Source organism: Shewanella hanedai, from assembly GCF_007197645.1.
GTDB lineage: Bacteria > Pseudomonadota > Gammaproteobacteria > Enterobacterales > Shewanellaceae > Shewanella > Shewanella hanedai.
In genome coordinates this window covers 230,687-346,029 of the sequence record NZ_VKGK01000002.1, presented here as the reverse complement: position 1 = coordinate 346,029, position 115,343 = coordinate 230,687, and the positions used below count along the sequence as shown (strand labels likewise).

Genomic DNA, 115,343 nt, shown 5'->3' with positions numbered 1-115,343 from the left:
GTTAAATTTTAAAGTTTGGCCCAATACCGATTGGTATAATCTGGGCTCTATTCGCATAAACTCTGCTTTCAGGGTTCCTTATCTTATTAGTTATAAGAGCAATAAAATCCTGCAGGAAGCGGATAATGAAACTAACTCGACTCTTAACAAATAAACTGACCAGCTTCTGGTTTATCTCATTGGCTGCGGTAGCTTTTATTTTTTTACTGACAGCTTTGATCAGTTTTGCGCAGTTAACCTCCACATTTCAACAACAAAAAGTGACAGAACTAGAGGCAATGCTAGTGCATCATTTTGATCATGATGGCACCTCAGCTGTTTTAGATACGTGGCTTCCTCCGATACTCTCTGCCTATAAGGTGACCCATTTAGTTTTAAAAGATGGGAAAAAGACGCTTTATGAATATAGCTCTGGTAAGGAAAGATCTGGCTTTGTTTACTATGAGAAGTCGTTAAATCACCATGACGGCTTAAGCCTATCAATGAAACTGCCTCAACCTTTTAAAATGTATAGTTTTAGTTGGTATGCATTGAGCGTCTTCATTGTCGGCATTGGTTTTATTGCTTTCTTTGTTCGCTCTGGCTACCTCTGGTTGTCTACTCAACTTCAAGGAATCGAAGATCTCGCTATTCGTAGTAAATTAATTCTTAATAATGAATATGAACAAGCATTAGCTGAGAAAGGCCACGGTAAGCCCCGAATGATAAATCGAGCACTGACGCACATGCTGTTGGAGTTAGATGATGCACAGAAGCAGAGAGCTCGATTTGATCAATTTATCCGCTCGAACACCTTTCTCGATCCAGAAACAGGCATAGGCAATAGACTGTTCCTAAAAAATCGATTGGATGCGTTAAGTAACGATCGCGGGATGATGGCCCCAGGGGTACTTTTTCTGCTGGAGATGGAAGACCTTGATTTGCTGTTGCAGGAGATCGGTGAGGAGCAAATAGATGAAATATTACTTCAAACAATCAATGATATTAGTCAAATATTAGATAGTCAGGCTAACAGTATATTTTCCCGTCGTTCCTACAACCAATTCGCGATAGTTGTCCCACAGATATCCTTAAAAGATGTGGAGAAGTTAGCGGGGAAACTGTTGAAAGTGTGTTTGAACCATAAGCTTCCCGATGGAATTAGTAGTGCTGACTTTTATCATATTGGCGCTGCTTATTTTAAAGTCGGAGAGACAAAAGAGCAGTTGCTAGAGGAAGCCGAACGTGCTCTAAGGGCTGCTCAATTTCAGGGAAACAGCGGCTGGTTTATGTATGATAAAGGAGCCGTAGATGAGGAATTTGCTAAGGGTTCGGTGCGTTGGAGAAGCTTTCTTGAATATGCGCTCGTTAATCGGCGGTTAGTGATCTTCTCTCAGCCAGTGATTGACAGTGATAGGGAAATTCATCACATGGAGATCTCTAGTCGAATTAGGGATAACCAAGATAATTTAATTCGAGCGACGCTCTATATTCCCATGGCGATAAAGTGTGGCCTAACACCGCAATTTGAACGACAAGTCATAGAAGCTGTGCTGTTTGATCTACTCGCTAACCTCAATGATACCACGACTAAATACAGCGTGAACCTCAGCTTAGATACCTTATTGAGTAGAGCTTTTATTCGCTGGTTGAAAACCACCCTGCTTGAGTATCGTCATCTAACACCAAGATTAATTTTTGAAATTAATGAAGACATCGTGGTCCACCACATTGAACAGTTAGCCCCAAAACTCGATATGATAAGAAAAATGGGGGCTAGTCTGTGTGTTGATCGTGTTGGTCAGCAGGTCGTCAGCACCCAATATATTAAAGAGTGTCACTTCGACTTCATTAAATTACACCGTTCTATTGTTCGTCAGATCCACCTAAGACAAGAGAATCAACTATTTGTCCGTAGCTTGATTGGTGGACTATATCGCACAGGAGTACAAGTTTTTGCTGAAGGAGTTGAATCTTTTGAAGAGTGGCAAACATTGAAAATTCTTGGTGTGAGTGCAGGACAGGGAAGCATATTTAGCGATCCAGTTGAAGAGGATTAGTCAGCTTTGCTGACCGCAGTGAAAAATAAAAGTTATTAATTTAAGCTTTATTACCCCATCTAATGTAATAACAAGGTTGTTACAAGGTATTTAACTTGGCTATAACTTGTGAGATTAGGGTTATAAGCCTATCTTAGGCTTTATGCCTTGTATTGCATTCTTTGTTTTCTCTACAAAATTATATGATTAGTAGTTACAATAAGCATAACAAATTTGATAATCTGCTTGTATACTTTAGTTTAAGATTAGCTAATCATGTTGATATCCGTTCACAATTGTAACTCTTTGTATTGCTAATGGCTTAAATGGTAGCATCATATGCGTAAACTGAATTTAAAATGATAATAGGCACCTTATGAAGGAAAAGAGTATTTTTAGCCGGTTGGCTTTTTGGCAAAAATCCAATGCCAAACTTAAACTCGGTATTTATGTGTGCCCAGAAAAAGTTGTCGTTTATCATCAGTTTGATGAAAGCCAGGATGGAGAAGTTGCTGCAAATGACCTAAAGGAATTTGCATTTGATGGTGTCAACTGGCCGGCGTTGTTTACGGATGTGGAAAAGGCTTTTGGTCCTGCAGAACTGCAGATCACGTTGAGTTCATCTTACTACCAACTTATCGTTGTCGATAAGCCAAATGTCGAACCTGAAGAGATGGGGCAGGCTCTTTTATGGTCGATTAAAGATATGATTAGCCAACCCGTCACTGATGTACATATCGATTATTTTGAGCCTCCTCAACAAAATACAGCCAAGGTAAACGTTGTTATCGTCGATAGGAAGAAGACTGTCGCGATGGTATTGGCCGCAAAAGATCATGAGATGCAAGTCAACGGCATAAATATCGAAGAGATGGCTGTGACTAATTTGTTCTTGGAAGAGCCGCAGGCAAAACTCATTATTAGCCACCTATCTGGGCAAGAGATGTTGCTTACGGTTGTTAAACAAGGTGAGCTTTATATGCAGCGGAGGGTCAGAGGGTTCAACCAGATTGATGCCGTTAGTGCTGAAGAGCTTAGTTTTGGTATGGCAGATAACTTAAGTCTAGAGCTACAGAGATCCATGGATTACTTCGAGAGTCAGTTACGTCAGGCCCCCGTATCTTCAATCGAGTTGCTCATCAATGGCCAGACAGAGAAGTTAGCTGAATTAGTGGGTGTAAACTTCAACCAAGAGGTGAATGCGATTGCTGTGGCGAGTGTTGAGGCTGAAATGGCAAGTTTAGCTTGGCGTGAGATGAGACGAGATGAGTTGAATCTAGCAGGAGAGCAGGCATGACCATGAAGACTCGTATTAATCTCTATTCTGAATCACTCTTACCTCCTGAGTTAAGATTGTCCTTTAATAGGATGGCCATAGGGTTAATGGTATTGCTGGTTCTCAGTGTCGTTGGGTCTACGCTGAGCTATGTACTTGTTTTAGGCTTAGAGTCCGATCATGCTGAGTTGGCGAGTACAAAAAATAGTTTAGAACGAGAAAAGACAGATCTAGAAGCGAAAATTGCCCTGCGTAAACCAGATGCAAAATTGGTTGCTAAAGTTGATCTATTTGCGCAGCAGATTGAACTCAAACAGATGTTATTGGGGGAACTGAGCCAAAGAGAAGCTTTAACAAGTCATGGTTACTCCCCTTTGATGGAAGATCTTGCTCGAGTGGCTAATGCCAGTATTTGGCTAAATCGGTTCCAAGTAGAAGAGGATAACTTTGTATTCGAAGGTTTTACTGCCAGCGCACACAGTGTTCCTCTTTGGGTGGATAGACTCAAGATGACGGAAACCTTAAAAGGACAAGCATTCGCGTCAATGACAATGAATCGCGGTGATGATCAACCTCTCTCCTTTACTCTGACAACGACAGCACAAACGGAGGCGAACCAGTGAAGCAGAAATTACAGGAATTAGCCGTTCGTTTTGATGTGTTAAGCCAACGAGAGCGCGTCATGGTCGCGGCGGCTGCGTTTGTGATAGTCGCTTTTCTGTGTTATTTGCCGCTGGAATCCTTCCTCTTAAAGCACAATAAATTGACCCAACAAAACAAGGCGCTTGTTGCTGAAAATAAGATTTCAGTCCAACAAAACGAGCTTTATAAGCAGAGGTTAGCCCAAAACCCTAATGATGAATACAATGCTCGCTTCGTGATATTAGAGCAAAAAAGTAAAGAGTTAGATAAAGAACTCTCCTTTCAAATGGTGGATATGGTGCCTGCCGATCATATGCCTGCCTTGTTGAGTAAACTACTTGAACAAGTGAGAGGGATAAAACTCCAGGAGTTTCGATCTATTGCGCCAATAGCGTTATTGGAGATTGGTGAAGAGAAGAAAATGAACCTGTATAGCCATGGTATCCGTTTAACATTCCAAGGAGACTACTTTGCTGTCTTGAAGTTTATTCAAGCCATTGAAGCTATGCCAAACAAGCTCTATTGGAAGCGAATGGCATATCAGGTTGATGAATATCCAATGGCAAACGTCGTTTTAGAGCTTTACACCGTTAGTATCAATAAGGATTTTATTAGTGTTTCAAGTCAAGGTTAATTGGATCTTAGCTATGTTAGTGTTCGCACTAACGGCCAGTGTTCAAGCTGAAACGCTAAGGGATCCTACTCGTCCGGGAAAAGGAGGGGGAGTCGCGTCTGTCGCGACAGCAGATAAAGAGCGTGGTTTACAGCTCAATAGTATTGTCAGTGCAGGGGCTAATTCTCATGTGCTGATCAATAACCAAATTTATGTGGTCGGTGACACTGTGCAAGGGGTCAAAATTACCCGCATAGGCATCAACTCAGTATCATTGGCCGATGGGCGAAAATTAAGAATGTATCAAATAATAACAGAGACAAAGGGAAGCAATTCACATGACAGCGATTAAAACAATTACGCCTCTGTTAGCGTTTTTATTGGTGGCTTGTCAGTCCTTTGACAGACCTAGACCTGTAGAGTCAAAGTCGGCGTTGAATGAGTCGATTGAAACAGTAAAGAATCAGAGTAAAACACCACCGCCTGCGGTTATGCCTGAGTCAGTTCAGAATGAACTTAGCTCGCAGAACTTGTTATCAGGCTTGGCCCCCTCAGTCAAAACAGAGCGTCGCTTTGATGTTTCAGCTAAAGATGTTGAGGCAAAAGTATTTTTCCCAAGCTTGATCCAAGGCACTAGCTTGAGTGTTGCCGTTCACCCTGATGTCATTGGCAGTATCTCCCTTTCTTTAAAGGGAGTGACGTTAAGTGAAGTGCTGCAAGTTGTTGAAGATATTTATGGCTATGAGATTAGTCGTGAAAAACGTATTTTACGTATCTATCCAGCAGGAATGCGAACTGAAACATTCCCGCTTAACTACTTGCAGATGGAGCGACAAGGTTTATCACTGACGTCGGTAACTTCAGGTCGAATATCTGAGAGCAGCGACTCAAGTTCAGGTGGAAGCAGCGGTAGTAACAATAATAATTCCAGCTCATCAAACAACAATAATTCAGATTCAGGCAGCGGTAGTGACACAACCAACGGCACTTTCATTCGCTCTACAACCAATACTGACTTTTGGGGTGACCTGAAACAAACTTTGGTTTCTATCGTGGGTGATACCGGGAACGGACGTCAAGTGGTCGTAACACCGCAGGCTGGTTTAGTGACCGTTAGAGCGTTTCCAAACGAGCTTCGCCAGGTAAAGAAATTTCTAGAAACGGCAGAGACTCATCTGCAGCGACAAGTGATTTTGGAAGCTAAAATTTTAGAAGTGACACTGTCTGACGGTTATCAACAGGGTATTGAGTGGCAAAATGTGCTCGGACATGTTGGTGATACCGATGTGACATTTGGTACTTCATCGTCGGGTGGCGTAAGCGATCAAATCACTAGCGCTATTGGCGGGGTTACATCGATGAAAATATCGGGTGCCGATTTCACTACCATGATAAACCTACTCGATACTCAAGGCGATGTAGATGTACTTTCTAGCCCAAGAGTGACAGCGGCAAACAACCAAAAAGCGGTCATTAAAGTCGGTACGGATGAGTACTTTGTCACCAATGTTTCATCTACCACGGTAGGTGGCACTACACCTGTGACCACTCCTGAAGTGGAGTTAACTCCCTTTTTCTCTGGTATTGCCTTAGATGTGACGCCACAGATCGACGGAGAAGGAAACATTTTACTCCATATTCACCCTTCGGTTATCAATATTAAAGAGCAGATCAAGTCAATTAAGATCGCGGGTAGCGAGTTAGAGTTGCCATTAGCTCAAAGTGATATTCGAGAGTCAGATACTGTGATTAAGGCAAAAACAGGTGAAGTCGTTGTTATCGGTGGCCTGATGAAGAGCGAGAATATTGATCTTGTGTCTAAAGTGCCTCTTCTCGGTGATATTCCATTGATTGGTGAACTTTTTACTAACCGAGCTAAATCATTAAAGAAAACCGAATTAGTCCTATTACTTAAGCCTACTGTTGTAGAAGCTGATACTTGGAAAAAAGAGCTGAAGCGTTCTAAAGATCTACTTGATATCTGGTATCCGGAAGAAGAAACAGAACAAGGGCAGTAAATTTTGTATCAGCAGCACTTTGGTTTAACGGAGACGCCTTTTTCTTTGACTCCGAATACTGAGTTCTTTTTTGGTCTCGCGCCCCATGTAGAGGCTCTGCAAGTGTTGCAGATGGCATTACAAACCGGTGAAGGGTTTATTAAAGTCACTGGTGAAGTGGGTACGGGAAAGACATTGATTTGTCGGAAGTTGATGAATGAGTTACCTAAGCGATTTCATTGTGCATATTTACCCAACCCCTATCTTTCACCTGCTGAACTGAGGTGGGCGGTAGCCTTGGAATTAGGGCTTAAGTATTCTGCCAATATTGATCAGATGCAGCTTACTGGATTGATCCAACAGCAATTACTTGCGCTCTCTGCTCACGGACACTCAATAGTGTTAGTGCTTGATGAGGCTCAAGCTCTGCCCGACGATAGTCTCGAGGCTTTGCGACTTTTCACTAATTTAGAAACCGAGAGTCGTAAGTTGTTGCAAGTGGTACTGTTTGCTCAACCTGAGTTGGATGAACGCCTCAACTTGCATCATTTTAGACAATTAAGGCAAAGGATCACTTTTAGCTACATATTAAGGGCGTTATCGAAGGATGAAACCTGTGCTTATGTGCAGCATCGCTTGTCAGTGGCTGGCCGTGTTGGTGAGCCTTTGTTTACCGATAAGGATATACGTGTTTTGGCACTTGCAGCCAGAGGGATCCCGAGATTGATCAATATATTGGCACATAAAGCATTACTGCTCAGTTTTGGTGAAGGCGCTACACGAGTTCAATACCAGCATATTAAGGCAGCCATATCTGACACTCAAGATGCTAATTTGTCGTTCCAAACAAAATGGTTGTGGTGTATGGGATTAGGGATCATGTCGGCATTAGCTGGATTAGGCGTGCATCTCTTTTATGGAGCAGCCTCATGAGTGTGATAAACACCATGCTTAAAGATTTAGATAAGCGGCAGCAGCCGCATTCTCTAGAGAACATGAATGTTGCACCTGTGCAGTATCGTTCGACTTCCTCTTCGAAAACACCTTGGGTTTTGCTCGCGCTGGTTTGTGTTCTATTCATCTCAGGCATGGCGTATAACTGGGAGCTTCTGACCCAAAACAGTGTGAGTGTGGAGCCACAAATTGAGTCGACAGAAAGCAAGACTCTTGCTCCTGCTCAGCCAATGGTAGAGCAGAGCTCACAACTTGCGAGTGTTAACAATGAAGATGATGAAGAGCTAGGTGCGCCCAATTTAAGCGCTCAACCTACAGCTTCATCAGTGGCAAAAGTTGCTGACAAAATTGAGAACGAGACTAAAGTTCAAGTCGTTAAACCTGTGCTAGCAATAACTCAGAATAGTGCTCCGCCAGTAAGTGAGGCACAGCAAATTGCTAAGACCACAGAGAATGAACCGATTGAGAAACTCATAGCCCCTGTCGTCGTGAGAGCTTCGACACCTGTGAGTAAACCTAAGACCAGTGTCGGTTCAATGGCCATCACTGAGGTGAAATTATCCAATTCTCAATTGGCAGAAAAACGTTTCCAACTTGCAACTCAATCAGAAGAGAATGGGTATTTGCCAGATGCTATCGAATACTACCTTGAGGCATTAACATTAACTCCAGAACTGCACAAAGCAAGGCAGCGACTTGCAGCGCTTTATTACGGGCAGGGGCGTTTAGCGTCAGCCAGTGAGATCTTAAAGCAGGGGATTGAATTGTTTCCTCAGAGATTTGATTACCTAATGTTACTGGCTCGCGTTCAACAGGCTGGAGGAGAGTTTCAGCAAGCATTGACTAGTTTAAATAGAATTCCCGATGACGCCTCTATGAGTAAGCAGAAATGGACACAGGAAAGCAGCATAGCGCAGAAGGTTAAAAACTACCCGCTGGCTGAAAAGAGCTACCGTAAGTTACTACAAACGGAAGCGACCCAAAGTCGTTGGTGGATGGGTTTAGCGTATGCACTTGACGCACAAACAAAATATACAACCGCGATAGAAGCCTATCAACAGGCACTATTTTTCAGATCAGTGCCAGAGCAAGGTTTATCGGCACAAGCGGTAGATTATATTGAGAATAGGTTGGCGCAGTTAGGAGATAGTCAGTGAAACCGAAGTTAAAAATGCGTTTAGGTGATCTGCTTGTGCAAGAGCAGATCATTAGTGAATCTCAACTGACTCAGGCTTTGGGTGAACAGAGAAGCACCGGAAAGAAATTAGGCCGTACCCTAATCGATTTGAACAGTCTATCTGAAGAACAGTTACTCAGGTTCCTCTCTCAGCAGCTCAATATAGCGTTTCTTGATATCAGTCGCAGAGCGATCCCTGCAGAAGTTGTTAACTTATTACCTGAGGTGCAAGCACGTCGTTTTCGTGCTTTGGTCGTTGAAGATAACGGTGATAGTGCGCTAGTAGCAATGAGTGACCCTGCCGATCTTCAAGCGATGGATCATATCGAGGTCATACTCGCGCCTAAGGCGATGAAAATCGCGGTGGTCACAGAACAACAACTGCTCGATGCTTTCGATCATTTATATCGTAGAACGGATCAAATTGCTGCGATTGCAGGAAAACTTGAAGAAGAATACGCCGCAGATGATCAATTCGATCTAGCCAGCATCACCGATGGTGACAGTGACAATGAAACAACCGTTGTTAAGTTGCTTCAATCTATTTTTGAAGATGCAGTGCAGATGCGTGCATCAGATATTCACATTGAACCCGGTGAAAAAGTATTAAGAATACGTCAGCGTATTGATGGTCAGTTACACGAAAATACTCTGCCTGAATCGAGTATTGCTGCGGCTCTCGTATTAAGATTGAAATTGATGGCCGGTTTAGATATTTCAGAAAAACGCTTGCCCCAGGATGGGCGTTTTCATATGGAGATCAAAGGGCATAAGATTGATGTGCGTATGTCAACGATGCCGATCTATCACGGCGAGTCAGTCGTAATGCGTCTTCTGGATCAATCTGCTGGACTGCTAACCTTGAACGAAACGGGTATGCCGCCAGAGATTTTAGCTCGAGTGCGCAAACAGATTAAGCGTCCACACGGTATGTTGTTGGTAACAGGTCCCACAGGTAGTGGTAAAACCACAACCTTGTATGGCGTGTTGAGTGAGTTAAACACTCCGGATCGCAAGATCATTACCGTTGAAGATCCTGTGGAATACCAACTACCAAGAATCAATCAGGTTCAAGTTAATCATAAGATAGGTTTAGATTTTTCCAGTGTACTTAGAACCACTTTACGTCAAGATCCCGATATCATCATGGTTGGTGAAATGCGTGATCAAGAGACCGTAGAAATAGGACTGAGGGGCGCGTTAACAGGTCACTTTGTACTATCAACCCTGCACACTAACGATGCTATAACCAGTGCGTTGCGTCTATTGGACATGGGGGCTGCAAGCTACCTAGTAGCGAGTGCATTAAGAGTCATTATCGCCCAGCGACTCGTGAGACGAGTATGCGAAAACTGTGCGAAAGAGTATCAGTTAACTGCCCAAGATAAAGTTTGGATAGATTCGGTCAGCCAGTATGACTTCTCAGAGGCCTCGTTTAGAGTGGGCTCTGGTTGCCAGAGCTGTAATGGTAGTGGTTACCGTGGTCGTGTTGGTGTATTTGAAATATTAGAGTTGGACGAGTCTATGGTTGATGCCATGCGTACAGGTAATCCTCAAGATTTTGCTCGAGCTGCTCACCAGAGTCCTAATTTCACTCCCTTGGCTGTTTCTGCAATGAAATATCTCACTGAGGGAAAGACTACTATCGAGGAAGTCGCCAAATTGGTTGAAGATGTCACCGAATCTCAAGCGTCGCTATTGAAACGACATGAGACAGAGGTTTGATGATGAAAACTGCTTACATTGACCATGACATGCCTAACAGCGCTAGGGTTATAGGAAGAGCGAATGCCAGTCTATAAATATCGAGGTCGAGATGCGCAGGGCAAGCAAGTGACTGGTGTGGTTGACGCTGCTACGGAAAATGCGGCCGCGGATCAACTTATGTCTCGCTCGGTGATCCCGTTAGAACTTAATGAGAACAAAGAGAAAGTCTCGTTTGATCTGGGGAGCATGTTTAAGGCTAAGGTTGGCTTGGATGAGCTGCAAATTTTTGCACGACAGATGTATTCGCTGACACGTTCTGGTATTCCAATGTTACGTGCTATTGCTGGTTTATCAGAAACGACCCACTCTCAGCGAATGAAGGACGCATTGCAAGATATTACCGAGCAGCTGACTTCAGGTCGACCTCTATCTTCAGCGATGAACCATCATCCAGATATCTTCGGTGCGCTATTTGTCTCTATGGTTCACGTAGGTGAAAACACGGGTAAGTTAGAGGACGCTTTTATTCAGCTTGCCGGTTATATAGAACGTGAGCAAGAAACACGCCGCCGGATTAAAGCAGCGATGCGCTATCCCATATTTGTTTTGGGGGCGATCACCTTAGCCATGGTGATCCTAAACATTATGGTTATCCCTAAGTTTGCCGAGATGTTTTCTCGCTTCGGAGCTGACTTGCCTTGGGCTACTAAAATACTCATAGGCACTTCAAGTGTATTTGTTAATTATTGGCCGTTTATGTTGGTTGGAGCGGTAGGTGGATTTATCGGTATTCGCTATTGGCACAGCACTGAGAAAGGCGAGAAACAGTGGGATAAGTGGAAGCTACATATTCCGGGAGTAGGGAGTATTATCGAACGTTCAACCTTGTCACGTTACTGTCGAAGTTTCTCAATGATGCTCAGTGCGGGTGTCCCTATGACTCAAGCACTCAGTTTGGTCGCAGATGCCGTGGATAATGCTTATATGCACGATAGTATCGTGGCAATGCGCCGTGGAATCGAATCTGGTGATTCAATGTTAAGGGTGTCTAACCAGAGTCATCTATTCACGCCGTTGGTACTTCAAATGGTTGCCGTCGGGGAAGAGACAGGACAGATAGATCAGTTGCTTAATGATGCAGCAGATTTCTACGAAGGTGAAGTTGATTACGATTTGAAAAACTTAACGGCTAAGCTAGAGCCTATTTTAATTGGCTTTGTAGCCTGCATAGTATTGATATTGGCACTGGGTATCTACCTACCAATGTGGGACATGCTCAACGTAGTTAAAGGTAGTAACTAAAGAATGACTATTTCTTGCTGTTTACAAAGAAGTATCTACCTATCTCATTGGTGGGACATGCTCAACGTAGTTAAAGGTAGTAACTAAAGAATGACTATTTCTTGCTGTTTACAAAGAAGTATCTACCTATCTCATTGGTGGGACATGCTCAACGTCGTTAAGGGTAGAAACTAATGCTTAAGCAGGTTAGGGGATATAAATAGTATGCAGAACCAGCAGAAAGCTGATGGTGAATTGCTGCATGTATTTGGCAAGGTGGTTTCGATACTGCTTATTTTGGCGTTGTTAACTATTTTAGGATTTAAATATTTTAGTTCAGTGGATAACGTTGGTGCACAAAGTTTCAAAAGAGAGCATACCAAGCTGATTAACATGTTAGCAATGGTGAAAGCTCAATGGTTTACGCAAGGGAGACCTGATCTGATGCCTTTAGATTGGAACTCTTTCGACGGAAATGCCCCAAATAAGCATGAACAGCCAGAGTTAGCCTTGATTAAAATGAGTAAAGGAGGCTGGCCTTTACCAAACCAGCGAGATATGGTGGGATGTGAACAACTTTGGAGTCAGTTATTGGGGCGAGAGGCTGAAAGGCAACACGTTGTAACTGCTTTCGATGTTTCAGGAAACGTTTGTAGCTATATTGATAATAATTCCGCTCAGTTACGTTACAATCTCGGGACTGGGCGAGTAAAATTTTTGACGAAAGACTAAATTTAGTTATTTCATAGGTTTCCAAAATGCTATGAACTGTTAGAATTGTTCGATATTAATAGGGGGTGTCATGAATAAGCAGATTAAGGGTTATATGAAAAACCGAAGAAATAGAGCACAAAAAGGTTTTTCGTTGATCGAACTTGTGATCGTGATTGTTATCTTAGGTCTGTTAGCGGCGACAGCAATCCCTCGCTTTTTAAATGTTACCGATGATGCTGAAGATGCGAGTGTTGATGGTGTATCAGGTGGATTAGCAACGGCAGTTGGTTTTGTTCGTGCACAGTGGGAAGTCGACGGGCGTCGAAATGACTCTGTGGTGCTTGACGGTACTAGGACTTATATGGACGAGAGATTTGGTTTTCCTACGGGATCGCCAGAATCTGGTGTTGGTAATACCGATGCGACTACGATGACAAATGTGACGTGTCAGGAAGTGTTTAATGCTGTTTTGCAAAATGCACCTCGTAATGTGCAGATCAATCAAGATGCGCGTAAGCAGAGGTATGTGGTGAGCGTGATAGGCAATATTGGCGGCACAGGTACAGCAATCACAGGTGAGCAAGTTCCCGGATTGGATGTGTGTGTGTATCATTTAATTGCTTCACTCAAGTTGGATCCGACAACAGGTGTCGCAAATCCGCAACCGAACCTAACAACGGCAGGTGCTAAGGGCGTGACTTACAACCCAGGAACAGGCCAAGTGGTCAGTTTCTCCAATGATTTATAATTTATACGAGTCGCTGCTCTGTCATTATGGCGAAGTGAATGACACGTAAAATAGTACATAGAAAGATTTAACTGGTATAAAGATTTAATAGGTACAAGTTAGTAGAGCGTTAATAATAAAAAGGTTTAGACACATAGATTGTATACATGTTTTGAATCGATAGTGTCAAAAGGACTGACTGAATTTTTATAGATAATTTAACTGTATAAAATAACTGTATAGTTTGTAAATGAGGTTTTAAATGAATAAACAAAGTGGTTTTACCCTAATCGAGTTAGTCGTCGTGATCATTATTTTAGGTATTCTCGCAGTGACTGCAGCACCTAAATTTATCAATCTACAGTCAGATGCTCGTGCATCAACCGTCGAAGGAGTTAAAGCGGCTCTTCAAGGGGCAAATACTCTTATCTATTCTAAAGCAGCTATCGCAGGGAAAGAGGCTGATGCGGGTGCTAGTATTACAGTGGCAACTGGAGTTGTAGTTACTACTGATTACGGTAACATTAATAGTTCAGCGACTATAGGTACAGTTACTGATAATTTAGAGAATGCCATGGATATGACATTTGGTGAATTATCAAATGGAACTACAGCTGCAACTGATGATTGGGCTGTAGGAGGCAATACAGCTACAGGTTTTATTATTGTTCCTAAAGGGAAAAAAACGTCTGAAGATTGCCGTCTTAATTATACTACAGCTTCTAAGAATGCTACCAGTGGGGTGATTACTCCAGCGGCCATTACTACTACGACTACAGGTTGTTAATATTATGAAAAAACAAAATGGCTTTACCTTAATCGAGCTAGTAGTTGTTATTATTATCCTTGGGATTCTTGCAGTTACAGCAGCACCTAAGTTTATCAATTTACAAAGTGATGCTCGTGCATCAACCCTTGATGGTATGAAAGCTGCGTTGCAAGGCGCAAATACAATTCTCTACTCTAAAGCAGCTATTCAGGGCAAAGAGAAAGATGCAAATGCAGCTGATGCTAATAATGTAGATACTACTGGTGATGGTACTGACGATATTAAAGCTGTATATGGCTATGTAAAAGCTGATGTTGCTGAGATTGGGAAAGTATTAGAAAGTGATGGTTCAGAATGGACTATTGCAGTGCCTGGAGCTTTATCAGCAGCTGATATTATTATTTATCCTGCGGATATCACTCCTAGTGCAACCAAGAAGTGTTTTGTTGAGTATACTGATGCAACAGCAACAACTTTGCCTGATTATGATGTTGTAGCTGATAATTGTTAATGAAATTTTGATAAAAAAGGCCTGCATCGCAGGCCTTTTTTATATCTAAATCGAAGCTATGTCTTCCCTATCACCAATTGTCCAAAATCCAAATGCTTGACTAAACTGAGATTAAGCTACCTTGGTTGCGCACCAAGTGTGATGATGAAATTTAAATAGAGGCGAAGAGATGATAAGAACAAAGCAGCTAGGTTTTACCTTGATCGAATTAGTGGTGGTAATCATCATTTTAGGGATTTTAGCGGTAACCGCAGCGCCTAAATTTATCAATCTCCAAGGGGATGCTAAAGCCTCTACTTTAGATGGCTTTAGGGCATCTTTGCAGGGGGCCAATTCTCTGGTGTTTTCAAAAGCATCTGTTGCCGGTGAAGATCGTATTGCTGATGCCGCAGGTTGGGCTGCCAATACAGGGAACACCGCTGGTGTGGACATCGGCACGGGAACTCCGATACAAACGGTATATGGCTATTTGCCAGAAACAGCTGCTGTGATTGGTACTGCTATGGATATAGATGCTAGCAGCTGGGTGGCAACCGCCGTGACAGGGGGGCTAGCATTTAGTCCTCAGGGGGCGCCAGCTGATACCTGTAATTTTGTGTACGCGGCTGCGACGGCAACATCTGCGCCGACTTATACACTTTACACACCGACAGGCGCACAAGATCCTTTTGCTTGCTAGAGACACGTGAGAGGTATCCAGTTCAAGTTTATAGGCCTGCAATGCAGGTCTTTTTATACATGGTATAACTGTGTATCGTGTGTATCATGGCTTAAGCTCATAACTTTATTTGCCATACATAATAAGTTATTGGAAAATAACCGTTAGCGTAAAACATAAAGCCTTGATAGGTGGGGAACTGATGCATAGAGAGACAGGGTTTACTCTGGTAGAGTTAGTGACCACAATTATTTTGATAGGCATACTTTCTGTGGTTGTTCTGCCGCGTATGTTGACGAGTTCCAGTTACAGTGCTTTTACGCTGCGTGATGAGTTCATTAGCGAGCTGCGTAAGGCTCAGATCTTTGCAATGAACACTCAGGGTAAATGCTACCGAGTGGCAGTAGATACTCAAGGTTATCAATTTAAGAGATTTAGCGACCTAGCGTGCACAGTTGATATGGATCCGACTGAATCAAAACGTAACTTTGAAGGGAATTCAAATCTTGCCCTTGTGAGTAATAGTAATACCAGCTTCAATGTCGATTTCATCAGTAACAATAATGGTATTCCTAGCTTAGGTTGCAGTGGAGCCTGCATAAATGTGACTGCAGATGATACGTTAGTCATTAGCATTGAAAGCCAGGGGTATATTCATGGTCGCTAACCTCTTTAAGCAAACTCTGGTATCTGGTCGCTCTAAAGGCTTTACCTTGATAGAGCTTGTTGTCGGCATGGTCGTGCTTAGCATTGCCTTAGTGTTGCTGGCAACCATGTTATTTCCTCAAGCTGATCGCGCCGCTGACACTCTACATAGGGTACGTTCTGCTGAATTAGCACACTCAATTCTTAATGAAATTTGGGGTAAGCGTTATGATCAAAATACCAATGCCAACGGTGGAGTACCTGCGTGCGGTGCTGCAGCCAGACCTGATTTGGGCTTGCCAGCAGGATTAGCTTGCACCCCCGCGGCAAGCTTAGGGCCTGACGCAGGTGAAGTGCGAAACACATTTAATGATGTCGATGACTACAATGGCTTAAATCAAAATAGTCTGATGCTAAACTCTACCGACACCTATTCAAGCCAATATAAGAACTATCTATTATCGGTCAGTGTTACCTACCCGAATGCAAACAGAAACAGCAAACTTATCGCCATTAGTGTGACGACGCCAAGTGGTGAGGTCATCACCTATGATGCCATTCGGAGTAATTATTAATGAAGGGGATTAAAGGAATAAAACTAAGCCTTGGTTTCACCTTAGTTGAGATGGTTACCGTGATTATTGTCCTAGGGGTTTTAGTCTTAGGCGTGAGTAGCTTTGTTGTCTTGGGCACACGAATATTTATCGACTCCACGTCAGTTGAGCAGGTGTTGGGGCAAAGTCGTTTTGGTCTTGAACGTATGACTCGGGAACTGAGAAACGCAGTGCCTAATAGTATACGGTTAAATCCAGCTCCTCCGAGCACGAATGCGAACTACCAATGTGTCGAGTTTGTGCCTATTCAGGCAAGTGCATCATACATTGACTTACCATTCTCTCCTTTTCCAGCAAGTGTTACAGGCACCGTTCTGCCTCCTTCTCAAGGAATCAACAATGCTCATCAGATGCTTGTTTATCCATTAAAAACTGCGGATATTTATGCATCGACGCCTGCTGGAACCTCTGGGCGTTTATTTGATGTCAATACGTTTAGTCAAGCCAGCGGGCTTGTTACTTTCGATAGAGCGGTAAGATTTGCAGAAGCCTCTCCCATTAAACGATACTTTATGATTAATGGTCCGGTTAGCTATTGTTTTCAATCCAATGGCACCGATGGTACTTTATGGCGCTATGCTGGCTATGGGTTGCAATCGACGCAACCAACTCCCAGTACAATGACGGGTGGAGCATTAATGGCTGAGGAAATTATCAATAATTTGGCTCTGGTGAGTGATCAACCTATTCTATTAACGCCATCAAGTTTAGTTAATAATGCCATGCTTCAATTAACCCCTACGTTTTCGGTTAATGGCCAAGTGTTTCAGTATCAGCACCAAGTGCAGGTGATTAATGTCCCCTAATAAGATTGTGTTCGCAAATGCCTCTCAAGGTACTTATTCAAAGAACCCTCCTTCATCTCAACAGGGGAGCGCGTTGGTGATCGGTATCTTTGTGATCACAGTGATGTTTCTGATGGCAACCTCATTACTCAATGTGCTCGAGGATGCTGATGAGCAGGTCAATCTAGAGGTGTGGGGCACGCGTGCGTTTGCGACAGCTAATTCTGGTGCCGATAGGGCGTTGGCTCAACTATTTCCTTTAACTGCTACTGATAACACTGCCACTTCGTGCAGTAATGTTACCAGCCCATGGAATGCTGGCACTGATAATCCTTCTCTTGTTGGTTTTCATGGCTGTAGTGTTGTGATTACCTGCGATAGCACCAATGTCATTGCCAGTATCACGCAGTACAGAATAACAAGTGTGGCAAGCTGTGAGACCGGAAATTGCACTGGAAATGATGTTAACTGTTTACGCGTCAGTCGCAGCGTTGAGGTTGAAGCCCGTGATTAATATTGTGCGTTTGATAATACTGTCTATATTTCTACTTCCTACCTTTGCTATCGCAGTTCCTCAATGCGATGTGGTTTTTACCGATCCTCCTACTGCCAACTTAGGTCCTAATGGGTTAACCCCGCCAACTGATATTGGCCCCAGTTTAGGCAACTTAACGTGTACTAGCAGTGGCTGTTCGGGGCGTAGCGTTAATTTTATGCCTGGAGATTATGACTTTGATAATGGCAGTTTTAATAACGGCTCATCTTTAACAACTAATGGTAAAACAACGCGTCTCTATTTCGATAACTTATCCCTAAATAATTCAAATCTTAATGGTTCTGGTGAAACTGAGGATCTGATTATTTATATCAGAGGCTCATTTTCAGTTGCGGGGAATAATAAAATTAATGGCATTGTCTATGTTGGCGGCTCCGTCAGTATGGCCGGCAATGCTGAGATTAATGGTGCCTTAGCGTCAGCTGGCGCAATCTCCATTAGTGGCAACGGAGAGGTCGATTTCGAAGATGATGCTATCCAAGATGCCGATTTTGGCAGTATGTGTACGAATACCCAATCTTCGTTTAATTTTCAATTCGGAAAAGCATCATCGGGCACTGTCACGTTTGAGAAGCCATTCGAAACGGGAGTTACCCCGATAGTTTTCCTAATGCCGACCATTTCAACGAATACCCCTGATGCTAATGATGGTCCAGCTTCGGTGTTTCCCACTAATATCACCAGTACAGGTTTCACATGGAGTAAACAAGAACCAGTTAGTGCAGGGAATCGTTATAAAGCTTCATTAGCCATGACAGAAGTGCATTGGATTGCAGTGACTCCGGGTGAGCATGAGTTGTCTGACGGCACTGAATTAGTGGCAAAGGTGATAAACCAAGATGAGGCATTTGGTGTTGATGGCAGTCCTTATACCAACATCTCTCTGGATTCAGATCTCGATGTTGTTTTGCATCAAAAGCTCACCTCTGTCAATAATTGTTGGTTAACAACTACATCGGAGTTTAACAATTCTGGTATTCAATTGGCTCTCGAAGCATCAGAGGTGCGTTCAGGAAGCCGATGTCGTCCTGGCTTCATTAATTCATTACAAAATGAGAGAGTTGGCTATTTGGCAATTGAGTCAGGCACTGGCACCTTTAATTTTGATGGTGATGAAATTATTTATCAGTTTGGTCGGAATTATCGAACATTATCAACTAATTCAGGTAATTTATCGGCTCAATGTGCCAACGAGGGGATATTAACGGGTTTCAGTAATACACCGACACTCGTGGCTGGTAAAAATTCCAGACGTGGTGGTGATGGTGGCTGGTTACGGCGTTGTAAACTGACTGAAAATAGAGTCAGTATGGTGGTCGATGAGGATACATACCGCGACACTGATAGAAATCATACCTATGAATATTATAGTTTTGTTGCGTTAGAGAAGAAGGAGCGGCAGTTAACCTGTTTTAATGACGACTTTTCCCAAGGAAGTTTAACGGACAGTTGGGTGGTCGCAAGAAGTAGCGGTAATTTCACTCCTGCTATCGTCGGTGGACGTTTAAGGCAAACGCAGAGTGTTGGTAATCAAGCAACCTCAGCGACTTATCAACGACTGTTTCTTGCGGCAGATAACTTAGTTGTCATTGAATTTGATCATTTTGCTTATGGTGGCAGTGGTGCAGATGGTATTGCTGTAGTGCTATCAGATGCCGCTGTGACACCGCAACCCGGTGCGGCAGGTGGACCTTTAGGTTATGGCGCACGAAGTAATGTTGATGGCTTTGCTGGTGGTTGGTTAGGGTTTGGTATCGATGAATACGGAAACTTTTCAGGGGAAGGCAGTACAACGACAAATGTGGGACAAAGGCGGCAAAGTGTCGCGATACGTGGTTCAGGATCTGGTACCACGGGTTATCGTTATCTAAAAGGCGCGTGTAATAACGGTACTACTAACACTAACGGTGACTGCTTAAACCCTAAAGTAGATGATAATAACGGCAGTCCGACACATAGATACCGTATTACTGTCGACTCCAGAGTTGCGGGCCAATCAATCGTCGAAGTTGAACGAAGAACCAGTGGTGGGTTTGTCTCAATTGTTCCGGCTTTCGATGCTGCTAACGAAACTGGACAAGCTGCAGCTCCTGCCGATTTTCTTCTCTCATTAACGGGATCGACAGGTGGTGCAACCAATATTCATGAGATTGATAATGTTGAAATCTGTGCATTAGAATCTCGACCTATTGGCGTGGTTATCGATCACTTCGAATTTACCCACTCTGGTACAGGGCTGACGTGCAGCCCTGAGAATGTCACGATTAAAGCGTGTGCAGATGCAGCGTGTACTCAAACGGTACAAGAGCAGGTTACTGCGACACTGAGCCCTGCAACTGTTACTGGTGGCGGTGGTTGGAGTGGCACTGGAGTGTCAGGTAATCAGGTGACTTTCACTGGTGGAAGTGCACAAATTCAGTTAAGTCGAACGACCTTAGGTAGCGTGACAATGGGTGTGACGGGATCAGTTCCCGGCGCCAAGCCTTTTAGCCAAACTCTCTGCCGTGTAGGCACTTCTGCACCCTCTGTAGCAAACTGTACGCTAACTTATGCAGACAGTGGCTTTGTATTCGGCGATATTAATGCGTCACCAAACAATGGCATTCCGGATGAATTCTCTAATAAACCGTCACAGAATATTCTCGTTAACGCAGTGAAGAAAGATGAAGTGACGAAGCAATGTATAGCGGGGTTCGCCAATGGAACTAAATCGGTGGCATTTTGGAGCAGCTATACCAGCCCAAGTACAGGATCACAGAAAGTCAAAGTGACCTCAGGATCAACACAGATTGATGCAGGTTTAAATTCGGGTGGAGCAGTACCACTCAATTTAACCTTTAATGCCCAAGGGCAGGCAAGCATAGATGTTAATTATGCCGATGCTGGCCAGATGACATTAAATGCCCGTTATACCGGGACTGGAGATGAAGCCGGGTTAATCATGGACGGTGCAGACACCTTTGTTCGTTATCCTAAAGGTTTGTGTGTGTTACCTGAAACAACGTGTTCTGCTGGAGATGCGAGCTGTCCTGCTTTTAAAAAAGCGGGTGAAAGTTTTACATTTAATGTGCAGGCGATGGCCTGGGCAAGTGATAGTGATACTGACTTATGCAATAACTTATCTACGCCAAATTATGTTCATCAAGACATAGATCTGAAGTTTAACCTTGTGGCGCCTAGCGGTGGTGTCGATGCTGACCCGATTGCGGATTATAATCATGTGGTCGGAGCAGATGGTATCAATACGCTTACTCGAGCAGTTTCGGAGGTAGGGGTATTTACTATCACAGCTAATCCCCCTCCATTATATTTTGGTATCAATAGGCCTATTGAGTCTGGGACGAGTGCTCCTGTAGGGCGATTTTATCCTAATGACTTTCAAGTACTCCCCAATCCCAGTATGCCCGCAGCATGTGGGGTTGGTGGGTTTACTTACATGGATGAACCAACATTACTAACGATGAATGTTAGGGCCAGAAATGTCAGTGGCAATACGACAAAGAATTATTTTGCTAGTTTTGCTTCAGGTACAGGACTGCTTGTGGCTGAGAATGCGAATGCCGGAGTGAATTATCAATCTAGGCTAACTGGATTAACCGCTTTTAACTGGATTCAAGCAAATCAAGGCGTTCAGACTGTCAGTGATAATATTCAATTTACCCGTTTATTAAATAGCGCAACTGATGGCGCTTATCCCTCTATGACTATTGGTCTTAAAGTGACTGACACTGATGGTGTGTTGATAAGCTCTCCAGATATGAATGCGGGTACAGCTGATGATTGCTCTATTTCAACTAGCTGTAACGCCAAGGAGCTCGCTACTCAACATTATCGTCATGGTCGTGTTGTGTTATCTAATGCATATGGGCCTGAGACTGAGATATTAAGAATGCCTGTGGTAGCTGAATTCTGGAATGGGACTCAATGGGCGGTTAACACATTAGATAGTTGTACCAATATAACCTCTACTGCGCTGCCGACTTCTGGGGTGACCTATGATCCTGTCTTGGCAGGCACTCAGGCTGTTTCACGGATAGGTGGGACAAACAGTAACTTTTCTCAAGGGCGGTTCGAACTACTTTGGCAGTCTTTGACTGCGACACCTAACCGTTATCGAGGACAAGTGACCGCGCCTTTAGATGTTCCACAATGGTTACAATGGTATTGGAACTGGGATAACAATGGTGCGCTTTCTAATCCAAGAGCGAGTGCCTATTTTGGTCGATATCGTGGCCATGACAAAGTGATCTATTGGCGTGAAGTGAATTAAGCGGTGACGCTCCTAATAAACCGACCTTAAATAACGTCGGATCTTGTTTACTACACTGAATGGTGTATTGCGTATTTTCTTGAGCATAAATGACCCCTTTTAGTGGTCATTTTCATGATAAACACAAATAAATTGCTTCATTAGCAAATGTTAACCTCATCGCACTTGTTTCATTGCAGGGACGTTGATAGAGTTACCTGATTTTTCCATTTTCAGACTCGACTAAGACAGGCTGGGTACATGTTCAAGAAGCTGCGTGGCATTTTTTCTAACGATCTTTCGATCGATTTGGGTACGGCTAATACTTTAATTTACGTTCGCGATGAGGGTATCGTACTTAACGAACCTTCTGTTGTGGCAATTCGTGGCGAACGAGGTAGTAGCCAGAAATCTGTAGCAGCTGTTGGTACCGAAGCTAAGCAGATGCTGGGACGTACTCCGGGCAACATTCAAGCTATTCGTCCGATGAAAGATGGTGTTATTGCCGACTTCTATGTGACAGAGAAAATGTTGCAGCACTTTATCAAGCAAGTGCACAACAACAGCGTGTTCCGTCCGAGTCCTCGAGTTCTAGTGTGTGTGCCTGTGGGCGCAACACAAGTAGAGCGTCGTGCTATTCGTGAATCAGCTATGGGTGCTGGTGCTCGCGAAGTGTATTTGATTGAAGAGCCTATGGCGGCGGCAATCGGTGCTGGTTTACCAGTGTCTGAAGCAACCGGTTCTATGGTTGTGGATATCGGTGGTGGTACGACCGAAGTGGCGATTATTTCGTTAAATGGTGTGGTTTACTCCTCATCAGTACGTATTGGTGGTGATAAGTTTGATGATGCCATCATTAACTATGTTCGTCGTAACTATGGCAGCTTAATCGGTGAAGCAACAGCTGAACGTATTAAGCACACAATTGGTACCGCCTATCCTGGTGATGAAGTGCTTGAAATTGAAGTCCGTGGTCGTAACTTAGCGGAAGGTGTACCTCGTAGTTTTACCCTAAACAGTAATGAGATCCTTGAAGCGCTACAAGAGCCGCTTTCAGGTATCGTCAGCGCAGTGATGGTTGCACTTGAGCAGTCTCCACCTGAGTTAGCGTCAGATATTTCTGAGCGTGGCATGGTATTGACTGGTGGTGGTGCCCTGATCCGCGATCTGGATCGTCTGTTAATGCAAGAAACAGGCATTCCAGTTATCGTTGCTGAAGATCCTCTAACTTGTGTTGCAAGAGGTGGCGGTAAAGCTTTAGAAATGATCGATATGCACGGTGGTGACCTCTTCTCTGAAGAGAATTAATCGATGTTGAAAAGGCGGTGTTTAATCGCCTTTTCTAGTCACTATGCTGTCAAATACTCACAGCTGGTTTTTCTCATTAGTTATATTTTTTTATGAAGCCCATATTTGCTCGTGGTATTTCTAACCAATTCAGGCTAACACTGGCAATTATTTTGTCGGTGATCCTTATTGTGGCTAACAACCGACTCGATCCCGTCCGTCAATCTATCTCATCTGTATTAAGCCCACTGCAATATATTGCTAACATCCCCGGAGCACTCTTAGATTGGTCTGCTGAAAGTTTAGCTACTCGTAATATGCTAGCTCAGCAAAATAAAGAGTTACTTAGGCAACAGCTGTTGATGAGTGAAAGACTCCAGCGATTCGAACACTTAAGACAGGAGAATGATCGCCTTAGATCTCTACTTGGCTCTCCCGTCCATATGGACGCGAGGAAGGTCGTTGCAGAGGTGATGGAGGTGGCAAGTGATCCTTACCATCAATATGTTGTTCTCAATCATGGTGCTAAGAGTGGCGTATTTGTCGGTCAACCTGTTGTTGACGCACAAGGTGTCGTCGGTCAAGTTGTTCAGGTGAGTGAGCTCACTAGTCGAGTGCTGCTAATATCTGATGTGACTCATGCTATTCCTGTTAGGGTGACCCGAAACGATGTCAGAGTCGTCGCGATTGGCACGGGTGTGCTCGATGAGCTTGAGCTGCGTTATGTACCCAAAAGTACCGATATTCGTGTAGGAGATTTATTGGTGTCTTCTGGTTTAGGGAATCGCTTTCCTGAAGGTTACCCTGTGGCACGCGTGATGAATGTAGTCAGAGACGATGGTCAGGATTATGCAAATGTTATCGCTCAGCCATTGGCTGCCTTAGATCGTATTCGCTATCTCTTGTTGATTTGGCCAGATGAGCCCGCATCCGCAGCATTGGAAGATGAAACTGCATTGATACTATCAGCAGCGGAAAAAACGGTGGCGAATGCCGAGGTGAGCGAATGAGTATGCATATTGCCAATGGCCGCTGGGTCGTTTGGTTAAGTTTTTTTGTGGCCATGTTATTTCAGATCATGCCGCTGCCTGAACTCGTAGAAGCTTGGCGACCAGACTGGCTATTGCTGGTGATGATTTACTGGGCGATGGCGCTTCCGCACCGATACAATATTTTATCAGCTTGGATTCTAGGTGTGATGCTGGACATCATGTTGGGGGCGCATCTAGGCGTTCGTGCGCTCTCTATGTCGCTCGTCATCTATGTGGTGGTCTTGCACTTTCAGCGATTACGAAACTTTCCTATGTGGCAGCAAGCGTTAATGATCGCCTGTTTGATCTGTTTGCATCACTTAGTGATTTTTTGGATTCAGTTTGTCGTCGGTAATGTGACTTTTAATGTGGATCTATTTCTGCCAGCTATCTCTAGCTTGATTATTTGGCCTTGGGTTTTTTGGGTTTTACGCCGTGTGCGGCGTTTATATAAGGTGAGATAAGATGTCTCGGCAGTTAATATTGGCTTCGGCTTCTCCACGTCGAAGAGAGTTACTGGCACAGTTGGGCTTCTCAAAGCCCGATTTTAGTTTTATCTCTTTATCAGCAGATATCGATGAAAGCCATCAGTTAGGTGAATCTCCACAGACGTTTGTGGTTCGACTCGCTGTTGAGAAAGCTCAAGCCGGTTTGGTACTCTTTAATGCCGATGCTGAGAATAAATCATCTTCACCATTAGTTTTGGGCTCGGATACTATTGTTGTCCTAGGTGATAAAATATTAGGTAAACCAGTCAATGAAGCCGATGCGCTGAAGATATTGTCTGATTTGTCCGGTCATATGCATGTTGTCATGACCGCTGTTGCGCTCACTGATGGTGTGAACACTGTGACGTGCTTAGTTGAAACAAAAGTGCAGTTTTGTGAGTTGACCGAAGCCGATATTCTAGCGTATATCGCCACGGGTGAACCGATGGACAAAGCGGGTGCTTACGGTATACAAGCCCTCGGTGGCAGCTTTGTTGAGCGTATCGAGGGGAGCTACTCCGCAGTCGTGGGTTTACCAATGGTAGAGACTCGAGCTTTGCTGCGTGAGATGAGTGTTTTGTAATTAAGACGATGATAATGGCTCATTTGGTTATGGGCGACAATAATGGGCTGAAAATAAGTAAGCCATTGAATGTTTAGCCCAAAAGAACAATAGCGAGTGAATGATTATGAGTCGCATCGTCAAAAACAGAGTACAGCGAAAGATCGGTTCTGAACTGTTGATCAATGTGACGCCGACTGAAGCCAGAGTCGCACTCGTTGAGCATGGTGTGTTGCAAGAAGTCCATATAGAGCGACGCATGAAGCGTGGCTTAGTCGGTAATATCTACAAAGGTAAAGTCAGTCGAGTGCTACCTGGTATGCAGGCTGCATTTGTCGACATCGGATTAGATAAAGCGGCATTTTTACACGCATCGGATATTGTGCCACATACAGAATGTGTCGCTGAAGGCGAGAAAGGAAACTTTGTTGTCCGTGCTATCGGTGAATTGGTCCGTCAGGGTCAAGACATCATGGTACAGGTGGTTAAAGATCCATTAGGCACCAAAGGCGCCCGTTTAACCACTGACATTACTCTTCCTTCCCGTTATTTAGTCTTTATGCCTGGTTCGAGCCATGTTGGGGTATCTCAACGTATCGAATCGGAAAAAATCCGCGCACGTCTTAAAAAAATTACTGAGCCTTTCGTCGATGAAGATGGCGGTTTTATTATCCGCACAGCGGCAGAGAGTGCGGGCGAGCAAGAGCTTATTCAGGATGCGGCTTTTCTGCGCCGAGTTTGGTCTAAAGTGAGTGAGCGCCGCAAACGCAGAGGCGTGTCGTTACTGTATCAAGACTTGGCACTTCCAGTACGTATCGTGCGTGACTTTGTGGGCACTGAGCTTGACCAAATTCAGGTAGATTCGAGCCAAACTTTTGAAGAGCTGCAAGCTTTTTCTGATGAGTTTATGCCTGAGATTGCCGAGAAAATTGAACACTATAATGGCCCAGTGCCTATTTTCGATCTTTATGATGTTGAAAATGAAGTGCAACGAGCATTAGGTCGCAAGGTTGAGCTTAAATCCGGTGGCTACCTCATCATAGATCAAACTGAAGCGATGACGACGGTGGATATTAATACCGGTGCGTTCGTGGGTCATCGAAACTTAGAAGAGACGATATTCAATACAAACCTTGAGGCGACTCATGCCATTGCGCGTCAATTAAGATTGCGTAATTTGGGTGGGATCATCATTATCGATTTTATTGATATGTTGAAAGCTGAGCACCAGAAACGTGTGCTTGCCAGCTTAGAGCTTGCGCTTTCACATGACACTGTTAAGACCAATGTCAGTGGTTTCTCCGGTTTAGGTTTAGTCGAGATGACACGTAAACGAACCCGAGAAAGTTTAGAGCATGTATTATGCGGTGAGTGCCCTGTATGTAAAGGGACGGGTAATCTGAAAACTATTGAAACCGTTTCGTATGAGATTTTTAGAGAGCTGATTAGATTAGATCGTAGCTATGATGTTGATGAATTTCTGGTGTATTGCTCTCCTTCTGTTTTTAATAGCTTAACCGGTGAGGAGAGTCATTTGGTTGCCGAACTCGGCGTTTATATGGGTAAACGGGTGCGTTTTCAGAATGAAGTCATGTATGCACAAAACAAGTTTGATGTGGTAATAATGTAGTGTCACCCAAATTCTGTCCTCGAAAGTTCAGCCGTGGTTGCTGGCAAGTTTTAGCGATTATACTGGTGCTATTTGCATTGGTAGTCAGCCTCTTTAGAGGGCTTTTGCCACAGCTCGATCAAGTTAGAACTGAACTCGCTAACTACATAAAATCTGAATACCAAGTACAAGTTAATGTGGGCGAACTGACCGCTGAATGGCAAGCATTTGGTCCTGCGTTGACGGTTAAGCAACTGGTACTCCCGCCACAAGAAAACCTACCTTTCACGTTAGTTGTTGATAATGTGCATGTGAAGCTGGACTTCTGGCAGAGCGTGATCACCTTAAGCCCCCAGATTGAAACCGTTATATTTGACGGAGTTCAAGTGGCTTTAGATATAGATAAACTGAACCAAACCGATCCCACAGTGGATCAGGTTACCCCGTCTTCACCTGTCGATACCGACTGGCTTTATAAGCTGCTTCTTGAGCAGTTAGACCATTTCTCTATCCGTGATGGTAGCCTGCAACTCTTAAGTGAAAATCATGAGTACAGACCCATATACGTCAAAGACCTAAGATGGAAGAACAGTAAGTTAAGGCATCAGGGGCAAGGTAAACTCTATCTGGATAGTGCAGCTTCAGATGTGGAGTTGTTAAGTCTACAGCTGGATATTAAAGGCAGTGGTCATGAGCCAGACAGCTTACACGGAGAGGTCTATCTTGCTGCGCGTTCGCTGGACTTGGGTGAGTGGGCCTCAAGACAAGCCGCCCCTTTCGACAGTTCAAGTAAATTGGCGCTGGAAGGCGTGGTCAACCTTGAAGCTTGGCTCGATATTGGCAAGCGAAGTATTACATCTGCTCAAGTCGATTTTGAACCTAGCTGGCTCGAATGGCATCTTAGTGAGCAGAAACAACATTTCGAAATTAAAGGTGGACGACTCGCTTGGTCTCCTACCCAGAATGGTTGGCGTTTGAATAGCCAAGATCTTGCTTTTGAAACCAATCATCAAGCTTGGCCTGAACTCAAGTTTGCGGCAGAGAAACGCGATAAAGTGTTAGTGACCACGCTGAATAAGCTGGATACCAGCACGCTTTTACCGCTTCTGCCTTTGATCCCAGGAGTGGATTTAGCTGGGCTTAAAACTTGGCAATCTTTGGATCCTAAGGGTCAGCTCAACACAATCAAATTCTCCATCGATGAGCAAAATGGACCAGCATTGTCGCTCGATGTCGAGCAGTTGAGCTGGCAGGCTGATGGCGATATTCCAGCCTCTACGCCCTTGGATATTGAACTTGGCTGGGAAACCGATGCCTTGTATCTTTCGCTACCAAAGCAGAAGTATCAATTAGATTTTGGCACTGCTTTTAGGGTCCCTCTTGCGTTTGATGGTGAGGCATTTGATGTTAAATATGACGTTAAGTCGCAAGCATTAATTCTGCCACGTCTGGTGCTAGATAACCCCGATATCTCTATTGATGCTTCTATGCGTTTAGGCTTGGATGAAAGTACACATTTAGCCTTATTAGCCGATGTGAAACTACACGATGTATCAAGAGCTGCAAACTACTTCCCTCTGCATGGCATGAGTACAGATCTGGTTGAGTATCTTGAAACAGGATTGAAAGCAGGTAACACCCAAGACGCTAAGGTTCTCTGGCATGGCGCATTAGCTAACTATCCATATCAAGATCATTCTGGCATCTTTCAGGCTGACTTTACGATTCAAGAGGCGGAGTTCGAGTTTCAGCCAGATTGGCCTGCTGTGACCTCATTGAACTTAGCGGCATTGTTTGAAAATGCACGTATGGATCTTTTGATCAACCAAGGTAAATTGTTGGACGTGACAGTTGATGGAGCCAGCGTGGTTATTCCTGAATTAGGGGATCGCTCACTGCTACTTGTCAAAGCCGATTTAGTCACTCAAGGTGAGGCTGCAACTCGGGTGCTTAATCAGTCTTCTCTGGCAGATTCTGTCGGTTCGACATTGGACGTGGTGCAGATTAAAGGGGAGGTCGGTGCTAATCTGGATCTTTCTATTCCCCTCTACGATGGTGAGAGTGAGCTGATCCGTGGTTTGGTTAATTTCGATCGCACCCCTGTTTATATTACTGAGCCAGGCGTCGCGCTGAATGAAGTGACGGGTCAAGTCAGCTTTGTTAACGATGTCGTGACTGGGGAGAACATTCAAGCAAAGCTGTTTCAGCAACCCGTCTCTCTAACATTTGATACCGAAACCATGGGGCGCAATTACGGACTTAACCTTGAGTTAGATGGCGCATGGAAACTGGCAGAACTGCCTGATTATCTCGATAATCCCCTTAAAGATGTCTACTCGGGTGAGCTGAATTGGAATGGTGGGATGACATTGATTTTTGATCCTATCGGTTATCGGATACAAGCTCAGGTAAGCAGCGAGCTTGTTGGTGTTGGCTTAGACTTGCCGAATACGTTTGCTAAAGGTAAAGATGAGGCGCGTAAGCTAACTGTTGAGTTAATTGGAGATAATAAGCAGTCTTCACTCGGGATCAAGTTAGGTAAACAGATGGAATTCTGGGGCGGGTTTGATCAAACCTCCGGGAATAAGCTCGCGCATTTCGATCTGCTGCTGGGTCGCTTGTTTAGACCAGGCGATCAGCTGAAAAAGAGCAAAGGGCATCTGCAGCTAGCTATTGATCAAACTGAGTTTACCCCTTGGCTGCCAATCATTACACGATTTACCCATCCTGAGCAGGATGAGAGCCATGATGTCGTTAGCGCTGTCGAAGATAATGCTAATTTTTTCCCGCCGCTAATCAGTATCGATGGAAAGATAAATCGCTTAGATCTAATGGGGCAGGCGTTAACCGATCTGACAATGAAAGCTGAGCCGGTTGAACATGTTTGGCGTTTTGAGGTTGAGTCCGATGAACTTGATGGGCGAGTCGACTTTTACCCTGATTGGTCGACACAAGGTTTAAAACTGGTGGCCAGTAAGTTCCATATGGCACCGAAAGTGAAGAAGCCTGAGAATGCGCAATTTAAGTCAGATACCGTGTTGCAAAATCTGCCGCCCTTAGCGATCGATGTAGATGATTTTAGCTTTTATGGTATGCCTCTAGGTCACTTGGTTTTGCAGGGCACACCAGAGGGGAATAATTATTTGATTCAGACAGTCTCTCTTACTACTCCTGATGTCACTTTGACAGGTAAAGGAGCTTGGAAGAAAGACGCTAACGAGAATATCACTGAGTTCAGTGTGAAGTTAGACGCCACTAAGTTTGATGATATATCGGCTATTCTTGGCATGGATCCCGGCTTGAAGAATGCGCCAGTAGCGATAAATGCGAAGGTGTTATGGCAAGGCGCTCCCTATGAGTTTTCACTGGATTCCCTAAATGGTTTGGTTGATTTTAAGTTAGGAAAAGGTCATCTCTCTGAGGTGAGTGATAAGGGGGCGAGAATATTTTCACTGTTTAGTCTCGATTCCCTGCTGAGAAAGCTCTCTTTGGATTTCTCCGATGTGTTTGGTAAAGGTCTTTACTTTAACTCCTTCAACGGGACTTTGAATATTGATGATGGTGTGATCAAAACACGCGATACTGAAATGGATGCTGTAGCCGGCAATATGAAAGTGCGGGGTTACACTAATTTGATGACTGAAAGCCTGAATTACGATATTAGTTTTGTGCCGCAACTCGCCTCTAGTGTGCCGACTGTGGTATTACTCACTACAGGCGGTTGGACCTTTGGATTGGGTGCCTTTGCTTTGACCAAAGTACTTGAGCCCGTTATTGAAGTTATTACTGAACTTAGATTCCGTTTAACGGGCACCATGTCAGATCCAAAAATTGAAGAGCTAGAACGTAAGAGTAAAGAGATAGAGATCCCTGAATCTGCGTTACCTAAAGTAGACAAGGTGCCTGCAGCTCAAACTAATAAGTCAGGGGAAGCGACTAAGGCTGCTACTCTAGTTGAGCCAATTCAAGTTGTCGTCGATGACAATTCAGAGCAGAGAGTCAAAAGCGCAGAGCCGCAGAATCAAAATGAAACAGGATCGGGTGTCGAGATCCCTGAGTCGAATATACAAGCAATGCCAGTTTTTAAGGATAAGTCTAAAGAGGACGTAAAGGATGCAGATCAGCCTATTACAATGTCAAAGCAGTCGAGACGTATCGGCGAACCTGGAATATATAGAATCGCAGCTTAAGCTTCTTCCACGAGATTCTGCTGAGCCACAATTAGTTGTTTTACCTGAATGTTGCTTACTTTTTGGTGGACATGAGAGCCAGCAGCTCGAACATGCCGGTGAAGCAGGTGCTGAAACAACAGAACTGAAAACGGCTATGTCACAACTGGCTGCAAAGTATGATATCTATCTCGTTGCTGGGACGATCCCGATTCGTTCAGAAGATGGGCGTGTTTACAGTCGTACTTATCTATTTGATAATTTGGGTGATGTACTCGGTGACTATGATAAGTTACATCTGTTTGATGTTGATGTGTCAGATGGCACCAAAGAGTATAGAGAGAGCGATACTTTCTGCCCCGGTGAAAGAATTAGCGTGATAGATACGCCGTTTGGAAAATTAGGCTTAGCCATCTGTTATGATCTGCGCTTCCCTGATTTATTCAGAGCGATGCGCCTAGCGGGGGCTGAACTGATTGCGCTGCCTTCAGCGTTTACTAAGGTTACTGGCGCTGCACATTGGCAGCCTCTCATTCAAGCTCGTGCCATTGAAACTCAATGCTATATTTTGGCAGCGGCTCAGTCGGGTCAACATAACCAAGGCAGCCGAGAGACGTGGGGCCAAAGTATGATTGTCGACTCTTGGGGACGAGTCCAAGCACAAAAAATGGATGGATGTGGTTGGGTTCAGACTAAACTAGATAAGAGTGAACAAGTTGAGATCCGCCAACAGATGCCTGTATCGGTTAATAATCGATTTTCAGCACCTGAATTAAGACATAAAGTTGTCAGTGCCTAAGCAATAACAGAAAGAGGTGAGGGGGATAATCCCTGATCTCTTATAAAAAATTAAGTCAAAAGAGAGAATCATTAATGCCATTTTTAACCCAAGTTGAACAAAGCTTATTGCAAGATGGACAATCACTGAGTGATCTACAGGGCTACCTGAATATTATTCATCAGCATAATGTCGACTTTTCCGATCTCTATTTTCAAGGAAGCCGCCATGAGTCTTGGGTATTAGAAGATGGCATAGTAAAAGAAGGCAGCTTTCATATCGAACGTGGTGTCGGTGTGCGTGCGATTACTGGTGAGAAAACCGGATTTGCTTACGCCGATGAAATTACACCATCTGCATTAATCGCGTCGGCAGAAGCTGCGCGTAGTATTGCTTCATCGGGTGGAAACGGTAGTGTTCAGGCGTGGAAGCGCCAAGAGGTTAACGCGCTTTATCAAAGTGCAGATCCGATTGCAGCCATGGAAGAGGTGAGAAAAATATCTCTGCTTAAAGAAGCCGATGCTTATATCCGCAGTCTGGACAGCCGCATTATTCAGGTAGTGGTGAGTCTTTCTGGTGTGCATGAAGAGATTTTAGTTGCAGCAAGTGACGGCACATTAGCCGCCGATATTCGTCCCTTAGTGCGTTTTAACTGTAGCGTTATCTTAGAAGAGAACGATAAGCGTGAACGTGGTGCAAGCGGCGGTGGCGGACGCCATGGTTATGAAGTCTTGTTGGAAACCGATGACACTGGATTACCTAAGTGTTTCTCGTTTGCTCGCGAAGCAGTGCGTCAAGCTTCAGTGAATTTAACCGCTATTGATGCTCCAGCAGGCCAGATGACGGTTGTTCTAGGTGCAGGTTGGCCTGGTGTTCTATTACATGAAGCGGTAGGCCATGGATTAGAGGGTGACTTTAATCGCAAAGGCAGCAGTGCATTTAGCGGTTTAGTGGGTCAACAGGTGGCATCTAAGTTAGTGACTGTAGTCGATGATGGCACTATGCCTAATCGTCGTGGATCATTGAGTATCGATGATGAAGGCGTAGTGACACAGAAGACCGTGCTTATTCAGGACGGGATTTTAAAAGGTTATATGCAAGACAAGCTCAATGCACGCCTTATGGGTGAGCAGTCAACGGGTAATGGACGTCGCGAATCTTATGCTCACTTGCCGATGCCGCGTATGACCAATACGTATATGGAAGCGGGTGAGTCAGATCCTGCCGAGATCATTAAGTCTGTTAAAAATGGTATCTATGCACCTAACTTCGGTGGCGGCCAAGTGGATATCACTTCAGGAAAATTCGTCTTCTCAGCCTCAGAAGCTTACTTAATTGAAAATGGTGAAGTCACCCAAGCAATTAAGGGGGCGACGTTAATCGGTAATGGCCCAGAAGCCATGGGAGAGATCTCAATGGTGGGTAATGATCTAGCGTTGGATCAAGGCGTTGGTGTCTGTGGTAAAGACGGTCAAAGTGTTCCTGTCGGAGTGGGTCAACCAACGCTTAAAATAGACAGTTTAACTGTCGGTGGAACAGCGTAAATCTCGCCTGTAAGGAGTGTTTTTGACTGCCTACTTCAGTGTTGAATGAACTCATAAGGGAACAACCATTATGTCATCCATTCGCCTTGAATTAGTTTGCCAAAAAACACTCTGAGCAGATCAACTTCTTATACTGATTGGTATAAAACACCTAGGGCTCATTCTATGTATGAGTAAACTTGATGTTTTGGGAGCTAACAGCTTGTATGCACTCTAGGTGAGCTCATAAACATTCTAGGGTATGCATCAACTTAGAAACGCTGCAGCTAGTCCTTGATGTTAATCGGTGTTATCATTACTCGGCATAATTAGAGTTAATACTCTAATTATGCTATATGCTTGTTTTGCTTGAAGCTCTTTGAGGTATAAATGAAATTAACCCGATTCGTTTGCTTGTCTCTACTCTTAGCGTCTAGTTTAGTGTCAGGTACTTCCTTGGCTCAGCTGATGACGTTTACCACTGCGTGGCAGCAGTTGTTGACCGTGAGCGATAAGCTTCAAGCCGAATCTCAGCAAGTATTGCGAGCGCAAGCTGAACAGGAAGCAGGTGAAGACCTTGGTATGCCTTCACTTGATATCAACGGCAGTTATACTCATCTCGAAAAGCCTATTGAGCTGGATCTACGGGATCTCAATCCGTTAGCTTCGCTCGACCCAGGCAGTTTACCCCCAGCTCTTGGTGGTGCACTGGCGGGGATTCCCAGTTCAATGTTTGTCACTCCATTTACAGAACAAGATATTTTCCGCGCAAGTTTACAAGCAATGTGGCCTATCTATACTGGCGGTAAAATCACTGCGGCTCAAGGTATCCACGCCGCCGAAGTGGCTGAAAAAGAACAGCAACTGCAACTTGTGACTCGAGATCTTTTCACGCTGTTGGTCGACAGGTATTACGCTGTATCGGTGACAGAGATGCTAATGCAGACGCAGCAGCAGTTAGTCTCCTCATTGTCAGAACATGTTGATCATGCCCTTAAATTGGAAGAGCAAGGTCAGATAGCTAAGGTTGAACGGCTTAACGCACAAGTAGCACTTGAGAATGCTCGAGTGAGTGCAGGCAGTGCCAAACGCCAGCATGAGATGGCGATGATTGCACTATCGCGTATGTTGCATGAACGCAGCGTTACTACTGCATCTCAGCTATTTATGTTGCCAAATCAACCTTCATTACCACGCTTGAGTCAGTTAACCATGACTCAGCACCCAGCATTAAGATTACTCGAAGCCAAAGAAGATCAAGCGAGTGGCTTGATTGAAGTCGAAAAGGGACGCTATAAACCCACGGTATTCCTCTACGGTAATTACACCCTGTATGAAGATGACAGTCTGTTTTCTAAGGTCGAACCGGATTGGATGATTGGTCTAGGTGTTAAGGTGCCATTATTAAGCCGAGACGGACGCAGTGGTAAAGTACAAGCCGCGAAAAGCGCACTATTGCAAGCCAGATATACCAAGGCACAAACGCAGCAAGACTTAAGCCTATTACTGGATCAAAGTTACCGTCAACTGCAGCAAGCGCAAGAAGAAGCTGTCGCGTTAAATACCTCATTGAGTCTGGCGGAAGAAAATTTGCGTCTGCGTGAAATAGCGTTCAATCAAGGTCTGTCGACGTCAATCGATAGAGTCGATGCCGAGTTGAAACTCAGTGCCGTCAAGACACAACAACTTGGTGCTAAATATCGTTATGTTCAATCCTATGCGCGCTTGATGAGTATCAGCGGGCAATTGGATGACTTTATTGGTCGCACCAACAAGTTATAAATAAGCCAGTCGTCATCTGTCAATTTAATGTGTAAATATAATCAAAGTTTTGGAGATAAAAATGCGTGCTAATCGTCTGCTCGCCGTTGTTGCACTTGTCGTGCTCGTGATCTTACTGGGCTACGGCTTAAAGCTGGCTTACAGCCCTAAGCCGCAGATCATGCAGGGGCAGATCGAAGCGCGGGAATATAATGTATCTTCAAAAGTACCGGGCCGGGTTGAGCAGGTTTTGGTGCGCCGTGGTGATGTGGTGGAGGAGGGCGATCTCTTGTTTGCTATTCACAGCCCAGAGCTAGATGCCAAGCTAATGCAGGCTGAAGGCGGCCGAGATGCAGCTAAAGCAATGCAACTTGAAGCGGATAGCGGTGCTCGTAAACAACAAGTTATGGCTTCTAAAGAGCAATGGTTAAAGGCAAAGGCGGCCTCAACGTTAGGCAAGACGACTTACGATAGGATTGAAAATCTGTTTGTTGAAGGTGTGGTTGCCAGACAGAAACGTGATGAAGCTTTTACCCAGTGGCAAGCAGCAAAATACACAGAGCAAGCCGCGCTTGCTATGTATCAGATGACGGCAGAGGGCGCGCGTTCAGAGACTAAAGCGGCAGCAGCGGGCAACGCTCGTATGGCAGAAGGTGCAGTGAATGAAGTCAGCGCTATTTTAGCCGATAGCCAAATGCGCTCGCCAAAAATGGGTGAGATAAGTGAAGTATTACTGCAAGCTGGCGAGTTAGCCCCCAGTGGCTTTCCGGTTGTCAGTTTGATTGATATGGACGATGCCTGGGCGGTGTTTCAGGTTCGTGAAGATCAACTTAAGCGGTTCAGTAAAGGCAACAAGTTGATGCTGACTCTGCCTGCGTTAGGACGCGATGTAGAGTTCACCGTGACCTATGTCAGTGTCATGGGAGAGTTTGCAACTTGGCGTTCAACTGAGAGTGGCCATGACTTTGATATGCGTACCTTTGAAGTTGAATTACGTCCTGATACAAAGATAGATGATCTGCGCGTCGGCATGTCTGTCCTGTTTACTCACTAGCGTTCAGGCTTACCATGACCAATATAGTCGCCTCTATTCGACGAGAACTGCACGCTTTATGGCGTTCTCCTTGGCAGCTTGCCTTGGTCAGCTATATTCCTATTTTGAGCATACTCTGCTTGTGGTGGCTTTTTAGCGCTGGATTACCGAGGCAACTTCCTGTGGCCATCGTTGATCATGATAATAGTCAATTGAGTCGCATGTTGAGTCGAAAACTGGAAGCTAATCCAGTGATCTCCCCTCAAAGCTTTGTGGATCTGCCTTCCGCTGTAACAGCGATGAAGCAAGGCGAAGTCTATGGGCTTATTGTTTTCCCCTACAATTTAAAGCGTGATTTAGTCACGGGTCATAGCCCAACTATCGATATACGCTACAACAGTCAGTTCCTGCTGGTGGGTAAATTACTCTCAAGTCAGATCCAACTGACACTTGGTGCTGGATTACTCGAAGTTGCTGGGGTGAAATTGTTACTGCAAGATGTGCCTAAGCCTTTAGTGGCTGTGCATCTGAGCCCAGTGAAGAGCCAGACGACAGCACTGTTTAATCGCAATAACAATTACGTGGGCTTTCTTGTGCCGCCAGTGTTAGTCGCTTTATGGCAACTGCTGGCGATGTTGATCTTCTCCAATAGTTTGAGCCGAGAGCTGACTCCGACTGGAAGCTTGATAGCGGGTGATGGGATCTGGCTACGGGTTTGGGCTAAAATTGCAGTGTTTACGCCTATCTTATTAATGCACGGTGGCTTTATTCTGGCACTGTTATATCAGTACCTAGCATTGCCCGCAGCGGGAAGCTTAGCCTTGTTAATGTTGGCCCAGACAGTGATGCTATTTTCGGTGTGGTTACTGGTGCTACTGATATTTTTCATTATGCGTGACAGCGCCCGTATGGTGAGTTTTGGGACCGCGATGTTTGCACCAGCGTTTGCTTTTATGGGAATCACTTTCCCGGTGCACGAAATGCCTATCGCAGCTCAGTGGTGGCGTTTGATCATGCCATCGAGCCATTATATTGATTCACATGTCAGCATTATTAGCTATGGCTCCTCGTGGCAGACGATAGTTGTTCAGCTTTCCAGTTATTGGGGCTTCTTGTTTATCATTCCTGTGCTTATTATTTTGTCTCGCCGTGTTGAGGTGGAATCGATGGCTCAAATGCCTTTAGAGGATGAGTCAGGAGTGAAAGGATGAATAATCAACTCATGAGTTTCTGGCAATTGGTGTGGACCGAGTTAAGGGCTATTGTGGCGGATAAGGCCATCGCCGTGACTCTGTTTGGTGGCGTACTGTTTTATTCAGTTCTCTATCCTTTGCCTTATCTGCATCAGGTACCCACAGATCAACAGATTGTGGTGGTGGATCTGGACCATAGCTCTTTGAGTCGTAAATTGATTAGGCAGGCCGATGCGAGCCCGAAAATTAGCGTTATTGGTCAAGTTGGCAGCATCAGTGAAGCCAAGGTGTGGATCGAGACGGGACGTGCGCATGGGCTCTTAGTGATCCCCTATGCTTTTAGGCGAGACTTGTTGCTAGGTAAAGGAGTGACCTTAAGCTATGGCGGAGACGCCAGTTATTTCTTGATCTATTCCGCGGTGGTGGAAGGCTTAGTCACTGCAGGTATGGACGCAGGTAAACAAGTGCAGTTGCTTGGCTTGCTAGCAAAGGGTGAGGCGCCTGAGCAAGCGAATTTAAGCCTTAACTCGGTTAAGATAAATAGCGTCCCCACATTTAACCCAAGTTTAGGCTATACACCTTATGTTGTTCCTGGGCTTTTCCTGCTGATTTTACACCAAACTTTACTTATCGGTACTGGGATACTGGGCGCTGGCCAATGGCGAAATAAGGGATACTGGCAGCAGCTTTCTCCGCTAAAGTTGATCTGTAGTCGCATCTCAGCGTTTATGTTGATCTATTCGGTTTTTGCCAGCTTTTATGTGGGGTTCTGCTTCTATTTGTATCAGGTCAGTATTCAGGCAAGTCTGGGATTGGTCGCACTGTTTTTATTGCCTTTCCTATTGGCGACCAGCGCGGCGGGAATAGCATTAAGTTGCCTGTTTGTACGCCGTGATCTGCCAACTCAAGTACTGTTACTTGCGTCAATGCCCATTATGTTTGTCTCTGGTTTTGTTTGGCCTTTAACACTGATCCCTGAGCCGCTGATCTGGATCTCGCAAGTCATTCCTGCAGTCCCCGCTATTATGGGGATGTTAGAACTTAATCAAATGGGGGCATCATGGACAAGTATCATGCCTAAATGGTTGCAGTTATGGGCCATGTTTGCGGTTTTCTTTGTACTGGCAGTTTATGGCGTATCGAGAAGATTGAAAGCCAATAGGCAGGTATAATTCGAATCAGCATAAAGCTTACTAAGTTATAAATTGAAGTAAGTAAAAGCCCATTTAGATCTGCATCTAAATGGGCTTTTTTATAAATCATCAGGTTTAGGTTAGGTTCCCAATAGGCTAATTGTTAATCCTACACCTGACTTAAAGTTATTAGGGGTTGTCAGCTCAATACTCACAGCGCTTGTTCTTGCAGGCTGGCCGGCAGTAGACGGGTCACTGTCATTAGTGATAATAAAGCTTGTTCGAGTGCCGCCTCGATTTGTTGTATTAGCGACGCCAAATGGCTCAAAGATAAGCTCTCCTGCAGAGGCCACAACCGCAACCTGTGTATTTGCAGGCATCATTTGGTAAGCGTCATCATAGAACTGGACCGTAAACCTTGATGTCTCTCCAGCCGCAAGAGCCGTCAATGGCAAAATTGGAGCAGTTTCGAGACCAGAATCATCTCGAATTAAATTATTACCTTGCCAGATTGTGAAGTCTGCACTTGAGCCTGACATGGTCATAACTAGTGCTTTACGGATGTAGGTATTAGGCTCGCAGCCAACGGGTGTGGACTGACATTGAGGGCCGTTGAACTTACCATCAGGGTTCTGGTATTTGTCACGGCTTTGGGTGTTAAAGTACTTTTCACCTGGCGTATGGAAAAAGCTCTCATCATCATCACGGTAGGCATCGCCTAAGTCGCTAAAGCCTTTCGGCAGGTAGGCTTCTATATCCATACCATTGCCGGAGCAGAGAACGGCTTCCCCGTCACGATTTAAACAAGCTTTGTCCACAATAGGTTTGTCATCGGCATCGAGACTGACGTCGTCATCATCAAATACATTGTTACCATTGGTATCAAAAAAGGTCTCATGCCCCAGTGCATAGGCAAGCACCGTTATCCTGTGATCCGATACTCTCGGGTTTGCTGAAGTCCACTCGACGCTACAGCTACCATTTACTGTTGAGCAACTTGGGACTATTTGGCCTCCTTCAGTGGTGAACTGAATGACTGTGTCATCAGGAGCTGGGTTACCAAAGCTATCGGAAGCATAAGCAGTCACGGTTGCTTTTTCACCGTCAAATTTGTCGGCCTCTGGATTGAAAATAGACGTCGATAAACTGAATCCCAGTTGCTGAGGTAGACCTGTATTGACGGTTAGCTGCTCAGATTGCGTGCTGATAACCTTGCCTGTGTCCGCATCGGTTGCAGAGGCTACCACGCGTACCGGAGTCGGTACTGTACCTGAAAGCACACGAACGGTAGCGATGCCTGCAGAGTTTGTAAGGCTTTCAGCCGTGCTGAGTCCATTGGCAAAGCTTAAGCCACCGACGACAGTGTCTAAGTTAAAATTAACAATTTGTTGAGCCGTAGGTTGGCCATTTGCACTGGTGACCGTAAAAGTGACCAATGAAGATTCTGTGCTGCCTGTACCGCCAGCACCTTTGATGCGGATATTGGTGGGTTCAGCAGAAACGAAGCCGATATTTGCCAGAGTTTGACGCTCTAAGGTCAATGGCAGTGTCGCTGTTAAGGTTTGGTTTCCTGCAAGTGTCGTGGCCGTGATGACATCATCACGCTCACTGTTACCACTACAGCTGGAATCTTGAAAAGTGGATCTTGCATCGCCAGATAATGTCGTTACTGGTGTGTCTAGGCTGGCATTATTGCTGCTAACACAATCTGAGCTAAAGCTGATTGATGAGGGAGTCTGAACGCGAGTGATAGTGCCATCATCGGCTTGATTCACTAACGTTGCTGTAACACCAATACTACCGCCAGCACTGATAACATATTTACCATCAGCATTGGGAGTCAGGGTTGTTGCTAACTTATTTTCGACAAATTGCTCTGCAGAATTGAAATGGCCAAGTTTAAGTACGCCATCACCGCCAACCGCATCGGCTGAAAGCACTTCATATAGGCTATTGCTCTGATAGGATTGGTCTTTGTATGTGATAGACACATTCAGATTGGAAGCACCTAAATCAGCAACCACTGGCGTATAGATAACTTGAGCAATACCTTGCTCATTAGTTAATGCCGTATTTGGACTGAGTGTGACATTGCCTGCGGTAAAAGTGACTAGCTGATTCTCTATACCAACGCTTGATGCATTGAGGAATGTTGCTTGAAGCTGTACGGCTTCATCGACTTTAAATTGGGTGACATTGTTGGCACCTAATTGAATGCTAGCACTGACTTTTGGTACTTGGTCGCTCGGGGTGCCGCCATTGTCTACAAATTCATAATTGCGCTCGACGAGCAGAATATTATTCTCGTCCGCTTTAGTATCGAATTGAGCTGTTACAGTTCCTGCACCTTGAGTATCAAGCTCTGGGCTTAGAATGACTTCGGCAAGGCCGCTGGAATTGGTGAGTTTGGTTGAGGGATTGATAGTGCCAAGAGATGAATTGAAACTGATTAATGCTCCGTTGCTTGCGCTACCACCTTGGGTTAACTTGGCTACGGCACAAATACTGGCATTACTTGGAAAACTAACGTCACTGGTTGCTTCGGCGCACTTGCCGTCGACGACGGTTTTGTAACTGAGTGATAGAGCATACTCTCCCGTATTTTCTTCACCGCCACCACCACTATCATCGGAAGCGCCATTACAACCACCGAGTAAAGAGAAGACAACAAGAGAAATAGGGAGAGCAAGAGCCGTTTTTATCAGTCGCATTAGCAACGTCCTAAAAGAAGTGTTAAAAAGTATTGAACTTATTATAACTACTTCGTGATAAAAACTACATTATTCTGTGATTTCAGTACGTAAATACTTAACTAGCTCTGCAGCTGATTTAGAAGCTTGGTCAGGTTTCTTAGTCAGTTCTTTGTTAGATTGACGAATAAGCTGGCGTAACTTCTGTCTATCTAGGTCTGGATGCTTCTCAATAAGCTCTTGAATCGCTTGATCACCTTCACTCATAAGTTGATCTTTTAGCTTTTCAGCGACGTTTTGTTTAGCGCTTTCATTGCTGTTTTGGTTCAGTACGTTTTTGATGTCTAGCTGTAAGGCTTCAACATCGACATTGCGCATTAGCTTACCGATATACTGTAAGTGACGACGATATGCTTCAGTGTTAATTTTTATCGTCTTAGTTTTCAATACATTGTCGTATATAATTTCATCAAGTTCTAATTTGTCTATTTGTGTTTTACTGAGCACAACTAGCTTCATACCAAGTTCTTGGTAGATCGCTATTTCACGTTTTGCTTCGGCTCTGCTGACATAATCTTCATCATGATCAAAGGGCTGTTTAAAATGTTCTGAGTCACCGATTACTTTCATAAAAAAATTCTCTAAAAAATACTGAGCTAATAATAACATTTCAGAAGAAAATCGCCTATCTCTTCCTCTGTATTAGAGTCGATAGTGATCACTAACTTAAGCTTAGTTTATCCGGAGCTGCTTAATATCATGATTATTATTGATCGTTAAGAGTGTTTTTAGCTGTGGTTAATCTTTAGCTCTGCATTCGTAGTTATTTAATGTGATTGGCAATTGGGTTTGTTATGCTTACTAAATTCCAGATAATAAAAGAGCATATTTGTGACTACAGCTAGCATTGACCTTGAATTAAATTCTTTAAAAGACGCCGTTTCTATGGCCCTAGAATATGCCAATAAACTTGGTACAACGGCTGCCGAAGTTGCGATTAGCAAGCAGCAAGGATTATCTGTTTCGACTCGACTTAAGGAAGTTGAGACTGTGGAGTTTAATAAAGATGGTGCGTTAGGTATTACCCTGTTCCGCAATGGTTGTAAGGGAAGCTCATCTACGTCGGATCTCAGCCCTGAAGCGATCAAACTGGCAGTAAAAGCGGCCGATGATATTGCTCGATTCACCTCTAGCGATCCTTATAACGGCTTAGCAGAAGCTGAATTAATGGCGACCGAGTTTCCTGATCTTGACCTGTATCATCCTCAACATATCTCTGCCGAAGAGTTAACCGAACTTGCGGCTCGCTCTGAAGAAGCTGCGTTGAATGTCGACAGTCGTATTACCAATTCTGATGGAGCCAGTGCTAACGCGCATACTGGCATCAAGGTGTATGGTAATAGCCATGGGTTTCTTGACGGATTCTCGACCTCTCGTTACAGCCTAAGTTGTGTTGTCATCGGTGAGAGTGATGGCAACATGCAGCGTGACTATGACTACACCATCTCGCGTAACTTCAATGAGCTTCTTTCACCTGAAGAGGTGGGGAAAAAGGCATCGGAGAAGACATTAGGTCGCTTAGATAGCCGCAAAGTTGCAACGACTAAGCTGCCTATCTTACTGGCGCCAGATATCGCAACAGGCCTAATGGGTCACTTAATTGGGGCGATTAGCGGCAGTAGCTTGTACCGCAAGTCTAGCTTCTTGCTTAATTCTATCGACACACAAATATTTCCAGATTGGTTTTCAATTGAAGAGCAGCCACATCTTAAAGGTGCACTAGCCAGTGCGATATATGACAGCGAAGGTGTGGCAACACAAGATCGTAGCATTATCAAAGATGGTGTGTTGATGACTTACCTGCTGACGAGTTACTCGGCGCGTAAGCTTGGTCTTAAAAATACCGGACATGCTGGTGGTATATACAACTGGACCTTGGCACATACAGGCCATACGTTTGATGATCTTGTTAAAGAGATGGGCACCGGAATTATCGTCACTGAAGTCATGGGTCAAGGCGTGAATGCTGTGACCGGAGATTACTCACGTGGTGCTGCCGGTTTCTATGTCGAAAATGGCGTTATCCTCTACCCAGTAGAAGAGTTCACTATTGCGGGCAATCTTAAAGACATGTTCCAAAATGTCGTCGCAGTGAGCAGTGATCGCGACATGCGTTCGTCGATCCGCACTGGTGGAATACTGCTAAGTGAGATGAAAATAGCGGGTAATTAACATCAAGCGTTTATCACTAAGCGCTGGACTGTAAAATACGTTTTAACGATAAAAAGCCCCTCGGGGCTTTTTTTGTTTTTGGCCCAGTCTTCTTAAACCTCACCGAGTGAACCCTCTTTAATTAATCTTCATCAAATTGCTATTGAATATATGGATAAACGTATATATGATTACCCATATATTCTGTAATCTATATTTTGATGAGATTGACCATGACCGCTCTGGATCTGTTTAAAGCACTCAGTGATGAGACTCGCTTACGTAGCTTGATGCTAATTAAAGCCGAGGAGGAGCTGTGTGTTTGCGAGTTAATGCAAGCGCTGCAAGAGAGCCAACCTAAGGTGTCTAGACACCTAGCTCAGCTACGTAAGACAGGGTTGTTGTTAGATAAACGTCAGGGACAGTGGATTTTTTACCGCATCAATCCCAATTTACCAGCGTGGGCACTTAAGGTGATCGATGAAACCTGCTCAGCCAATGGCGAGCTGATTGAACAGAATCTTGCTCATTTGAAATCAATGGGTGATAGGCCAGATCGAGTTAGAAGTTGCTGCGAGTAAGTTGAGCTAAATCTGATAATTATCAGTGTGAGTTTTTAAGTTTACGAGTTATTAGTTGTAGAAGTAGGGTTAGTGATGGGACTTTTTGAGCGTTACCTCAGTGTGTGGGTTGGTTTATGTATTGTGGCAGGCGTGGTTTTAGGTAACCTTTTTCCTGAGCTATTTGTCATGGTGGCATCCTTTGAGTATGCCCATGTGAACATAGTGATAGCGGTGCTTATCTGGGTGATGATCTATCCCATGATGGTGCAGATAGACTTTGCTTCGATTAAAGATGTGAGAAAGAGCCCTAAGGGCCTGTTACTAACGTTAGTGATTAACTGGTTAGTCAAACCCTTTACTATGGCCTTCTTAGGTTGGTTGTTCTTCAATGTGCTGTTTATCGATTGGGTTGATCCACAAACCGCGAGTGAGTATATCGCGGGGATGATTTTACTCGGTGTCGCGCCATGTACGGCGATGGTGTTTGTTTGGAGTCAACTGACTAAAGGCGATCCTAACTACACCTTAGTGCAAGTATCGGTCAACGATCTCATCATGGTGGTCGCCTTTGCGCCTATCTGTGCCTTTCTGCTCGGTGTCAGTAATATTCAAGTGCCGTGGGAAACCTTACTCTGGTCAGTAATACTCTATGTGGTGTTGCCTTTAGTGGCAGGGGTTTTGACCCGTAAAAAGCTAGAGGCTGACGGTAAGTCAGCAAAAAACGGCGCGCTGAATGCGTTTGTCGCTAAGCTTAAGCCCTGGTCTATGATTGGTTTGTTGGCGACGGTGGTCTTGCTGTTTGGCTTTCAGGCGCAGACCATTATTGATGAACCACAAAATATTCTGCTTATTGCTATCCCCTTACTTATACAGACATACGGTATCTTCTTTATCGCGTATTACGCGGCAAAGAAGCTTAAGTTGAGCCATAAAATCGCCGCGCCAGCATGCATGATCGCCACCTCGAACTTTTTTGAACTTGCAGTCGCTGTCGCTATTTCACTGTTTGGCTTGCACTCTGGAGCAGCGCTCGCAACGGTTGTCGGCGTACTGGTAGAGGTGCCGGTGATGCTATCGCTGGTGGCCTTTGTGAATCGAAATAGAGCAAAGTTTGAAGACGATATTGGCGCCGATATTGAGATTAATTAACTAAGTTGACCTAAGTTAGCTGTCGATTTTGAAACGATAAAATAGAATAACCAAAGGGTTTTATATGAGCATCAAGATAGGGATCAATGGCTTCGGTCGCATGGGACGTTTGGCACTAAGAGCTTCATGGGACTGGGATGACGTTGAATTTGTACAGATCAACGATCCTGCCGGTGATGCTAAGACCTTGGCTCATCTACTGACGTTTGATTCGGTTCATGGCCGCTGGCAGCATGAAGCTGTCAATGATGGCTGCGATATTGTTATCGGTGATAAGCGTATAACAACCACGAGTAATAAGGCGATTACAGAAACTGATTGGTCTGGCTGCGATCTGGTTATCGAGGCCTCTGGCGTGATGAAAACTAAGGCGCTACTGCAAGCTTATCTTGATCAAGGTGTTAAGCGAGTCGTGGTAACTGCGCCGGTAAAAGAGGAGGGCGTGCTTAATGTTGTGATGGGCGTAAATCATCTAGATTATGATAAGCAGCTTCATCCAATCGTGACTGCCGCCTCGTGTACAACTAACTGTTTAGCGCCTGTGGTGAAAGTGATCCATGAAAGCATCGGCATTAAGCATGGCTCAATGACCACAATTCATGACATCACCAATACTCAAACTATCCTAGATGCTCCCCATAAAGATCTGCGCCGTGCTCGCGCCTGTGGATTAAGTCTTATCCCAACCACAACGGGTTCGGCTACCGCTATCACCCATATCTTCCCGGAGCTTAAAGGCAAGCTCAATGGCCACGCGGTAAGGGTTCCATTAGCGAACGCCTCGCTCACCGATTGTGTGTTTGAGTTGAATCGTCCAACGACGGAGGCCGAAATCAATGCGCTACTCAAAGAGGCGGCAGAGGGAGAATTGAAAGATATTCTTGGCTATGAAGAACGTCCTCTGGTTTCAGTCGATTACAAAACCGATCCCCGTTCAAGCATTATCGATGCACCTTCGACCATGGTGGTTAATGGTACGCAAGTGAAACTCTATGTCTGGTATGACAACGAGTGGGGGTACGCGAATAGAACCGCTGAGCTTGCACGAATGGTCGGTCTTTTAGACAAGGTTTAGTCTCTATACCAGCCATGACAATGAGTGGGCTGATATTAGGACGAATAGAACTGCTGAGCTTGCAAGAATGGTCGGTCTTTTAGACAAGGTTTAGCTGACGGAAAATCGACTTAGGAAGAGTGATGTTAACCAAGATTAAGGCTTTGCCTGAACAAGTGAAACAGTACCTGATTGTCACGGGTAACTATTGGGTATTTACCCTGACCGATGGTGCACTGCGTATGCTGGTGGTGTTGCACTTTTATCAGTTGGGTTATACGCCGATGGCGATTGCCATGTTGTTTCTCTTTTATGAGATCTTTGGTGTGGTAACGAACCTCGCGGGAGGCTATTTAGGTGCAAGAATAGGCCTTAATCGCACCATGAACTTAGGCTTAGCTCTGCAGGTGATCGCGCTGTCGATGTTGCTATTACCCACATCTATGCTGACCATCGTGTGGGTTATGGCTGCCCAAGGCTTATCTGGGATCGCCAAAGATCTGAATAAGATGAGTGCAAAGAGTTCGATCAAGTTACTGGTAAACAAAGGTGAACAGGGCAAGCTTTACGTGTGGGTCGCGCGGTTAACGGGGTCTAAAAATGCGCTTAAAGGTGCTGGCTTTTTCCTAGGCGGTGCACTGCTTTCACTATTGGGCTTTACTGGCGCAGTGGGGAGTATGGCATTGGTGTTAGCACTGGTGTGGTTACTCAGTTTGTTTCTGCTGAAAAAGGATTTAGGTAAGGCAAAGAGTAAACCTAAGTTCAGCGAAATATTTTCTAAAAGTCGCAGTATCAATATTTTATCGGCGGCAAGACTGTTTCTGTTTGCAGCTAGAGACGTCTGGTTCGTGATTGCTCTGCCAGTATATCTGGCCAGTGAATTTGGTTGGGATCACTATTATGTCGGTGGTTTTCTGGCTCTCTGGGTTATCGCCTATGGCTTTGTACAAACCATAGCGCCAAGTTTGACAGGGATGCGTCAAGGTAAACTCCCTGATGGTCGAACTGCCTTGCTGTGGGCGAGCCTGTTAACGGCGATTCCTGCACTTATCGCGCTCGCGATGAACTTGTCATTTTCACCGCAACTGGCCTTGATTATTGGTTTGCTGGTTTTTGGTGGCGTGTTTGCAATTAACTCCTCTTTACACAGTTACTTGATTGTCAGTTATGCCAGCGATGATGGAGTCTCCATGGACGTTGGATTTTATTACATGGCCAATGCCATGGGACGTCTTTTAGGTACGTTACTGTCTGGCTATGTGTTTCAAGTTGCAGGACTTGAAGCCTGTTTATGGATATCTTCAGCTATGTTGGCATTAACCGCGTTGATCAGCGTTTATTTACCAAGAAGGTAAAATATAGCCGCTTTGTAATAAAAGCTGATGACACTTTACTGGTTCTAGTGCTAACTCTTGCCTGGATTCGACCTGTAAACTGATATCAGCAATCCCCTCTATTTTTCTTCATCAATCTCTTCTATTTACCACAGTAAAAAACGCATCTTATTCAATAGATGATAGTGGCTGTTCTCGTCATTATGTTTGTCATTAACACTCATTAAAGTTGTGAAAAAGCTTGTCTGTCATGCGCGGCTTCGATTTTACGTTCTGCTGTAAAGGTCTTTTGTTTTGGATTTAAAGTAGGCTCATTGGCCTTCGGCTCAGTTGTAATGCCTTGTAATATTATTTTTAGTAGCATCAATATATCTTGGTTTCTAGTTCGGGCGGGGTAGCTTCCTCGTTCATTTCAGCTAGCAACAGGTGATGTATGAGTAATATTTCTGAACTACCGGGACTACAAGAGTTATGGAGTGAGACCAAAGGAGATGCAGCGGTTTGTATCGCGATACTTGATGGTCCAGTCGATCTATCACACGCTTGTTTTGACGGTGCGAATATTACTGAAGTTGAGACAATAGCAAAAAGTCCAGCAGGGTTAGATTCTGCCTCTCAACACGGTACACATGTTAGCAGTGTTATTTTTGCTCAACATGATAGCGAAGTACTTGGTATCGCCCCCCAATGCCGTGGCCTTATTGTTCCTATATACACCTCATCAAATGGCGGATCTCGTGTCTGCTCTCAGTTAGATTTAGCACGAGCAATTAACCAAGCTTTAGCTCATGGTGCCGACATCATCAACATCAGTGGTGGTGAGCTAACATCGAGTGGAAGTGCTGAACCTGTGCTTGAAAAGGCGATTCAACAATGTATCGATAGCGGGGTAATGGTGGTTGCCGCAGCAGGTAACAATGGCTGCCGTTGTTTACATGTACCAGCATCTATTTCGACTGTTTTGACTGTTGGTGCAATGGATGAAAATGGCGAGCCTTTGCAATTTAGTAATTGGGGAGATAATTACCAAGAGAATGGGATATTAGCCTTAGGGGAAAATGTACTTGGTGCTGAGTCTGGGTCCGGAACTGTAATACGCAGTGGCACAAGTTTTTCAGCTCCTATTGTTTCAGGAATCGCTGCACTGTTATTAAGCTTACAACATAAGAATGGTGTAGACGCAACAGCGCAAAAAATACGCTCGACCCTATTGGATACTGCTGAAAGTTGTAATCGTGAAACGGAGGCTGACTGTCAACGGGTTTTACGAGGCCGACTGAATATTAAATCAGCTCATTCGAGCATTAAAATCCAGATTGCAAATAACCTTTCACAGCAAAAAATTCCCCCACAATTTTATCCATCGTCATTCAATTCGAAAGTCGATGTTAATCATGCCCTCAATACATCTTATATACGAACAACGAGTGATCTAATTAATCAAAGGAGAAATATTATGAGTGAAAATTCTTTAGCTAATACTACGGTATCTGAAACTGGTGTAACAGAATCTAATGCCACTATAAATCAAGAAGTCATATCTGAGGTTGCTATTCCCGAGCCGATTTCAATTACGCCTTCAGCCATTCAAGCAAGTGAAGTCGAAGCTTCCGATTGTGGTTGTAACCAAGCGAAAGCAGAACCCGAAAAAGCTTATGCATTAGGCCAGATTGGATTTGATTTTGGAACGGAAGCAAAGCGAGATGCTTTCCAACAAATATCTGGGATCAATATTCACGATCCAATCGCTGTTTTAGATTATTTTGAAGTTGATCCAGCATCTGCAGCGAATGTTATTTGGACGTTAAGTTTAGATGCAACAGTGGTTTATGCCATACAGCCTTATGGACCTTTTGCGAGTAACACCTTCGATAGACTCAAGAATCTTCTCAAGTCACAACTGCACGATAATATGGAAAGAGTGTCTGTTCCTGGTTTAATTTCAGGTTCTGAAACACTTCTCAATGGACAAATAGTCCCCCTCATATTCCCTGATCTGCGTGGCATGTATGGCTGGTCTACTAATGAGCTTATTGAGTTGATTGCAGGAGTGTGCCCAACAGATAAGAAAAAGGCTGAGTTACATGCGAATAAGATTGAGGGCATTCAGAATTTCTTGGAACGTATTTACTATGAAGTTCGTAATTTAGGGACGACACCACAAGAACGAGCAATGAACTACGCAGCAACCAATGCTTTTCAAGTTTCAGAAGCTTATACAAAAGCGATACAAGCAGACATGAAATTGGACAGAATTGAAGTAGAGCGTAGCCCTATTTGCCGCCCTGGATCTGATTGCTGGGATGTAAAACTTGGCTTCTTTAACCCAGCTAAGCGTCTAGAACAGGCACGTCATGTTTATCGCTTTACGGTTGATGTGAGTGGCGTGATCCCAGTAACAGTGGGTAAGGTTCGTCACTGGGATGTTTATTAATAATTTTAATGACAGAGGCTTATTGTCAAATTGAAAATAACCTTATCTAAAGTAAAGAATAAATCATGTAACGGGGACATGATTTGAAGGTGCTCATATAGAGCAAAAACTTTGTTATCAACCCGAGGTAACTATTTAGAGGATTAAATTATGTATTTACCAAATCAAGCACAACCAGTTTCACATGTTGTTAGTACGACTAGCGTTGAACAAGGTATTGAGCAATCAGGTTTCGCATGCACTATATGCAAACTTGGTTGCGATGCTTTAGCGCCAACCCCCAAAGCTCTGTGTCTTGCAGCATGTGCTAGCACTGTTTGCTAAACAACTTTGTAAAGTATGTTTTGAAAGGAATGAATCGTAACGTTGTAATTTAGAATCAATACTTTTAAATATCGATTTATTCTTTTTTTATTTTTAATAAGTCGCCAGATATAGGGAGACTTATTAAATGAGGATTTTAATATGTTTCTTCCAACACAATCACAACCGATTAACCGAAATGTAGGTTTTACATTATCGGAAGTAAGTAGCCATAAAAATGTGTTAAGCGGTGTAGAGGCTTCAGCATGTGGCGCTGAAAATACTGGTCAAGGTCAATGTTTTAGTTTAGATGGACCCATCCCAGGTAGTTTCAATTGTGCGGCTTGTTGTGCTTTTAGAGTCGCCAATCACTGGCAAGGAGATAACGGTACTGTGGCTGTTTGCTAAGTATCATAGAGTATTAATATTACATCGTTATAGTTTTTAGGCGATATATAATAGAACGTATTTGACATCATGTCTTAAAAGTTAATTGATACTGGCTAGTGTAATTATATTAAACCGTAGCAATATAAAATTATTATATAAATAAAAGTTCTTCAATTATATTGAGATATATTTTTTATAGACATCTTAATATACGGAACTTAATCATTTAAATGTAAATATTTAAGGGGAATAACCATGGCTAACATTCAACCATCTGAATGTGGTGTGTTCGTGCAAATTTGGGTAGATACAAATGCACTTCAAAATGGATCAACAACAGGTGTCTATCTTGTGGACAGTAACCACAACAACGGTAGCTCTGCAGAGGGGACTGTAAACCTCAACACCAATGTATCTACAAATACAAAAGTTTGCTGGCAGGTTCTTAATACGAATAAAAATTGGGATGGTGAATTATCTATCCAAAACTTCAGTAACTCAGCCGTTTTTGGTGCGGGAGGAACACCTACTCAAGTAGATCAGAGCACGTGGACTGGACAAGCTCAGGCTAATGGAGCTGCGACTTATGGAATCACTTTTAATGCCCAGCCTGCCGGTGGTACAGGAATTTCAACCACGGTTAATCCTGTATTAACAGTTTCGAATAAATAACTTTTTGATTCTATAAATCAAAAAATTAGAGGAATAATATAATGATGATGATAAATGAAAACTTAAAAGTCATGAAAGAAGAAAGTACAGCGAATTCTCTGAACCCATTAACCGCAATTGAAATCGCTGTTGATACGTCATATGTAGCAAGCCAGAATGGTAATAATATCAGTCAAGGCATCTATATGATGGATAATCAAGAGGCCAATGGCAGTTCAGGAGAGGGGACGCTGGAACTCCATACTTGTTGTAATGTGGGCAGTCTTATTGGCTTTAAATGTGTGCCGATAAACGCACTCGGAACAACAGGAGATACAGTCGAGATAACAGGTTTTACTATATCGCAAGGCAGTGTTTTCAGTGCTGCGGGTCAACCTGTAAAGCAATCTAATGGAAGTTACTGGATTGGTCAGGCGTTAAATACTGGAACTCAAACATATCAAATACAAATTAAAGTCACCGTTGGGATATTGCACCCTGTATCATATTTTGTGAATTGGGATCCCTTCATCACTGCACAGTAAGTAAAGTCTGATGATTAGTTTGATATAAAACCAGGTAAGTTTTACTTTTTATTTAAACTTGCCTGATTTGTCTAATCAAAGGACATCAATTTTTGGAGCTAAGGCAGATAACTATCTAACGTTATTTGAAATTTTTTATCAGACAAGTAAGCATCGATGACTTACTACCCAAACAGTGTTTAACTTTCTGACAAGAAAGACTTAATGACATCTCGATAATTGCGACTGACTTTGACTTGATCATATTCGCCGAGTTTAAGAAAAAACTCGCCTTTGGTATGTGGAATAACCTTCTGGATATAGTTGAGATTGACGATGGTAGATCTGTGCACTCGCTTAAAGATTGAAGGGTCTAAGTCTTTAAGTAAGCTCTTTAAGGTACTGCGTTTGATATGAGTCACAGCATCTGTATGTATGCAAACGTAGTCTCCTGCCGCATCGACCCACTCAATATCAGATTGTTTAAGGATGGTGATATTGTCTCTGTCTTTTATGACAATTTTTCGCTCAACGTTATCGATGCTAGTGGCTTGAGTTTTAACCTCATCATCGAGTGCTTCAGAGCGATGTTGGATGAGATCGATTTCGTTAATTGCACCGATAATGTGGGGCTTGTTATCGTGTTTCTCACCGGTTTCAAATCGTTGTATGGCGCGAGAAACCGCTCTTTGTATATGCTCATCATCAATGGGCTTTAAAATATAATCCACAGCGTGAACATCAAATGCATCTAAGGCATATTTTTCAAATGCAGTGGTGAAGATGACTAAGGGCAGTATCTCTGTTTGAAGTTTCTTTATGACACCAAAGCCATCAATACCTGGCATCTGAATGTCCAAAAAAATGAGGTCAGGCTCGAATTCTATTGTGGCGGCAATCGCCTCTCTACCATTACTGCACTGAGCAACAATCTCTATTTCAGGGATATGGCTTAACTTTGAACGTAATAATTTCAGTGCTAGTGGTTCATCATCAACTATTAAGGTTCTTAATTTAATCATATTCTGACTTATGTCCTGACTGATGTTGATTGACTGTCTGTTGACGATTGCTCTAGCGGCTCATAAGGGATTTTTATAATCGTTTTCAGGCCACCAGAAGGCATGATATTCAGCTCAAAAAGGTAATTATCACCATAGAGGACCTTAAGGCGCTCATCTATGTTTCGCAAACCTATGCCTCGTCCTTTCGAACCTTTGAGCATTTTACTGTCTATGGTTTTTGAGCCTGTATCACTTAGCTCTAATACTAGCTGGTTATCTATTATGTTGGAAAATAAGCTAATAGCGCCACCATTTTCATTTTTAGCAATCACGTGTTTCATTGAATTCTCAATGATAGGCTGTAAAAGTAAGCTTGGAATACTGGCGTGTAAAGAGTGTTTATCAACGTTAAAATCGAGTGTAAGACGATCGCCAAATCGTGTTTTTTCAATTTCGAGATACAGATCGAGCGCATTTAGTTCGTTTTCTAATGTGATTTTGGCGTTGGGATGATTGTCTAATGAATAACGCAGAAACTTGCTCAGTTGAATGGCCATACGCTGCGCTTTCTTAGGCTCTTCAATTTCAATCAGTGAATTGATAGCGTTCAGGGTATTGCACAGAAAGTGAGGGTTTAGCTGGTAACGTAACATCTTAATCTGTGCATCTCTTGCCACAGTTTGTGCGCGCATTGTTTCAATTTGTTGTTCTTTTACTTCTGCTTCAGTTTTTAACATAACATCATGTTTAAACTGTAAAAGTTGAAAATACTTCATGCCATGAAAAAAACCAACTAAGCCAAGAAAGATAAAGATACTGCCAAAAAGCCAGCCACCAAAATCATTCCATTGATCTTCAAAAGTCGTCATTTGAATAAAAATGCCGAGCCTGACCACGGTCCATATTAATGCAACGAGTAGCGTGAGTAAGATACTTTTGCTGACTCTGGTCAGTAAGGGTTGTTCCCAAATAGCGACAACGGCGAAATAAAGAGGAAATGAGAGGATAAAACCCAATGCAGATTGGATGATGGTGTGCCCGATGTGAAGCCACGTTATCGCGCCATACCATAATGTTAATGTGAAAAGGCTTATGACACTGACAAAGAACCAGTACCCAAGAACCAACCACCAGAGTTGTGCTTTTTTATCGGTGATTAAGTGCGATGTAATCCATTTTCCTGTCATCATTTTTCGCCTTATTGGGCAAAAAGCACTTAACAAAATTAAGGCTGTTAAGTGCTACAAGTATTTTATTTCAGACCATTCGTGTATTAAATCTAACTAACATTTTGAAGCATAGCTAGTTTAGTTTATATCGCTGGTTCTTCTTGAGGTTGAAATAGTGACTGCATCACGAGTTTAGGGGTGCGATCTAAGTTGAATAATCCCCAATGCTTTTCTGGCTCTAAAGGGTGTGATGAGCCTTTCCATTGTTCATCAAAGGCTTCAAAAACAAAGGTAAGGATCTTTTCTTGTGTTGTCCACTCAATGAGTTGTTCATAGTATATGGCTTGCAGCTCTTGTGAAGCGTTCCATGGTTCAATGCCTCGACCATTTGACGCACATGCCCAACCCGCTTCAGTTATGCACACCGGAGTATCTGGGTATTGATTCGCCACTGAATAGTAATTTTGCTTAGTGTAATCGAGGGCACTTTCTATAGTTTGATATTCCCAAACTGGATAAGTGTGGATGGATAAAAAATCGAGTTCAGCAACCAGTGGAGCAAGCTTGTTAGTCCAAGGTACATAGTTCTCGCAGAAAGTGACAGGCAGTGTTATTTCATTTTTAATTTTGCGTACATAACTAATGAGGCTTTCCACTGGAACAAGGTGATCTGTCCACTCTACGCTAGCTTCATTGCCAATAGACACTGAAAAAATAATGTCTGGATATTGCTTTGCTAACAGTATCAATTTGTCGATTTGAGCGACGTTATTGACGTGGTTTTGTTGAAGAATTTGAGCATCGAAATTGGCATCCCACGGGCAGTTAGGATTGCTAACTTCAGCACCTAGATCAGCACCAAGCATGATTTTGAATGAAAAGGCTTCATTGCGAATCACATCGAGTACGATTTCAGCATGTGGGCCGCAATCGTAGAGGCGTAAATAGGACCAGTTTTTTGCCAATATAGTGAGATCTTCTTTGATCTCTTCATAGCTTGGGTAGACTCCGGCTCCGGGGTTTTGCCCTTCGCGATAGCCTGAGTAACAGATTGCATTGCCGTGGACTAAGTTCATTGTTGTAATACCTGTAGTGTTATCATTATTAAACATATTTGAGCTTTCCATCTTTATCCCACAATCCCCAGTAGGCGCCGACATCACCTTCATCTTCTATTTTCCAGGTTTCATCAAAAGAGGAGAAATAGAAGATCTCAATGGATTCTTCTTCAGCCCATAGATAGGTATTGATGAAATATTTAAGTGCATTATCAAATGAGGGCACTGCGCCTCTTTCTGCTGTACCTAGATTAGGCCAGCCAGTTTCGGTAATGATGACGCGTTTACCTTTCCCCGCTTTTACTGCACGGCGGTGCATATCTTTCATATAAAGAAGGGAATAATCAGCAGGGCAACCTTCCCAGAAAGGGTAGCAATTAGCCAAAATAACATCGCAGGCTTCCGTTACTTTGGGATAATCTTCAAATTTGAAATACGCATCGACATAGCCGACTTCTACACCTGGTAAGGCCTGCTTTGCGCGGTTGATGTAAGCGATTAACTCATCTTCAGTTAACTCGCCACGCAGTAAGACTTCATTACCCACAGCGAGAATATCAACATGGCCTGCACGAGCCACTTCAATGGCGTTGGTAAGCTCTTTTTCATTGTTTTCTAAATCACCGTCGAGCCAGACACCAACTAAGGTATTTAGGCCATTTTCCTTGGCTACTTTGGGAGTATGTTGATTGCCCTCAGTGCAGGAAAAAGAGCGAACCCAGTTAACGTTTGTTTTGATAAGATCTAATCTATCATTTATCTGTTGCTCTGTTATTTCTGCGCCAGGCTTTTGACCTTCGGTGTAAGGGCTGAAGGAGATACCGTGTATCTTTTCTGTCAGAATATGGACTGCCAGCTTTCGTAACTCCTCAGTGGTAAGGTTTGAAAAGTTAACGCCGGCTAATGACATATATTTGTTGTAGTTTTTAGACACTCTTAACTCCACTTAATACTGTAAAAAATGATCTGTTCAACATGACTAAAATGCCCATTACTCGGTCAATCCTTGGGTAAAAAGTTGAGCTGTGTTGAGTGTCAAATTAATCTGCTGAATGTTGCCATTGCGTAAAAATAACTCATAACAGAAATCAGAAGAGAGCGTGGCGTTTTCAATGACTTTCTCTCTTCCGTCACGCAATAAAATCGTCATGGTGGGAGATACCTTATCGTTCAATTCATAAATAATCGGGACTTGGCACCAGGTAAACCCTAGACTTGAAGCGGGAGTTTTTATCCTCTGCCACTGATTGTTTACATCTAAATAGTCAAAATCTTTTGCTTCGGTATTAAATTCACAAGGGCGAAGTAAATTAGGTTGGAAATGCACTTCACCATGGCTCACTCGAATGCCTAACTCACCAAAACGCGCTAAAATCTCCTCTTTAACTTGCCCTGTCATACCAGGCTGCTGCGCACCCGCCGTTTTTGGCGTGTGGGAGTATGGGTCGGTAGGGAATGCGCCATATTCTTGTGGGTTTTTATTAAAACCAATGCCGCCTCTAATGCGGTAATAGAGCTGTCCCAGTTGCTCAGTGCTCTCTTTGTCCCCTTGCTGTAACGCAATAAAGAAGTTTTCCATCGCAGCTAATAGTAGTTTCGATACCATATGCCAATAGATACAACCTAATCCTTCAAAACCAAACATTCCGCCTGAACGTCCGGTAAAGGCTTTGTGATTGAAAACAGACTCATAGAGTTCAACAATGGCTTCTTTGTTTGACGCTAATTCACTGCCTAACTTGATTGACATCGTGTCTAGCTGGCTAATGAGATCATTGGCATTGCTCAGTTCAGCATTAAAGCGGAAGGCACCATCACTGTCTTGAACGATGATTCGCTCATCTTTACTTTCGATCATTTTCATTAATAGTGACGATGAGATGATCGATTGTTTAGGGACGATATTTTTCTCTAAAAATAACGGCAGTTCACGATCGGGGTAGAGCATGAAGCTTTGCTGATCGGGACGGTAAATATCACTGTCAAATAAGGCTTCTAATACTGAAATAGCTTCGGTTGGCTGCAATACGCCTGCGCTTAATGCGGCAACTTGCCCCTCTAGCATGGGATATAACGAGTCGATGCTAACGGCGTTTGGCTGCAGACCTAGCAAGTTGTATGCGTGATATAGCCCTGAGTCTGTTTTGTTGGTGTGGATGGTGTGATCTATCGCAAAGAGCGCATCTTCGAGTAGCTGAGTGATTGAACTTATGTCGTGATCTCTTTTACCTGAAAAAGGAGAATCTTGATAGATTGCTTGACGATAGTTGCTTGCTGCTTTGCCAAGTTCGGCTAAACACTCGTATCTTTGCTCTGCATTTAAACGCGTGTTATTGAGTAACGGGCGGACCTTATTTAACGCCGCCGCAGTTTCACCAAACCAATCGCTGACCTCTATCGAAAGCGGGACAGCTTTGGTCTCTTTTACGAGCAACTCGAGTATAAAGCTCACATATCGACGTAGATAACATAAGGTGACAATAGACAAGCCTTGGCCTACGAGTGCGTTGTTGGCATCATTCCATTCAGGTCTCTGTGTATTGAGCCAAATACCGCCATCAATGACTAAGTTGCCTAGCTTACAAAGCAAGGGCACTAAGAGTTTCTCGAGCAAGTTAACTTGGTATACCTGATTGTTGTCATCGAGTACTAGTTTGCCATCAGCCCCCATTAAACCAACGCGTAGTTCGATTTGCGTCGCTAGCTCTTCGTCATAGGTAACGGTACTTTTAGCGTTTTCAAGCATTGCTTCAAAGGTATTGATACGATAAGGCACATTGGCATAGCTAAAGATATCTCGATAAAGCAGCGTGCTTAACCTCTTAGGGTGGAACTGGTTAGATAGCTCTAGCATTTTCTGCAGGTAGATTATCTGGTGATCGCCCCAATATCCTATGTAGCTCCACGGATCATCTGGCTCTTCAACTTCCCAATCAATTCCCTCTTTGGTGATTCGGTATGGGTTATAACCATCCATTGTTGAAGCGTTGACGAACTTGGCGATCACATTCTCGATAAACTCAGGATAGCTAAAAGTTAGCGCTTCCCAATTTTGGAAGATATCTCGCCAGTTACCCTGATAGGTCAGCAGCTTATTGTTGTTTTCATCAATGAGTTTTATGGCGAACTGATTCCAAGGACGACTCGGGTCACCGTGTCTTCGCCCAAAAGATATCGGTAAATATTCATAGCAAAGACGTTCTAACTGAGGATCGTTGAGCTGTTTTATATAGGCGAGTAAGGTGGTGAAGTCGAGCGGGCCTTGAAGCCTTTGCAGTTGGCTCTGGTGGCGCTGGAAAACATCACGGTTAAAGAGACTCACCGTGGTAACAAAATCGTTTAATGAAATCTGATATTGGTCATCGAACGCGCCGCCACGCAAGATGTTGAACACAACATTGGCGTAATGATGCACAGCAACATCTTCTTGAGCGGTGACTTGAAATGCATCTGCAGCGCCCATGATCCGTGCTAATTCATCTGAGCCAGCGTTAATGTTACTGGCTATATCGGTCTTAATGTTAAGCGGCTGAGCCAGCTGACTACGTAAAGCGACAACTTGGCTTTGGCTTTGCTCAATATTGGCGACTAGCTGCCAATGTTGAGATTGTTTCGCTGGGATCTCAAGACGAGTATTGATGAGATAGGCGCCACGAATACCGCGTTTATGCGCCTCTTGGCTTACCTTATTACCACGACGGAATTCGCTAAGCTGTTCATTCGAAAGCAGAGCGTTGTAATTATCTAAACCAAGACAGAAAACGGTATTGGCTTTGAGGGATTCGCTCGGTTCAGCTCTGTCGGTAATGCCTGAATACAGCGCGAAATAGGCCAGCTTGGTTTGCTGATCTAACTCGCTCCATTTGTAAGCATCAACGAGGTTACTTGAATTGGTCTGTGTAAATCGAGGGGTTCCCGCTGGCAGGATATTTTGTAATCCATCGACTAGCTCTACAGATGCAGTATTGTCTGAGAGGTTAATCAGTTCACATTCACGCACAAACCCATATTTTTCACTGGTGAGCCAGGTGTATCTGAAAAGCAGTTGCAGATCATGGTTTACCTCTTCAAAGCAGAGTTTGTTACCCAAGACATTTTTATAGATATTACGGGTAAGGGCATATAGATGATCATGCTCCTGGTTAAATGGCTCCCAGTAATGGGAGGTATCATCAGCGTCCACTTTAATCAGGGTTTTACTACCTGTGTGGAGGTTGCTTTCGTGAATTTTATCGACGGTGATGTAAGGAAATAGGGCGGTTTCTGGTGAAACTCTTCCTGCAGTTAATCCCCCCGTGGAGGAGACAAATAGCCAGTGGTCGCTGTTTGAAATGACACTGACGAAAAAAGGGGCCATTTTGTCGGAATTACGTATGACGTAGAATCGTTCATCGCCAATATTAATAAACTCACCCGAGACATGGAGCTGCTCTTGATTACTTATATTCATGATATTTACCACCTGATAAGCAGGCTTTAATTGTTAAATTTATAAGACGTAATACTCAATGGAGATCTGTTTTCAAAGGCTGATCATTGTCCATTATTGGTTTGTTGAAATACTCTGACGTAGTCCACTTCCATCTGTACGGGAAAAATAGTGTCATCTATTGGTCCTCCGGCTCTTCCCCACATGCCGCCGATAGCAAGGTTTAAGATGATGTGATAAGGATGATCGAAGGGCCAAGCTTTCCAACCTGTCAATTCGTTTGAATAGATAAAATAGGGGGTGTCATCGAAGAAGATAGTGATCTGTTCTGGTGTCCACTCCATCGCATAAACGTGGAATTCCTGCTCAACATTCTTTCCTTCAATACTGCCTTTTCGTTGTTGCCAGTTGACCCAGTAATACGCTTTATTGTGTACCGTTCCATGTATGTTTTGCATGTCAAAACCCACATGTTCCATAATGTCTATTTCGCCTGAATTAGGCCAAGCATCGCAGGTTGAGCTGCCCTGCCATTCTTCATTCTTCTCACAATTAGTTGCGTATTTATAGGGATCGCTTGGTAACATCCAAATCGCTGACCAAGTACCTCTTCCTGCGGGTAATTTTGCGCGTATTTCAGCTCGACCATACAGAAAGTCACCTTTTCCTTTTGAATGTATTCTCGCTGAGGTGTATTCAGCATCCGAATAGGATTCTTTTAGGGCGGTGATGACTAAGTTACCGTCGTGAACGATGACATTTTCAGGTCGATGTGTGTAAGCCTGATCTTCTTCATTGACCTTTCTAGCAGGCCAAATATCTAGGTTCCATTTGGTATGATCTGGAGCGCCGCTGTAGTTAAATTCATCACTCCAAACCAGTGACCATTCTTCAGATTTACGTTGCTTTTTATTGGCTAGAATAGCGTTCAATATTGGCTGGCCCTTTATGGCGGTTAGCTCAATATTCAATACACCGGAAGTCACCTCAACATCGGTGACCGTTCTAGATAAGGCTGAAATATGTTTGCCATCTCTGGCTTGCCTAATGTCTAGTTTCTCTATTACCGGTTGTCCTTGAGCTAAGACATTAAATACTCGACTACCTGTTGGAATGTCATCTGGCTCTGCAAACATAAAGGTGATGTCATAAAGCCCGTTGTCTATTGGTCGGCTTATCTGCATATCTCCGACACGATATGTTTGATACAAAAAGCGATGTTGAGTCCCTAATACATCGCTCATGTTACCCATGTCGTTCGGAATCGCTAATGTATCAGCCTGGTATCGAATGCCGTTGATACCTTGGTACTCTGCGCCGCCTAAATTTATGGCCCATATAGGGGAGTTGTTATCTGCTTCCGACTTAATGATTTTGTCAGATGTCTCGGCTTTGTGTTTATTGACTGGCTGATCGATCGATTCGCCATCGGGTGCTTTTTCAGAGCAACCATTGATTAACAATAAGCATACAGCGAGCTTAAATAAGCGCGCACAGTTCTGTTTTTTGTTCATTACGTTTTAAACCTAAAAAAATTAAGGTGATGATTAAGAGTTTTAGTTTGAATACCACCAAAACATTAACAATAGGGAACGCATAGTTGAACGCAATTCAAATAAGCTCAAATGGACTGATGCTGCGACTAAGGGAGCGGAATTAGGCTGAGTGGGACAAATCCATTGTTCTAAATTTAGGCCGTACTCTCTGAGTTCTATGGGATTTAATGCGCAATACTTTGACCATTTAAGCGCAGATTTTTCATGATTTCGTATAGTTATGCAGGGTTAGGGTCGTTTTGGTCGTGTATTTTGAGGTTGAATGATTTTTAAACAAATTAGAACAGTGGAGCCGAGTTACCGTGTTCGGCCAATTTTTGTCCATTCCATCTTTTTATCCTACCACTTCAACGCATTTACATTGCGAGGTTAAATGTTTGTGGTATTTGTCAATAAAGGTAATGCTCTTTGTTAGGAATGCCTTTACTACAACATAGAGTAGGGTTAATTCAGGGGAAATAGATGAAAACAATAAGTAACTATAAAAGATCAGTACTAAAAACTGGCTCGATTTCATTGGGAATCGCAGTTTTAGCTGGCCTAGGAGGTTGTGGTGGGGATACGAGTACTGAATCTAATTTTGATTCAGTTGATCCGCAGCAGCCCGTTCAAGATTGGGTAATGGTTTGGAATGATGAGTTTGATGGTGCAAGTATCGATCTCACCAAGTGGACCCATGAAGTTGATTGCAGTGGAGGTGGAAATCAAGAACTTCAGTGCTATACCGATTCTGCTGAAAACTCTTTTGTTGCAGATGGAATGCTCAACATTGTCGCCAAGACAGCGCCTGAAGGCTCCCAAAAACCTTATACATCTGCAAGATTAAATACTAAAGATCACATGGATTGGAAATATGGCCGTTTTGAAATGCGTGCCAAGTTGCCTTCTGGTCAAGGTTCATGGCCTGCATTTTGGATGTTGCCCACTGATGAAGTTTACGGTGGCTGGCCTCGTTCAGGTGAAATTGACATTATAGAATCTGTTAACTTAAAAGCAGGCACTTCTGAAGGAGGCTCTGAAGCACATGTCTACGGGACACTTCATTATGGCAAGGTGTGGCCTAATAATAGCTCTTCTGGTCAAGCTTACTTATTACCTGATGCAGTCAATCCTGCTGATGACTTTCATACCTATGCTATCGAATGGCAAGAAGGTGAAATTCGTTGGTATGTCGATAACTACCTTTACGCTACTCAGCGCAGTTCAGAGTTAAGATATAACGCTAAAGATGAAGCGATAGGCTTAACTCACAGAGGTTGGTTTTCTGAAAACTTCAATATCGTTACTGGTGAACTTGAGACTCAATGGAGCAGCGCACCTTACGATCAACAATTCCACCTGCTTTTAAACTATGCGGTTGGTGGAAGTTGGCCATCAGCGGTTAATGAAACGGGTGTCGATGCTGCAGTTTTTGCTGATGGACAGACATTTGCTATTGATTATGTGCGTGTTTATGAATGTGCATCTAATCCAAATACAGGCAAGGGCTGTGAAACCGTTCGACCTGGTTACGATAGCCTAGATGATGCGATGGTTGAGGGGAAAGCCCCTAACCCTCCTCTTCCTCCAACAGGTGAACCAGCGGCTAACTTAATTGTTTTTGCCGATGCAGAGAATACATCTTGGCCGATGTGGGACTGCTGCGGAGGTTCTACACCTACAGTAGAAACTGACGATGCTGATCACGGAGAAACTGCAGAATTTACCATTGGTTCTCAGCCAACGGTTATGGGCTTTAACACCAGAAGCAGTAGTGGTGGCGATGATTCAACCTATAACGCATCGACACTCAAAGACGATGGCGTGATTCGTTTTGATATGAAGGTGACGTCGGCACCGAATGATAGCAGTGCGACTTGGCGCTTTAAAGTTGAAGCTGCTGGTGGACAAGATGCTGGTGGCACCGCTGTTGAGCTAGCACTAACTGCTAGCACTGAAGGTGTAGCTCCCGTGACGGGCCAATGGCAAACCTATACTTTTCCGCTACAGGCCTTGTTTGATGCCGGTTTAGATCTCAGTGCAATCGATGTATTGATGATTTTTCCTGACTGGGGCAAGGGAGAGGGAGCTGTCTACCGTGTCGATAACGCCATGATTGGTTCACCAGATGGCGGTGCTGCGTCACCTGAACTGACCATATTTGAGAATAACTATAATCCTGATTGGCCTATGTGGGATTGTTGTGGTGGCTCAACCCCAACAGAAGAGAGCGATGATGCTGATCATGGCATTACGGCTGAATTTACTATTGGTGAAGCACCAACTGTGATGGGGTTTATTACTCGTAGTTCAAGTGGCGGCAGTGACAAACCTTTTAATGGTAGCAGCATTGTAGCGGATGGCGTGATCTCGTTTGACGTGAAGCTTATGTCTGCACCTTCAGATAGCAGTGCAACATGGCGATTCAAAGTTGAATCTGCTGGTGGGCCAGATAATGGCGGTACTGCAGTAGAAGTTGATTTAGCGACAGGTAATGCGGGGTCGGCACCTACAGTCGGTGAGTGGAAAACCTATCGTTTTTCTCTGAAATCGCTTTTTGATGCTGGGTTAGATGTTAGTGCTATTGATGTATTGATGATTTTTCCTGACTGGGGCAAAGGTAATGGCGCTGTTTACCGTGTCGATAACGTGAAAATTCATAATCCAAATGCGACTACAAACCCGACTCCTACTTCTGGGATCACATTCTATCAAGATACAACCGCTACGGATTGGGCACTGTGGGATTGCTGTGGTGGTTCTACGCCAACAGAAGAAACAGATGATGCCGATCATGGCAGTATTGCTCAGTTCTCTATAGGCGAAGCACCAACCGTGATGGGGATTATTACCAGAAGTGCGAATGGCGGCGGCGATGCTCCTTTTGATGCAACTGCGATGCTTGCAACGGGTGTGATTAAGTTTGACATGAAGCTTGTAACTGCACCATCTGATGCCACTGCTACATGGAGATTTAAGCTTGAGTCAGCAGGTGGGCCAGATAATGGAGGAACTGCAGTTGAGGTCGGTTTAGCGACCAGTAATGAAGGTGTGTCGCCTGTTGCTGGAGTTTGGCAGACCTATACTTTCTCCCTGCAGTCACTATTTGATGCTGGATTGGATGTAAGTGCTATTGATGTCGTCATGATTTTCCCTGATTGGGGTAAAGGCAATGGCGCAGTTTACCGAGTTGATAACGCAATGATTAGTGCACCCTAAGAGAGTTATCTTGTGCATTTTTCATGCGGATAGAGCATTTATCCAGTTCAACCTTCTGCAAACAAAAATAAGAGGCAGATATGTTAATTAAGAAATTTAAAAAGAGTCGTTTGTCGGTTTCCTTGGCCATCGTTCTAGGGACGGGAAGTGCCCAGTTCGCGATGGCAGAGGAAAATAACGAAGCTGAGAAAGAAACAGCCATTGAGGTTATTGAGGTTAAGGGTATTAAGGGCAGTTTGTACCGCTCAATGGATCTTAAGCGTGGCTCATCAGGTGTTGTTGATGCTATTTCTGCGGAAGAGCTAGGTAAGTTTCCTGATACTAACTTAGCGGAATCTTTGCAACGAATTACAGGTGTTACTGTTAGCCGAGCAAATGGTGAAGGCAGCGAGATCACTGTCAGGGGCTTTGGACCTCAATATAACCTGATCACCTTGAATGGCAGACAGATGCCAGGTACAGGTTATAGTCGCTCGTATAATCTGGAAAACCTCTCTTCTGAGGCAGTAAAATCCCTTGAAGTGATTAAGACTGCAAAAGCAGACATGCCTTCAGGTGGACTGGGTGCAACGGTTAATATTGTGACTCGCAAACCTCTAAATAACCCCGGGCAATCATTTAGTTTTTCAGCTAAAGGGATCTATGACGAATCAAATGTGGAAGGGGACGATATTACCCCGGAAGTGGCCGGAATATACAATCAGACTCTTTTAGATGACACTTTGGGCTTTCTAATCAGCGCATCTCATCAGGAACGTGATTTTCAGCAGCAATCGGCTAATAGCCAGGGCTGGATTGCACAAACCGACAATGGCCAACTGCCAGGTGCGGATGGATCAACTTTTATTGACGCTCGGGCCCGAGATGCTGATGGCAATCTAATCTCTCGTTTCAAAGATGCTAATGGCGATCCAGTTTCACCTTCATTTTTCCCACGAGATATGAACTACAGCATCAATGACGTGCAACGTGAGCGAACCAATGCAATGGCCACGCTACAATACGCACCTTCTGATGATTTGGTATTGACTGCAGATTATATTGTAACTCGCGCTTTGACAGGCATTAATGGCTATGGATGGGGAGTTTGGAACTCCTCAACAAGTGGTGCTCCATTAATTGGTTATGAGCTAGATGAGAATGGTACTGCACTATTTTCCAATATTCGCGGTGGTGATGGGTCTTTTACTGCCAATCGTAGCACCACAGAAGTGAACGCCGAGTCTATTGGTTTAAATATTGATTGGACGTTAAATGATGAATGGGCATTTAGCCTTGATTACCATGACTCCTCTAATAAGATAGATAACGGTGCTGACAAAGGGATTGGTGGTGCAGGTCAGGTTATTTTAGGCTCAGATCAATTGATCTCTAAAATCTATGACTACCGTGGTGGTGAGGTTCCCCATACGACTATTAACTGGAATAACGGAACCAATCAATTAAATCCTGGTGCTATTGATTCCAACTTTAGCCAGTTTACTCATTCGCCGGGTGAGTCAGATATTCAGCAAGCACAGTTCAACGCCAACTGGTATCCAGATTTTCTTGATAATCTGACCACCATTGATTTTGGCGGTTCTTATACTAAGCAAACTCTTTCTGGCACCACTGCTTGGAGTGGATTACGTGGGGGGCCAGGCTTTAATCCCTCTTATGCTGAAATATTTCCTGATTCTATGTTTCACTTAGAAAGTACCTCTGGTTTGCTCAATGAGCTAGCTGGTGGTGGTTCTGCGCTGCAGCCACATTATTTCTACAGATATGATTTTGACGAAGCTGTGGCTAGGCAATTGGCCTTTATCAATGAAGGGGTGGCAGGGGAAAACTACTACTCTGCAGATCCTTATTTTGATGGCATAGACAGTTCCAATTTGATTGAAGAGGAGACCTCTGCGCTCTACTTCACTTCTGCATGGGAGTTTGATATTGGCGATATTCCGATAAATGTGAATGTCGGCTTAAGATATGAAAAAACAGAGGTTTCAAGTACCGTTAAACAGAAGGTGGAGCAGCAGGTAGTTTGGGCTAGTGCCTCTGAGTGGGTTACCCAGTACGAGGCTGGAGGGGATGATAACTTCTTTACTCAGACTGGTGAATATGATGTTTGGTTACCGATGATCGATATCAGTGCCGAGGTCTACGAAAATCTGCTCGTAAGGGTATCGGCCAGTAAAACCCTTGGTCGTCCCGAGCTTGGCGACATGGTTGCAGGTCGTAGCCTTACAGGCAGCCCTAAGGTTAACGCGCGTACTGGTGTAGTTGGTAACCCAGGCTTATTGCCACTTGAATCGGTAAACTTCGATCTATCATTTGAGTATTACTACGGAGATGCCAGCTATGCTTCCATCGGCTTGTTCAGTAAAGATGTAAGTAATTTCGTTTCTAAAAGCACTAATCAAATCACTATTGATGGCTTGCATGATGTCTATAATAGCCCAAGGTATTTAGACACGATCAGTCAGTTGGAAGCTGCAGGGACTGCGGTGACAGAAAACACCATTTTTGATCAGATGATCGCCAATGGCTACGGTAATGCAGCAGGTCAAATTGAGCCATTAAGCACTGACCCATTGATTGTCTGGAATGTGAAGTCACCAGTAAACAGTGACAAAAAATCGGTTGAAGGTATTGAGCTTGCGATACAGCACGTCTTCGGTGAAACCGGTTTTGGATTAGGTGCAAACGCGACCTTTGTTAATGGTGATGTGAAATTCGACTCTTATAGCCTTGTCGAGCAGCACCCGTTAGACGGTCTGGGGGACTCTGCTAACTTCCAGGCATTCTATGAAGATGATCAGCTGTCAGTGAAGTTTACCTATGCTTGGCGCGATAGCTACCTTATCGGAGTTGGTCAGTCTCAAGGTTCTGCTGATGCACCGCCTCAGTTCGCCAAGCCATTTGGCCAACTGGATGCCAGCGTCAACTACGATATTACTGAGAACTTCACCGTATTCTTAGAGGGGATCAATATTAATAATGAGACCGAAGAAGGCTATGGTCGCTTCGAGGAGCAGTTCTTGTTCGCTAGACAATACGGCTCTCGTTATATGTTGGGAGGACGTCTGAGCTTCTAAATTATTTAAATAAAAATTTGCACGGGGTTCAAGGGATAATGCCTTGAACCCCGTTTTTAATGTGAGATTTTAAATATATATTTACTTATTTCATAATAGAGTGGGAATATAGTGAAGATGTCCAATTAATTAAAGTTATAGAATTAAGATTCCTCTTGATGATTAATAAACTTCCTATTACCACTTCATCGCTTTTTTATGCCTCTTCATCGCTTCCTCATTGTTTAACTTTTATATCACTATAACTTTGGATTTATCTATTTTGTGTGTGTGAATTTTATACTTATTGGTATTAATCATGCTTCGTGAATAAATGCAAAGTGGGTGAGTTGAAATAAAAGAAATAATAATGAGGAAAAAATATGAAAACTCAATTTAGAACCCTTGCATTAGCAACGAGTATTGCTGTTGCGATTAGCGGTTGTGGTTCCGATGATAAAACTGAGATTCCTGAGGTGGTTGTTGTTAACAGCGCTCCAGTGATTAGCAGTACCCCACTATTAACGGTCACAGCTAATGACACATATAATTATATGGTTACGGCGACAGATGTAGACAGTGCGGATGTATTGACGATGTCGGCTAAAACTTTACCTGCATGGTTAATGTTTGACGCCTCAACAGGAATGCTGTCGGGTACGCCAGCAGTAGAAAATGTCGGCAGTAGCCAAGTGACTTTAGTGGTTAGTGACGGTGCGATTGATACGATTCAAACATTTACGCTGGTTGTCACTGCTCCAGCTAATAACCTCCCTGTAGTCACAAGTATTGCGATGACCACCGCGACAGTGGGCACGGTTTATACCTATACACTTATTGCTACCGATGCTGATAGCGATACGTTAACAATGTCAGCTTCAGCTTTACCAGATTGGTTGATGTTTGATCCAAGTTCAGGCGTGTTATCAGGTACACCAGCTGCTGCTGATGTCGGCAGCTCAGAGATCACATTAACGGTTGATGATGGCTCAGATGCTGTAACCCAAACATTTACCATCGCTGTGGAAAGTGCGCCTAGAGTGCCTAAATTGGTTGTGTATGAAGATGCTGCTAATCCATTGTGGCCAGCGTGGGACTGCTGTGGCGGTACAACTCCAGCTGTTATTGCTGATGGTGATGCTGACTATGGAAACGTGACGCAATTTACCATTGTAGGTGACACGGTTGTTGGCTTTAACGCAAGAGATGCTGCTGATAGTGTTGCTTTCACTACTCCTGCGGGAACGATGTTAGAGTTTGATCTTAAAGTGAATACCATGCCAACCGCGGGTGATACCAATTGGATGTTAAAGCTAGAGGGCGGTGGTGCATTTGCTGAAGTGAACCTAAACACTAGCGAAGAAGGCTTAGCACCTGTTTTAGACACTTGGATGCACTATACCTTTGATGTGTCAGGGCTAGGGTTGGCTGAAGTTAACTTGATCATGATGTTCCCTGCATGGGGTACAGGTGACGGTGCGGTATTTAGTATCGATAACGTCGAGTTCTATAATGACGCGGCAACGACTCCTGATCCAGATCCTGAACCAACGCCATCTTCGGCACTGACTATCTTTGCCGATCAGCTTGATTCAAATTGGAGTCAGTGGGGAGATAATGGTGCGAGTGCAGAGTTAGTCACAGATGGTGATGCTGCATACGGTGCCGCAGTTGAGTTTGGCACTGCGGGTCAGACCGTCGCTGGCTTCTCAAATCGTGAAGATTTAGGCGGCACAGGTGTCACTTTTGATGCCAGCAGTTATGCTGCAACTGGCACGCTTGAGTTTGATTTGAAGATGACTGCAGAGCCAGCAACAACGATCTGGAAACTAAAAGTAGAAGGCACAGAGGCTGTTGAATTAGATCTACCTACCGTACCAGTATTGGATACTTGGATTCATTACTCATTCAACTTAAGTACGTTAGGTGATCTATCTGCATTAAACAATGTCATGGTTTTCCCTAACTGGGCTGATAATGCTGGTGCGGTTTATCGTATTGATAACCTTAAATTACTGACTACAGGTAATGTAAGTTCAAATTCAGGTGGTGACGCGATTATCAATGTTGCTACAGGTATTGATTTTGAAGGTGATGAAAGTCAGCAAGCGAGTTGGGTAGCTTTTGAAAATGGCGATCCATCTCCAGCACTGGCCTTTGTTAATAATCCAAGTGCAGTTGGCAATACGTCAACGACTGTCGCTAAGCTCAATCTTGCAGCATCTGATGGCGGTAAGTGGGGCGGTGCTAAGGTTATCTCCGTGACGCCATTTGCGCTAAATGCGAGCAATGCCATCGTCAAAATTTGGGTGTATAAAGACAAAATTAGTCCTGTGGCTGTCAAGTTTGAAAAACTGAGTGGTGCAGCTCATCCTCCGAGAATGGTAGCCAATACCTTAATCAATCAGTGGGAAGAGTTGACGATTGATTTTACAGACGATATTGGTCTGCCTGAGAATGATGCCATTGAAGTGATTGCCATATTCCCTGACAATATGGATGGAAGAACAGTAGATACTCCAGTCTATTTCGATAACATTACGTTTGGTAATTAAGTTATCGAACAAAAAGGTATGGTAATAACAGATAGTTATCTAACGTGATTGTAGCTATGGGTTAATACCTGCAAAGGATTGATGAGAATACTCGTCAATCCTTTTTTGTTTTTTGTTTTTTGAAGTTTGAGATGTTGTTGTCGATATATATTTGGCGAGCTTCCAAACCAGCGTTTAAATGCGCGTCGAAAGTTTGAAGTATCTTCGTATCCTAATAAAGCAGCTATAGATTCAATGCTCAGATTACTGTGTGAGGGAAATGATGCTGGTAAAAAGCTTTTTACTACGATATTACAGTGGGGGAAGGAGAGCCGGAAAGTACAATTGTCTTTGTTCATGGTAATCCAGAATCTTCATATACCTATAGCCGAGTCAGGGATGAGATTATTCGTAATTCGAGAAAAACATGCCGTATCATCGCCATGGATCACATCGGCTTTGGACTGTCGGATCAAGCATCTCATGAGATGGTCGATGCGCAAGGGTTCCCTTTCAAGTGTCTATCATGGAATACCATTGGGTACCGAACACCTTGGAGGTTATGGCGTCATATTGCTCCAATGGTAATGGAGTCGCCTGCCGGTCAATGGTGTTTCTTCAAACATGTATTCAATTACATTGCTCGTGCTTTATCGGGAGGGCTCACTGACAATGAAAAGGTTTATCGAGATATATTTTCAACACGTGCAAACTCGCTCAGCTCACAACGAAACGTAAAACAAACTAAAGTCTGGGGGCATGGCTATTACTATACTGACCCCGTTTTAGGGCATCAGGATAACTTTGAGTTCTATAAAAACATGCAACGGAAAATAACGGCTTGCTGGGGGCCAAGCGGACAGAATATTGGCGTAAGGTATTTTCTAGGACTATGGGATCCACTTGCTCGTTTAGAGGTGCAGCAACAATGGCTAGAGGCGTTACCCCAAGTGGCTGGACATATAAGAACCTATGAAGATGTCGGACATTTTGTTGAAGAACATAAGTATGTGGATATTGCCGCAGGCATAATCGATACAGCACAGTTAGGTTAATTATTGACTGTATGATCAAGTCACTGACATTTCCACAGTGCAAAATAGGATTCAATTTACTCAGGTGTTTTTGTTTTAAGCTGTAGTGAAAAAGCACCCATAATTATTTATCAAAAATTAACTATGGGTGCCTTCGTTATCAAGCTAAGTGTACTGTTACCTTTGCTTACGTGCTTCTAGCTCTTGGCGAACTTCATGGGCTTTCTCTTCGGTGATGGGGTAGCCCTTGAGCATCCAGATTGCGATAGCGGAGGTGACAATCGGAATAACCACATCAAATAGTCTCATTAGGAAGATGGTATCAGCGGTTTGTTCGCCGCCTAAGGCCACGTCGAACCCTGTGACATTGAGTAATATCCCTCCGGCAGCAAGGGCGACAGCCATGCCTAACTTCACGACCCACCAATAGATAGAGCCGAACATGCCTTCACGGCGTTCATGGGTTTTGAGTTCATCAAAATCACAGACATCGGCGACCATTGAGCCCATTAAGGTAAATAATCCACCCAATCCAAAGGCGATAAGCACCGGAGGAAGCAGAAGTAGTAGTGGATAGTCAGGGTTGTAGCAGACCCATTTGAGCGCGTAGCCCAGCATCGAAATGCCAGTCACAGTATAGAAAGCGCGACGTTTTCCTAAGCTTGCTGAAAGCTTGGTGACGATAAATATGACACAAAAAGTAGAGATGGCAGACACGGTACCAGACCAACCTGCATATTCAGCTCCTAATGCTTGATCGCCACCGAATACGTAATAGATGATGACGTATGTTTGAAATGAAGACACCATCATAAAGCCGTTGAAAACCAGAAAAGTGGCGGCACATAGTCGTAAAAAAGGTTTAAATTTTATGGTGGCTAAAAAGCCTTTGAAAAAGTCTCCAATACCCACTGGAAACTCTTCCTTTTTAACCTTTGGTGCGCTCGCAACCTCGTTATCATCTGAGTTTATCTGCTTATCTACAGCGGATTTACTTAAAGGTTCTTTGAGGAAAATAGCCGGTAAAATACCGACACAAATGGTAAAGGCACCGATGATGATAGCGAGCCATCCAGCTCCTTCTATCATATCGTCAAACAGCAGATCTGATTGCATAAACCAGAGAAACCAGGGAGCAGTCAGCCAGGCTATTTGGCCCATAAAGTTTTGCACAGCCATTAAGCTGGTGCGTTCATGATAATCAGGGGTTAGCTCATAACCCAGTGCGACCCAAGGTGTGGCAAACACAGTGTATGCCAGATAGAAAACAACTGAGCCAATGAGAAAGAACCAGAAATAGAAAGATTCACTTTGATCCCTAGGCACTTGCCATAATAGGGCGAACACTATGCCTGCCGCTATGGCACCAAAGAAAATATAAGGGCGACGACGGCCCCATTTGGTCTTGCTGTGATCAGAGATATATCCCATCAACGGGTCTGTTAAGGCGTCGGTTAATCTGGGGAGTGCACCTAATAGCCCAACAAGAGCTGGGTTCATACCTAAACCCAAATTAAGCACGATTAGCATGCCGCCAATGGCTGCACCCAGTAAATTATTGACGAATGCGCCTAATCCATAGATAAATTTTTGAATAGAGGGGATTTTATCTTGGGCTGCTATTTTTTTAGTTTCTTTTGAGTTCATCGCATGGATCCCATCCTAAATGTTATCTGCCAAGCTACCTAGATGGATAAGGTAAACAATACCTAAACGGTGAGTCGGTCATTTAAGACGTTGAAATGGTCATCAAGCATTTGTCTGATTATGCATCTATGTTGGGCTGACTTTGCCCTCCTACCTCAAACTGAGTCCGCTTTAACTATTTTGAGTTGTTTACCTCTTGGGTATGCATATTATTAATGATAGCCATTATTATTTGCAGAGCTCTTACTTAAAACCAATAAAGGTTTAAAGCGAATAAAGCGAAGAGTAAAACTAATGCCAGAACAACATCCATTTCAGTTAAAAAGTGATCAAGCCGAAGCGACTCATCCACAGATTATCACTCTGTTATCTAAGATGACATTGGTTGAAAAAATTGGGCAGATGAGCCAGTGCTCCGGTTGTGGTGGTTTTTTATCAGACGAGCTTGCAGAGCATATCCGCAGTGGCAGCGTGGGATCCGTGATCAATGAGGTGAATCTTGACGTGCTCAATGAGATGCAGCGCATTGCCGTTGAGGAGAGCCGTCTCGGCATTCCGCTGTTAATTGGCCGAGATGTTATTCACGGCTTTAAAACCATATTCCCTATTCCGTTGGGGCAAGCAGCGAGCTGGTCTGTTGAGGTAATTAAGTCTGGCGCAAGAGTGAGCGCATTAGAAGCTGCGTCTGTCGGCGTCAACTGGACCTTTGCGCCCATGATAGATATCAGCCGCGATCCTCGTTGGGGGCGAGTTGCCGAAAGCTTAGGCGAGGACCCTTATCTATGTTCGGTGCTCGGCGAAGCGATGATCACCGGTTTCCAGGGAGATTCTTTATCAGCAAATGGGTCTATCGCATCGTGTGCTAAGCACTTTGCTGGTTACGGTGCAGCTGAAAGCGGACGAGACTACAACACCGCTAGTATCTCTGAAAACGAATTAAGAAACGTGTACCTGCCTCCCTTTAAAGCGGCTGCAAAAGCGGGTGCTGCGACCTTTATGTCTGCATTTAATGAGCTCAACGGCATACCCGCTACGGGTAACGAATGGCTAATGAAGCAAGTGCTACGTGAAGAGTGGGGTTTCAAAGGATTTATTGTGAGTGATTGGGAGTCAATTAAACAGTTAACGACTCACGGTTTTAGTGAAGATGAAAAAATGGCTGCATTTGAGGCAATTAATGCGGGTATTGATATGGAGATGGTCAGTACGAGTTATCAACAGCATCTTGAATCACTTATTGACGAAGGTAAAGTTAAGCTAAGTGTTGTCGATGACATGGTTACGCGTATTTTGACGTTAAAGCATGAGCTAGGCTTATTTGAGCAACCCTTCACTGACCCAGAACAACTTCCTCCTGTCTTGAACTCATCCCATTTATCAGCAGCAAAAGAGGCGGCAACCAAGTCCTGTGTGCTGTTAAAAAATCACAACAACATATTACCTCTAACAAAGAGTGACATTGGATCTATTGCTGTGATTGGTCCGTTAGCGGATGACGGCTATGAGCAGTTGGGTACCTGGATTTTTGATGGAGAGGCTGAACACAGTATTACCTGTTTAGAAGCATTGAAAAGTTATGCAGAGCAAGAGCTCAACATTACATTTTCTCAAGGACTAGCAACCTCTCGCAGTGAACAACAAGATGGCTTTGATGAGGCGGTTGATCTGGCCCATGGATCTGACATCGTATTGATGTTTTTAGGAGAAGAATCGATTTTATCTGGTGAAGCGCATTGTCGTTCCAACATCGACCTACCGGGCGCTCAGGAGCAACTCATTGAAGCGGTTGCCGCCACGGGAAAGTCGATTGTCTTGGTCGTGATGGCGGGAAGACCGCTTACACTGACGTCCATTATTGATAAGGTCGACGCCATCCTTTACGCGTGGCACCCAGGTACGATGGGCGGGCCTGCAATTACTGATTTGCTGTTTGGTGTTAGCGCACCTTCGGGAAAACTACCGATCACATTTCCCAGGGCTGTGGGTCAAATTCCTCTTTACTACTCACAGAAAAACACAGGGAAACCTGCAACCGATGAGAGTTATGTTCATATGAAGGATATTCCTGCGCGTGCTCAACAAACGTCACTTGGTATGGCGGCCACACATCTGGATACCCATTTTTCTCCTCTGTTTCCATTTGGGTTTGGTCTGTCTTATAGTGAGTTGGAATATAGTGATATTCAGGTGAGTCCTTCATCTATCTCTCTGGGAGAAAGCGTGACTATTTCTGCTCAAATAACCAATGTAGGTCGACAGGATTGTGAAGAGGTGGTCCAACTGTATGTTCGGGATCTTGTTGGCAATGTGACTCGCCCAGTCAAAGAGTTAAAAGGGTTTCAGCGTATTGTGTTAAATCAAGGGGACACTCAGAGAGTCACTTTTACTCTGCATACTAATGATTTAGCTTTCCATGATAGAAAAATGGTGTTCAAAGCAGAGCCAGGGTTATTTCACGTTTGGATAGGTGGGGATTCCGAAACCAATCTGCGTACTGAATTCACTATCACACGCGATGGGATGTGAATGAAAACTCTACTTCGCGATCCTAATATTCAGGCCAAGGTCGATAAATTACTCGACCAAATGACCTTAGAGCAAAAAATCGGTCAGATGATGCAAGTTGAACGCTTGTGCTGTGCGCCTGATGACGTCAAAAAATACCATATTGGATCCATCTTTAGCGGCGCAGGTTCAGCCCCTAGTGACAATTCACCCAAAGGCTGGATTGAGATGTTGGATCAATATTGGCTGGCATCCACCGATAGCGATGCAGAGCACATGGGCATTCCTATTTTGTATGGCGCAGATGCCATACATGGCCACAACAATGTCAAAGGTGCGACAATCTTTCCCCATAACATCGGGTTGGGAGCTGCTAATGACCCCAGTTTAGTCGGCCGTGTTGCTGGGGTGACCTCTATTGAGGTACTTGCCACTGGCATTGATTGGGTTTTTGCGCCCAATTTAGCCGTAGCCAAAGATCCACATTGGGGCCGCACCTACGAAAGCTATTCTGAATCGCCAGAGATTGCAGAGCGTTACGTCGAGCGGATCATACATAGCTTTCAAAAAGATTTTAATGAAATTGGCATATTAACTTGTGTAAAGCATTGGGTCGGAGATGGCGGCACCACTCATGGTATTGATCATGGCGACACGCTGCTTGATTTCACTGAACTTAATAATACCCACATCAAGCCTTATTATGCGGCACTTGAAGCTGGGGCATTAACCGTCATGGCTTCATTTAATAGCTGGAATGGTAATAAGTGCCACGGTAACAGATATTTATTAACCGATGTATTAAAAGGTGAGATGGATTTCCAAGGTTTCATTGTTTCGGATATGGATGGAATTGATTACTTATCAGATGATTTTTATACCAGCGTAGTCACGGCAGTCAACGCCGGTATCGATATGTTTATGCTTACAAATCACTGGCAGATGTTTAGCGAACATTTGAAAAGTCATGTTGAACTTGGTCGAGTGCCGATGTCGAGAATTAATGATGCCGTGCGCAGAATACTGTCAGTTAAGCTTAAAAGCCGCCTATTTGAAAAACCTCAACCTAGCATGCGAGTGGGGGCGAATAGTGGCAACTTTGGCAGTTTTGGGCATCGGGAAGTGGCGAGAGAAGCGGTGAGGAAATCTTCGGTGTTACTCAAGAATGACGCCAGTTTGTTACCTTTAAATAAGGCATCAAGGTTGCTAGTTACAGGAAAAAATGCCGATAACAAAGGCAACCAATGTGGTGGTTTCACTATCGATTGGCAAGGCACTTCAGATAACGATGCGATTCAAGGTGGTAGCTCTATTTGGGAAGGGATAAAAGAGGCAGCCCCTAACGCTGAGCTTATCTCTACCTTAGCCGAGGTGATTGAAACCCAAGCTGACTATGATGTGGCTATTGTGGTGATTGGCGAACTCCCTTACGCCGAAGGGGTTGGTGATATTCGAGAAAATGATGACATCATTGTTCAAATAGGCTCGCAGATAAATGGTCAAATGAACCTATTAGCCCCCTATGGAAAAAGCCTTGAATTAGCCCAATTACATCCTGAAGATTTACAGCTTATTAATGAGCTTAAGCAAAAAGGCATTCCAGTTGTGACAGTGCTTGTGTCCGGAAGGCCATTGGTTATCAATCAAGAAATTGAGCGCTCTAATGCTTTTATCGCAGCTTGGTTGCCGGGCTCTGAGGGGCAAGGTGTCAGTGACGTCATCTTCGGTGATTACAATTTTAGTGGCAAGCTGTCATTCACTTGGCCTAAACAGCTAAATAGTCAAAGTGACACAGCAAAAGCCCCCCCTTCAACCCTCTTTCCATTCGGGTTCGGTTTAACGTACTAAGTCACGATTCAATCATCTAGTCATATTTACGCCGAGTCACTGAAGTATTTGCACATTCGGCGAGCCGCAGGCTATAGATTGAAAGTCAGCTTTGTCACTCAATGAAATATGCAAATACCCATAAAAGGTAGGTTAGCCTTCTAGCGATATTTGAAACATGTTATCTGACAAACAACTCAAATTTTGATATTGAGATAAAAACTATGGTGACAGAGTGGTTCGACTGACTTCTGTATTTCCATCAGTGGGATAATATTTGAGTGTCCAGTTTTCACTCCCCAAAGTGCGGTCGTCTGAAACATAGTTGTAATAACAGAAAGTTTGAGATGGGTTAGCCGTATCGATAGGGCCGCCACCGTACCAGTAAGCGATATCAACGTCCGGCACGGTTTGCCAGTCAAAGTGAGTCGCGAGTACAAACTCATTATTCTCTAGTAGGCCTTGCCAAATTTCAGCGCAAAAATCCCCCTGTAATCGAGTGCCAAGCTCGCTACTGCTTGTGTCGGTACCGAGTGGAAAACCTGTGATGGTTGAGTCTAATGTGCCGTCGCCATAACAGGCTAGGTCGGTTGTATAACCTGAATGACCACCTACAAGCCAACAGCTGTGGTACATCTTAACCCCAGATGTGAATGCTGCAAAAACAGCTTTGGCTCGGGCATCATGAGCATCTTGGCTTAAGTTTAGAAACTTAGGTGCAGCAACGACTGCAAGGATACCAAGGATGATGATCACCACCACTAACTCGATTAATGTAAAACCTGTTGAAGATCGTAAACGATTCATACTGCTCACCTATCTGTTAGACGGAATTAGTCTACCAGAAAAAACAGCGTAAGTTTAAGTCAGAAGTCGTTGATATAATAAACTTAATTAACATTTTTGTTACATCGCTAGCTGCTGGAATTCACTTGAATGTCGACAGCCAAAGCAGACTATCTCTTTAATTCTCCATATTTTAAACACTTACCTTTATCTATCGAGATTGATAATGACGGTTCATTTGGAAGACTTTCTTCTGAGATCGGAATGTAATTCACCGAAAAAAGTCGAAATTGTTTGCCGAGGTAACTGTGATCGGGAAAGCCTGTCTCATCACTCACTTGTGAGGTGGCGATATCCGTTTCAACCAATAAGCGGCGGGCATTGTCTAAATGAACTCAAGATTTTTCAAGTCTAGGGTGCTCAGTGCTAACCTAATATCTTGTTGTTCTGAGTGCGTGAAAGATGTCGGGTATAGGGGAGACTCAAAAAATAGAGCCCGTATATCTAACAATATGCAGGCTTTTTTATAAAATAAAATCAATGGTAGTTGCGCTTTAGTTCGGCTTGAAGATGCACTTTAATCGTTTAGAGATGATGAGTCTGGACATGGTAAATAGACCACTAACAGTCTTCTGGTGTAGGCGGAAGATGGTGTCGTAGAGGCGGCGCACTAAACGTCCTTTTAGTATTAACCTGTCGTTCATCATGGTGCTGATTGCGTAATTATGTCCTATCGAAACGACCATTCCACCATCTTTATAGACGAAGGGGGTGAGTTCTTTTCCTTGCATTAAGCCCTTTAAGTTCTTGGCTAAATGTACCGCTGCACGGTTCGCAGCCTGAGCTTTTGGGGGCACCATGCTTCCATCAGCTTGAGGGATTGCAGCGCAGTCGCCCAAAGAGAAAATATGTGAGTCTAATGTGGTGACTAGAGTTTGTTTTACTATCAGTTGATTCGCATGGTTAGATTCCAGACCGCCAATGTTGTTAAGCCAATCTGGGGCTTTGATACCCGCAGCCCAAAACTGAATATCCGCGTCTAGGTTCAGCCCATCACTTGTGGTCATTCCTTGTTGATCGACACTGGCTATTCGGGTGTTTAGCATGACATTAATTTGAAATTTTTCCAGCCTCAGTAATGCCTCTTGTGACATCTTTAATGGGCCGCTTGGCAGGACTCTGTCGGCTGCCTCAATTAAGTTAATGGTCAGCTTTGCTGCATACGCATTCTGAGATAAGTTGCCATTCACTTTGGCGAGTTCTGCAGCAAGTTCAAGGCCGGTAGCCCCCGCGCCTACTATATTTATCGTGCGTTGACCGCCTGAACGCAGGAGTGAACTTATCTGTTGCCAACTGTCTCTTGCTTGCTGTGGAGTATCTAAGAATAAACAGTGTTCCTTAGCCCCTTTGGTTGCAAAATCATTACTGATCGCACCAATAGCAATCACCAAATAGTCATAGGCTAAGGTGTCTGTTTCACCGTTTGGTTTATAGACTTGTAGTAGCTTCTCTTCACGATTGATATCCGTCATTCTGGCTTGGAAGTGGCGATAGCCATTCCTAGCACCATGGCTGAAATAACACAGGGTATCGAGATCATTATCGAAAGTACCTGCGGCAATTTCGTGAAATCTAGGTTTCCAATAATGGTGGGTTTCCCCCTCTACTAAGATAATTTCATCATGGGGTTCTACTGAACGCCCCAACAGACTGGCTAGTTCCAACCCAGCAGCTCCGCCACCAACTATAACAACACGAGACATAATATTTCCTTGGCGCAACCTCAAGAGGTGCGTGATTCAAATTAAAGAATTGGGCCTAGCGACTGAGCGAGCTTAAGCATGGCGCCTAAGGTTTTGCAGAGAGTTGGGAGGCATATCTGATGTCGACTATTATAATTTGAGTTGGATTTGGAACAATTAGGCTAAAAGGTAAATAACTTTTGCTGAGGTGTAATAATCAGAGAGAGTCTTGTCGGGTAACAAGTTTAACGTCTCTTTTGAGTTGATTTGGTTATTATGATTTTGATGTAAACCATTCAATCATTTACGACGTATACACCATTAAAGGGTTAAAAGTGGAGTTATAGTCATGTCACAAGTGAAACTCAGAAATCACTGTAATGGTCTCCCAAATTGGTGGCCTGAAAACAAGACGTTATTCTCAATGATGTTGATGGGAAGCATTACATTGGTAAATTGTGCGATTGCAGATGAGGGAGGTTTGATGGTGTCTAATCCAAAAAAGGCATATTTAGCGGTTCTTAATGAACAGCAAGCGGACGATGGTTTTCAAGGTAACTGGACTGTCATTAACGATACCGTTATGGGCGGTGTATCTAACAGCCAGATTGAGATAGCAGCTGGTATCGCTAAGTTCAGCGGTTACTTATCCCTAGAGCAAAATGGAGGTTTTTCCTCTATCAGAACACCGATAAACCAAACGATGTCGAATGAGTTTAATCTGATCCGCATTAAGGTTAATGGAGATGGTAGAGTCTATCAATTCAGGCTGCGAACAGATGATGATTGGGATTCCTTTTCATACACAAAATCATTTAAGACAGAGAAAGGTAAATGGATTAGTGTTGAGTTTAACGCTGAAGATTTTATGCCTGTGTATCGTGGGCGTGTGATTGATGCGCCTAAACTGAGTTATACCAACATCAAGCAAGTGGGCTTTTTACTTGCAGACAAACAACCTGGTGAGTTCGAGTTGTCATTTAAAGACATTGAATTTACCCATTCAAATAAGGATGAGTGACATTGAGCATTACGATTAACTCTCACTTTGATTTCAGTCGCATTCAAGGTGTCATTTTTGATTTAGACGGTACGCTCGCCGATTCCAATCCTGATTTTGAAGGTTTGAGACAGGAGCTTGGCATAAAGTCTGGTACTGACATCTTGGCCCACCTTGAATCGATTACAGACACTGAGCAGGCTGCAAAAACAAAAGAGATTGTTGAACGCTATGAGCTTGAAAGCTCAAATAGGGCCACTTGGATCGCTGGTGCTGAGCAACTCATTGAACTGTTCACTCGATTACAACTTCAACAGGCAATACTGACACGTAATATACCGAAAGCGGCCGCGATCACGCTGGCCAATCTCGGTTTAGATCTCGATTTGGTATTAACACGCTTTGATGCCAAAGCTAAACCTCACCCTGAGGGTGTTGAGTTGATTTGTCAAAAATGGCAACTTGAGCCAGCTAACATTCTGTTCATTGGGGATTATCTATATGACCTACAGACTGCCACTAATGCCGGTACTAAAAGTGTCCTTTATAGTCCTGAATTAATACCGGATTATGCATCACAGGCAGACATTGTCTGCCGATGTTATATCAGTCTTATTGAACACTTTAAAACTCAGATAAGCGATTTAACCTGAGGTTAACGCCTGACTCAGGTAGTCCAGTAGCATGCGGACTTTTGGTGATAAATGTCGGTTGTGAGGGTACAGCGCCCAGATCCCCTCTTCCGGTGAACGGTTCTGCTCCAGTAGTGGTACCAGTTGCCCCTCCTCAATATAGGGGTGAAGGTAGTAATCGGGCAGTTGAATGATCCCGATGCCTTTAATTGCGGCATCAACCAGCGCATGGCCACTGTTGCAACTTAAGGTTCCTTTTACTCTGACATTTCTGGTTTTCCCGTTTTCTTCAAATCGCCAATAATCCATGGTTCCCAATAGACAGTTATGTTGATCCAGTTCAGAGAGTGAATGGGGAATACCGAAGGTTGAAAGGTAACTTGGTGAAGCACACACGTGTTGTGTTCGTGAACTTAACCGTTTAGCCATCATGCTTGAGTCTTCAAGTTGCCCGAGTCTGATGGCGAGATCGTACCCTTCATCGATCAGGTCGATTTTTTGATTAGTCAGGTTTATTTTGACCTCAAGTTCAGGGTATTTAGCGATAAAATCGTTAACCAAGGGCGCGATGGTCATTTCGCCATAGGTCACTGGAGCGGTTATTTTCAGTAAGCCTCGAGGGGAACTCTGCAAGTTTGTGATTGCACGCTCAGCTTCATCCAAACCATCCAGTACTTGTCTGCAATGCTGATAATAGACTCGACCCACCTCGGTGGTAGAGACTTTTCGCGTGGTGCGGTGAAACAGTTTAGTGGCCAGACGGGCTTCTAATGCACTGATCTGCCTGCTGACTTGTGCGGTTGATATTCCAAGGCGTTGTGCTGCCTTGGTAAAGCTCTCGGCTTCTGCAACGGCGACGAACTCGCTGACACCTTCCCAATTAAACATTGTGAGCACCTAGTATGCATCTATTTATATGGTTTCGATTATCACCAAATTCTCAATAAATGCAATTTATGTATTTTTTACAGTTATCAATGGTAACTGTTTGTATTTAATATATAAATTTCTATTTTTTTGGTGGGTATGATTATTACGAAATAGAAAAAGATATTTTCAAAAACGTAGGATTATCATTATTTGAATGAGGAATATAATTCAATTCATCGAAATGACGTAGGCGTTATACCGATTGGTATTCGTTCAGACATCATAGCGTCAATGGACTTCCCTGGTTTATCAAGCCTGAGAAAGTGAGTCCTCAAGTCATTGTCCTTTTTAAACAAGTCATTTATTGGATCGCTAAGGATAACCTTAAAGGCATGAGCTTAGTGAAAGATCCATGGAGCATCATTATGAAAGTATTAATTCATCCTCAAGTTGATAACGGTATCGTAGCGAGTCTTGAGGGATTTAGCGGCGGTACCTTAGCGTGTCAATGTCAGCATAATCCTGTTGAAGTATCAGTGACCGCCCAAACTGCTCATAACCATGTTTGTGGTTGCAGTAAATGCTGGAAGCCTGACGGCGCGTTGTTTGCTCAAATAGCCGTTGTGTCACGTGATAATGTGCAGGTAGCAAAAAATGCTGACAAATTGGCTATTGTCGATGAGTCTGCAGCAATTCAGCGTCATGCTTGTAAAGAGTGTGGAACTCATATGTATGGTCGTATTGAAAACACGGGTCACCCATTCTATGGATTGGACTTCGTTCATACTGAACTATCTTCACAGCAAGGTTGGTCTCAGCCTGAATTTGCGGCATTTGTCTCTTCTATTATCGAAGCAGGTGCAGCACCTGAGTCCATGGCAGATGTTCGCCAGACGCTTAAAGATTTAGGTCTTGAGCCTTATGACTGCTTGTCTCCTGTGTTAATGGATGCGATTGCGGCTCATATTGCTACACATTCTGAAAAGAGTGCGTAATACCGATTAGCACATTATTATTCTTGTTAAAAAAGCGCTTCGGCGCTTTTTTTATACCTGCGAGAAAGTAGTTGAACTTGCAGGTCTGTAAGCATGGGTTCGTAAGGTGCTGGTGGAATATCATTATTACCATCTTGTAAAAGATATTTGCAATTACTTGGGATTATCATCTCTATTGAAAGGAATATAATAGCTTCATCGGATTGGAACTGACGTTCGGAAGCGACAAAGACACCGTAAGATCGGTGGAGTGTTTTGAGTGTCGTAAAGCGGATCAGTAGATGGATGTATTGTCTTCTTGCAAGTTTGAGGGTAGTACTGAATAAAACGTATATTTAATGTTGGATGATAAAGCTAAGCATTAATGGAGGTTGAGATGGCGGGTGGTTGGGCTAGGGCTGGTACAGAATAACAGGTAATTTGCTTGTAGATATATAGCATTAATGGAGGTTGAGATGGCAGGTGGTTGGTCTAGAGATGGTGCAGTACAAGATCAAATCGATAATAGTGTTGATGATGGCGTTGCACTGGCCAGAAGTCGACTCGCCGTTGGTCAGAGCCTGCATTATTGTGAAGAGTGTGACAATGTGATTCCTGAGGCGCGAAGGAAAGCCGTTATCGGTGTTCGACTCTGTGTGAGTTGCCAGCAAGAATCAGATAAGCAATTAACGAGTTTAAGCGGTATTAATCGACGGGCAGGAAAAGACAGTCAGTTGAGATAATGATTATTACCATATGGTAAAAGTCATTTGCAATAATGTGGGATTATCATTTTTTTAACCCTAGATATAATGCTTACCATAGATACAGCGGCACTTATTTCGCTACCTCAGCGAAAATCAGTAAGAACGCATATTAATTTTACACATTTAGGATATTTAAGATGACAGCACAAACAATTAAATCAAAAGCAGCAGTCGCTTGGGCTGTAGGTGAGCCACTATCTATGGAAATCGTAGATGTCATGCCACCGCAAAAAGGTGAAGTACGTATTAAGATGATCGCAACAGGCGTTTGTCATACTGATGCTTTCACGCTTTCAGGCGATGATCCAGAAGGCATCTTTCCTTGCATTTTAGGCCATGAAGGCGGCGGGATTGTAGAGTCTATCGGCGAAGGCGTGACTAGCGTTCAAGTGGGTGATCATGTTATCCCACTTTACACTCCTGAATGTGGCGAATGTAAATTCTGTAAGTCTGGTAAGACTAACCTTTGCCAGAAGATCCGTGAAACTCAGGGTAAAGGTTTAATGCCTGATGGTACTAGCCGTTTCTCTAAAGATGGCAAAATCATCTATCACTACATGGGCACGTCTACTTTCTCTGAGTACACAGTATTACCTGAAATTTCATTGGCAAAGGTGAACCCGGAAGCGCCACTTGAAGAAGTATGTTTACTTGGTTGTGGTGTTACTACCGGTATGGGCGCTGTGATGAATACGGCTAAAGTTGAAGAGGGCGCTACAGTTGCCATCTTCGGTATGGGCGGTATTGGTCTATCGGCTGTTATTGGCGCGACTATGGCTAAAGCTGGTCGTATTATCGTTATCGATATTAACGAAAGTAAGTTCGAATTAGCCCGTAAATTAGGTGCGACTGATTGCATTAACCCTAAAGATTACGACAAGCCAATTCAAGATGTGATTGTTGAGTTGACTGACGGCGGTGTTGATTACTCATTTGAGTGTATCGGTAACGTTAACGTGATGCGTTCTGCATTAGAGTGTTGTCATAAAGGTTGGGGCGAGTCAGTGGTTATCGGTGTTGCTGGTGCTGGCCAAGAGATCTCTACTCGTCCATTCCAGTTAGTGACGGGTCGTGTATGGAGAGGCAGTGCATTCGGTGGTGTTAAAGGCCGTTCTGAACTACCTGAATATGTTGAGCGTTACTTGGCGGGTGAGTTCAAGTTGAGTGATTTTATCACTCACACTATGAGCCTTGAACAAGTGAATGAAGCGTTTGACCTTATGCATGAAGGTAAGAGCATACGTACCGTTATTCACTTCGATAAGTAACTCTATCTAGATTAATCGAAACCATTCATCCTGCCGCACTGGTTTATTCTCTGTTATTGCAGACTAGGCCAGTGTTATTTAGGAAACAAGCATGACAATTGAAAATATCAGTGTGAATAAGAGTTTTGAGGGTTGGCATAAGCAATACCGCCATCACTCAAATGTCTTAAATTGCGAGATGCGATTTGCTATCTATTTGCCGCCGCAGGCGTCAAATGGCAAAAAGGTACCCGTTTTATATTGGCTCTCAGGTTTAACCTGTAGCGATGAAAACTTTATGCAAAAAGCGGGTGCACTGCGTATGGCTGCAGAACTGGGTATTGCCATTGTTGCACCAGACACCAGCCCGAGAGGCGCTGATGTGGCTGATGATGAGGGTTACGATCTGGGTCAAGGTGCTGGCTTTTATGTTAACGCGACTCAAGCTCCTTGGAATCGTCATTACCATATGTACGATTACGTGGTTGATGAGCTGCCAAAACTGATTGAGTCTATGTTTCCTGTCAGTGATAAACGTTCGATTGCGGGACACTCAATGGGTGGACATGGCGCGCTCGTTATTGCACTTAGAAATAGCGATGCATACCAATCTGTTTCGGCATTTAGTCCCATTAGTAACCCGATTAACTCCCCTTGGGGCAAGAAGGCATTCACAGCTTATTTAGGCCGGGATATGTCGACATGGTCTGAGTATGATGCTAGTGCTTTGATGCGCAAGGCGACCAATTTGGTTCCGGCATTAGTGGATCAAGGCGATGGAGATAACTTTCTGGCTGAGCAACTTAAGCCTGAAATGTTGGAAGCCGCTGCGGGCGTAAGCGGTTATCCGTTAGCGCTTAATATCCGTGAAGGTTATGATCACAGTTACTATTTCATCTCCAGCTTTATCGAAAACCACCTGCGTTTTCATGCTGAGCATTTGAGTAAGTAACTTGCTGTTGTAAAACAGAGATTAAATAAAAGGTGTCGTCATTTATGACGACACCTTTTTTGTGTCTGGAACACTTATGTCTATTTCCCAAGGATGGATAGAAATCGACTTTGTGTCTACCATAAACATTATTACTCAATGGTAAAAGTGATTTGCAAATTGCCTTAATTATCATCTGATTATTAAAGAATATAATAGCTCTACTAAATGATTCTCTAATTAATACAGTGGGCTTAGCCTATTGCTCACTTTTACCTTAAGGTTTTTATCATGAGTTGGATTTTTCTAATATTGGGCGTTGTCGCTGAAGCACTATCTCATGTGGCACTTAAGGCTACTGATGGCTTCACTCGACCCCTTCCAGCTGCACTCGTTATCTTAGGTCACCTAACAGCATTTATCTTTTTAGGTCAGGCGATGAAAGGTATGCCTGTTGGCGTCGTGCATGCACTTTGGGCAGGACTTGCCATCGTGACTGTGACTCTACTATCTGCGCTGTTTTATCGTCAGCATCTGGATGCAACCGCATGGATAGGTATGTTACTGGTAGCTGGTGGTGTGATGTTGATTAATGTGTCACAGGGACACTCCCATTAAACATTCCCATTCCAGGAGTAATATCTACCCAGTCTCTTGAACTCTATCAAGTTTAAGAAGCTGGGCTTGAACCCCTATGTTGAGTGAGCACTTTTGTAAACGAACAACTGCTGACAGCCCAAGCTCTCTACATGTAAAAGCCAATAAAGGTACGAGGTGCTCGTCCTTGTTTCGGGTTTGCCATGACCCTAATTTCTCCTCATAAAGATCCCCCTTTCATTTTGTGCTCTTTTCGTTGTACTCTGAATATCAAATGATAAATTCCGGGCGTTAGTTCACGGAATTAATAAAATAATAATGATAAGCATCAACGAGGTTTGAATGGAAGGAATTACTGAGTTTGTCAGTATGATCAATGGCTTTGTGTGGGGAACTCCCATGCTTGTCTTGATTTTAGGTGTGGGTTTATTTCTCTCTATAGGGTTAAAACTCATGCCAATTTTAAAACTGGGTACCGGTTTTAAACTACTTTGGTCTGGTCGGATCCCTGATAAGGATAAGAAAGTAGAAGGAGAGATCAGTCCCTTTAATGCCTTGATGACCTCGTTATCCGCCACAATTGGTACTGGTAACATTGCCGGTGTGGCAACCGCTATCTTTATTGGTGGTCCTGGTGCGCTTTTCTGGATGTGGTGTACCGCGCTGGTGGGGATGGCGACTAAGTTTGCTGAGGCGGTATTAGCAGTGAAATACCGTGAAGTCGATGATCATGGTAATCACATTGGTGGTCCCATGTATTACATTAAAAATGGCCTAGGGAGTAAATGGACCTGGTTAGGGACGGCGTTTGCTCTGTTTGGTTCATTTGCTGGTTTCGGCATTGGTAATACCGTTCAGTCGAATTCAGTTGCCGATGCGTTAAGCAGCAACTTTGGCGTACCAACTTGGGTGACCGGCCTAGTGCTTATGGTGCTGGTGGGTGCTGTGTTGATGGGGGGGATTAAACGTATCGCCGATGTGGCAGGTAAGCTGGTTCCCTTAATGACTCTGTTTTATATCGCTGCAGGTTTGGCGGTATTAGTGGTCAATGCTGCCGCCATTCCAGATGCGATTGTGCTTATTGTGCATAGTGCCTTTAACCCTGTTGCGGCTCAAGGTGGTTTTGCTGGTGCTGCAGTGTGGGCAGCTATCCGCTTTGGTGTGGCTCGTGGTGTGTTCTCAAATGAAGCTGGTCTAGGTAGTGCGCCAATTGCTCATGCTTCGGCGCAGACTAACAGCCCAGTGGGTCAGGGATTAGTGGCGATGTTGGGTACATTCATCGACACCTTGATCGTGTGTAGTATCACAGGTTTGGCCATTATTGTTTCAGGGGCATGGACCTCAGGTGAGAACGGGGCTTCATTAACGTCGCTGGCATTCTCAACGGCCTTGCCTATGGGTAACTACATTGTGGCAATTGCGCTATCTGTGTTTGCTTTCACCACGATTTTGGGCTGGAGCGTATACAGTGAAAAATGTGTTCAGTACTTGTTGGGTGTTAAGGCGGTAAAACCATTTAGAATCTTATGGATTTTGGTTGTGCCTCTAGGGGCGATAAGTTCTCTGGATTTCATCTGGCTACTGGCTGACACGCTCAATGCCATGATGGCGATTCCTAACTTGATTGCATTGGTGCTATTGAGCCCTGTGGTATTTGCTCTGACTCGTGAGTACTTTATCGAAAAGCGTCAAGATGACGAGAAAGAGAAGGCGAAAGCTGGAACCTAACAGCAGCAGTTGTTGTTATTAAAAAAGCGCCGAAAGGCGCTTTTTTATTGGCAAAAATAATGCAGACTCACTTCACGATACTTCTTACTACTCCTGGTGTGTGTCCGCTCCAGAGCTTGTAGGCACGAAAAAAAACACTGACGTCGCTATAACCCAGTTCTAACGCTATTTCGCCTGCTGATAAATCGCTGCAACTAAGCCAATAATCGGCCATTTCATGACGGACATTATCCACAAGCACTTGGTAGCTAATACCTTGTTGCAGCAACTTACGCTGCAGAGTTCTTCCTGTTAAGTGAAGCTGATTGGCCACCTGTTCTCGGTTAATCTTCCCCTGTGGTAAGCGTTGGCGAATGACTCGGGCGACGGCAAGCTCAAGTTGGTCAGCTTTACCTACATGTTCCAGCCTCAATTTAGCGCTATTCATCAGTTGCGACAGACGACGCTTATTACCACTGGGAAGCGGACGGAGCAAGGTTGTTTTGTCTATCAGTATCGAATTCTCGCTCTGCTGAAAGTGAACGGTGCAACCAAAAAGGGTTTGGTATTCATTGACTTCGCGCGGTTGTGGCTGCGGTCTTTGCAGTTTTATCTCAATGGGAGAGGCATTATTATCTTCCATCAGAAAACGAGCAAAATTTACCCAAGATGCGAGCACATTATCGATAAGATGAGGGATGACTAACGGGTGGCTGTATTGGCAATGCCACACCATTTTTAGCCCCTGAGGATGTTCCCTTAGTTCGGTGATCCCCATATCTCCGACAAGTTTTTCCAGCGGCATAGCTTGTTTAATCGCTTGGGAAAAGTTACTGGAGTTAAGTCCTATTTGCCCCAAAATATAGAATCGATCCGGCTGAATAAAGCGGGCACTATAAAGACCAAATAGAGGGTGATTGGAGTGTTCAATCAAGGAGTGAAGTAACTGTTGGAACTGCTCACCACTTATTCTTGCATCTGTGTGGTAGAGAGCGGTTTGATCAATCTCCGCCTGTGCAAGCGACGCCATAATATCCACTTTACAGTGTCTGGCCGCTTGCAGAAATTGCTGAACAGGCGGTATCGAGGTCGTACCCAAAGCCAAGGCGCTATGGGGTTTTACTCGCGGTATGTTACTCATCAGAGCCCAGTATCTTCAGCCGTTGTAAACTCGCATTCAGATTATTCGAGTCGCGATACTTTGCGCTTTTATTGTTCATCTTGTCCATATATGTCACTGACAAATTGTTGCAACATTGTAGGATAAAACCATCTGTATGCAAATCGGTCAATCATTATGAGCAAGTCACTTCAGGATAATCGTCAATGGAATGGGTGGGGAGACAAGGAGAAAAGCTTGGCGCTCACCCCCGATGGTGCCACTTTTATCACCGAGACGTTAGGTTCGGTTAAGCCTTTGCCTGTCGCGACTCTGGATGAGGTGCTTGCTAAGGTGCCAGAGTCCCGACTCGATGAGAGTGAGCTCTACACGCTAGATACCGAGGTGCGATTGCGCCATGCCCGTGGCCAGAGCCTCCCAGACTGGCTAGCCATGAAAAGTGGTGAGTTTAATCTCTTTCCCGATGCAGTGGCCTTTCCGAGAAGCAGTGAAGATATCCGCATTCTGATGGCAGAAGCGAAAGCAAAAGGCTGGCAGTTGATCCCTTACGGTGGCGGTACTTCGGTGGTGGGACATATCACCCCATGTGTTGGTGATAAGCCTGTGCTAACGGTTTCAATGAGCAAGATGAATCGGTTGATCGATATCGATCGCATCGATCAAATAGCCACATTTGGCGCTGGAGTTAAGGGGCCGTTTTTGGAGTCCCAACTGCAAGCTCAAGGCTTTACCTTAGGACACTTTCCTCAATCGTTTGAGCTTTCTACCTTAGGTGGTTGGGTGGTCACCCGCTCCAGTGGTCAGCAATCTTTGGGTTATGGGCGTATCGAAAACCTGTTTGCCGGAGGGGAGATCGAGACCTTTGAAGGTAAAGTCGATATTCCGACGCTACCGGCTTCATCGGCGGGGCCAGATTGGCGCCAATTGGTGTTGGGATCTGAAGGCCATTTAGGCATCTTAACTGAGGTCAAAGTCAGGGTCAGTCGCTTACCTGAAGAGGAGTATTTTGGGGTGGCCTTTATGCCTAACTGGGAGCAAGGAATAGCTTGCGCCAGAGAAGCGATTCAGCAGGGGTTGCCTCTGTCGATGCTTAGAGTCAGCAATAGTGTCGAGACTAGAACTCAGCTCTATTTATCGGCGACCCAAACTCAACGTCATTGGCTGGCTAAACTGCTTTCCCTTAAAGGCGTGAGTGATGATAAATGCATGTTGGTCTACGGAATAACAGGGGATAAACAGGCGAATAAGCAGAGTTATAAGCGTTTGAAAGCCGTTATTTCCCAATTTAAGGGCGTCAATACTGGCCAGAGATTAGGCAAGAAATGGGCTCATAAACGTTTTGCTTTTCCATACCTCAGAGAGACTTTGTGGCAGATGGGTTATGCCATCGACACACTAGAGACTGCGACTAATTGGTCTAATATCGCACCCTTGACCCAGAAGATAGAACAAAGCCTTAGGGAAGGATTAGCCGAGTGTGATACTGCTGACGATTCCAAAAGCAAGGTGCATGTGTTTTCTCATCTGTCACACCTTTATAGCGATGGGGCCAGCATCTATACCACGTATCTGTTTCCTGTATCTGACAGTTATGATGAGACCTATACCCGCTGGCAGAAATTAAAGTCGACAACATCAATGTTGATTGTTGAGAGTAATGGCACCATCAGCCATCAACACGGAGTAGGAAGCGATCATGCCGCTTATCTAATTGAGGAGAAAGGTGAGCGAGTGGTCAACTCTTTGCAAAGCTATTTCAGATCCTTCGATCCCGAAGGCCAGTTAAATCCGGGTAAGTTATTTAAAGCGATTCCGACTGAAACGATCCAGAAACTAACGAAGCCAGATCAATGAATACTCTTAGTCAGGCAGCAAAAGAGGCAAGGGCCGCAATTGCTGAAGATCGAGGCGATCAATACGATCTGATCATCATAGGCGGTGGGATCACTGGAGCGGGCATTTTTCATCTTGCCGCCAGTCAAGGGGCTAAGGTGCTATTAGTCGAACAGCAGGATTTTGCCTGGGGCACGTCGAGTCGCTCCTCAAAAATGGTGCACGGTGGCTTGCGTTATTTGGCTAGTGGTCAATGGAAAATGACCCGAGATGCGGCCAGAGAGCGTGAGTCTATGCTGGCTGAATTGCCGGGACTGGTTGATTTGATGCCCTATTTGATGCTGCATAAACAGGGAGATTTCCCCTCTGCCGCAATTTTTCATCAAGTGTTGTCTGTTTATGACAAGTTGGCAGGCAGTAAACATCATAAACCACTCAGTATGGATAGCGCCAAATCTTGGTTATCTGAACTCGAATTCGATGGGATAAGCGGTGTCAGTTTGTTTGCAGATGGAGTGACCGACGATGCTCGTTTGGTACTGCGATCCCTGCAAGATGGAGTACTCGCAGGAGGTCAGGCGCTTAATTATGCCAAGGTGAACGGATTGGTAGAGGAGGGCGGACGGATCCGCGGGATCGAGCTTAGTTTGGATGGGGGTTGCCATAGGTTAATGGCTAAATGTGTCATCAATGCCACAGGCTGTTGGGCGGCAGAATTGCACCCATTAGAACAAGGTGGATTAAGACCATTAAGAGGCAGTCATCTGGTGTTGCCCTTTGAACGTTTGCCTGTTTCCGCTTGCATCACCTTTTATCACCCTCAAGATGGCCGCCCTGTTTATATCTATCCTTGGCAAGGTTGTAGTGTTATCGGCACCACAGATTTAGATCATCAAGGGGATCTGGATGACGAACCAGGGATTGCTCAAGAGGAAGTGGACTACCTGCTGGGGTTGGCTCGGCACTATTTCCCCAAGCAAGGTATAGAGGAGGCGGATGTTATCAGCAGTTGGAGTGGAGTACGGCCTATTTTCAGTGAGTCTAAAGATAAGGCGCCTTCGAAAGAATCCCGTGAGCATATTATCTGGTCAAAACTGGGATTAATCTCTGTCACTGGCGGTAAGCTAACGAGTTATCACCTAATGGCAAAAGAGACCCTTGAGAAAGTGAGTGAGCAGTTACCTGAACTGTTTACTGAATTGAAAAAAGCCCCATTTAGTCAAGTGACCCAAGGTTATGCAGATAAGCATCTGACTGGTTATTTTGGCTATTTTGCACCTCAAATTGCTGCGATGGATAACGATGACATGATAGGAATTAGCCGTTGTCAGTGGCGAGAGCTTGAATGGTCAATTGCAAACGAGAGTGTGGTGCATCTGGACGACCTTTTACTGCGCCGTACTCGCCTAGCACTTTTGCTCGGTCGTGATATATCCCGTTATCGTGAGGCTATCTTGTCACTTTGCTGCCGATATCTGGGGTGGTCGAGTACCAAGGCTGATCAGGAGTGGGATCGTTTCGAGCAGATATTTAATCGAAGCTATCAGCTGCCGATCAAGCAAGCAGAAGGTGATCGCCTGTGATAGATCATAACAAAAGCAGCGATCGGATCGAGCAGGATTCTGAGGTTGAAGCTGATTGGATCTTAACGATCGACAATGGCACGCAGAGTGTCCGTGCTTTAGTCTTTGATCTGAGTGGGCAATTGATCGCTAAGTCACAGATCAAATTGATCCCCTATGAATCGCCTCAATCCGGTTGGTGTGAGCAAAGCGGTGATTATTACTGGCAGAATGTGTGTGATGCTTGTCAGGCGCTATGGCAACAAGGGATCGATAAGCGCAGGATCAAGGGCATGTCGGTGACCACACAGCGTGGCACCATGTTGCCTTTGGATAAGCAAGGTGTGCCGCTGCATCCAGCGATCCTCTGGTTAGATCAACGCAAAGCTGAACCACTACCACGTTTAGGGGGGATCTGGGATCAGCTGTTTAATCTACTGGGATTAAGTGAAACGATCGCGAACTTTAGGAGTCGCGCTCAGCCAAATTGGCTCTATATCGAGAGGCGAGATCTGTGGGATCAAACTCATAAGTTTGCGTTTTTATCGGGTTTTTTTCATCATCGACTGACAGGAGAATGGGCCGATTCGACAGGATCTCAGGTGGGGTATTTACCCTTCGATTATAAGAAGCACAGATGGGCGCCAAAATGGGATTGGAAATGGCGCGCGCTGAATGTCAGGCGAGATCAGCTTCTCAATTTGGTTAAGCCCGGCGATAAGATTGGCGAGATCACTGAATTGGCCTGTGAGCAAACTGGGATCCCCAAGGGATTAACGGTTATCGCCGCGGCGGCAGATAAGGCCTGTGAAGTGCTGGGTTCAGGTGGTCAAAGTGCCTATGTAGGCTGCTTAAGTTTCGGCACTACCGCCACGATTAATGTCACCATGAAACGCTATACCGAAGCGGTGCGCTTTCTTCCTGCTTATCCATCGGCGATCACCGGTGCTTTTTGCAGTGAAGTGATGCTTTATCGCGGTTTCTGGATGGTAAGCTGGTTTAAAGAACAATTTGCACACATAGAGCAGGCGAAAGCAGAAGAGGCTGGAATAGAAGCCGAAGCCCTGTTTGATGAATTAGTTAACAGTGTGCCGCCGGGATCGATGGGACTGATGTTACAACCTTATTGGGGCCCCGGAGTGAAGCAACCTGGCCCCGAAGCTAAAGGAGCGGTGATAGGTTTTGGTGACTTGCATACCCGAGCACATCTCTACCGTGCGATCCTCGAAGGGCTCGCTTTTGGTCTCAAAGAGGGCTTGGAAGCGATAGAGAAAAAAAGTGGTTTCAAGGTGAAAGAGTTAAGGGTGTCTGGCGGCGGAGCACAGAGTGATGCAGCCATGCAGATCGCCGCCGATATTTTTGGTTTACCCACGGTTCGAGCTCATACCATCGAGACCTCTGGACTCGGCGCCGCCATCGATGCGGCTGTCGGACTTGGGCTCTATGCTGACTTTGATACCGCTATCAACGCCATGGTCCATGAAGGTGAGCGTTTCGAACCTAATAGGGAACACTATGTGATGTACCAGAGGCTCTATCGGGAGATCTATCTCAATATCTACAAGAAGCTACAGCCTTTTTACAGCAAAATTAGAGATATAACGGGTTACCCAGAATAAGAATTTTGTGCAATGACTAGAATGCACTTTTTGTTATTAGTGTTTTGATGTTAGTTAGTTCTCAGGGAAGTCTCATTATGAAGAGCTTATTGATATTCACCTTATTATTTATTCCTTTCTTATCCAGTGCGAATACCTGTCACTCTTTGAAAGATGTGGCTTGGGTTTTAGGAGCTTGGGAGTCTACAAATCAAGGTTCCGTGATTACGGAATCTTGGGGTAAGGTAAGCGAGATAACTTTTGATGGAGAGGGGGCAACTTACAGTGAGGGAAAGCTTAAGGCCACTGAATCATTGAGAATGGTTGAGATGTCTCAGTCAGTGTTTTATCTTGCAAAAGTCAGTCATAACCCATTGCCAGTTGCTTTTAAACTTATTAAATGTGCAGATGGAAATGCTATTTTTGAAAACTTAAATCATGACTTTCCTAAACGTATTGAATATAAATCCACTGAAGCGAATAGCATGATGGTGATCGTCAGTGACGCAAAAGAGAAAGGTTTTACAGTTGATTTTATTCGTTCCAATGCTAAGTAACAGAATCGTCATGGTATGTGAAAAACGGTTTAAATATTACTTTTGAAACTTTAATCCCTTTTAAGCATGAGCCAACTTTTGGCGTTTTTTGTCACAGTTCCTTTTCGTTATTTTCAGTAAAGTTAGCCTCCAATCTAAATTTTATCACTAAGAGCTATGGTTGCAGCTAAAGCGTGAATTTCAAATTCCTTTCTCCCTCTATACCAATCGGTATAAAGATGTGATCGCTCAGCGAGAGTTTAGCGCTTCTGAGGCAAGGCAACGAGTGAGAAACATAGTTATTCTACGTTTAAGCTCGTTAACGCCGTATCGGAGGCGCTAAAACTCGCCTGATAAGGAGTGTTTTTGGTTGCCTCCTTCTGCGTTGAATTAACTCACAAGGGAATAGCCATTGCGTCATTCATTCGCCTTGAATTAGCTTGCCAAAAAACACTCTGAGTAGATCACTTTCTTATATCGATTGGTATCACTACCATAATCTGAAAACTGATAAGTTATTCTTAACAGTTGATAAGTCTATTTTATATATAAATCATGTTGTTAACTGCTTTGTTTGATAGTGGTTGGATGTGGTTGTTATCTCTTGACTCTAAGATGTTAAAGGTGTGTAGTGTATTTCGACTATTGCTAATGGACCAAGAATAAGTGACTCAAGATGGAGCAGAATATCAATGTTCAGCGAGTAGCTCATTAGATTTTCAATACCTTGATAGTGAACAAACTGACAGTGCTGATTTGGTGACTGAGGTTGCGTTGGCTATCAGTTACAAGGGGGTGAATCATGCGGTGATGATGGTGACACCTGTAGAGTTAGACGACTTTATCTTAGGTTTTTCCCTGTCCGAAAACATCATCTCTTCAGCCGCGAGCCTCAAAGATATCGATTACCGCGTGACCGAGGTGGGAATTGAAGCCAATGTCACTATTCACGAGAGAGATTTTACACAGCTTAAACGGCAACGACGTCAGTTGAGTGGCCGAACGGGATGTGGAATTTGTGGGCAGGAAGCATTGGAAAACCTGCTGATACCAGCAAGCCCCGTGGTTAGAGGTGCATTGCCTGATTTGACAGTATTAACTCACTTAGCGCCAAAGTTAAGGGAGTGGCAGCGACATGGACAAGTCTCAGGGGCGCTGCATGCCGCTTTTTTTGTTAGCCATAGTGGTGAGGTAAAAGCCTGCCGAGAAGATGTGGGTCGCCATAATGCGCTGGATAAACTGATTGGCCATCTTGTGGCGACTAAACTTGAGCCAGACGCAGGCTTTATCGTGATGACGAGTCGCTGTAGTTATGAGTTGATTCAAAAAATAGCCCGCACCGGATTTTCTACCTTAGTGTGCTTGTCTGCGCCTACAAGTTTGGCAGTCTCTTGGGCTGAGAAACATAACATTAATTTGCTTCACCTGACCAAAAATGACGCCCCAAGAGTCTATACCAAAGGCATTTAATCTAGCGAGTAGATATCATGACAAAAAAAAGAATAGCAAAATATGATCAAGCCGCAGGTGGATGGGGAGCGTTAGCCAGTACGGCAAAGCACCTGATTAAGAGTGAAAACCTTGCTAATAACATTCGAAACTTACTGAAAACCAATCAAGATTATGGTTTTGATTGCCCCGGATGTGCTTGGGGTGAGAGCCGTGAGCAAGGGCATTTTAAATTTTGCGAGAATGGCGCCAAAGCGGTGAACTGGGAGGCAACCAGTAAACGAGTGACTGCTGAGTTTTTTCAGCAGCACAGTGTCAGTCAGCTTAAGTTACAAGATGGCTATTTTTTAGAGTCCCAAGGGCGACTCGCGGAGCCAGTGGCCTATAATTCGGATTCAGACCATTATGAATCAATCTCATGGGCAGATGCTTTTGAGCTAATTGCGAGCACCTTAAATGGATTAGCGAGTCCAAATCAGGCTGAATTTTACACCTCTGGCCGCACAAGTAATGAGGCTGCTTTTCTTTATCAGTTATTTGTCAGGCTGTATGGCACCAATAACTTTCCAGACTGTTCTAACATGTGCCATGAAGCCACTGGTGTTGCACTGACCGCCTCTATTGGCGTGGGCAAAGGTACGGTAACCTTAGATGATTTTGAGCATGCTGATGCTATTTTTGTATTTGGTCAAAACCCAGGTAGCAACCATCCCAGAATGCTGGACACACTGCATAAAGCGTCTCGCCGCGGTGCGCAAATCATTACGTTTAACACCCTAAAAGAGCGTGGTTTAGAACGCTTTGCAAATCCTCAGGATAAAGTTGAGATGGTCACTCATGGCTCAACCCCTATCAGTAGTGTCTACTTTACTCCTAAGCTGGGTGGCGATATGGCTGCGATCAGAGGCATGGTCAAAGCGATGATTGCGATGGACAAGGATGATAAAGCGAGCGGAGGAAGTGGCGTGTTTGATGATGCGTTTACCTCTGAGCATAGTCAGGGGATTGAGCGCTACCTTGAGGTGGTTGAGAACACTAATTGGAATAAAATCATCGAACAGTCAGGGCTTTCTCAGGCGCAACTGGAGCAAGCGGCTAAAGTTCACCTTAAATCTGAGCGTGTTATTTGCACCTGGGCCATGGGGCTCACTCAACATAAACATTCGGTGCAAACGATTCAAGAGTTGGTCAATTTACAGTTATTAAGAGGGCAGCTAGGTAAGCCTGGTGCTGGCTTGTGTCCTGTTCGTGGCCACAGTAATGTGCAGGGCGACAGAACGGTTGGCATTAACGAAAAGCCGAATAAGGTTTTTCTGGCAAGTCTTGAGCGTGTGTTTGGTTTTTCTCCTCCGGCTGAGTCTGGGCATAATGTGGTGCAGGCGATTCATGCAATGTTGTCGGGTGAGAGCAAAGTCTTTATCGGATTAGGCGGCAACTTTGCCGCCGCCGCTCCTGATACTGATTTGACTGAAGAGGCGTTAAGTCGCTGTGATTTAACGGTGCATATCGCGACTAAGCTGAACAGAACACATTTGGTGCCGGGTAAACAGGCGCTGATTTTACCTTGTTTGGGACGCACTGATATTGATATGCAGGCAAGTGGTCCTCAAAAGGTGACCGTTGAAGATTCATTTAGCATGGTACACGCCTCTGCTGGAGTGGTTGAAAGCGAATTGGGAGAGATGTTATCTGAGCCTGCAATCATCGCCGGTATCGCTAAAGCGACGTTAGGTGAGGAGTTAGTGGATTGGTCTGAGATGATTGCCGACTATGACAATATCCGTGACAAAATCGCTGATGTGCTCCCCGGTTTTGCAGATTTTAACAATAAAATCCAACAGCCAGGTGGCTTCTATTTAGGCAATCCAGCGGCTCGATATGTATGGAATACCGTGAGCCATAAAGCCGAGTTTATGACCCATGAATTACCTGATTCGATTGTGCCTGAATCTGTTTATGGGTTAACCGATAGGCCTGTTTTTGTCCTGCAGACCTTACGTTCACATGACCAATACAATACGACCATTTATGGTTTAGATGACAGATACAGAGGCGTCTATGGTCAGCGTAGAGTGGTGATGATGAATGCTGAAGATATCGCACTTTTAGGACTAGCACATATGGACAGTGTGAATATCAACTCACTTTGGCCTGATAGTAAGCTACGTCAGGTTTCTGATTTTACTTTGATTGAGTATGATATTCCGCGGGGCAACGTTGCTGCGTATTATCCTGAAACGAATCCGCTAGTGCCGTTGGAGAGTGTTGGAGATTTAAGCTGGACGCCAACCTCTAAATCGATAGCTGTTGAAATATTCAAATAGTGATCTTATGTCTGAATCTAGGTCTATGCCTAGATTCAGTCATCGAGAGGTGGATTAGTAAAAATCTCCACCCATAGCGCGTTGCAGTTCAGCATCTGCTAGCAGATCTTCTAAACGCTTCTTTACTGAACGTCGGTGTACGATATCATCCATCTCTCTTCTTGATGGTTGAGCAACGGCTTCTATTTCTACATCGTCGGGCGCAAGTTCAATCATTTGAGCCATAACGAACTCCTTACTTGTTAAATACCTTTGGCACTTTTAGTTTGCTAACAGGTAAAAATGACATTTAAAATCATGTCGGGATTGGTTATTTGTTTGCGCTGCAAGTTTAAAACATTCACTAAATGATAACGGGAATGCAAACTTCATATTAGTAAGCGCTGATGAGGAAGATATCAGGCTCCGCTGAGAAAAAGTGAGATCTAGTTAGCAATTTTGATGGATGAGATGAAAATATTTTTGATGAGTTTATCGCGATGTTATTTATTATTAAACAACATTAATTCAGTTAGTTAACTAAATTGTATGACGTAGGTTTCAGCTTGTTAAGCTCGAACCCACCTTGTTCTATGTCACTTTCTTCATACAAGGTGGGTATGCATGTTAAATGCTTTATAGGTCGAAACTGTAGCTATAACCTAGAATGACTTTTGGATCATCACCATTGAGATCTGTGTCGCTGAGCGTAAAGTTGATGTCGCCTATATCGGTCTCTTTATTGAGCGATATTGAATAATCAGAGTAGTGACTAGCTCCAAACCACGCGGTAACGATATCGCCAGAAGAGTATCCATAGTGCGCCGCAATCGATAATGTATCTGAGAGAGGGATACTTACACTGGCGTCAAGATATCCCATGTCTTTATTATCTAATGGTTCACTGGCCACATCGCTGCCTGCGTTGACAACATGTGAGTAGCTTAAGGTAAACCATTTCCAGCTCACCGCGGCGCTAAGTTCACCAAAATCGATATTTGAATCACTGTCTGGATAGGCGTAGTAAAGGTAACCTATGTCATAACCAAACTCTTCACCTATCGTGCCGGCATACCCAGTGTAAAAATCGAGTTCATAGCTGGTATCATCGCTAAAATCCACATTAGAAGCCCAGCTTCCTAAGTAAAAGCCACTGTCATGCTCGTAGTCAACTCCTCCCTGTACAGCAACTGCATCTTGAGTTTGACTTACTCCACGCCAAAGATAGTTAGACGTTGCGCCTATATTTGCGGTTACGTCAGCGTATGCACAAAAGCTGGTTAGTATGCTTGAAGCTATTAGTGTGCTGGTTAGTGCTAGTTTCATCTTTATTCCCCATAGTGAAAGATCATATCTCTGCGGCTTATATGTTGCTGCAGTGGATTTACGTTATGGATTGCGAGTAATGTGCCACTTTTTTTATAGATGAATAACATGAACTTATAAATGTAAGCGTGAGTTTTTGCGTCAAAGTGGTTGAAAATGGTACAAAGTTGCACTTATCTAGTGCAACGGGGAGGGGCTGAATTAGTGGGAGAGGAGCAGTTTTAAAAATAAAAGGCACAAAAAAACCTCTAATTAAGAGGTTTTTATTTATCACAATAAAAGGCGTATTTAGTTAACGCTGTCTTTCAATGTTTTACCGGCTTTAAACTTTGGTACTGTGGCGGCAGGGATTTGAATCTCTTTACCCGTTTGTGGGTTACGGCCAGTACGAGCAGCGCGACTAGAAGTTTCGAAAGAACCAAATCCAACGATAGAAATCTTATCACCGTTTTTCATCGCTTCTGTAACCGTCTCTTCAAAAGATTTTAGTGCGCGAGCAGCTTCTGTTTTAGTCAGTTCTGCACGCTCAGCCATTTTTGCAACAAGTTCAGTCTTATTCATTTGAATAGTCTCTTCTTTCCGTAGATTAAATTATACCAATCACACAGTATTCGTTGTAATTGCAGTCACTAACATGCCATAAGACATCTGATATTAAAAGCGCTTTAAGCCGCTTCTTGCCTCTTTAAGGCGAAAATATGCACAGAAAGTGTTCTCTGGCTGATTGTTGGCCGATATTGACGCTAAGTTCGCGAACTTTATAGACGTTTTTATTCTGAGGTGGCTGATAAGTATCTCTTGGTGGACGGAGAAAAAGCGACCCAAAATTGAAATGCTAACGCTAAACTCGCCGTGATTGCGATTAAAGGCACCGGTATCTCAACATTATTGAATACCACTTTTACATCTTGCGGAGATATTTGATAAGCGATAATGGCGGTGCCTGCTAAGGCTGTTAATCCTAAGGTTTGGATCGCTAAATAGACTTTAAAAGCGATACTTGCCCAACTGCTTCTTAACACTAAGCCAAATAAAACCGGTACAACACCAAATGAAAAGAGATCGAACACTTGGATATTGATGGCTCGCCATGTTGCAATCGCCGCAAGTACTGCATACAAGATCATAATGAGGCTGAGGGCGAATGTGGGTTTTTTCATTACATAACTCGTCAGGCTGAATATTTGGGGGAGTGTAAAAAAATCAACCGATAGAGTCAAAGTTTGTTTGTCTTGCCCAATAGAGTATGAATTTTACTGCTCTGATAAGATGAATTAGTTAGAATAGGGCTGAGTTTACCTTGATGAGATAGATATGACTGAAGCAGAGTTTTGGCAGCTGGTGACAAGAACGACACCGGAGCAAGATCAGATTAGTTTAGCTGATAATTTAAAAGCTAAACTTGAGCCATTAAGTGATGATGAATTAGTCGAGTTTGATAAAATTTTTGGCCAGCAGATGCGACGCTCTTATTTCTGGTCAATGTGGGGCGCTGCTTACATTATCACAGGCTGTGAATCTGAATATGCTTTTGCTGAGTTTCGCTGCTTCCTCATTTCATTAGGCAAAGAGTGGTATGACAAAGTGATCGACGCTCCTGATGCGTTGGGTACATTGTCACAGTGGCCTGAAAAAGACGGTTACGCCTATCCTTTTCTCGATGAATATGATCTGATCGCTGGACAAATTTTTGAGGATAGAAACGGAGATGAATTGCCTTTTGTGCCATCAGGAATGGTGTCTCCTCAAGGTAAGAAATTTTCAACTAAGAAGAAGTTACTGAAAAGTACCTACCCTCAATTGAGTCAACGTTTTCCTTTTTAATTGAGGATTGTAGGATTCAAAGCAGAAGCGAGGTTCCTCCTCGCTTTCTGGTCTCCAAAATGTCCTTTCTTTAGTTTGCACAGGGTTTCTGACCTTGTTCTACCTCATATTCATTGCAGTCAAGCTGCGACATTCCAAGCTCTTCCTCATCGAGTTCATGTGCTCCAATGTGCTCGGGAGTTTCCCTAAAATATTGGAGCAGAGTTTAATTGAGATAACTTGAATGCTTGCTGAACCCCTAAAGAATAATGGATTTTATCAATAGAGGTTACTTACTTTTCATTGTTTCACATTGAAACCCTTGCCGACCCGAATCGAACTTACATCTGAGACCACATTCCCATGGAGATTGATCAAACTTTATTGAGCTGTCGATTGAGTAAGTCTTGCATGAGGCATAATCGCTAAAGTTGTCGACTTTCTTATATCTGCCTGATTCATACCCTGCAGGGTAGACAAATGAAGACCAAGTTTTCACTTCCTTTGCTGATTTTGGAGGGCTAACCAAGTATAGGGTGATACCTAATATTAGGAATATAACCATGGTTAGCAGCGTTGTTTGTATATTTTTCATTTATCAGCTTTATGGTGCAGCGAACTAAGTTGGTAATTCTATGTCTACTTGTTGTATTTCGATACAGCTTTTATCAAAAAAGTACATTGATGCTAATATGTTATCGATATGTGGGTTTATCGAATTATACAACTGGCTAGACATTAATTGTTTTGCATTAAGCTAATATTCAGGTTATTAATCGTACACTTTATGGCAGAAGTTTAGTGGCCAATAACCTTTGGAGGTTCATATGAAGTTAACGTATTTATTATTAGCGGGAGCAATGGCTTCTGGTGCAGCACTTGCCGCTACCGATAAAGTTGAAAACCCTGTTACTGAAAATGGGGTGGTTAAAATAGAGTGGAAAGATCCCAAGAGCTTTCGCGATGTGGAAGCCGTTGGAGATATTCAGTCACGTTTTGAGATGCGCACTTTTGAAACTTTGACCAAGAACTTAAACAAAGAGGCGGTTAAAGTATTAAAACCGAATCAAAAGCTCGAACTGCAAGTCACCGATCTCGATCTGGCTGGTGATGTTAGGCCGACATTTGGTGCAACCAGTAATGATATTCGTGTCGTAAAGGATATCTACCCCCCACGTATCACCTTTACATACAGCGTGACTGAAGACGGCAAGGTGATTATGGTTGGCGATGAAAAGTTAAAAGATTTAGGGTTTATGCAATCGGCTGGCCGAATGAGCGATAAAGCCACCAAATATGAATCTAAACTCCTGACTGACTGGCTCAAGAAAACAGTCGCACCAAAGCTATAATTCTTCATACTACTTTTTCTAACAGGCTAAAAGAGCTCACCGCTTTTTTAGCCTGTTTTTTTGCCTGTGCACTATAGAGCGAAAGTTCATGAGGGCTTGAGTTAGAAGTGATTGTTGGTGGAAGTAAGCCAACGCATAGTCCTATAAGCTCAAATTGGCAGGAGTTCCCTTGGCGATCCTCTGCTTGCATACTTTGTGTTTGCCAGTGAATGTCAGAATAAAACAGCTTTTTACTTAGGTTAAACTCGATAAGCACTTGTTGGCATAGGTTTTCTATGTCGTGACTGGTGCTGATAATCACGAAGTCATCTCCGCCAACGTGGCCGATAAAGTGATCGCCGCTATGGTGTGCCTCTAGAATTTTTGAAACCTCTAAAATAATCTCATCACCCCGGCAAAAACCATAGATATCGTTATAAGGCTTGAAGTTATTCAGATCGAAATAGGCGAGGTAGAAGGGCTTTTTCTGCAATTTTAATCGTTTCATCTCCTCTTGGATGGGAATATTCCCTGGCAAGCCAGAGAGGGGATTCGCGTGCCGAGCGATTTTAATTCTCTGCTCTGTGAGTAGTTGAAGTAGATCTTTAGTGTGGCCAATTCCTAGCAGTTTATCGTTACGCATAATAATAAACTCTTGTGCCATTAAATTACTATTTTGCTCAGTAAGAGATTGACTGACTTGGGATATCGGCGTCGATGCATCAACGGTCACCACTTGCGTATTCATCACTTCTACAGCGCTCCTGTTTTCATGAAGCGCACGCCCATAAGGGGTGCTGAACAGCTCCAACAGTTGGGCACGACTGATTAAGCCTTGAGGCTGATTTTGACTCATTATGACGATGCATTGCAAAGCGGGCTGAGAGATAAAGATGTCGCTTATCTGCTTTAACTTTGTCTCAGAAGACACGGTTTTAGCTTGGTGACAAAGGCTCTCGGCAGATTCGGTATAACGGAGCTGTTTTCTCACCGGATCCTGATGAATATGTGCCTGAATACTATCGTTAGGATTTTTGGCTGGGTAGCCAAGTAGATAACCCTGACAATAGACAATGCCGAGTTGCTTCAATATGGCCAACTCTTTGTGAGTTTCTATTCCTTCAGCGATCACTTGGCAGCTGAGGTTTTGGCAAAGCTCTATAATAGAGCGGACAAATTCTTGTTTAACGGTGGATTGATCTATCTGATTGATAAAGTGACGATCGATTTTAACGTAATCAGGGGCCAGTTCAGACCAGAGTCGCAAACCGGAATAGCCGGTACCCAGATCATCAATGGCGGTTAAGAACCCTTGATTGCGATAATGATTGAGACAAGACTTGAGCATATCAATGTCGTCTGCGGGATATTGCTCCGACAGCTCTATGACGACTTGTGACGGCGAGATCCCTAACTCTTGCACTAAGCTCAGTGTCATCCCTTTAGCGTGATTAGGATCTAACAGTGCTTTAGGTGAGATGTTGATGAAGAGTTTACCAGCGAGTTTTTTTGTCTTAAATTGATTGATAGAGATGCTGCGACATAAACCTTCTAGTTCCAATAGTTGGCCTTGGCTTTCTGCTGTCTGAAATAGAGGGACTGGAGAGTGCAGAGGGCTATGTTCTGGTCCTCTACTTAATGCTTCATAACCATGTAAACTATGATTGTTGATGTTGAAAATGGGTTGAAATAGAGCATTAATCAGTTTTTTATCAATGACTTTATTAAGCTCTTTCCCTAAATCGATTGCAGACATGCTCACCTCCTTTGATTAACGCTGAAGGGAGCATATGACACTAGAATGACAGTAAGATGACAGCTTAAGCCAGATTACTTCGCTTATTTTATGGGATGGTTTTACTTAGCTTGATCTTTAAAAGCCTGTAAAGTCTGTAGTAATACGCCAAGCTTTCTTACAATTTTTTCAAGTGCTATAGGCAGTGCTTGTGCATCAGTTGGCATTTGATCAAGTTCTAGGGCAAGCTCTTCAACATAAGGCTTAAAGCGATTACTTAGGGTTGAAAACCCTTGGTCTTGAGTAAAAATGGTATTGAATTTTACATGACCTGCTTTTTTTAGTTCGTCGAGTTTGCCATCGGCATCGATAGATTTACGATAGGCTGCTAGTAAATTATCTTTAAGTTGTTCATGAACTCGTGCGTGTGGCATTACAGCCTCTCATTACAGAAATTGTTTAATTGTCGTGATTATAAGGGGCGAAGAAGATGGCAACAAGTAAGTTGAGTAGAATACTTGTTCTAATGTGGGGAGCTTGTTTGGCTTTCTCCTTTTCGGTGCAAGCAGATCCTGAAGATAGACCTCCATTTTACAAAATTGAATATAAAGGAAAAACGGCCTATCTATTAGGTTCTATGCATGTGGGGAAAGCTGATTTCTACCCCATGGATCCTCAAATAGAATCAATATTTAATGCTGCCAGCTCTCTAGTTGTTGAGGCGGATACCGATAATGCCGATATTAGCGCCTTAATTAATCAGTATGGCTTAACGTCATCGGTAGCTGATGTGAAAACCCAAGCACTGCTTGATAGCTACTGTAAAACAAGAGAGAAAATGTGTGCGGCCATGGTAGGTTTCTCTCCTTGGTTGCAATCGATGCAGTTCGGCATGGGACGTTTTGCCGCTTTAGGTTACACCGTCGACTATGGCGTGGAACAGAGGTTTATTTCTCAAAACAAAGGCCGACCTCTTTTAGAGCTTGAAAGTGCCGAATTTCAATTTCAATTGATGTCATCGTTTAGTAATAGTAAGCAGTGGGAGATGGTAGCAGAAGCGATTCAAGCCCCTGATGATGAGATGCTTTCCTTGGTTAGTGCATGGCGAAGTGGTGACGAGCAGCAGTTAAATAAACTGATGGAAGGGCAGTTGAACGACAGCGACGATCGTCAGATGATCGAGTTGATTCTATGGCAGCGTAATATCGGAATGACGAAGAAAATTCGTCATTTGATGGAAGCTGAGAGCACGCCTCAACCTATGTTTATTCTGGTCGGTGCAGGTCATGTTGTTGGTCCTAAAAGCATTGTGCAAGAATTACTTAAGGCTGGTGGAGAGGTGAGTAACTGTTGGAAGCATACTTGCCAGTAAGCATAGATAGGGCGCTTGGAAATACTGGTGACAGTATAAAGCTGAGTTAACCAGTATTATCTTGTCTATACTTGATGGTGAAAACCTTTAATTTATCGACTCTTATAATCACTTAGCTCACCAGCAAGGAGGCTGAATGGCAAATCTGGTTATCCCCCCAGCAACTAAAGGTTTTGAAGAGATCCCTAGGAAATGGGACAGCAAGCATAATAAAATCATTGCGCGCGTCGATCCTGGTTGTTTTTATATTACAGCTCAAGATGAATATGTTTTTACTCGACTGGGCTCCTGTGTCGCAGCCTGCATCTGGGATCCCTTGCTTGGTATTGGTGGATTAAATCATTTTCTGTTGCCAGAAAGAGAGTTAAACGAAAACTGGCATGAACTAACAAGTTACTCATGCCGTTATGGCAATTTTGCGATGGAACAGCTGATTAATGGAATTCTGACCTTAGGTGGGCAACGTAAAAGGCTAAAAGCTAAAATATTTGGTGGCGCTCAAATGTGCAAAGAGACAGTACTTAATGTTGGGCAATCAAATATTGAGTTTGTAAAAAGCTACCTTGATATGGAAGGTATTGAGATTGTGGCTGAAGATCTTGGTGGCCCCTGGCCTCGTAAAGTCCTTTTCCATCCTAATAGCGGCAAGGTCTTACTCAAACGTCTACCATCGAGTGTTATTAAGCGAGTTGAAACTGAAGAGATAGCTTACGTTAAAGGGATAATTAAGGATCAGACTGAAAGCAAAGTTGAGCTTTTCGATTAGTATTTTTTCGGTTAATTTTAAAGGGAACTGAATCTTTTTAGTTCCTAGTTGTTACTTGTGACCTCCTATCTTATTGATACCTAATGTGTTACCTCAAATCTAGGACAAACTTATTCATTTTGGGTATACTCGCTGGCCTGATATCTGTGCAGAGAGTTGAAATTTGAACGGTTTGGTGAGCGTTGAAAAAGAGTATTTGGTTGAGTTAAAAGCGATGCCTTCATTATTGTCCTTGTATCGTAAGATCTTTTTTGATCGTAAGCCAGGATGGGATGAGGAAGCGCTGCCTCAGATCCAAGTTCGTACCACGAACGTTGAGTTATCTGCAAAAAATGTTAGCGATTACGCTGCAGTGTGTGGATTTGAGTTTAATGGTACAAGACTACCTTTAACCTACCTGTACGTGATGGCGTTTCGTCTTCATGCGTTTATCTTTACCCATAAAGCGATCACTTTTCCCCTGCTCGGGATGATTCACTTAAAAAATAGCATCACTCAGCATAGGCAGTTAAATGTCGATGAGAAGTTTGATTTAGAGTGCGCTTTGGTTAGCAGCCAGCTAACGGATGCTGGACTTGAATTTGAACTCGTTTCTCGTGCTAGAGTCGATGGCGAATTGGTGTGGGAATCACTCTCTACTTACTTATATCGAGTTGAAAGTGCGACTCGCCGTGTTCGCCCACCGAAGGCGAATGCGATGGCTTGGGAGGCTCCACAGTCTTGGTCACTGGCTGATGATCTTGGCCGTAAATACGCTAAAGCCTCAGGCGATTATAACTTGATTCATCTTCATCCTATGCTGTCTAAACGGTTTGGATTTGATCGCGTGCTTGCTCATGGTATGTGGTCAAAAGCGCGTTGTATAGCGGAGATGATGCCGCAAATCGGTGAGCGTGCTTGTAGGGTTGACGTGGCTTTTAAACTCCCTTTGTTTATGCCATCGGATGTCAGTTTTGTGGCTGAAAATAACGAAGATGCATTGGTGTTTGAGTTAAGAGATGCTCGTGGCCGACGCCCCCATTTGTCTGGCTCAATCAGTTTTCTATAAACACTGATTTCTGGTTGAATTGAGAAGGCGCCTATGGCGCCTTTTTCATTAAGGCACGCTGTGTCCGGTTGATGCCTCCCAAATACTGAACCATTCTTGCTTATCCAGTCGGATATTTTTAGATGACATTGCACTTTGTATCCGCTCAATCTTGCCACTGCCAATAATGGGTTTAGGCTGTGAGGGGAGCGCACGAATCCAAGCATAGATAATTTGGCTGATGTCCTGAGTTTCGTTGTGATCAGCAATTCGAGTAAGTACAGTTCTCAATCTTACTGCCTGTGCACTTTGGCTGGTAAATATATCGCCTCCACCTAAACAAGACCAAGCCATAGGAGATATCCTATTTTGCTGACATAGATCTAGTGTACCATCATGTAAACTATTCATATTGATGGGGGATATTTCAACTTGATTTGTCGAGAGCTGAATATTCATTGGGGCCAATTTCGACTGTAATAGTTCAAATTGATGAGTACTGAAATTCGACACGCCAAAGTGTAAAACTTTGCCCGATTGTTGGAGTAGTTTAAATGTTCTAGCAACCTCATCGGCATTCATTAATGGGTCGGGGCGGTGAATTAATAGTAGATCAAGATGATCTGTGTGCAGTCTCGTTAGAGAGTTGTCCACAGAGGATAATATGTGTTGTTCACTGGTGTCGTAATGGTTGACGTAGCGCTCAGGCGTACACTCAAAAGCGGGCTTTATACCGTACTTACTGATTAATTTGATCTCTGATCTTAAGCTGGGCTTGATCGATAAAGCTTCACCAAAAAGGCTTTCACATTGAAGCTGCCCGTAGATGTCAGCGTGATCCATTGTGGTTACACCTAAATCAATATACTGCTCGATTAGTGTCAGTCTTTGTTGAGGAGTGTAGTTCCAACTCGCTAACCTCCAAAAACCTGCGATAAAATCTGACATCTTAAATAAATCACTCATTATTTTCCCTTTCTTGGTTAGATCACATTTTTTTGATTTAGATTCATAAAAGCCTAATTAAGCATCATAAATTCATTTTATCTATTCTTCTCTTCTTTGGGATCGCCTAATATTCGACGCAACCATCTACCCTACTTATTATTCTCTATTTATAGGAGCCACAGAATGCTCACAGATATTGAAATCTCTCGTCTTGCTAAACCTCAACATATCACAGATATAGCAACTAAATTTGGCATTGAAACTGCTGAGCTCTCTTTGTTTGGCGAAGCTAAGGCCAAAGTTAACCTGTCTATACTCGATCGCATTCAGGATAATTTAGACGGCAAATTGGTGATCGTTACAGCAGTAACGCCTACTCCTTTCGGTGAGGGGAAGACTGTAACGAGCATTGGATTGACTCAAGGCTTGAACGCAATAGGAAAGAAAGCCTGCGCGTGTATTCGTCAGCCCAGTATGGGGCCTGTTTTCGGTATTAAAGGCGGCGCTGCGGGTGGTGGATATTCACAAGTGATCCCGATGGAGGAGATGAACCTTCACCTCACTGGCGATATCCATGCGGTGAGCAGTGCTCATAATTTAGCTGCTGCAGCGATTGATGCGCGGCTCTTTCATGAATCAAGATTATCGGCTGATGAGTTTGCTCATCAATCAGGACTGTCGCCGTTAAATATCGACCCTGAGCAGATCCTTTGGCGCAGGGTGGTTGATCATAATGAGCGGAGTTTGCGTACCATCACAGTGGGGCTTGGTGAACTCAATGGCCCAGTTCATGATTCAGGTTTTGATATTACCGCTGCCTCTGAACTGATGGCGATTTTGGCGTTGAGTCATGATTTAAAAGATATGCGTCATCGCATTGGTCGATTGGTACTGGCTATGGATAAGCATGGCGAGCCAATTACTGCCGAAATGTTGGGGGTGGCAGGCGCGATGACGGTCATTATGACAGAGGCTATTAAGCCGACATTGATGCAAACACTTACCGGCGATCCTTGTTTAGTGCATGCGGGTCCCTTTGCTAATATCGCCCATGGTAACTCTTCGATTATTGCCGATAGAATCGCACTTAAATTGGCGGATATTGTTGTTACCGAAGGTGGATTTGGCTCAGACATGGGCTTTGAGAAATTCTGTAATATTAAGGTCAGAGAGTCAGGTAAAACCCCTGATGCCGCAGTACTTGTGGCGACGTTAAAAGCACTCAAAGCCAACTCTGGGCTAGATTCTGAACGTGATATTAATCTGCCGGATCAGGCGCGTCTTGAAGCGGGTTTCTTAAACCTAAAATGGCACATGGATAATGTCAGTCAATACGGGATCCCTGTGGTTGTGGCGCTTAATCGATTTCCTACAGACACCCAGGAAGAGTTAGATTGGCTTAAGAATGCAGTGATGCAGGCAGGCGCTTTTGGTTGTGAAATCAGTAATGCCTTTAGCTTAGGCGCCAGTGGAACCGAGGCTTTAGCCCGCAAGGTTGTGGCTGCGACAGCGCAGAATTCTGCTTTTCGTTTTCTTTATCAAACCAATAGTAGCATTGAGGCTAAGCTGCTCAGTATTGCGGAATCAGGTTATGGTGCGAAAGGGATGAGGTTGTCGAATGAAGCCAAGGAGCAACTCGTGCAGATTCAAGCGATGGGCTTGGATCATTTATCTGTTTGTATTGCAAAGACTCCGCTATCAATTAGCCATGATCCTGCCATTAAAGGCGTTCCTAAAGGGTTTGAATTACCTATTACTCAATTAAAGATAAATGCTGGTGCTGGTTTTATAACTGCATTAGTAGGGAAGGTAATGACGATGCCAGGCTTGGGGATAAGACCTGGTTATTTGAATATTGATATCAATGATCAAGATGAGATTGTTGGTCTAGCATAAAAAAAAGCTCCTAGGATTTTATAGATCCTAGGAGCTTAAGTATTTACTTCTGGTAAACGTGAATATCGCGTTGTGGGAAAGGAATACTGATCTTCTCAGCATCGAAGCGCATTTTCACAGTGCGCGTAATATCCCAATATACATCCCAATAATCTTCAGGTTTTGCCCATGGACGAACAATGAAGTCGACTGATGATTCACCTAAGGTGTGAAGCTTAATCGTTGGCTCAGGGCTCTTAAGGACTTTCGGGTGAGCCATAATGATCTCAGCCAATACCTTTTCAGTCTTTTCAATATCATCGCTGTAACCTATACCAAAAGTCATATCCACACGACGTTGATGTTCGACGGTAATGTTATTAATGGTATCGCCCCAAATTTTGTTGTTTGGGATAATGAGTCTTTGATTGTCCAGTGTCTTAATTGTTGTTGAGACTAAGCTCATATGACTAACTTTACCGGTGACACCTGCGGCATTAATTAGATCACCCACGTCATAAGGTCGATAGACCAAAATCATCATGCCTGAAGCAAAGTTAGATAGCGTATCTTGCAGTGCAAAACCGATAATGACACCCGCAACACCAAAACCAGCAAGCAGAGGCGCTAATTCGATTCCTAACTGAGAAAGAGCGATTAAGACGCCTAAAGTGAAGGTGGCTTTTCCTGATAGCGAGATGAAAAACTCTTGCAGCAGTATGCTCACTTTCAGCTTAGAGTTACTGACCGCTCTTTTTACTAACTTTCGAACGGCTTTGCTTATCATGCCTGCCGCGAACAAAATCAAGATAAAAATAAACAGTTTGAAGACAATACCCGGACCATTTTCAATCAAGTAATCTTGTACTGAAGTGAGCCACTGTTCGAATAGGCTGCTTGCAACATCCATATTCAGTACATCTTGAGTAATATCACCAGAGCTTTTAAATAACGTCTCTTTCATATCAGACGTATTCTGACCTAAGGTATCAAGGAGGTTGATAGCCACACCTAAGCTAGAACTTGCGTGAGATAAGCGTTCTTTTAGGTCTGTTACATTGAGTGTTTGCTCTGCTGTGACATCTTTACCTGCAAGGCTCACCTCTTTTATAGCAAGCTTTAACTTGTCCTGTGTGAACTGTACAAAGCTATTAAAGCCATTCGCTCGGGCAATAAGGCTTTTTGTTAACAGCGCGGTTTTATCGCCGGTGTTAAGGCCTAAGGTCTTAGCCCATTCAAGTACTTCTAAATAGGCTTGCAACTGTTGATCGCGTTCAGCTTCCAATAGAGAAAGCTGCATCATGATCTTATTATCATCGCCCTTGCCAAGTTGATTTTGAAGCTTGCTGATTTTATTTTTAAAATAGGTATCAACTTTACCAATAAATATGAGGTGGCTCTCAATGAATGGCTTGAGCATCTCCTTATTTAGATTTGGTTCACCCATTAACTCTTTGAGTTGTTCATGTAGCAGTTCAGTATTCTGCTTAATTCTATATTCAGTGAAATTAGCAAGTTCACCGTGGGTTTTGCTCAATTGAGCCACATCTTGCTGAATCGAGGTCTGCAACGATGTGAGTTCGTTAGAGATGTTGGATGAGTCCGCTTGGACTGATGGACTACTTAGTCCAACAATAGCAAGCATTATCAAGGCGATGATGCGATGCATAGATAAATTCCTAGTATAAAATTTTTTGCTATTCTATCCCCACTCTTTGTGAGTGTAAATTCCGTTATTTAATAGGGGTCATTCGTCATGTTAATTTAACGAAATATACGGTGTCTTGAGTGGCATTCATGCTTTTGAGTTGAAATAGAGTTGAGGAAAGTCGATGCGTTCTTTCTAACGTGGATTCTGTTAAACTCTGGGCCTATCTTCGTCGTTCTTCTAGAGAGTTATGCCGTGTTGTGCACCAATTGTAGTAAGTTTTTTGGCGTGAATGAAGTTAAAAATCAACGTGGAAAAAGATTTAATGCGCAGATCCAATGCCCTCACTGTGATGCTTGGTTAGGAAAAAGCCCCGTGCTTTCTCTGCTTAAAATGGTAGGTTTCTATCTTGGTATTGCAGCGTTAATTTATGGCTATTTTACCCCTGATATGCGTAGTTTAACGACTCCTATAGCGATTATTTCAACCATGGTGTTATTGGTGAGTCATATGATGGATCACTTAAAAGTGATCGAAGCCCCGGAAAAAGTGTATGTCGATGATAGTGAGCAAAGGCAGAAGTACCGCTAATTAAGGGCTGGTATAAGGTAGATTGTGATCTCTATTTTGAGCAACCAGATGGCATTCGATTATATGATTCAAATGCCATGATACTTAGTAAGGAGGTTCGATTCTCGCCTAAACAGATCAATCTTAATGGTCTGCCTTGGTAAGACTCTCTTTATTTAGGTAATAGCGCCTATTTTAAGCATTAAGGCGGTGACTGCGTTTTTACATCTAGGCATTGTTAAATACAGTGATGACCAATATCCTAGCTAGATTACTCGATAACCTGAACTTGTGCTTCAAGTGCGACATCCACGTAGTAGATCCCACCGCCAATAGCGATAAAGAATAGGGTAACCCAAAAGAGCATTTTACCGTTTTCGCGCAAAAATTCTAACATGTTAATTACTCCATTTAAGCTAGCTGATTCGGATCCCATCGGTATTAGCCGAGAGTTTGAATGCCATAATCTTAGCGATATCGCCTTAAGTCAGCATTAATTCATTACTGTTATAAAGTGACTCTGATCGGATTTTATTAGGTCAAGTTGTAAAGCTTGATGATGTAAATTATAAGCGTAACTTGACTTAGTCTACGGTTTGTATCAAATTGAGCACGATTTTGTGTACTTTTGGTGTTGATGGTGTCTTTTTATGGTGAAAAATAGCGTTAGACGAGGTATAGCAATATGGCTTTCAGCCCTATTGATCTGCCTGTCGTTTGCCGCTTCTGCCCATAGTGTAGAGCACATCGATGATGGTGGAGCTCAAAATCACTGTACGCTCTGCTTCCATAAACATCAGCTAAACAAGTTACTGCCTACTCACCATTTTGACCTGACTGTTAATCTTCAGACCTATGAAGTTAGTCTTTTTGTCATCGATGAGCAAACCTCTGAACACACCAGTTTCTTCCGCAGTCGTGCTCCTCCCGTATCAGCTTAATATCAATTTTGAGTGTTCTTGTCTGTCTATGATCTATTTAACTATGACTAAATTAAACAGAGGGTAATTCTATCTGAATTACTGCTATTTTTGATTTAAATCGTTGAAGTTATAGATCTAAATATTCAAAACCACTGTACGGATTGATATCAATTTAATGACCTAAATTTAGTATTTACCTATTTAAGTTTTTGATTTTGTTAACAGTTGAATAAATAACTGTGAACGGCTGTATTTTGGAGAAAAATAATGAGAATGACTAATTTCCGCGTATCACACGTGGCTGCTGCCTGTGCGCTAATTTCTACTTCTGCTTTTGCTGAAAATCCAACTCTGACAAATCCGGCTATCAGTGCCGTCCTTGATGGTTATTATCAGAATACCGAACGTCCGATGGCGGAGCGTGTAGAAGGTTTTGGCTTGGGCCATACAGAATTAGCATTGAGTGCGAATATTGACGATATGTTTTACGGTAAATTAACCGCCGTTGTTGAAATGCATGAAGGTGAAACTGAGCTAGGGATTGAAGAAGCATTTATTCAAACTCTTGCTATGCCTGGTGGATTCTCCATTCGAGCTGGACGTTTCTTATCGGATGTGGGGTACCTGAATAATCAGCATGTGCATACAGATGCATTTTCTGATCGTCCAGCTGTGTACCGAGCATTTTTAGGAAGTCACTACTTCGATGATGGTGTTCGACTTAACTATGTGGCGCCGACGGATCTTTATTGGACCATGGGGGTTGAGAGCTTTAAAGGTGACAGTATGCGTGCAGCTGCTGGTGGTGCACATGAAGAGCATGGCGGACATGATGAGCATGATGAAGTACATGCAGAACGCGACTATAAAGATATCGGTATCTATACCGCGTACACTAAGATTGGTGGTGATATTGGTCATGGTTCATGGCAGGCAGGCTTGAGTTACATGCGTAATGAAAACGGCCGCATGGTTGAAGGTGAACATGAGGAGCATGCAGAGGCCGAAGCAGGTCACGAAGGGCATAATCATAGTGCTACGTTTACCGGTGAAAATACCTATATTGCTGATTTTGTTTATAAGTGGGCACCAGATGGTAATTACAAATACCAGCACCTGACAATCAGTGGCGAGTACTTTAAAGTCACTGATTTTGCACCGATAGAAGAGGAGCATCATGAAGAGCACTCAGCTGGCAGCGTTGATGATATGCAGGGTTGGTATCTAAGCAGTGTGTATCAGTTTAGTCCCAATTGGTCTGCCGGTGTTCGATATGGTCAAACAGATGTTCAGGAGCTTCATGGGGATCATTTCCATCCTGAAAAATTAAAGGAAGCGGAAGTGAGTCTAGCATGGCATCACAGTCATTTTTCTACGGTACGCCTACAGTACACCAATCAACAAGGGACGAACTACTTCGGTATCGAAGATGATAACGTTATTACTCTTCAATATGTTATGACTCTGGGGGCTCACGGTGCGCATCAATTCTAATCTCGCTAAAGTAGTGATGCTTACGTTAAGCGTAAGCTATTCGAGCTTGGCTAATGCCAAACTTAATATTTTTGCGTGTGAGCCTGAATAC

At 43.8% G+C, this 115,343-nt stretch carries 94 protein-coding genes (1 of these 94 cut by a window edge); 71 read left to right on the top strand and 23 right to left on the bottom strand.

Features of this window, described 5'->3' with window-relative positions; all coding sequences use genetic code 11:
* Window positions 1–125 precede the first annotated feature (125 nt).
* The 32 genes from csrD (at window position 126) to FN961_RS03175 (ending at window position 38,499) form a co-directional block, all read left to right on the top strand.
* Entirely contained in the window at window positions 126–2,039 is a 1,914-nt protein-coding gene (gene csrD, locus FN961_RS03330; RefSeq protein ID WP_143563112.1) for an RNase E specificity factor CsrD, read from the top strand.
* 355 nt (window positions 2,040–2,394) lie between these two features.
* Entirely contained in the window at window positions 2,395–3,315 is a 921-nt protein-coding gene (locus FN961_RS03325) for a type IV pilus biogenesis protein PilM (protein WP_143563111.1), read from the top strand.
* Window positions 3,312–3,917: a PilN domain-containing protein gene (locus FN961_RS03320; protein ID WP_185972704.1), complete on the top strand. Its 606-nt coding sequence runs from the start codon at window positions 3,312–3,314 to the stop codon at window positions 3,915–3,917. Before FN961_RS03325 ends, FN961_RS03320 begins: the two co-directional genes overlap by 4 nt.
* Window positions 3,914–4,570, top strand: coding sequence for an MSHA biogenesis protein MshJ (locus FN961_RS03315; RefSeq protein WP_143563110.1), 657 nt, complete (start codon window positions 3,914–3,916; stop codon window positions 4,568–4,570). The genes FN961_RS03320 and FN961_RS03315 overlap by 4 nt, the downstream gene beginning before the upstream one ends.
* Window positions 4,551–4,901 carry an MSHA biogenesis protein MshK gene (locus tag FN961_RS03310; protein WP_229814605.1) on the top strand — a complete coding sequence of 117 codons (351 nt, stop codon included), beginning with the start codon at window positions 4,551–4,553 and terminating at the stop codon, window positions 4,899–4,901. The genes FN961_RS03315 and FN961_RS03310 overlap by 20 nt, the downstream gene beginning before the upstream one ends.
* Window positions 4,888–6,567 (top strand): pilus (MSHA type) biogenesis protein MshL, encoded by a 1,680-nt coding sequence (mshL, locus tag FN961_RS03305; protein WP_143563109.1) that lies wholly within the window; start codon window positions 4,888–4,890, stop codon window positions 6,565–6,567. Before FN961_RS03310 ends, mshL begins: the two co-directional genes overlap by 14 nt.
* Before the next feature lie 3 nt (window positions 6,568–6,570).
* Window positions 6,571–7,479, top strand: a complete 909-nt coding sequence (locus FN961_RS03300; protein WP_143563108.1) for an ExeA family protein — start codon at window positions 6,571–6,573, stop codon at window positions 7,477–7,479.
* A complete protein-coding gene (locus FN961_RS03295; protein WP_143563107.1) occupies window positions 7,476–8,657 on the top strand; it encodes a tetratricopeptide repeat protein in 1,182 nt (393 codons plus the stop codon). The genes FN961_RS03300 and FN961_RS03295 overlap by 4 nt, the downstream gene beginning before the upstream one ends.
* Window positions 8,654–10,402 (top strand): GspE/PulE family protein, encoded by a 1,749-nt coding sequence (locus FN961_RS03290; protein WP_143563106.1) that lies wholly within the window; start codon window positions 8,654–8,656, stop codon window positions 10,400–10,402. The genes FN961_RS03295 and FN961_RS03290 overlap by 4 nt, the downstream gene beginning before the upstream one ends.
* Before the next feature lie 63 nt (window positions 10,403–10,465).
* Window positions 10,466–11,686: a type II secretion system F family protein gene (locus FN961_RS03285; protein ID WP_143563105.1), complete on the top strand. Its 1,221-nt coding sequence runs from the start codon at window positions 10,466–10,468 to the stop codon at window positions 11,684–11,686.
* A gap of 204 nt (window positions 11,687–11,890) precedes the next feature.
* Window positions 11,891–12,397: a hypothetical protein gene (locus FN961_RS03280; RefSeq protein ID WP_185972703.1), complete on the top strand. Its 507-nt coding sequence runs from the start codon at window positions 11,891–11,893 to the stop codon at window positions 12,395–12,397.
* 70 nt (window positions 12,398–12,467) lie between these two features.
* Window positions 12,468–13,127, top strand: a complete 660-nt coding sequence (locus tag FN961_RS03275) for a type II secretion system protein (RefSeq protein ID WP_373293340.1) — start codon at window positions 12,468–12,470, stop codon at window positions 13,125–13,127.
* Between the two features lie 241 nt (window positions 13,128–13,368).
* Window positions 13,369–13,893: a prepilin-type N-terminal cleavage/methylation domain-containing protein gene (locus tag FN961_RS03270; protein WP_143563103.1), complete on the top strand. Its 525-nt coding sequence runs from the start codon at window positions 13,369–13,371 to the stop codon at window positions 13,891–13,893.
* A gap of 4 nt (window positions 13,894–13,897) precedes the next feature.
* Window positions 13,898–14,386, top strand: coding sequence for a type II secretion system protein (locus FN961_RS03265; protein WP_143563102.1), 489 nt, complete (start codon window positions 13,898–13,900; stop codon window positions 14,384–14,386).
* 169 nt (window positions 14,387–14,555) lie between these two features.
* Window positions 14,556–15,065 carry a type II secretion system protein gene (locus tag FN961_RS03260; RefSeq protein WP_143563101.1) on the top strand — a complete coding sequence of 170 codons (510 nt, stop codon included), beginning with the start codon at window positions 14,556–14,558 and terminating at the stop codon, window positions 15,063–15,065.
* A gap of 181 nt (window positions 15,066–15,246) precedes the next feature.
* On the top strand, window positions 15,247–15,711 hold the full coding sequence (locus tag FN961_RS03255) for a pilus assembly FimT family protein (RefSeq protein ID WP_143563100.1): 465 nt from the start codon (window positions 15,247–15,249) through the stop codon (window positions 15,709–15,711).
* Window positions 15,701–16,264 (top strand): type II secretion system protein, encoded by a 564-nt coding sequence (locus FN961_RS03250; RefSeq protein WP_143563099.1) that lies wholly within the window; start codon window positions 15,701–15,703, stop codon window positions 16,262–16,264. The genes FN961_RS03255 and FN961_RS03250 overlap by 11 nt, the downstream gene beginning before the upstream one ends.
* A complete protein-coding gene (locus FN961_RS03245; protein ID WP_143563098.1) occupies window positions 16,264–17,109 on the top strand; it encodes a PilW family protein in 846 nt (281 codons plus the stop codon). The genes FN961_RS03250 and FN961_RS03245 overlap by 1 nt, the downstream gene beginning before the upstream one ends.
* Window positions 17,099–17,602 (top strand): MSHA biogenesis protein MshP, encoded by a 504-nt coding sequence (locus tag FN961_RS03240; protein WP_143563097.1) that lies wholly within the window; start codon window positions 17,099–17,101, stop codon window positions 17,600–17,602. Before FN961_RS03245 ends, FN961_RS03240 begins: the two co-directional genes overlap by 11 nt.
* Window positions 17,595–21,914, top strand: coding sequence for a DUF6701 domain-containing protein (locus FN961_RS03235; protein ID WP_185972702.1), 4,320 nt, complete (start codon window positions 17,595–17,597; stop codon window positions 21,912–21,914). Before FN961_RS03240 ends, FN961_RS03235 begins: the two co-directional genes overlap by 8 nt.
* Window positions 21,915–22,154: 240 nt before the next feature.
* Window positions 22,155–23,201, top strand: coding sequence for a rod shape-determining protein (locus FN961_RS03230; protein WP_143563095.1), 1,047 nt, complete (start codon window positions 22,155–22,157; stop codon window positions 23,199–23,201).
* 92 nt (window positions 23,202–23,293) lie between these two features.
* A complete protein-coding gene (gene mreC, locus FN961_RS03225) occupies window positions 23,294–24,190 on the top strand; it encodes a rod shape-determining protein MreC (RefSeq protein WP_143563094.1) in 897 nt (298 codons plus the stop codon).
* Window positions 24,187–24,675 carry a rod shape-determining protein MreD gene (gene mreD, locus FN961_RS03220; protein WP_143563093.1) on the top strand — a complete coding sequence of 163 codons (489 nt, stop codon included), beginning with the start codon at window positions 24,187–24,189 and terminating at the stop codon, window positions 24,673–24,675. The genes mreC and mreD overlap by 4 nt, the downstream gene beginning before the upstream one ends.
* 1 nt (window position 24,676) lies before the next feature.
* The gene (locus tag FN961_RS03215) at window positions 24,677–25,282 is read left to right on the top strand and encodes a Maf family protein (RefSeq protein ID WP_143563092.1); all 606 of its coding nucleotides are present in this window, start codon (window positions 24,677–24,679) and stop codon (window positions 25,280–25,282) included.
* A 106-nt stretch (window positions 25,283–25,388) separates the two neighbouring features.
* Window positions 25,389–26,891, top strand: coding sequence for a ribonuclease G (gene rng, locus FN961_RS03210; RefSeq protein WP_143563091.1), 1,503 nt, complete (start codon window positions 25,389–25,391; stop codon window positions 26,889–26,891).
* Window positions 26,891–31,060 carry a YhdP family protein gene (locus FN961_RS03205; protein WP_143563090.1) on the top strand — a complete coding sequence of 1,390 codons (4,170 nt, stop codon included), beginning with the start codon at window positions 26,891–26,893 and terminating at the stop codon, window positions 31,058–31,060. Before rng ends, FN961_RS03205 begins: the two co-directional genes overlap by 1 nt.
* On the top strand, window positions 30,984–31,838 hold the full coding sequence (locus tag FN961_RS03200; RefSeq protein ID WP_143563089.1) for a carbon-nitrogen hydrolase family protein: 855 nt from the start codon (window positions 30,984–30,986) through the stop codon (window positions 31,836–31,838). The genes FN961_RS03205 and FN961_RS03200 overlap by 77 nt, the downstream gene beginning before the upstream one ends.
* Window positions 31,839–31,912: 74 nt before the next feature.
* Window positions 31,913–33,361, top strand: coding sequence for a metalloprotease TldD (gene tldD, locus FN961_RS03195; RefSeq protein ID WP_143563088.1), 1,449 nt, complete (start codon window positions 31,913–31,915; stop codon window positions 33,359–33,361).
* A 369-nt stretch (window positions 33,362–33,730) separates the two neighbouring features.
* Window positions 33,731–35,122 carry a TolC family protein gene (locus FN961_RS03190; protein WP_143563087.1) on the top strand — a complete coding sequence of 464 codons (1,392 nt, stop codon included), beginning with the start codon at window positions 33,731–33,733 and terminating at the stop codon, window positions 35,120–35,122.
* A gap of 61 nt (window positions 35,123–35,183) precedes the next feature.
* Complete coding sequence (locus tag FN961_RS03185) at window positions 35,184–36,155, top strand: HlyD family secretion protein (RefSeq protein WP_143563086.1); 972 nt, start codon at window positions 35,184–35,186, stop codon at window positions 36,153–36,155.
* A 14-nt stretch (window positions 36,156–36,169) separates the two neighbouring features.
* Window positions 36,170–37,345, top strand: a complete 1,176-nt coding sequence (locus FN961_RS03180; RefSeq protein ID WP_143563085.1) for an ABC transporter permease — start codon at window positions 36,170–36,172, stop codon at window positions 37,343–37,345.
* 11 nt (window positions 37,346–37,356) lie between these two features.
* On the top strand, window positions 37,357–38,499 hold the full coding sequence (locus FN961_RS03175) for an ABC transporter permease (protein ID WP_143563148.1): 1,143 nt from the start codon (window positions 37,357–37,359) through the stop codon (window positions 38,497–38,499).
* 101 nt (window positions 38,500–38,600) lie between these two features.
* Here the strand turns inward: FN961_RS03175 and FN961_RS03170 are convergent, their stop codons facing one another.
* Together FN961_RS03170 and yjgA are read right to left on the bottom strand one after the other, a co-directional pair.
* Window positions 38,601–41,171, bottom strand: coding sequence for an Ig-like domain-containing protein (locus FN961_RS03170; RefSeq protein ID WP_143563084.1), 2,571 nt, complete (start codon window positions 41,169–41,171; stop codon window positions 38,601–38,603).
* Window positions 41,172–41,240: 69 nt separating this feature from the next.
* Window positions 41,241–41,780 (bottom strand): ribosome biogenesis factor YjgA, encoded by a 540-nt coding sequence (gene yjgA, locus FN961_RS03165; RefSeq protein ID WP_143563083.1) that lies wholly within the window; start codon window positions 41,778–41,780, stop codon window positions 41,241–41,243.
* A 261-nt stretch (window positions 41,781–42,041) separates the two neighbouring features.
* On the opposite strand from yjgA, the gene pmbA reads away from it, so the two are divergent.
* From pmbA to FN961_RS03120, 9 genes are all read left to right on the top strand, one after another.
* The gene (pmbA, locus tag FN961_RS03160) at window positions 42,042–43,382 is read left to right on the top strand and encodes a metalloprotease PmbA (protein ID WP_143563082.1); all 1,341 of its coding nucleotides are present in this window, start codon (window positions 42,042–42,044) and stop codon (window positions 43,380–43,382) included.
* Window positions 43,383–43,594: 212 nt separating this feature from the next.
* Window positions 43,595–43,942 carry a metalloregulator ArsR/SmtB family transcription factor gene (locus FN961_RS03155; protein WP_143563081.1) on the top strand — a complete coding sequence of 116 codons (348 nt, stop codon included), beginning with the start codon at window positions 43,595–43,597 and terminating at the stop codon, window positions 43,940–43,942.
* A gap of 75 nt (window positions 43,943–44,017) precedes the next feature.
* Window positions 44,018–45,073, top strand: coding sequence for an ACR3 family arsenite efflux transporter (arsB, locus tag FN961_RS03150; RefSeq protein WP_143563147.1), 1,056 nt, complete (start codon window positions 44,018–44,020; stop codon window positions 45,071–45,073).
* Between the two features lie 64 nt (window positions 45,074–45,137).
* Complete coding sequence (locus FN961_RS03145; protein WP_143563080.1) at window positions 45,138–46,148, top strand: ArsJ-associated glyceraldehyde-3-phosphate dehydrogenase; 1,011 nt, start codon at window positions 45,138–45,140, stop codon at window positions 46,146–46,148.
* Window positions 46,149–46,270: 122 nt separating this feature from the next.
* On the top strand, window positions 46,271–47,482 hold the full coding sequence (gene arsJ / locus FN961_RS03140) for an organoarsenical effux MFS transporter ArsJ (RefSeq protein ID WP_143563079.1): 1,212 nt from the start codon (window positions 46,271–46,273) through the stop codon (window positions 47,480–47,482).
* A gap of 412 nt (window positions 47,483–47,894) precedes the next feature.
* A complete protein-coding gene (locus FN961_RS03135; protein ID WP_143563078.1) occupies window positions 47,895–49,895 on the top strand; it encodes a PatA/PatG family cyanobactin maturation protease in 2,001 nt (666 codons plus the stop codon).
* Window positions 49,896–50,360: 465 nt separating this feature from the next.
* On the top strand, window positions 50,361–50,606 hold the full coding sequence (locus FN961_RS03130; RefSeq protein ID WP_143563077.1) for a hypothetical protein: 246 nt from the start codon (window positions 50,361–50,363) through the stop codon (window positions 50,604–50,606).
* Window positions 50,607–50,843: 237 nt separating this feature from the next.
* Entirely contained in the window at window positions 50,844–51,260 is a 417-nt protein-coding gene (locus tag FN961_RS03125; protein ID WP_143563076.1) for a hypothetical protein, read from the top strand.
* A 41-nt stretch (window positions 51,261–51,301) separates the two neighbouring features.
* On the top strand, window positions 51,302–51,784 hold the full coding sequence (locus FN961_RS03120; protein ID WP_143563075.1) for a hypothetical protein: 483 nt from the start codon (window positions 51,302–51,304) through the stop codon (window positions 51,782–51,784).
* Between the two features lie 179 nt (window positions 51,785–51,963).
* Here FN961_RS03120 and FN961_RS03115 read toward each other — a convergent pair whose 3' ends face one another.
* From FN961_RS03115 to FN961_RS03090, 6 genes are all read right to left on the bottom strand, one after another.
* Window positions 51,964–52,785: a LytR/AlgR family response regulator transcription factor gene (locus FN961_RS03115; RefSeq protein ID WP_143563074.1), complete on the bottom strand. Its 822-nt coding sequence runs from the start codon at window positions 52,783–52,785 to the stop codon at window positions 51,964–51,966.
* An 8-nt stretch (window positions 52,786–52,793) separates the two neighbouring features.
* On the bottom strand, window positions 52,794–53,957 hold the full coding sequence (locus FN961_RS03110) for a sensor histidine kinase (RefSeq protein WP_143563073.1): 1,164 nt from the start codon (window positions 53,955–53,957) through the stop codon (window positions 52,794–52,796).
* Window positions 53,958–54,079: 122 nt separating this feature from the next.
* A complete protein-coding gene (locus tag FN961_RS03105) occupies window positions 54,080–55,048 on the bottom strand; it encodes a glycoside hydrolase family 17 protein (RefSeq protein WP_229814606.1) in 969 nt (322 codons plus the stop codon).
* Window positions 55,041–55,928, bottom strand: a complete 888-nt coding sequence (locus FN961_RS03100) for a glycoside hydrolase family 17 protein (protein WP_185972700.1) — start codon at window positions 55,926–55,928, stop codon at window positions 55,041–55,043. Before FN961_RS03100 ends, FN961_RS03105 begins: the two co-directional genes overlap by 8 nt.
* A 57-nt stretch (window positions 55,929–55,985) precedes the next feature.
* Window positions 55,986–59,444, bottom strand: a complete 3,459-nt coding sequence (locus FN961_RS03095; RefSeq protein ID WP_143563071.1) for a hypothetical protein — start codon at window positions 59,442–59,444, stop codon at window positions 55,986–55,988.
* Between the two features lie 83 nt (window positions 59,445–59,527).
* Window positions 59,528–60,937: a family 16 glycosylhydrolase gene (locus FN961_RS03090; RefSeq protein WP_143563070.1), complete on the bottom strand. Its 1,410-nt coding sequence runs from the start codon at window positions 60,935–60,937 to the stop codon at window positions 59,528–59,530.
* Between the two features lie 504 nt (window positions 60,938–61,441).
* On the opposite strand from FN961_RS03090, the gene FN961_RS03085 reads away from it, so the two are divergent.
* The 3 genes from FN961_RS03085 to FN961_RS03075 all read left to right on the top strand — a co-directional run bounded on the left by FN961_RS03085 (window position 61,442) and on the right by FN961_RS03075 (window position 69,788).
* Window positions 61,442–64,177, top strand: a complete 2,736-nt coding sequence (locus FN961_RS03085; RefSeq protein ID WP_143563069.1) for a glycoside hydrolase family 16 protein — start codon at window positions 61,442–61,444, stop codon at window positions 64,175–64,177.
* A gap of 80 nt (window positions 64,178–64,257) precedes the next feature.
* Complete coding sequence (locus FN961_RS03080; protein ID WP_143563068.1) at window positions 64,258–67,254, top strand: TonB-dependent receptor; 2,997 nt, start codon at window positions 64,258–64,260, stop codon at window positions 67,252–67,254.
* A gap of 362 nt (window positions 67,255–67,616) precedes the next feature.
* The gene (locus FN961_RS03075; protein WP_143563067.1) at window positions 67,617–69,788 is read left to right on the top strand and encodes a putative Ig domain-containing protein; all 2,172 of its coding nucleotides are present in this window, start codon (window positions 67,617–67,619) and stop codon (window positions 69,786–69,788) included.
* Window positions 69,789–69,823: 35 nt separating this feature from the next.
* Here the strand turns inward: FN961_RS03075 and FN961_RS03070 are convergent, their stop codons facing one another.
* The gene (locus FN961_RS03070) at window positions 69,824–70,126 is read right to left on the bottom strand and encodes a helix-turn-helix domain-containing protein (RefSeq protein ID WP_143563066.1); all 303 of its coding nucleotides are present in this window, start codon (window positions 70,124–70,126) and stop codon (window positions 69,824–69,826) included.
* On the opposite strand from FN961_RS03070, the gene FN961_RS03065 reads away from it, so the two are divergent.
* The gene (locus FN961_RS03065) at window positions 70,085–70,822 is read left to right on the top strand and encodes an alpha/beta hydrolase (protein ID WP_185972712.1); all 738 of its coding nucleotides are present in this window, start codon (window positions 70,085–70,087) and stop codon (window positions 70,820–70,822) included. The two genes, FN961_RS03070 and FN961_RS03065, sit on opposite strands and share 42 nt — an antisense overlap.
* A 156-nt stretch (window positions 70,823–70,978) precedes the next feature.
* Here FN961_RS03065 and FN961_RS03060 read toward each other — a convergent pair whose 3' ends face one another.
* On the bottom strand, window positions 70,979–72,448 hold the full coding sequence (locus FN961_RS03060; RefSeq protein ID WP_143563064.1) for an MFS transporter: 1,470 nt from the start codon (window positions 72,446–72,448) through the stop codon (window positions 70,979–70,981).
* 294 nt (window positions 72,449–72,742) lie between these two features.
* Here FN961_RS03060 and FN961_RS03055 point away from each other — a divergent pair, with 294 nt between their 5' ends.
* Together FN961_RS03055 and FN961_RS03050 are read left to right on the top strand one after the other, a co-directional pair.
* A complete protein-coding gene (locus FN961_RS03055) occupies window positions 72,743–74,974 on the top strand; it encodes a glycoside hydrolase family 3 N-terminal domain-containing protein (protein ID WP_143563063.1) in 2,232 nt (743 codons plus the stop codon).
* Window positions 74,975–76,801 (top strand): glycoside hydrolase family 3 protein, encoded by a 1,827-nt coding sequence (locus FN961_RS03050; RefSeq protein ID WP_143563062.1) that lies wholly within the window; start codon window positions 74,975–74,977, stop codon window positions 76,799–76,801.
* A gap of 201 nt (window positions 76,802–77,002) precedes the next feature.
* Here FN961_RS03050 and FN961_RS03045 read toward each other — a convergent pair whose 3' ends face one another.
* Together FN961_RS03045 and FN961_RS03040 are read right to left on the bottom strand one after the other, a co-directional pair.
* Window positions 77,003–77,587 carry a type II secretion system protein gene (locus tag FN961_RS03045; protein WP_143563061.1) on the bottom strand — a complete coding sequence of 195 codons (585 nt, stop codon included), beginning with the start codon at window positions 77,585–77,587 and terminating at the stop codon, window positions 77,003–77,005.
* 533 nt (window positions 77,588–78,120) lie between these two features.
* Window positions 78,121–79,329: an NAD(P)/FAD-dependent oxidoreductase gene (locus FN961_RS03040; RefSeq protein ID WP_143563060.1), complete on the bottom strand. Its 1,209-nt coding sequence runs from the start codon at window positions 79,327–79,329 to the stop codon at window positions 78,121–78,123.
* Between the two features lie 328 nt (window positions 79,330–79,657).
* Here FN961_RS03040 and FN961_RS03035 point away from each other — a divergent pair, with 328 nt between their 5' ends.
* Complete coding sequence (locus FN961_RS03035; RefSeq protein WP_143563059.1) at window positions 79,658–80,329, top strand: CIA30 family protein; 672 nt, start codon at window positions 79,658–79,660, stop codon at window positions 80,327–80,329.
* A 2-nt stretch (window positions 80,330–80,331) separates the two neighbouring features.
* The gene (locus FN961_RS03030; RefSeq protein ID WP_143563058.1) at window positions 80,332–80,961 is read left to right on the top strand and encodes an HAD family hydrolase; all 630 of its coding nucleotides are present in this window, start codon (window positions 80,332–80,334) and stop codon (window positions 80,959–80,961) included.
* Here the strand turns inward: FN961_RS03030 and FN961_RS03025 are convergent.
* Window positions 80,953–81,828, bottom strand: coding sequence for a LysR family transcriptional regulator (locus tag FN961_RS03025; protein ID WP_143563057.1), 876 nt, complete (start codon window positions 81,826–81,828; stop codon window positions 80,953–80,955). The two genes, FN961_RS03030 and FN961_RS03025, sit on opposite strands and share 9 nt — an antisense overlap.
* Before the next feature lie 407 nt (window positions 81,829–82,235).
* On the opposite strand from FN961_RS03025, the gene gfa reads away from it, so the two are divergent.
* The 6 genes from gfa (at window position 82,236) to FN961_RS02995 (ending at window position 88,054) form a co-directional block, all read left to right on the top strand.
* The gene (gfa, locus tag FN961_RS03020; RefSeq protein WP_143563056.1) at window positions 82,236–82,805 is read left to right on the top strand and encodes an S-(hydroxymethyl)glutathione synthase; all 570 of its coding nucleotides are present in this window, start codon (window positions 82,236–82,238) and stop codon (window positions 82,803–82,805) included.
* Window positions 82,806–83,260: 455 nt separating this feature from the next.
* Window positions 83,261–83,527, top strand: a complete 267-nt coding sequence (locus tag FN961_RS03015; RefSeq protein WP_143563055.1) for a DksA/TraR family C4-type zinc finger protein — start codon at window positions 83,261–83,263, stop codon at window positions 83,525–83,527.
* Window positions 83,528–83,688: 161 nt separating this feature from the next.
* Entirely contained in the window at window positions 83,689–84,819 is a 1,131-nt protein-coding gene (locus tag FN961_RS03010) for an S-(hydroxymethyl)glutathione dehydrogenase/class III alcohol dehydrogenase (RefSeq protein WP_143563054.1), read from the top strand.
* A 91-nt stretch (window positions 84,820–84,910) separates the two neighbouring features.
* Window positions 84,911–85,750 carry an S-formylglutathione hydrolase gene (fghA, locus tag FN961_RS03005; protein ID WP_143563053.1) on the top strand — a complete coding sequence of 280 codons (840 nt, stop codon included), beginning with the start codon at window positions 84,911–84,913 and terminating at the stop codon, window positions 85,748–85,750.
* Between the two features lie 270 nt (window positions 85,751–86,020).
* Window positions 86,021–86,347: a DMT family transporter gene (locus FN961_RS03000; RefSeq protein ID WP_143563052.1), complete on the top strand. Its 327-nt coding sequence runs from the start codon at window positions 86,021–86,023 to the stop codon at window positions 86,345–86,347.
* 321 nt (window positions 86,348–86,668) lie between these two features.
* Complete coding sequence (locus tag FN961_RS02995; RefSeq protein WP_143563051.1) at window positions 86,669–88,054, top strand: alanine/glycine:cation symporter family protein; 1,386 nt, start codon at window positions 86,669–86,671, stop codon at window positions 88,052–88,054.
* A gap of 67 nt (window positions 88,055–88,121) precedes the next feature.
* Here FN961_RS02995 and FN961_RS02990 read toward each other — a convergent pair whose 3' ends face one another.
* Window positions 88,122–89,174 (bottom strand): AraC family transcriptional regulator, encoded by a 1,053-nt coding sequence (locus FN961_RS02990; protein WP_143563050.1) that lies wholly within the window; start codon window positions 89,172–89,174, stop codon window positions 88,122–88,124.
* A 156-nt stretch (window positions 89,175–89,330) separates the two neighbouring features.
* On the opposite strand from FN961_RS02990, the gene FN961_RS02985 reads away from it, so the two are divergent.
* From FN961_RS02985 to FN961_RS02955, 6 genes are all read left to right on the top strand, one after another.
* A complete protein-coding gene (locus FN961_RS02985) occupies window positions 89,331–91,007 on the top strand; it encodes an FAD-binding oxidoreductase (RefSeq protein ID WP_143563049.1) in 1,677 nt (558 codons plus the stop codon).
* Complete coding sequence (locus tag FN961_RS02980) at window positions 91,004–92,569, top strand: glycerol-3-phosphate dehydrogenase/oxidase (RefSeq protein WP_143563048.1); 1,566 nt, start codon at window positions 91,004–91,006, stop codon at window positions 92,567–92,569. Before FN961_RS02985 ends, FN961_RS02980 begins: the two co-directional genes overlap by 4 nt.
* Entirely contained in the window at window positions 92,566–94,167 is a 1,602-nt protein-coding gene (locus tag FN961_RS02975) for an FGGY-family carbohydrate kinase (RefSeq protein ID WP_229814607.1), read from the top strand. Before FN961_RS02980 ends, FN961_RS02975 begins: the two co-directional genes overlap by 4 nt.
* A 77-nt stretch (window positions 94,168–94,244) precedes the next feature.
* Window positions 94,245–94,703, top strand: coding sequence for a DUF6265 family protein (locus FN961_RS02970; RefSeq protein ID WP_143563047.1), 459 nt, complete (start codon window positions 94,245–94,247; stop codon window positions 94,701–94,703).
* A gap of 645 nt (window positions 94,704–95,348) precedes the next feature.
* Complete coding sequence (gene fdhD, locus FN961_RS02960; protein ID WP_143563046.1) at window positions 95,349–96,152, top strand: formate dehydrogenase accessory sulfurtransferase FdhD; 804 nt, start codon at window positions 95,349–95,351, stop codon at window positions 96,150–96,152.
* Between the two features lie 17 nt (window positions 96,153–96,169).
* Window positions 96,170–98,455, top strand: coding sequence for an FdhF/YdeP family oxidoreductase (locus FN961_RS02955; RefSeq protein WP_143563045.1), 2,286 nt, complete (start codon window positions 96,170–96,172; stop codon window positions 98,453–98,455).
* A gap of 54 nt (window positions 98,456–98,509) precedes the next feature.
* Here the strand turns inward: FN961_RS02955 and FN961_RS25745 are convergent, their stop codons facing one another.
* From FN961_RS25745 to FN961_RS02940, 4 genes are all read right to left on the bottom strand, one after another.
* Window positions 98,510–98,680 carry a hypothetical protein gene (locus FN961_RS25745; RefSeq protein ID WP_185972699.1) on the bottom strand — a complete coding sequence of 57 codons (171 nt, stop codon included), beginning with the start codon at window positions 98,678–98,680 and terminating at the stop codon, window positions 98,510–98,512.
* 390 nt (window positions 98,681–99,070) lie between these two features.
* Complete coding sequence (locus FN961_RS02950; protein ID WP_143563044.1) at window positions 99,071–99,760, bottom strand: TorF family putative porin; 690 nt, start codon at window positions 99,758–99,760, stop codon at window positions 99,071–99,073.
* A gap of 288 nt (window positions 99,761–100,048) precedes the next feature.
* On the bottom strand, window positions 100,049–100,321 hold the full coding sequence (locus tag FN961_RS02945; RefSeq protein ID WP_143563043.1) for an HU family DNA-binding protein: 273 nt from the start codon (window positions 100,319–100,321) through the stop codon (window positions 100,049–100,051).
* A 209-nt stretch (window positions 100,322–100,530) separates the two neighbouring features.
* Window positions 100,531–100,920, bottom strand: a complete 390-nt coding sequence (locus FN961_RS02940) for a hypothetical protein (RefSeq protein ID WP_143563042.1) — start codon at window positions 100,918–100,920, stop codon at window positions 100,531–100,533.
* Window positions 100,921–101,074: 154 nt separating this feature from the next.
* Between FN961_RS02940 and FN961_RS02935 the strand changes: the two genes are divergently transcribed.
* Both FN961_RS02935 and FN961_RS02925 read left to right on the top strand, forming a co-directional pair.
* The gene (locus tag FN961_RS02935) at window positions 101,075–101,584 is read left to right on the top strand and encodes a DUF4240 domain-containing protein (RefSeq protein WP_143563041.1); all 510 of its coding nucleotides are present in this window, start codon (window positions 101,075–101,077) and stop codon (window positions 101,582–101,584) included.
* Between the two features lie 806 nt (window positions 101,585–102,390).
* Window positions 102,391–102,915, top strand: a complete 525-nt coding sequence (locus FN961_RS02925) for a DUF3016 domain-containing protein (RefSeq protein ID WP_143563039.1) — start codon at window positions 102,391–102,393, stop codon at window positions 102,913–102,915.
* A 4-nt stretch (window positions 102,916–102,919) separates the two neighbouring features.
* Here FN961_RS02925 and FN961_RS02920 read toward each other — a convergent pair whose 3' ends face one another.
* Together FN961_RS02920 and FN961_RS02915 are read right to left on the bottom strand one after the other, a co-directional pair.
* The gene (locus FN961_RS02920; protein WP_143563038.1) at window positions 102,920–104,650 is read right to left on the bottom strand and encodes a GGDEF domain-containing protein; all 1,731 of its coding nucleotides are present in this window, start codon (window positions 104,648–104,650) and stop codon (window positions 102,920–102,922) included.
* A gap of 101 nt (window positions 104,651–104,751) precedes the next feature.
* Window positions 104,752–105,063 carry a PIN domain-containing protein gene (locus tag FN961_RS02915; protein ID WP_143563037.1) on the bottom strand — a complete coding sequence of 104 codons (312 nt, stop codon included), beginning with the start codon at window positions 105,061–105,063 and terminating at the stop codon, window positions 104,752–104,754.
* Window positions 105,064–105,119: 56 nt separating this feature from the next.
* On the opposite strand from FN961_RS02915, the gene FN961_RS02910 reads away from it, so the two are divergent.
* The 3 genes from FN961_RS02910 (at window position 105,120) to FN961_RS02900 (ending at window position 107,815) form a co-directional block, all read left to right on the top strand.
* Entirely contained in the window at window positions 105,120–106,001 is an 882-nt protein-coding gene (locus FN961_RS02910; protein WP_143563036.1) for a TraB/GumN family protein, read from the top strand.
* Between the two features lie 136 nt (window positions 106,002–106,137).
* On the top strand, window positions 106,138–106,767 hold the full coding sequence (locus FN961_RS02905; RefSeq protein WP_143563035.1) for a chemoreceptor glutamine deamidase CheD: 630 nt from the start codon (window positions 106,138–106,140) through the stop codon (window positions 106,765–106,767).
* 214 nt (window positions 106,768–106,981) lie between these two features.
* A complete protein-coding gene (locus tag FN961_RS02900; protein ID WP_143563144.1) occupies window positions 106,982–107,815 on the top strand; it encodes a MaoC/PaaZ C-terminal domain-containing protein in 834 nt (277 codons plus the stop codon).
* Between the two features lie 48 nt (window positions 107,816–107,863).
* Here the strand turns inward: FN961_RS02900 and FN961_RS02895 are convergent, their stop codons facing one another.
* Complete coding sequence (locus tag FN961_RS02895; RefSeq protein ID WP_143563034.1) at window positions 107,864–108,760, bottom strand: aldo/keto reductase; 897 nt, start codon at window positions 108,758–108,760, stop codon at window positions 107,864–107,866.
* Between the two features lie 165 nt (window positions 108,761–108,925).
* Here FN961_RS02895 and FN961_RS02890 point away from each other — a divergent pair, with 165 nt between their 5' ends.
* Complete coding sequence (locus FN961_RS02890) at window positions 108,926–110,638, top strand: formate--tetrahydrofolate ligase (RefSeq protein WP_143563033.1); 1,713 nt, start codon at window positions 108,926–108,928, stop codon at window positions 110,636–110,638.
* Window positions 110,639–110,681: 43 nt separating this feature from the next.
* On the opposite strand, the gene FN961_RS02885 is transcribed toward FN961_RS02890, so the two are convergent.
* A complete protein-coding gene (locus FN961_RS02885; RefSeq protein ID WP_143563032.1) occupies window positions 110,682–112,286 on the bottom strand; it encodes a mechanosensitive ion channel family protein in 1,605 nt (534 codons plus the stop codon).
* A 234-nt stretch (window positions 112,287–112,520) separates the two neighbouring features.
* On the opposite strand from FN961_RS02885, the gene FN961_RS02880 reads away from it, so the two are divergent.
* The gene (locus tag FN961_RS02880) at window positions 112,521–112,856 is read left to right on the top strand and encodes a hypothetical protein (RefSeq protein WP_143563031.1); all 336 of its coding nucleotides are present in this window, start codon (window positions 112,521–112,523) and stop codon (window positions 112,854–112,856) included.
* Between the two features lie 250 nt (window positions 112,857–113,106).
* Here the strand turns inward: FN961_RS02880 and FN961_RS26140 are convergent, their stop codons facing one another.
* Window positions 113,107–113,232, bottom strand: coding sequence for a hypothetical protein (locus FN961_RS26140; protein WP_268241147.1), 126 nt, complete (start codon window positions 113,230–113,232; stop codon window positions 113,107–113,109).
* Window positions 113,233–113,485: 253 nt separating this feature from the next.
* Between FN961_RS26140 and FN961_RS02875 the strand changes: the two genes are divergently transcribed.
* The 3 genes from FN961_RS02875 to FN961_RS02865 all read left to right on the top strand — a co-directional run.
* The gene (locus FN961_RS02875; protein WP_143563030.1) at window positions 113,486–113,776 is read left to right on the top strand and encodes an ABC-type zinc uptake system zinc chaperone; all 291 of its coding nucleotides are present in this window, start codon (window positions 113,486–113,488) and stop codon (window positions 113,774–113,776) included.
* Window positions 113,777–114,025: 249 nt separating this feature from the next.
* Complete coding sequence (locus tag FN961_RS02870; protein WP_143563029.1) at window positions 114,026–115,252, top strand: hypothetical protein; 1,227 nt, start codon at window positions 114,026–114,028, stop codon at window positions 115,250–115,252.
* On the top strand, window positions 115,236–115,343 hold the 5' end (the start) of the coding sequence (locus tag FN961_RS02865) for a metal ABC transporter solute-binding protein, Zn/Mn family (RefSeq protein WP_185972698.1). The gene runs 807 nt beyond the window's last position; 108 of the gene's 915 nt are visible here — the first part of the coding sequence; the start codon lies at window positions 115,236–115,238; its stop codon lies beyond the right edge, outside the window. The genes FN961_RS02870 and FN961_RS02865 overlap by 17 nt, the downstream gene beginning before the upstream one ends.

Coding starts and splice junctions, on each gene's coding strand:
- csrD (WP_143563112.1), top strand. CDS start 126: ATGAAACTAACTCGACTCTTAACAAATAAACTGACCAGCTTCTGGTTT.
- FN961_RS03325 (WP_143563111.1), top strand. CDS start 2,395: ATGAAGGAAAAGAGTATTTTTAGCCGGTTGGCTTTTTGGCAAAAATCC.
- FN961_RS03320 (WP_185972704.1), top strand. CDS start 3,312: ATGACCATGAAGACTCGTATTAATCTCTATTCTGAATCACTCTTACCT.
- mshL (WP_143563109.1), top strand. CDS start 4,888: ATGACAGCGATTAAAACAATTACGCCTCTGTTAGCGTTTTTATTGGTG.
- FN961_RS03295 (WP_143563107.1), top strand. CDS start 7,476: ATGAGTGTGATAAACACCATGCTTAAAGATTTAGATAAGCGGCAGCAG.
- FN961_RS03285 (WP_143563105.1), top strand. CDS start 10,466: ATGCCAGTCTATAAATATCGAGGTCGAGATGCGCAGGGCAAGCAAGTG.
- FN961_RS03280 (WP_185972703.1), top strand. CDS start 11,891: ATGCAGAACCAGCAGAAAGCTGATGGTGAATTGCTGCATGTATTTGGC.
- FN961_RS03275 (WP_373293340.1), top strand. CDS start 12,468: ATGAATAAGCAGATTAAGGGTTATATGAAAAACCGAAGAAATAGAGCA.
- FN961_RS03270 (WP_143563103.1), top strand. CDS start 13,369: ATGAATAAACAAAGTGGTTTTACCCTAATCGAGTTAGTCGTCGTGATC.
- FN961_RS03265 (WP_143563102.1), top strand. CDS start 13,898: ATGAAAAAACAAAATGGCTTTACCTTAATCGAGCTAGTAGTTGTTATT.
- FN961_RS03260 (WP_143563101.1), top strand. CDS start 14,556: ATGATAAGAACAAAGCAGCTAGGTTTTACCTTGATCGAATTAGTGGTG.
- FN961_RS03255 (WP_143563100.1), top strand. CDS start 15,247: ATGCATAGAGAGACAGGGTTTACTCTGGTAGAGTTAGTGACCACAATT.
- FN961_RS03250 (WP_143563099.1), top strand. CDS start 15,701: ATGGTCGCTAACCTCTTTAAGCAAACTCTGGTATCTGGTCGCTCTAAA.
- FN961_RS03245 (WP_143563098.1), top strand. CDS start 16,264: ATGAAGGGGATTAAAGGAATAAAACTAAGCCTTGGTTTCACCTTAGTT.
- FN961_RS03240 (WP_143563097.1), top strand. CDS start 17,099: ATGTCCCCTAATAAGATTGTGTTCGCAAATGCCTCTCAAGGTACTTAT.
- FN961_RS03230 (WP_143563095.1), top strand. CDS start 22,155: ATGTTCAAGAAGCTGCGTGGCATTTTTTCTAACGATCTTTCGATCGAT.
- mreC (WP_143563094.1), top strand. CDS start 23,294: ATGAAGCCCATATTTGCTCGTGGTATTTCTAACCAATTCAGGCTAACA.
- mreD (WP_143563093.1), top strand. CDS start 24,187: ATGAGTATGCATATTGCCAATGGCCGCTGGGTCGTTTGGTTAAGTTTT.
- FN961_RS03215 (WP_143563092.1), top strand. CDS start 24,677: ATGTCTCGGCAGTTAATATTGGCTTCGGCTTCTCCACGTCGAAGAGAG.
- rng (WP_143563091.1), top strand. CDS start 25,389: ATGAGTCGCATCGTCAAAAACAGAGTACAGCGAAAGATCGGTTCTGAA.
- FN961_RS03200 (WP_143563089.1), top strand. CDS start 30,984: ATGCAGATCAGCCTATTACAATGTCAAAGCAGTCGAGACGTATCGGCG.
- tldD (WP_143563088.1), top strand. CDS start 31,913: ATGCCATTTTTAACCCAAGTTGAACAAAGCTTATTGCAAGATGGACAA.
- FN961_RS03190 (WP_143563087.1), top strand. CDS start 33,731: ATGAAATTAACCCGATTCGTTTGCTTGTCTCTACTCTTAGCGTCTAGT.
- FN961_RS03185 (WP_143563086.1), top strand. CDS start 35,184: ATGCGTGCTAATCGTCTGCTCGCCGTTGTTGCACTTGTCGTGCTCGTG.
- FN961_RS03180 (WP_143563085.1), top strand. CDS start 36,170: ATGACCAATATAGTCGCCTCTATTCGACGAGAACTGCACGCTTTATGG.
- FN961_RS03175 (WP_143563148.1), top strand. CDS start 37,357: ATGAGTTTCTGGCAATTGGTGTGGACCGAGTTAAGGGCTATTGTGGCG.
- FN961_RS03170 (WP_143563084.1), bottom strand. CDS start 41,171: ATGCGACTGATAAAAACGGCTCTTGCTCTCCCTATTTCTCTTGTTGTC.
- yjgA (WP_143563083.1), bottom strand. CDS start 41,780: ATGAAAGTAATCGGTGACTCAGAACATTTTAAACAGCCCTTTGATCAT.
- FN961_RS03155 (WP_143563081.1), top strand. CDS start 43,595: ATGACCGCTCTGGATCTGTTTAAAGCACTCAGTGATGAGACTCGCTTA.
- arsB (WP_143563147.1), top strand. CDS start 44,018: ATGGGACTTTTTGAGCGTTACCTCAGTGTGTGGGTTGGTTTATGTATT.
- FN961_RS03145 (WP_143563080.1), top strand. CDS start 45,138: ATGAGCATCAAGATAGGGATCAATGGCTTCGGTCGCATGGGACGTTTG.
- arsJ (WP_143563079.1), top strand. CDS start 46,271: ATGTTAACCAAGATTAAGGCTTTGCCTGAACAAGTGAAACAGTACCTG.
- FN961_RS03135 (WP_143563078.1), top strand. CDS start 47,895: ATGAGTAATATTTCTGAACTACCGGGACTACAAGAGTTATGGAGTGAG.
- FN961_RS03130 (WP_143563077.1), top strand. CDS start 50,361: ATGTTTCTTCCAACACAATCACAACCGATTAACCGAAATGTAGGTTTT.
- FN961_RS03125 (WP_143563076.1), top strand. CDS start 50,844: ATGGCTAACATTCAACCATCTGAATGTGGTGTGTTCGTGCAAATTTGG.
- FN961_RS03120 (WP_143563075.1), top strand. CDS start 51,302: ATGATGATGATAAATGAAAACTTAAAAGTCATGAAAGAAGAAAGTACA.
- FN961_RS03115 (WP_143563074.1), bottom strand. CDS start 52,785: ATGATTAAATTAAGAACCTTAATAGTTGATGATGAACCACTAGCACTG.
- FN961_RS03110 (WP_143563073.1), bottom strand. CDS start 53,957: ATGATGACAGGAAAATGGATTACATCGCACTTAATCACCGATAAAAAA.
- FN961_RS03105 (WP_229814606.1), bottom strand. CDS start 55,048: ATGTTTAATAATGATAACACTACAGGTATTACAACAATGAACTTAGTC.
- FN961_RS03095 (WP_143563071.1), bottom strand. CDS start 59,444: ATGAATATAAGTAATCAAGAGCAGCTCCATGTCTCGGGTGAGTTTATT.
- FN961_RS03090 (WP_143563070.1), bottom strand. CDS start 60,937: ATGAACAAAAAACAGAACTGTGCGCGCTTATTTAAGCTCGCTGTATGC.
- FN961_RS03085 (WP_143563069.1), top strand. CDS start 61,442: ATGAAAACAATAAGTAACTATAAAAGATCAGTACTAAAAACTGGCTCG.
- FN961_RS03080 (WP_143563068.1), top strand. CDS start 64,258: ATGTTAATTAAGAAATTTAAAAAGAGTCGTTTGTCGGTTTCCTTGGCC.
- FN961_RS03075 (WP_143563067.1), top strand. CDS start 67,617: ATGAAAACTCAATTTAGAACCCTTGCATTAGCAACGAGTATTGCTGTT.
- FN961_RS03070 (WP_143563066.1), bottom strand. CDS start 70,126: ATGAACAAAGACAATTGTACTTTCCGGCTCTCCTTCCCCCACTGTAAT.
- FN961_RS03060 (WP_143563064.1), bottom strand. CDS start 72,448: ATGAACTCAAAAGAAACTAAAAAAATAGCAGCCCAAGATAAAATCCCC.
- FN961_RS03055 (WP_143563063.1), top strand. CDS start 72,743: ATGCCAGAACAACATCCATTTCAGTTAAAAAGTGATCAAGCCGAAGCG.
- FN961_RS03050 (WP_143563062.1), top strand. CDS start 74,975: ATGAAAACTCTACTTCGCGATCCTAATATTCAGGCCAAGGTCGATAAA.
- FN961_RS03045 (WP_143563061.1), bottom strand. CDS start 77,587: ATGAATCGTTTACGATCTTCAACAGGTTTTACATTAATCGAGTTAGTG.
- FN961_RS03040 (WP_143563060.1), bottom strand. CDS start 79,329: ATGTCTCGTGTTGTTATAGTTGGTGGCGGAGCTGCTGGGTTGGAACTA.
- FN961_RS03035 (WP_143563059.1), top strand. CDS start 79,658: ATGTCACAAGTGAAACTCAGAAATCACTGTAATGGTCTCCCAAATTGG.
- FN961_RS03025 (WP_143563057.1), bottom strand. CDS start 81,828: ATGTTTAATTGGGAAGGTGTCAGCGAGTTCGTCGCCGTTGCAGAAGCC.
- gfa (WP_143563056.1), top strand. CDS start 82,236: ATGAAAGTATTAATTCATCCTCAAGTTGATAACGGTATCGTAGCGAGT.
- FN961_RS03015 (WP_143563055.1), top strand. CDS start 83,261: ATGGCAGGTGGTTGGTCTAGAGATGGTGCAGTACAAGATCAAATCGAT.
- FN961_RS03010 (WP_143563054.1), top strand. CDS start 83,689: ATGACAGCACAAACAATTAAATCAAAAGCAGCAGTCGCTTGGGCTGTA.
- fghA (WP_143563053.1), top strand. CDS start 84,911: ATGACAATTGAAAATATCAGTGTGAATAAGAGTTTTGAGGGTTGGCAT.
- FN961_RS03000 (WP_143563052.1), top strand. CDS start 86,021: ATGAGTTGGATTTTTCTAATATTGGGCGTTGTCGCTGAAGCACTATCT.
- FN961_RS02995 (WP_143563051.1), top strand. CDS start 86,669: ATGGAAGGAATTACTGAGTTTGTCAGTATGATCAATGGCTTTGTGTGG.
- FN961_RS02990 (WP_143563050.1), bottom strand. CDS start 89,174: ATGAGTAACATACCGCGAGTAAAACCCCATAGCGCCTTGGCTTTGGGT.
- FN961_RS02985 (WP_143563049.1), top strand. CDS start 89,331: ATGAGCAAGTCACTTCAGGATAATCGTCAATGGAATGGGTGGGGAGAC.
- FN961_RS02980 (WP_143563048.1), top strand. CDS start 91,004: ATGAATACTCTTAGTCAGGCAGCAAAAGAGGCAAGGGCCGCAATTGCT.
- FN961_RS02970 (WP_143563047.1), top strand. CDS start 94,245: ATGAAGAGCTTATTGATATTCACCTTATTATTTATTCCTTTCTTATCC.
- FN961_RS02955 (WP_143563045.1), top strand. CDS start 96,170: ATGACAAAAAAAAGAATAGCAAAATATGATCAAGCCGCAGGTGGATGG.
- FN961_RS25745 (WP_185972699.1), bottom strand. CDS start 98,680: ATGGCTCAAATGATTGAACTTGCGCCCGACGATGTAGAAATAGAAGCC.
- FN961_RS02950 (WP_143563044.1), bottom strand. CDS start 99,760: ATGAAACTAGCACTAACCAGCACACTAATAGCTTCAAGCATACTAACC.
- FN961_RS02945 (WP_143563043.1), bottom strand. CDS start 100,321: ATGAATAAGACTGAACTTGTTGCAAAAATGGCTGAGCGTGCAGAACTG.
- FN961_RS02940 (WP_143563042.1), bottom strand. CDS start 100,920: ATGAAAAAACCCACATTCGCCCTCAGCCTCATTATGATCTTGTATGCA.
- FN961_RS02935 (WP_143563041.1), top strand. CDS start 101,075: ATGACTGAAGCAGAGTTTTGGCAGCTGGTGACAAGAACGACACCGGAG.
- FN961_RS02925 (WP_143563039.1), top strand. CDS start 102,391: ATGAAGTTAACGTATTTATTATTAGCGGGAGCAATGGCTTCTGGTGCA.
- FN961_RS02920 (WP_143563038.1), bottom strand. CDS start 104,650: ATGTCTGCAATCGATTTAGGGAAAGAGCTTAATAAAGTCATTGATAAA.
- FN961_RS02915 (WP_143563037.1), bottom strand. CDS start 105,063: ATGCCACACGCACGAGTTCATGAACAACTTAAAGATAATTTACTAGCA.
- FN961_RS02910 (WP_143563036.1), top strand. CDS start 105,120: ATGGCAACAAGTAAGTTGAGTAGAATACTTGTTCTAATGTGGGGAGCT.
- FN961_RS02905 (WP_143563035.1), top strand. CDS start 106,138: ATGGCAAATCTGGTTATCCCCCCAGCAACTAAAGGTTTTGAAGAGATC.
- FN961_RS02900 (WP_143563144.1), top strand. CDS start 106,982: ATGCCTTCATTATTGTCCTTGTATCGTAAGATCTTTTTTGATCGTAAG.
- FN961_RS02895 (WP_143563034.1), bottom strand. CDS start 108,760: ATGAGTGATTTATTTAAGATGTCAGATTTTATCGCAGGTTTTTGGAGG.
- FN961_RS02890 (WP_143563033.1), top strand. CDS start 108,926: ATGCTCACAGATATTGAAATCTCTCGTCTTGCTAAACCTCAACATATC.
- FN961_RS02885 (WP_143563032.1), bottom strand. CDS start 112,286: ATGCATCGCATCATCGCCTTGATAATGCTTGCTATTGTTGGACTAAGT.
- FN961_RS26140 (WP_268241147.1), bottom strand. CDS start 113,232: ATGTTAGAATTTTTGCGCGAAAACGGTAAAATGCTCTTTTGGGTTACC.
- FN961_RS02875 (WP_143563030.1), top strand. CDS start 113,486: ATGGTGAAAAATAGCGTTAGACGAGGTATAGCAATATGGCTTTCAGCC.
- FN961_RS02870 (WP_143563029.1), top strand. CDS start 114,026: ATGAGAATGACTAATTTCCGCGTATCACACGTGGCTGCTGCCTGTGCG.